This window comes from Acinetobacter sp. V110_1, from assembly GCF_031798975.1.
Taxonomy (GTDB): Bacteria; Pseudomonadota; Gammaproteobacteria; order Pseudomonadales; family Moraxellaceae; genus Acinetobacter; species Acinetobacter nosocomialis_A.
Window position 1 is genome coordinate 1 of sequence record NZ_JAVQNN010000012.1, and the last position, 115,343, is coordinate 115,343.

The 115,343-nt window shown below is 38.8% G+C and carries 109 protein-coding genes, 4 tRNA genes and 2 pseudogenes (1 of these 115 running past the window's edge); 61 read left to right on the plus strand and 54 right to left on the minus strand.

Features of this window, described 5'->3' with window-relative positions; all coding sequences use genetic code 11:
• Positions 1 to 160: 160 nt before the first annotated feature.
• Together RMA95_RS00465 and RMA95_RS00470 are read right to left on the minus strand one after the other, a co-directional pair.
• Positions 161 to 964 (minus strand): protein kinase domain-containing protein, encoded by an 804-nt coding sequence (locus tag RMA95_RS00465; RefSeq protein WP_311069289.1) that lies wholly within the window; start codon positions 962 to 964, stop codon positions 161 to 163.
• A complete protein-coding gene (locus RMA95_RS00470; RefSeq protein WP_004700599.1) occupies positions 951 to 2,459 on the minus strand; it encodes a DUF3336 domain-containing protein in 1,509 nt (502 codons plus the stop codon). The genes RMA95_RS00465 and RMA95_RS00470 overlap by 14 nt, the downstream gene beginning before the upstream one ends.
• Positions 2,460 to 2,637: 178 nt before the next feature.
• On the opposite strand from RMA95_RS00470, the gene RMA95_RS00475 reads away from it, so the two are divergent.
• On the plus strand, positions 2,638 to 3,525 hold the full coding sequence (locus RMA95_RS00475) for an ATP-binding protein (protein ID WP_263614141.1): 888 nt from the start codon (positions 2,638 to 2,640) through the stop codon (positions 3,523 to 3,525).
• 44 nt (positions 3,526 to 3,569) lie between these two features.
• On the opposite strand, the gene tsaD is transcribed toward RMA95_RS00475, so the two are convergent.
• The gene (gene tsaD, locus RMA95_RS00480) at positions 3,570 to 4,586 is read right to left on the minus strand and encodes a tRNA (adenosine(37)-N6)-threonylcarbamoyltransferase complex transferase subunit TsaD (protein ID WP_311069290.1); all 1,017 of its coding nucleotides are present in this window, start codon (positions 4,584 to 4,586) and stop codon (positions 3,570 to 3,572) included.
• Positions 4,587 to 4,731: 145 nt separating this feature from the next.
• Here tsaD and rpsU point away from each other — a divergent pair, with 145 nt between their 5' ends.
• Both rpsU and RMA95_RS00490 read left to right on the plus strand, forming a co-directional pair.
• Positions 4,732 to 4,947, plus strand: a complete 216-nt coding sequence (gene rpsU, locus RMA95_RS00485; RefSeq protein ID WP_001136722.1) for a 30S ribosomal protein S21 — start codon at positions 4,732 to 4,734, stop codon at positions 4,945 to 4,947.
• A gap of 26 nt (positions 4,948 to 4,973) precedes the next feature.
• Complete coding sequence (locus RMA95_RS00490; RefSeq protein WP_004700591.1) at positions 4,974 to 5,420, plus strand: GatB/YqeY domain-containing protein; 447 nt, start codon at positions 4,974 to 4,976, stop codon at positions 5,418 to 5,420.
• Between the two features lie 101 nt (positions 5,421 to 5,521).
• Here the strand turns inward: RMA95_RS00490 and RMA95_RS00495 are convergent, their stop codons facing one another.
• The 12 genes from RMA95_RS00495 to RMA95_RS00550 form a co-directional block, all read right to left on the minus strand.
• Positions 5,522 to 6,949 (minus strand): M48 family metalloprotease, encoded by a 1,428-nt coding sequence (locus RMA95_RS00495; protein ID WP_311069502.1) that lies wholly within the window; start codon positions 6,947 to 6,949, stop codon positions 5,522 to 5,524.
• A 143-nt stretch (positions 6,950 to 7,092) separates the two neighbouring features.
• Positions 7,093 to 8,058, minus strand: a complete 966-nt coding sequence (locus RMA95_RS00500) for a D-glycerate dehydrogenase (RefSeq protein ID WP_311069291.1) — start codon at positions 8,056 to 8,058, stop codon at positions 7,093 to 7,095.
• Positions 8,059 to 8,069: 11 nt separating this feature from the next.
• Positions 8,070 to 8,723 carry a hypothetical protein gene (locus tag RMA95_RS00505; protein ID WP_311069292.1) on the minus strand — a complete coding sequence of 218 codons (654 nt, stop codon included), beginning with the start codon at positions 8,721 to 8,723 and terminating at the stop codon, positions 8,070 to 8,072.
• A 100-nt stretch (positions 8,724 to 8,823) separates the two neighbouring features.
• Complete coding sequence (locus tag RMA95_RS00510) at positions 8,824 to 10,713, minus strand: M48 family metalloprotease (RefSeq protein WP_031971918.1); 1,890 nt, start codon at positions 10,711 to 10,713, stop codon at positions 8,824 to 8,826.
• A gap of 78 nt (positions 10,714 to 10,791) precedes the next feature.
• Positions 10,792 to 12,333, minus strand: a complete 1,542-nt coding sequence (gene purF / locus RMA95_RS00515; RefSeq protein ID WP_019457102.1) for an amidophosphoribosyltransferase — start codon at positions 12,331 to 12,333, stop codon at positions 10,792 to 10,794.
• A 25-nt stretch (positions 12,334 to 12,358) separates the two neighbouring features.
• Positions 12,359 to 12,946, minus strand: a complete 588-nt coding sequence (locus RMA95_RS00520) for a CvpA family protein (RefSeq protein WP_263614145.1) — start codon at positions 12,944 to 12,946, stop codon at positions 12,359 to 12,361.
• A gap of 6 nt (positions 12,947 to 12,952) precedes the next feature.
• Complete coding sequence (locus RMA95_RS00525) at positions 12,953 to 13,957, minus strand: quinone-dependent dihydroorotate dehydrogenase (protein WP_004707879.1); 1,005 nt, start codon at positions 13,955 to 13,957, stop codon at positions 12,953 to 12,955.
• A gap of 89 nt (positions 13,958 to 14,046) precedes the next feature.
• Entirely contained in the window at positions 14,047 to 14,526 is a 480-nt protein-coding gene (locus RMA95_RS00530) for a type II secretion system protein M (protein WP_263614146.1), read from the minus strand.
• Positions 14,526 to 15,665: a type II secretion system protein GspL gene (gene gspL, locus RMA95_RS00535; RefSeq protein ID WP_311069293.1), complete on the minus strand. Its 1,140-nt coding sequence runs from the start codon at positions 15,663 to 15,665 to the stop codon at positions 14,526 to 14,528. Before gspL ends, RMA95_RS00530 begins: the two co-directional genes overlap by 1 nt.
• Before the next feature lie 22 nt (positions 15,666 to 15,687).
• Positions 15,688 to 16,143: a histidine phosphatase family protein gene (locus RMA95_RS00540; RefSeq protein WP_263614148.1), complete on the minus strand. Its 456-nt coding sequence runs from the start codon at positions 16,141 to 16,143 to the stop codon at positions 15,688 to 15,690.
• Positions 16,144 to 16,199: 56 nt separating this feature from the next.
• Complete coding sequence (locus RMA95_RS00545; RefSeq protein ID WP_000807316.1) at positions 16,200 to 17,273, minus strand: NAD(P)H-dependent glycerol-3-phosphate dehydrogenase; 1,074 nt, start codon at positions 17,271 to 17,273, stop codon at positions 16,200 to 16,202.
• 34 nt (positions 17,274 to 17,307) lie between these two features.
• Positions 17,308 to 17,883: a nitroreductase gene (locus RMA95_RS00550; RefSeq protein WP_311069294.1), complete on the minus strand. Its 576-nt coding sequence runs from the start codon at positions 17,881 to 17,883 to the stop codon at positions 17,308 to 17,310.
• A gap of 203 nt (positions 17,884 to 18,086) precedes the next feature.
• On the opposite strand from RMA95_RS00550, the gene RMA95_RS00555 reads away from it, so the two are divergent.
• Entirely contained in the window at positions 18,087 to 18,467 is a 381-nt protein-coding gene (locus RMA95_RS00555) for a hypothetical protein (protein WP_042077025.1), read from the plus strand.
• A gap of 38 nt (positions 18,468 to 18,505) precedes the next feature.
• On the opposite strand, the gene rhlB is transcribed toward RMA95_RS00555, so the two are convergent.
• Together rhlB and RMA95_RS00565 are read right to left on the minus strand one after the other, a co-directional pair.
• Positions 18,506 to 19,657: an ATP-dependent RNA helicase RhlB gene (rhlB, locus tag RMA95_RS00560; protein ID WP_042077024.1), complete on the minus strand. Its 1,152-nt coding sequence runs from the start codon at positions 19,655 to 19,657 to the stop codon at positions 18,506 to 18,508.
• 109 nt (positions 19,658 to 19,766) lie between these two features.
• A complete protein-coding gene (locus tag RMA95_RS00565; protein WP_000126912.1) occupies positions 19,767 to 19,979 on the minus strand; it encodes a cold-shock protein in 213 nt (70 codons plus the stop codon).
• Between the two features lie 375 nt (positions 19,980 to 20,354).
• Here RMA95_RS00565 and RMA95_RS00570 point away from each other — a divergent pair, with 375 nt between their 5' ends.
• The 5 genes from RMA95_RS00570 (at position 20,355) to RMA95_RS00590 (ending at position 23,087) form a co-directional block, all read left to right on the plus strand.
• Positions 20,355 to 20,600: a sulfurtransferase TusA family protein gene (locus tag RMA95_RS00570; RefSeq protein WP_263614151.1), complete on the plus strand. Its 246-nt coding sequence runs from the start codon at positions 20,355 to 20,357 to the stop codon at positions 20,598 to 20,600.
• Between the two features lie 133 nt (positions 20,601 to 20,733).
• A complete protein-coding gene (gene rpoH / locus RMA95_RS00575; RefSeq protein WP_002049311.1) occupies positions 20,734 to 21,600 on the plus strand; it encodes an RNA polymerase sigma factor RpoH in 867 nt (288 codons plus the stop codon).
• 111 nt (positions 21,601 to 21,711) lie between these two features.
• Positions 21,712 to 22,077, plus strand: coding sequence for a DUF423 domain-containing protein (locus RMA95_RS00580; protein WP_114154511.1), 366 nt, complete (start codon positions 21,712 to 21,714; stop codon positions 22,075 to 22,077).
• Positions 22,078 to 22,090: 13 nt separating this feature from the next.
• Positions 22,091 to 22,288, plus strand: coding sequence for a sulfur carrier protein ThiS (thiS, locus tag RMA95_RS00585; RefSeq protein ID WP_004700562.1), 198 nt, complete (start codon positions 22,091 to 22,093; stop codon positions 22,286 to 22,288).
• Positions 22,289 to 22,301: 13 nt separating this feature from the next.
• Positions 22,302 to 23,087, plus strand: a complete 786-nt coding sequence (locus tag RMA95_RS00590) for a thiazole synthase (protein ID WP_001154366.1) — start codon at positions 22,302 to 22,304, stop codon at positions 23,085 to 23,087.
• Positions 23,088 to 23,223: 136 nt separating this feature from the next.
• Here the strand turns inward: RMA95_RS00590 and RMA95_RS00595 are convergent, their stop codons facing one another.
• On the minus strand, positions 23,224 to 23,847 hold the full coding sequence (locus RMA95_RS00595) for a metal-dependent hydrolase (protein ID WP_311069295.1): 624 nt from the start codon (positions 23,845 to 23,847) through the stop codon (positions 23,224 to 23,226).
• A gap of 19 nt (positions 23,848 to 23,866) precedes the next feature.
• On the minus strand, positions 23,867 to 24,640 hold the full coding sequence (yaaA, locus tag RMA95_RS00600) for a peroxide stress protein YaaA (RefSeq protein ID WP_068933421.1): 774 nt from the start codon (positions 24,638 to 24,640) through the stop codon (positions 23,867 to 23,869).
• 125 nt (positions 24,641 to 24,765) lie between these two features.
• Between yaaA and RMA95_RS00605 the strand changes: the two genes are divergently transcribed.
• Positions 24,766 to 25,398, plus strand: coding sequence for a hydrolase (locus tag RMA95_RS00605; RefSeq protein ID WP_311069296.1), 633 nt, complete (start codon positions 24,766 to 24,768; stop codon positions 25,396 to 25,398).
• A 59-nt stretch (positions 25,399 to 25,457) separates the two neighbouring features.
• Here the strand turns inward: RMA95_RS00605 and rtcR are convergent, their stop codons facing one another.
• Positions 25,458 to 27,056, minus strand: a complete 1,599-nt coding sequence (gene rtcR, locus RMA95_RS00610; protein ID WP_311069298.1) for an RNA repair transcriptional activator RtcR — start codon at positions 27,054 to 27,056, stop codon at positions 25,458 to 25,460.
• Positions 27,057 to 27,123: 67 nt separating this feature from the next.
• Between rtcR and RMA95_RS00615 the strand changes: the two genes are divergently transcribed.
• The 5 genes from RMA95_RS00615 (at position 27,124) to rtcA (ending at position 31,912) form a co-directional block, all read left to right on the plus strand.
• The gene (locus RMA95_RS00615; RefSeq protein WP_311069299.1) at positions 27,124 to 28,098 is read left to right on the plus strand and encodes a ribonuclease Z; all 975 of its coding nucleotides are present in this window, start codon (positions 27,124 to 27,126) and stop codon (positions 28,096 to 28,098) included.
• Positions 28,099 to 28,353: 255 nt separating this feature from the next.
• Positions 28,354 to 29,622 (plus strand): RtcB family protein, encoded by a 1,269-nt coding sequence (locus RMA95_RS00620; protein WP_311069300.1) that lies wholly within the window; start codon positions 28,354 to 28,356, stop codon positions 29,620 to 29,622.
• 4 nt (positions 29,623 to 29,626) lie between these two features.
• Entirely contained in the window at positions 29,627 to 30,127 is a 501-nt protein-coding gene (locus tag RMA95_RS00625) for a hypothetical protein (protein WP_311069301.1), read from the plus strand.
• 20 nt (positions 30,128 to 30,147) lie between these two features.
• Positions 30,148 to 30,606: a DIP1984 family protein gene (locus RMA95_RS00630; protein WP_000761349.1), complete on the plus strand. Its 459-nt coding sequence runs from the start codon at positions 30,148 to 30,150 to the stop codon at positions 30,604 to 30,606.
• A 259-nt stretch (positions 30,607 to 30,865) separates the two neighbouring features.
• On the plus strand, positions 30,866 to 31,912 hold the full coding sequence (gene rtcA, locus RMA95_RS00635) for an RNA 3'-terminal phosphate cyclase (RefSeq protein ID WP_311069302.1): 1,047 nt from the start codon (positions 30,866 to 30,868) through the stop codon (positions 31,910 to 31,912).
• A gap of 35 nt (positions 31,913 to 31,947) precedes the next feature.
• Here rtcA and RMA95_RS00640 read toward each other — a convergent pair whose 3' ends face one another.
• The 4 genes from RMA95_RS00640 to pheA all read right to left on the minus strand — a co-directional run bounded on the left by RMA95_RS00640 (position 31,948) and on the right by pheA (position 37,553).
• On the minus strand, positions 31,948 to 33,408 hold the full coding sequence (locus RMA95_RS00640; protein WP_311069303.1) for an aminoacyl-histidine dipeptidase: 1,461 nt from the start codon (positions 33,406 to 33,408) through the stop codon (positions 31,948 to 31,950).
• A 170-nt stretch (positions 33,409 to 33,578) separates the two neighbouring features.
• Positions 33,579 to 33,962 (minus strand): hypothetical protein, encoded by a 384-nt coding sequence (locus RMA95_RS00645; RefSeq protein ID WP_005068294.1) that lies wholly within the window; start codon positions 33,960 to 33,962, stop codon positions 33,579 to 33,581.
• A gap of 127 nt (positions 33,963 to 34,089) precedes the next feature.
• The gene (locus tag RMA95_RS00650) at positions 34,090 to 36,336 is read right to left on the minus strand and encodes a bifunctional prephenate dehydrogenase/3-phosphoshikimate 1-carboxyvinyltransferase (protein WP_311069304.1); all 2,247 of its coding nucleotides are present in this window, start codon (positions 36,334 to 36,336) and stop codon (positions 34,090 to 34,092) included.
• Between the two features lie 107 nt (positions 36,337 to 36,443).
• Positions 36,444 to 37,553 (minus strand): prephenate dehydratase, encoded by a 1,110-nt coding sequence (gene pheA, locus RMA95_RS00655; protein WP_002049199.1) that lies wholly within the window; start codon positions 37,551 to 37,553, stop codon positions 36,444 to 36,446.
• A 202-nt stretch (positions 37,554 to 37,755) separates the two neighbouring features.
• On the opposite strand from pheA, the pseudogene RMA95_RS00660 reads away from it, so the two are divergent.
• Positions 37,756 to 37,872, plus strand: a pseudogene (locus RMA95_RS00660) (alpha/beta hydrolase); the annotation flags it as partial.
• A gap of 108 nt (positions 37,873 to 37,980) precedes the next feature.
• Complete coding sequence (locus RMA95_RS00665; protein WP_311069305.1) at positions 37,981 to 38,607, plus strand: hypothetical protein; 627 nt, start codon at positions 37,981 to 37,983, stop codon at positions 38,605 to 38,607.
• A gap of 50 nt (positions 38,608 to 38,657) precedes the next feature.
• Here the strand turns inward: RMA95_RS00665 and RMA95_RS00670 are convergent, their stop codons facing one another.
• Positions 38,658 to 39,803, minus strand: coding sequence for an acyl-CoA dehydrogenase family protein (locus tag RMA95_RS00670; RefSeq protein WP_311069306.1), 1,146 nt, complete (start codon positions 39,801 to 39,803; stop codon positions 38,658 to 38,660).
• 159 nt (positions 39,804 to 39,962) lie between these two features.
• Complete coding sequence (locus RMA95_RS00675; RefSeq protein ID WP_002049312.1) at positions 39,963 to 41,318, minus strand: dicarboxylate/amino acid:cation symporter; 1,356 nt, start codon at positions 41,316 to 41,318, stop codon at positions 39,963 to 39,965.
• Positions 41,319 to 41,818: 500 nt separating this feature from the next.
• On the opposite strand from RMA95_RS00675, the gene RMA95_RS00680 reads away from it, so the two are divergent.
• A complete protein-coding gene (locus RMA95_RS00680) occupies positions 41,819 to 42,814 on the plus strand; it encodes a glycosyl transferase family protein (protein WP_311069307.1) in 996 nt (331 codons plus the stop codon).
• 38 nt (positions 42,815 to 42,852) lie between these two features.
• Here the strand turns inward: RMA95_RS00680 and RMA95_RS00685 are convergent, their stop codons facing one another.
• From RMA95_RS00685 to RMA95_RS00695, 3 genes are all read right to left on the minus strand, one after another.
• The gene (locus RMA95_RS00685; RefSeq protein ID WP_311069308.1) at positions 42,853 to 43,260 is read right to left on the minus strand and encodes a hypothetical protein; all 408 of its coding nucleotides are present in this window, start codon (positions 43,258 to 43,260) and stop codon (positions 42,853 to 42,855) included.
• A gap of 62 nt (positions 43,261 to 43,322) precedes the next feature.
• Positions 43,323 to 43,595, minus strand: a complete 273-nt coding sequence (locus RMA95_RS00690; protein WP_004643467.1) for a YeaC family protein — start codon at positions 43,593 to 43,595, stop codon at positions 43,323 to 43,325.
• On the minus strand, positions 43,592 to 44,500 hold the full coding sequence (locus RMA95_RS00695; RefSeq protein WP_002049094.1) for an NAD(+) kinase: 909 nt from the start codon (positions 44,498 to 44,500) through the stop codon (positions 43,592 to 43,594). Before RMA95_RS00695 ends, RMA95_RS00690 begins: the two co-directional genes overlap by 4 nt.
• Positions 44,501 to 44,685: 185 nt before the next feature.
• Between RMA95_RS00695 and mrcB the strand changes: the two genes are divergently transcribed.
• Both mrcB and RMA95_RS00705 read left to right on the plus strand, forming a co-directional pair.
• Positions 44,686 to 47,082 (plus strand): penicillin-binding protein 1B, encoded by a 2,397-nt coding sequence (gene mrcB, locus RMA95_RS00700; protein ID WP_311069310.1) that lies wholly within the window; start codon positions 44,686 to 44,688, stop codon positions 47,080 to 47,082.
• A 20-nt stretch (positions 47,083 to 47,102) separates the two neighbouring features.
• Positions 47,103 to 47,654: a tetratricopeptide repeat protein gene (locus tag RMA95_RS00705; RefSeq protein ID WP_311069311.1), complete on the plus strand. Its 552-nt coding sequence runs from the start codon at positions 47,103 to 47,105 to the stop codon at positions 47,652 to 47,654.
• Between the two features lie 22 nt (positions 47,655 to 47,676).
• On the opposite strand, the gene RMA95_RS00710 is transcribed toward RMA95_RS00705, so the two are convergent.
• Positions 47,677 to 48,579, minus strand: a complete 903-nt coding sequence (locus RMA95_RS00710) for an NUDIX domain-containing protein (RefSeq protein ID WP_311069312.1) — start codon at positions 48,577 to 48,579, stop codon at positions 47,677 to 47,679.
• A gap of 136 nt (positions 48,580 to 48,715) precedes the next feature.
• On the opposite strand from RMA95_RS00710, the gene hemP reads away from it, so the two are divergent.
• A complete protein-coding gene (hemP, locus tag RMA95_RS00715) occupies positions 48,716 to 48,886 on the plus strand; it encodes a hemin uptake protein HemP (RefSeq protein WP_000993415.1) in 171 nt (56 codons plus the stop codon).
• A 65-nt stretch (positions 48,887 to 48,951) separates the two neighbouring features.
• Here the strand turns inward: hemP and RMA95_RS00720 are convergent, their stop codons facing one another.
• The 4 genes from RMA95_RS00720 to RMA95_RS00735 form a co-directional block, all read right to left on the minus strand.
• Complete coding sequence (locus RMA95_RS00720; RefSeq protein WP_311069313.1) at positions 48,952 to 50,310, minus strand: ATP-binding protein; 1,359 nt, start codon at positions 50,308 to 50,310, stop codon at positions 48,952 to 48,954.
• A complete protein-coding gene (locus RMA95_RS00725; RefSeq protein WP_263614170.1) occupies positions 50,307 to 50,969 on the minus strand; it encodes a response regulator transcription factor in 663 nt (220 codons plus the stop codon). Before RMA95_RS00725 ends, RMA95_RS00720 begins: the two co-directional genes overlap by 4 nt.
• 103 nt (positions 50,970 to 51,072) lie before the next feature.
• The gene (locus RMA95_RS00730; protein ID WP_263614171.1) at positions 51,073 to 51,432 is read right to left on the minus strand and encodes a NirD/YgiW/YdeI family stress tolerance protein; all 360 of its coding nucleotides are present in this window, start codon (positions 51,430 to 51,432) and stop codon (positions 51,073 to 51,075) included.
• Positions 51,433 to 51,507: 75 nt separating this feature from the next.
• A complete protein-coding gene (locus RMA95_RS00735) occupies positions 51,508 to 53,265 on the minus strand; it encodes a GspE/PulE family protein (protein ID WP_019457134.1) in 1,758 nt (585 codons plus the stop codon).
• A gap of 288 nt (positions 53,266 to 53,553) precedes the next feature.
• On the opposite strand from RMA95_RS00735, the gene RMA95_RS00740 reads away from it, so the two are divergent.
• Entirely contained in the window at positions 53,554 to 54,822 is a 1,269-nt protein-coding gene (locus tag RMA95_RS00740; protein ID WP_311069314.1) for a DUF4010 domain-containing protein, read from the plus strand.
• Between the two features lie 9 nt (positions 54,823 to 54,831).
• Here the strand turns inward: RMA95_RS00740 and tsaA are convergent, their stop codons facing one another.
• On the minus strand, positions 54,832 to 55,560 hold the full coding sequence (gene tsaA / locus RMA95_RS00745; protein WP_311069503.1) for a tRNA (N6-threonylcarbamoyladenosine(37)-N6)-methyltransferase TrmO: 729 nt from the start codon (positions 55,558 to 55,560) through the stop codon (positions 54,832 to 54,834).
• 104 nt (positions 55,561 to 55,664) lie between these two features.
• Here tsaA and RMA95_RS00750 point away from each other — a divergent pair, with 104 nt between their 5' ends.
• Complete coding sequence (locus RMA95_RS00750) at positions 55,665 to 56,444, plus strand: ferredoxin--NADP reductase (RefSeq protein WP_002118187.1); 780 nt, start codon at positions 55,665 to 55,667, stop codon at positions 56,442 to 56,444.
• 54 nt (positions 56,445 to 56,498) lie between these two features.
• On the opposite strand, the gene RMA95_RS00755 is transcribed toward RMA95_RS00750, so the two are convergent.
• Complete coding sequence (locus tag RMA95_RS00755; RefSeq protein ID WP_282496348.1) at positions 56,499 to 57,368, minus strand: PhzF family phenazine biosynthesis protein; 870 nt, start codon at positions 57,366 to 57,368, stop codon at positions 56,499 to 56,501.
• A 229-nt stretch (positions 57,369 to 57,597) separates the two neighbouring features.
• Here RMA95_RS00755 and RMA95_RS00760 point away from each other — a divergent pair, with 229 nt between their 5' ends.
• The 4 genes from RMA95_RS00760 (at position 57,598) to abeS (ending at position 61,322) form a co-directional block, all read left to right on the plus strand.
• Positions 57,598 to 59,064: a PLP-dependent aminotransferase family protein gene (locus RMA95_RS00760; protein WP_311069504.1), complete on the plus strand. Its 1,467-nt coding sequence runs from the start codon at positions 57,598 to 57,600 to the stop codon at positions 59,062 to 59,064.
• A gap of 56 nt (positions 59,065 to 59,120) precedes the next feature.
• Positions 59,121 to 60,491, plus strand: coding sequence for a tRNA 5-hydroxyuridine modification protein YegQ (gene yegQ / locus RMA95_RS00765; RefSeq protein WP_311069315.1), 1,371 nt, complete (start codon positions 59,121 to 59,123; stop codon positions 60,489 to 60,491).
• 2 nt (positions 60,492 to 60,493) lie between these two features.
• Positions 60,494 to 60,757 carry a YfhL family 4Fe-4S dicluster ferredoxin gene (locus RMA95_RS00770; RefSeq protein ID WP_311069316.1) on the plus strand — a complete coding sequence of 88 codons (264 nt, stop codon included), beginning with the start codon at positions 60,494 to 60,496 and terminating at the stop codon, positions 60,755 to 60,757.
• A gap of 235 nt (positions 60,758 to 60,992) precedes the next feature.
• Positions 60,993 to 61,322 (plus strand): multidrug efflux SMR transporter AbeS, encoded by a 330-nt coding sequence (abeS, locus tag RMA95_RS00775; RefSeq protein ID WP_133746998.1) that lies wholly within the window; start codon positions 60,993 to 60,995, stop codon positions 61,320 to 61,322.
• 74 nt (positions 61,323 to 61,396) lie between these two features.
• Here abeS and RMA95_RS00780 read toward each other — a convergent pair whose 3' ends face one another.
• The 5 genes from RMA95_RS00780 to RMA95_RS00800 form a co-directional block, all read right to left on the minus strand.
• Positions 61,397 to 62,173, minus strand: coding sequence for an ATP-binding cassette domain-containing protein (locus RMA95_RS00780; RefSeq protein WP_311069317.1), 777 nt, complete (start codon positions 62,171 to 62,173; stop codon positions 61,397 to 61,399).
• Between the two features lie 9 nt (positions 62,174 to 62,182).
• On the minus strand, positions 62,183 to 62,896 hold the full coding sequence (locus RMA95_RS00785; RefSeq protein WP_019457142.1) for an ABC transporter permease: 714 nt from the start codon (positions 62,894 to 62,896) through the stop codon (positions 62,183 to 62,185).
• Positions 62,893 to 63,582, minus strand: a complete 690-nt coding sequence (locus RMA95_RS00790; protein WP_004700487.1) for an ABC transporter permease — start codon at positions 63,580 to 63,582, stop codon at positions 62,893 to 62,895. Before RMA95_RS00790 ends, RMA95_RS00785 begins: the two co-directional genes overlap by 4 nt.
• A gap of 91 nt (positions 63,583 to 63,673) precedes the next feature.
• Positions 63,674 to 64,459 carry an ABC transporter substrate-binding protein gene (locus tag RMA95_RS00795; RefSeq protein ID WP_002049251.1) on the minus strand — a complete coding sequence of 262 codons (786 nt, stop codon included), beginning with the start codon at positions 64,457 to 64,459 and terminating at the stop codon, positions 63,674 to 63,676.
• 177 nt (positions 64,460 to 64,636) lie between these two features.
• Positions 64,637 to 65,665, minus strand: a complete 1,029-nt coding sequence (locus RMA95_RS00800) for a LysR family transcriptional regulator (protein WP_311069318.1) — start codon at positions 65,663 to 65,665, stop codon at positions 64,637 to 64,639.
• A 197-nt stretch (positions 65,666 to 65,862) separates the two neighbouring features.
• Between RMA95_RS00800 and adeF the strand changes: the two genes are divergently transcribed.
• Genes adeF through RMA95_RS00815 form a run of 3 tightly spaced genes read left to right on the plus strand, consistent with a single transcriptional unit; the run spans position 65,863 to position 71,730 of the window.
• Positions 65,863 to 67,083 carry a multidrug efflux RND transporter periplasmic adaptor subunit AdeF gene (adeF, locus tag RMA95_RS00805; RefSeq protein WP_311069319.1) on the plus strand — a complete coding sequence of 407 codons (1,221 nt, stop codon included), beginning with the start codon at positions 65,863 to 65,865 and terminating at the stop codon, positions 67,081 to 67,083.
• 6 nt (positions 67,084 to 67,089) lie between these two features.
• Complete coding sequence (gene adeG, locus RMA95_RS00810) at positions 67,090 to 70,269, plus strand: multidrug efflux RND transporter permease subunit AdeG (RefSeq protein ID WP_311069320.1); 3,180 nt, start codon at positions 67,090 to 67,092, stop codon at positions 70,267 to 70,269.
• Positions 70,270 to 70,281: 12 nt separating this feature from the next.
• Entirely contained in the window at positions 70,282 to 71,730 is a 1,449-nt protein-coding gene (locus tag RMA95_RS00815; RefSeq protein WP_311069321.1) for an efflux transporter outer membrane subunit, read from the plus strand.
• Between the two features lie 43 nt (positions 71,731 to 71,773).
• Here RMA95_RS00815 and glyA read toward each other — a convergent pair whose 3' ends face one another.
• Entirely contained in the window at positions 71,774 to 73,027 is a 1,254-nt protein-coding gene (gene glyA, locus RMA95_RS00820) for a serine hydroxymethyltransferase (RefSeq protein WP_191028968.1), read from the minus strand.
• Between the two features lie 60 nt (positions 73,028 to 73,087).
• On the opposite strand from glyA, the pseudogene RMA95_RS00825 reads away from it, so the two are divergent.
• Positions 73,088 to 73,165: pseudogene (locus RMA95_RS00825) on the plus strand (hypothetical protein); the annotation flags it as partial.
• A 108-nt stretch (positions 73,166 to 73,273) separates the two neighbouring features.
• Here RMA95_RS00825 and RMA95_RS00830 read toward each other — a convergent pair.
• Positions 73,274 to 74,503: an alpha/beta fold hydrolase gene (locus RMA95_RS00830; RefSeq protein ID WP_311069322.1), complete on the minus strand. Its 1,230-nt coding sequence runs from the start codon at positions 74,501 to 74,503 to the stop codon at positions 73,274 to 73,276.
• 246 nt (positions 74,504 to 74,749) lie between these two features.
• On the opposite strand from RMA95_RS00830, the gene RMA95_RS00835 reads away from it, so the two are divergent.
• The 11 genes from RMA95_RS00835 to RMA95_RS00885 all read left to right on the plus strand — a co-directional run bounded on the left by RMA95_RS00835 (position 74,750) and on the right by RMA95_RS00885 (position 83,923).
• On the plus strand, positions 74,750 to 75,436 hold the full coding sequence (locus tag RMA95_RS00835) for a 3'-5' exonuclease (RefSeq protein WP_191028966.1): 687 nt from the start codon (positions 74,750 to 74,752) through the stop codon (positions 75,434 to 75,436).
• 153 nt (positions 75,437 to 75,589) lie between these two features.
• Positions 75,590 to 76,213, plus strand: a complete 624-nt coding sequence (locus tag RMA95_RS00840) for a hypothetical protein (protein ID WP_311069323.1) — start codon at positions 75,590 to 75,592, stop codon at positions 76,211 to 76,213.
• A 101-nt stretch (positions 76,214 to 76,314) separates the two neighbouring features.
• Positions 76,315 to 76,391 (plus strand) — tRNA-Arg (locus RMA95_RS00845).
• A gap of 117 nt (positions 76,392 to 76,508) precedes the next feature.
• Positions 76,509 to 77,444 carry an ABC transporter ATP-binding protein gene (locus RMA95_RS00850; RefSeq protein ID WP_004700452.1) on the plus strand — a complete coding sequence of 312 codons (936 nt, stop codon included), beginning with the start codon at positions 76,509 to 76,511 and terminating at the stop codon, positions 77,442 to 77,444.
• Positions 77,441 to 78,214, plus strand: a complete 774-nt coding sequence (locus RMA95_RS00855; RefSeq protein ID WP_077165428.1) for an ABC transporter permease — start codon at positions 77,441 to 77,443, stop codon at positions 78,212 to 78,214. The genes RMA95_RS00850 and RMA95_RS00855 overlap by 4 nt, the downstream gene beginning before the upstream one ends.
• The gene (gene queF / locus RMA95_RS00860; protein WP_311069324.1) at positions 78,211 to 79,023 is read left to right on the plus strand and encodes an NADPH-dependent 7-cyano-7-deazaguanine reductase QueF; all 813 of its coding nucleotides are present in this window, start codon (positions 78,211 to 78,213) and stop codon (positions 79,021 to 79,023) included. Before RMA95_RS00855 ends, queF begins: the two co-directional genes overlap by 4 nt.
• A gap of 23 nt (positions 79,024 to 79,046) precedes the next feature.
• Complete coding sequence (locus RMA95_RS00865) at positions 79,047 to 79,697, plus strand: hypothetical protein (protein WP_039250820.1); 651 nt, start codon at positions 79,047 to 79,049, stop codon at positions 79,695 to 79,697.
• 126 nt (positions 79,698 to 79,823) lie between these two features.
• Positions 79,824 to 80,966, plus strand: coding sequence for a rod shape-determining protein RodA (rodA, locus tag RMA95_RS00870; protein WP_019457155.1), 1,143 nt, complete (start codon positions 79,824 to 79,826; stop codon positions 80,964 to 80,966).
• A gap of 19 nt (positions 80,967 to 80,985) precedes the next feature.
• Positions 80,986 to 81,987, plus strand: a complete 1,002-nt coding sequence (gene mltB / locus RMA95_RS00875; RefSeq protein WP_311069325.1) for a lytic murein transglycosylase B — start codon at positions 80,986 to 80,988, stop codon at positions 81,985 to 81,987.
• Between the two features lie 290 nt (positions 81,988 to 82,277).
• Positions 82,278 to 82,895 (plus strand): septal ring lytic transglycosylase RlpA family protein, encoded by a 618-nt coding sequence (locus tag RMA95_RS00880; RefSeq protein WP_002052473.1) that lies wholly within the window; start codon positions 82,278 to 82,280, stop codon positions 82,893 to 82,895.
• A 575-nt stretch (positions 82,896 to 83,470) separates the two neighbouring features.
• Entirely contained in the window at positions 83,471 to 83,923 is a 453-nt protein-coding gene (locus RMA95_RS00885) for a DUF962 domain-containing protein (protein ID WP_077163000.1), read from the plus strand.
• Positions 83,924 to 83,962: 39 nt separating this feature from the next.
• On the opposite strand, the gene RMA95_RS00890 is transcribed toward RMA95_RS00885, so the two are convergent.
• The 6 genes from RMA95_RS00890 to rpsB form a co-directional block, all read right to left on the minus strand.
• On the minus strand, positions 83,963 to 84,280 hold the full coding sequence (locus tag RMA95_RS00890) for an AzlD domain-containing protein (RefSeq protein WP_311069327.1): 318 nt from the start codon (positions 84,278 to 84,280) through the stop codon (positions 83,963 to 83,965).
• 1 nt (position 84,281) lies between these two features.
• Positions 84,282 to 84,998: an AzlC family ABC transporter permease gene (locus RMA95_RS00895; protein WP_311069328.1), complete on the minus strand. Its 717-nt coding sequence runs from the start codon at positions 84,996 to 84,998 to the stop codon at positions 84,282 to 84,284.
• A 94-nt stretch (positions 84,999 to 85,092) separates the two neighbouring features.
• On the minus strand, positions 85,093 to 85,917 hold the full coding sequence (locus RMA95_RS00900) for an AraC family transcriptional regulator (protein WP_311069329.1): 825 nt from the start codon (positions 85,915 to 85,917) through the stop codon (positions 85,093 to 85,095).
• Positions 85,918 to 86,014: 97 nt separating this feature from the next.
• The gene (locus RMA95_RS00905) at positions 86,015 to 86,497 is read right to left on the minus strand and encodes a DUF3465 domain-containing protein (protein WP_311069330.1); all 483 of its coding nucleotides are present in this window, start codon (positions 86,495 to 86,497) and stop codon (positions 86,015 to 86,017) included.
• Between the two features lie 66 nt (positions 86,498 to 86,563).
• A complete protein-coding gene (gene tsf / locus RMA95_RS00910) occupies positions 86,564 to 87,439 on the minus strand; it encodes a translation elongation factor Ts (RefSeq protein WP_311069331.1) in 876 nt (291 codons plus the stop codon).
• A 139-nt stretch (positions 87,440 to 87,578) separates the two neighbouring features.
• Entirely contained in the window at positions 87,579 to 88,331 is a 753-nt protein-coding gene (rpsB, locus tag RMA95_RS00915; RefSeq protein WP_001982118.1) for a 30S ribosomal protein S2, read from the minus strand.
• A 210-nt stretch (positions 88,332 to 88,541) separates the two neighbouring features.
• Here rpsB and map point away from each other — a divergent pair, with 210 nt between their 5' ends.
• From map to RMA95_RS00935, 4 genes are all read left to right on the plus strand, one after another.
• Entirely contained in the window at positions 88,542 to 89,366 is an 825-nt protein-coding gene (gene map / locus RMA95_RS00920; RefSeq protein WP_309949298.1) for a type I methionyl aminopeptidase, read from the plus strand.
• Positions 89,367 to 89,572: 206 nt separating this feature from the next.
• Positions 89,573 to 90,691 carry an OmpW family outer membrane protein gene (locus RMA95_RS00925; protein WP_311069332.1) on the plus strand — a complete coding sequence of 373 codons (1,119 nt, stop codon included), beginning with the start codon at positions 89,573 to 89,575 and terminating at the stop codon, positions 90,689 to 90,691.
• A gap of 412 nt (positions 90,692 to 91,103) precedes the next feature.
• Positions 91,104 to 92,450, plus strand: coding sequence for an MFS transporter (locus RMA95_RS00930; RefSeq protein ID WP_100290993.1), 1,347 nt, complete (start codon positions 91,104 to 91,106; stop codon positions 92,448 to 92,450).
• Positions 92,451 to 92,620: 170 nt separating this feature from the next.
• Positions 92,621 to 93,835, plus strand: coding sequence for an MFS transporter (locus tag RMA95_RS00935; RefSeq protein WP_311069333.1), 1,215 nt, complete (start codon positions 92,621 to 92,623; stop codon positions 93,833 to 93,835).
• Positions 93,836 to 94,078: 243 nt separating this feature from the next.
• On the opposite strand, the gene sthA is transcribed toward RMA95_RS00935, so the two are convergent.
• Positions 94,079 to 95,491, minus strand: coding sequence for a Si-specific NAD(P)(+) transhydrogenase (gene sthA / locus RMA95_RS00940; protein WP_004700414.1), 1,413 nt, complete (start codon positions 95,489 to 95,491; stop codon positions 94,079 to 94,081).
• 196 nt (positions 95,492 to 95,687) lie between these two features.
• On the opposite strand from sthA, the gene lipA reads away from it, so the two are divergent.
• The 3 genes from lipA (at position 95,688) to RMA95_RS00955 (ending at position 99,932) form a co-directional block, all read left to right on the plus strand.
• Positions 95,688 to 96,701 carry a lipoyl synthase gene (lipA, locus tag RMA95_RS00945; RefSeq protein WP_001289255.1) on the plus strand — a complete coding sequence of 338 codons (1,014 nt, stop codon included), beginning with the start codon at positions 95,688 to 95,690 and terminating at the stop codon, positions 96,699 to 96,701.
• A gap of 281 nt (positions 96,702 to 96,982) precedes the next feature.
• Entirely contained in the window at positions 96,983 to 99,448 is a 2,466-nt protein-coding gene (locus RMA95_RS00950) for an acyl-CoA dehydrogenase (RefSeq protein WP_311069334.1), read from the plus strand.
• Between the two features lie 103 nt (positions 99,449 to 99,551).
• Complete coding sequence (locus tag RMA95_RS00955; protein WP_199997344.1) at positions 99,552 to 99,932, plus strand: carboxymuconolactone decarboxylase family protein; 381 nt, start codon at positions 99,552 to 99,554, stop codon at positions 99,930 to 99,932.
• Positions 99,933 to 99,973: 41 nt separating this feature from the next.
• Here RMA95_RS00955 and RMA95_RS00960 read toward each other — a convergent pair whose 3' ends face one another.
• Entirely contained in the window at positions 99,974 to 100,510 is a 537-nt protein-coding gene (locus tag RMA95_RS00960) for a cysteine peptidase family C39 domain-containing protein (protein WP_311069335.1), read from the minus strand.
• A gap of 221 nt (positions 100,511 to 100,731) precedes the next feature.
• Between RMA95_RS00960 and ahcY the strand changes: the two genes are divergently transcribed.
• The 6 genes from ahcY to RMA95_RS00990 all read left to right on the plus strand — a co-directional run bounded on the left by ahcY (position 100,732) and on the right by RMA95_RS00990 (position 110,588).
• On the plus strand, positions 100,732 to 102,114 hold the full coding sequence (ahcY, locus tag RMA95_RS00965; protein WP_002052729.1) for an adenosylhomocysteinase: 1,383 nt from the start codon (positions 100,732 to 100,734) through the stop codon (positions 102,112 to 102,114).
• 72 nt (positions 102,115 to 102,186) lie between these two features.
• Positions 102,187 to 103,023, plus strand: a complete 837-nt coding sequence (gene metF, locus RMA95_RS00970) for a methylenetetrahydrofolate reductase [NAD(P)H] (RefSeq protein ID WP_151761247.1) — start codon at positions 102,187 to 102,189, stop codon at positions 103,021 to 103,023.
• 18 nt (positions 103,024 to 103,041) lie between these two features.
• On the plus strand, positions 103,042 to 103,764 hold the full coding sequence (locus RMA95_RS00975) for a 16S rRNA (uracil(1498)-N(3))-methyltransferase (RefSeq protein ID WP_311069336.1): 723 nt from the start codon (positions 103,042 to 103,044) through the stop codon (positions 103,762 to 103,764).
• Positions 103,765 to 103,898: 134 nt separating this feature from the next.
• Positions 103,899 to 106,751, plus strand: a complete 2,853-nt coding sequence (locus RMA95_RS00980; protein ID WP_311069337.1) for an EAL domain-containing protein — start codon at positions 103,899 to 103,901, stop codon at positions 106,749 to 106,751.
• A 236-nt stretch (positions 106,752 to 106,987) separates the two neighbouring features.
• Positions 106,988 to 109,258 carry an NADP-dependent malic enzyme gene (locus RMA95_RS00985; RefSeq protein WP_151817803.1) on the plus strand — a complete coding sequence of 757 codons (2,271 nt, stop codon included), beginning with the start codon at positions 106,988 to 106,990 and terminating at the stop codon, positions 109,256 to 109,258.
• A 91-nt stretch (positions 109,259 to 109,349) separates the two neighbouring features.
• Complete coding sequence (locus RMA95_RS00990; protein WP_311069338.1) at positions 109,350 to 110,588, plus strand: multifunctional CCA addition/repair protein; 1,239 nt, start codon at positions 109,350 to 109,352, stop codon at positions 110,586 to 110,588.
• Positions 110,589 to 110,638: 50 nt separating this feature from the next.
• Here RMA95_RS00990 and RMA95_RS00995 read toward each other — a convergent pair whose 3' ends face one another.
• On the minus strand, positions 110,639 to 111,814 hold the full coding sequence (locus RMA95_RS00995) for a trypsin-like peptidase domain-containing protein (RefSeq protein WP_311069340.1): 1,176 nt from the start codon (positions 111,812 to 111,814) through the stop codon (positions 110,639 to 110,641).
• Positions 111,815 to 112,008: 194 nt separating this feature from the next.
• Here RMA95_RS00995 and RMA95_RS01000 point away from each other — a divergent pair, with 194 nt between their 5' ends.
• From RMA95_RS01000 to RMA95_RS01025, 6 genes are all read left to right on the plus strand, one after another.
• The gene (locus RMA95_RS01000; protein WP_263614258.1) at positions 112,009 to 112,767 is read left to right on the plus strand and encodes a Nif3-like dinuclear metal center hexameric protein; all 759 of its coding nucleotides are present in this window, start codon (positions 112,009 to 112,011) and stop codon (positions 112,765 to 112,767) included.
• A gap of 147 nt (positions 112,768 to 112,914) precedes the next feature.
• Positions 112,915 to 113,541, plus strand: coding sequence for a superoxide dismutase (locus RMA95_RS01005; protein WP_000208083.1), 627 nt, complete (start codon positions 112,915 to 112,917; stop codon positions 113,539 to 113,541).
• Positions 113,542 to 113,686: 145 nt separating this feature from the next.
• Positions 113,687 to 113,762: transfer RNA gene (locus RMA95_RS01010), tRNA-Asn, on the plus strand.
• Positions 113,763 to 113,770: 8 nt separating this feature from the next.
• Positions 113,771 to 113,846 (plus strand) — tRNA-Asn (locus RMA95_RS01015).
• A 181-nt stretch (positions 113,847 to 114,027) separates the two neighbouring features.
• Positions 114,028 to 114,103 (plus strand) — tRNA-Asn (locus RMA95_RS01020).
• Between the two features lie 58 nt (positions 114,104 to 114,161).
• Complete coding sequence (locus RMA95_RS01025) at positions 114,162 to 114,605, plus strand: DUF2726 domain-containing protein (protein ID WP_311069505.1); 444 nt, start codon at positions 114,162 to 114,164, stop codon at positions 114,603 to 114,605.
• Between the two features lie 10 nt (positions 114,606 to 114,615).
• Here RMA95_RS01025 and RMA95_RS01030 read toward each other — a convergent pair whose 3' ends face one another.
• Together RMA95_RS01030 and RMA95_RS01035 are read right to left on the minus strand one after the other, a co-directional pair.
• Entirely contained in the window at positions 114,616 to 114,816 is a 201-nt protein-coding gene (locus RMA95_RS01030) for a hypothetical protein (RefSeq protein WP_311069341.1), read from the minus strand.
• 104 nt (positions 114,817 to 114,920) lie between these two features.
• Positions 114,921 to 115,343, minus strand: partial view of a lipase family protein gene (locus tag RMA95_RS01035; protein WP_311069342.1) — the final stretch only. Its footprint extends 885 nt past the window's final position; 423 of the gene's 1,308 nt are visible here — the last part of the coding sequence; its start codon lies off the right edge, out of view; it ends in the stop codon at positions 114,921 to 114,923.

Consider the following 115,343-nt stretch of genomic DNA (forward strand, 5'->3'; position numbering starts at 1 on the left):
ACCTTGCGGCGCTGGAACCTAAATCCAGTGCGTCTACCAATTTCGCCACGCCCCCGATGGCTGTGTATATTAGCGATAAGATCTAACAGTGACAAGTGTTTTTTTTCTAAAAAAAACTGACCGTGTAAATTGTATACAGATACTAGATCAATGATTTTTATCAGTTTGAGAGCGCATTTAAACAATTGATTGCTTCAAATGCATTTGAAAATCGGTTTTTCTGTTGTTTTTGCAATAACCCTACAAGTAAAGGGTAAAAAATTTTAACTGAATCAGGCAACTGAATGTTTAAATTTTGGCAATGCAATACAGCCCAATCATGATAAGTATTTGCTTGTAAACGCATTTGACTTAACCATTCATACAACACAATCCCAAAAGCATATAAATCGCTTTGTATACTTTTACTGGTTCCATGAAACAGTTCAGGTGCCATATACCTTGGTGTAGCATCAATGATTGAATCAGGACTCGGTATACGCCGCGTTTTTTCAAAATCAATTAAATAGAGCCCCTGCTCAAACTTTCGAAAGTGCTCCCTTTTTATATCTCCATGAATCCATCCTAGCTCATGAAACTCCGCTAAAGCTATAAGCGAGGTATAGATCATCTCACGAATATCTTTTAAATTTTGCTTTTGATCTAAATTGCCAAACCAGCAATCGGTGTCTGGCAAAATTAATACTTTCCCTTCAAACTGATGTAATTGGGAAATAGCACCGACATCAACTATTTTAAATGGCAAAAGCCAGTTCACTTTTTTATACTGAATATCTTCATAGAATTGCAATTCATGCAAAAAATCTTGCTCACTTTGAGCATGTACATGCGGCAAATGGTATTTTAGCCAGTAGTGATGAGCATCTATAGTACATGTCCATAGATGCCGTCCTAAAACTGCACTTTTAGGTTTTGTTACGCATTTTAGGTTTTCTATATGAGAAGCAAAATCATGCTTCAGCATAATAAGACTCTGGTTGTTGTCTCTTTTCTTCAAAACGTAGAACTTCTAAACAATGCTGAATTGTTTTACCAATACGCGCATGAGTTTCTATAGAAGAAATTTTCGGCCAAGTCGCCCGCTCACCTTCTCGTTGTAAACGCTTAAACAAATGCGGACGAGGGTTTTGCAATGTATAGGCATAATGTTTTAGGCCATATTTAGCAATAATATTGACATCGCCATAGTAGCGCTGCCCTATTACCCCATATCCATGATCAAGCAATCTTCTTACTGGAGAAATAGCACCGAGTCTTTGACGAGTGAAGTCCATTACTCCCATCGACAGGACTTTACCTTGACGTCTTAAAATTCGTTCAGGCCAACTTAAAAGATCTTTACGAAAACGGTGTGCATCATCTTGCATAAATGGCACAACATGCGGATTCACTTGACTGGCAATGGTGTAGTTTAAATTATAAAGCCTTGCCATTCTTTCTTGTGGAAAGTCACTGCGCACACTACCATCTACCCATTTAGTGTTTGCCATATACGGCGTATGTTCACCATCATAACGCTTACTGGTTAAACGCACAGGTGGAAATAGAACTGGCACAGCACAAGAAGCCAATACAGCACTCCAAACTAAAACATTGGGTGTCATAATTGCATTCATAATTCTTGGGTTTTCTGTTGCATCGTACGGCGCAACTGCCACATTAATATTTAAACCCGATTTTTTAAATGCTTCTTCAAAAGTCAAATCACCTAAGTTCTCGATTAGGAATTTTTTCAAATAATGGACATCCGCAATACCCCCATTCCCTTTTATGAGTTCGCGAAGCTTTCTAAAGTGGAAAGCATCACTAAAAAATTGCTCGCCATTTAATAAGTTTTGAACGTCTTCACTCGCAGAAGTTCCAAGCATACCAGTCATAATGGCGCCAGCACTTGAGCCAGATAGGACTTTGGGCATTAAGTCTTGTTCAATTAAAGCTTTACATACACCTGTATGAAAAAGACCTAAAGTTGCACCACCCGAAAACATAAGCGCGGGCTGTCCATATGCTTTTTCACAATTTTCAAAAAACTCGATTTTTTCTTTTCTTTGAAAGGTAATACATTCACTAGAAGCAATATAAGCCAAGCTTTGGCTGACTTCTTCAATATAATCTTCAATTAACTTTTTTGTGCCTACATGTGTGGCAGCAAACAACATAGGGTGGCCAATATTTGCAATATCGTAGGTTAACCCTTCTTTTAAAAGATAAATCAAATCTAAAGTACGATGTTGCTGACGATATCTTTTCAGTAAAGTGTAACGATAAGAAATAAGCTCAGCATCAAAATAAGGTGAACTATTATCGAACTTCCACTCTTGCGCACCTGTTTCTTCATCTAGCTTTAATGCAAAAGACTTCCACTCTTCATAAGATTCAGCCATGTCTAACTGACGTTGTAATTTTTTGATACGGTAAGCCTGATGCGGATTCATATCACTTCGTATTTTTTCAAACATATTTCGTCCTCATCTTCACAGATGATTTTACTGAATAGACATGACAACACTATGCGCGGTCTGAACATTTCAATCAATTGCAAAACCGATAAACTGCATTGCTAGTATCTTTTTTGTCAGCGTGCAAATTTCGGTGTTAGTATCCTAGTAAATTACTGTTTAACATGATTGATTAACCATGGCTACCATTGATTTACCCGACAATTTAGTTCAAACCTTATCACTTGTATTAAATCAGTTACAGCAAGTCTTACCCGAACCTAAACAAGAAACTGATTTTACTGCCCCCGCTTTTAGATGGGAAAACCAGCAACTTAAAGCCATTTATACACCTAAGAATATTTATCTTGATGACTTAAAAGGCATCGAACGTCAAAAAGAAAAAATCATTCAAAATACTTTGCAGTTTTTAAATGGCCTACCTGCAAATGATGTACTGTTAACGGGTTCACGTGGTACGGGTAAATCCTCTATTGTGCGTGCTTTACTCACGGAGTATGCGCCTCAAGGATTACGTTTAATTGAAATTGAACGTGATGATTTAGCAGACTTACCTAAAATCCAAAAAATCATTCAAAACCGCTCTGAAAAGTATATCGTTTATTGTGATGACTTAGCTTTTAATGCTGAAGATGAAAATTATCGTAGTTTAAAAAGTGTATTAGATGGCTCATTACAGTCAGGTTCAACAAATTTTATTATTTATGCGACCAGTAACCGCCGTCACTTATTACCCGAGTTCATGCATGAAAATACACCTGTAACCAAGGTGGATGTACCTCAATATACCGAACTACATCCTCAAGAAGCGATTGAAGAAAAGATCTCTTTGTCAGATCGTTTTGGTTTATGGTTATCTTTTTATCCAATGGATCAAAACTTATATTTAGAAATCGTAGAGCACTATCTTGATAAAGCAAATATGCTTTTTACCGATGAAGTTCGTGCCGAAAGCTTGCGTTGGTGCCAAATGCGTGGACAACGTTCTGGTCGTGCTGCATATCAGTTTTCTAAGCACTGGATTGGTTTAAATGGCTTAAAAGAGTTGACCAGTTCTACCCAATAAAATAAACGGCTATTTAAATAATAATAGCCGTTTATTTTTAAATATTAAGAATTTACTGGAATAGATAATTCAGTCATTGGCCAACGTGGTGTAGTCGTGACAGCCAAGCCATCATGTTGGCCGGCTTTTAAACGCTGATAACCTGCAAATGCAATCATTGCACCATTATCAGTACATAAAGCAGGTTCTGCATAGTAAACCTGAGCTTTAATTTTCGCCAATGAAGTTTCTAACTGTTCACGTAGTCGTAAATTTGCACTTACCCCACCAGCAATCACTAAACGCTTAAGTCCAGTTTGCTTTAAGGCTTTTACTGATTTTTTTACCAAGGTATCAACAATGGCTTCTTGGAATGAAGCAGCAATATCAGCATCACGGTTTTCACCATTCAACTTTTTCAATTGAACAGAAACTGCCGTCTTTAAACCACTAAAAGAAAAATCTAGGCCTTGATGAAGCATTGGCCGTGGAAATTCAAATGCTAGCGGATCACCAGATAACGCTAGTTTTGCGATATTTGGCCCACCCGGATATGGCAAGCTCATCATTTTCGCGACTTTATCGAAAGCTTCACCAGCAGCATCATCAATAGACTCACCCAATAGTTCATATTGACCAATGCCATGAGCTGCCATCAATTGCGTATGTCCACCCGAAACAAGCAATGCAACAAATGGAAACTCAGGCGGTTGGCTTGAAAGCAAGGGCGCCAACATGTGCCCTTCCATATGATGAACACCAATAGCAGGCTTATTTAAAGAAAATGCTAAAGTTCTTCCAAACAATGCACCTGTCATTAATGCTCCCATTAAACCTGGGCCACGCGTATAAGCGACTGCATCAATTTCTTGTTTTGTTACACCACTTTGTTCAAGCAATTGATTCATTAAAGGAATGAGCTTACGAACATGGTCACGAGAAGCCAACTCTGGAACCACCCCACCATATTCAGCATGAAGTTTTATTTGGCTATAAAGAACCTGTCCCCGCAAGCCGAGTTCGCTATCATAAAGTGCCAACCCTGTTTCATCACAAGAAGTTTCCAAGCCTAAAACAATCATCAAAACTGCCTTTTATATGAGTCAAAATATTGCAATCGCTATTATAGACTTGTGATATGAGTTGTAAATGAGTAAAATACTGACCTTCACTTGTGATCCGGCGCAATGGTGTGCCTGATCTTATCCATAATCTAGAGGATTTTACATGCCACAAGTTAAGTTGAAAGAAGGCGAACCAGTTGACGTAGCTATCCGTCGTTTCAAACGTTCATGCGAAAAAGCTGGTGTTTTAGCTGACGTTCGTAAGCGTGAATTCTACGAAAAACCAACTCAAGAACGTAAGCGCAAAAAAGCTGCTGCAGTTAAACGCTACCAAAAGAAATTGGCTCGCGAATCTGTACGTACTACTCGCCTTTACTAATTAATTTGTGATTGATTGCTGAAATTATGACTACTTTAAAAGACCAAATTACTGATGCATTAAAAACTTCTATGCGTGCCAAAGATATGGCAACAGTGACGGTTTTGCGTAGTCTACAAGCAGCAATTAAGCAAATCGAAGTTGATGAGCGCATAGAGCTTGGCGACGCTCAGGTTCTTGCGGTCATTGAAAAGCAAATTAAACAACGTAAAGAATCGATCAAAGCCTTTGAAGGTGCTGGTCGTGATGATTTAGCTAGTAAAGAACAAGCCGAAGCTGAGATTATTTCCCAGTTTCTACCAGAAGCTATGACTGAGGAAGAGCTTGATTCTATCATTGAGCAAACGATTGCTGCTCAAGAAGCAACTAGCATGAAAGATATGGGTAAGGTGATGAATTCTCTACGTCCGATCATAGCCGGGCGTGCCGATCCTGCTCAAGTTTCAGCAAAAATTAAAGCTAAGTTAGCTTAATTCCCTCCTCTTTCCTTATACATTCTTAGACTAAGCTTTCATTTAATTGTCAGTTTAAGTATATCTGTGTCTGCGAAAATCCTAAGATCAAATTAAATCTACTAAATTTTCATTCGTCGCTCATCTTGCATTTGCTTTAATCGACTATCTATTTTAGTGGACATAGATTGGTTGCCCTTCGCTAGTCTTTGCGCATGCAACATAGATTTAATTGCATTTTCTTCACTACCAGACCAGTATTGTGCTTCTGCACGATATCGTAATACATTCACTGCTCTTAACGGCGACTGTTTATCCAAATTAGCAGCCTGCTGTAATAGTTGCCAGCCCTGAATATCTCGAGCATTTTTATTAATAAAACGCTGCACGAGCGCCTGTACTTGCGCATATTTTCCCTGACGCAACAACACCTCAGCCAACTTATAGCTAAACGCCTTATTTTCAGGTATGGTCATTTGCAATGGAGCAATCGAATTATAGGCCTGATCAAGCTTATTTTGACCCAAATAAATATCTGTTTGAATAAGAGTAACTAGTGGCTTACCAGTAGATTTCACTTGATCTAATGTTGTTTGAGCCTGCGTGTAATCTCCTTGTTTAAGATAAAACGCCGACAAAGCCAGCATCCCTGCCAGATTTTTTTGCGAAGCTAAACTCCGCAGCTGATTTTCTGTAGCTTCTCCAGCGACCACCATGGTGTACCATTTTAAAATTTCAAAATCGACATCATATATTCTGCTTTTAACCTTAGGCATTTGATTGGCTCTTAAACGAGCTTCACTCATACGCTCAGTCGTTAAAGGATGCGTAAGCCAAAAATCCGGCAGAAAACTTACATGGCTAGTTGCTCTATGCATTGTTTCAAAATAATCTGCCATACTTTGCGGGTTATAACCCGCGGCATACATATACTGCATTCCAATTCGGTCAGCTTCACGCTCTTGATTACGACTATAAGTGAGCTGTTTATCAAGAAGCGCAGCTTGCGTACCTAACATGACCGCAGCTCCAGCATCTCCACCTGCCTGAGCAGCTAGAGCCACTCCAGCTAGCAAACCAGCCAGACTTAAAAGCGCCTGCCCTTTAAAAGCCTCTTCTGAACGGCTAAAGTGCCTCTGAGAAACGTGAGCAATTTCGTGTGCCATCACACCAGCAATCTCATCAATATTTCGAGCTGATGAAATAAGGCCAGTATTTAGTGCAAATAGCCCACCCGGGACAGCAAATGCGTTAATTTGAGGATCTTTAATTACAACCAGCCCAATAGGTTGTCCAAGTTGTGTTTCACCCAGAATATTAGAGAAGACTTGGAAAAACTGATCTTCCAGCCACACATCTTGTATGACTGGCATTTGCTTATGAACTTCACGGAAAACTTTTTCACCAATAAATTTTTCTTTCTGTTGGTCAAGCAATCCTATTCCACTACCAATATTGGGAATTTCGACTTGTCCAGAAGCGGGCTTTGGATCAAAAGGATCAGCATAAGAGGCATTTGTTATAAAAGCCAAACTTAAAATAACTGGCAAAAATTTCAAAAGTTCTTCTCTATTAAAATTAAACTAACAAAAAAGCCCATTCATAGAATGCTTGAGTTTACTGCATCATATGAACAGGCTTTCACTATAACATTGAAAATAGACTATATTTGCAATGAAGTGTTATTCAATATTTATACGAAATTAGGATTCACCAAATATCTTGGTGTTTTATCTTCCAATGCTTCTACCAAATTTTTATATGCTAAGTTTGCCATTTTTTTGCGTGTTTCAGCTGTAGCAGAACCTACATGAGGCAAAGTAACTACATTTGGTAATTTGAAAAGTTCAGAATCTTGCAAAGGCTCTTTTTCATATACATCTAAACCTGCAGCAAAAATAACTTCCTGCTGTAAAGCTTCAATAAGTGCCTGCTCATCAACCACCGAACCACGCGCAATATTAATAAAAATAGCGTGCTTTTGCATAAGCTCAAATTGAGCTTTACCCATTAAGGCTTTAGATTCTGTATTTAAATCAACTGCTGTGACTACAAAATCAGACTTTTGTAACAACTCATCCAAACCTAGATATTGAGCATTCAATGGCTCAGCCAATTCAGGCTTTTCACGTCGATTATGGTAAACAATATTCATGTTAAAACCATAAAAACCACGACGTGCAATTGCAGTACCAATATTACCCAATCCAATAATACCTAGTGTTTTCCCAAAAACATCCAAACCAAACTGTTGTGGCCCAACTGTTCTTTTCCATTCACCTTGTTTAGTCCAATGGTCTAGAAATGGTACTTTTCTAGCTGCACTTAACAATAGAGTAAAGGCAAGATCTGCTGTAGTTTCAGTCAAAACATGTGGTGTATTTGATAACCAGATTTTCTTTTGGTTTAAATAAGCAACATCATAATTATCGTAGCCGACTGTCACAGATGAAATAATTTTTAATTTTTGTGCTGGAGCAAGGTTACTTTCATTAAGCAAGCGGCCCGCCCCAATCATTCCATCAGCATCTACCACTTCTTGTCGTATCTGTTCATTAATATCACCCAATTTAGGGTTTAATACGACAACATGATAGTCCTGCTGCAACCGTGACAAAATTTCTTTATCGATTTGGCTAAAAACCACAACCTTTTTCATGTATATCCCTACTACTCATTGTTATCTTGCATAAGTTGCCACAACCTTTTTTTAAGGAGAGGCTTATCTAACATTTCTTTTAAACTAGCTAAATGAATAATATTTGTATGTTGAATATAGGCACACTTACCTAAACATAAAATCTTTTTTTCTGCCGCCACAGCATCTAAAAAACCTTGAATATATGAACCTACCCCTCGTTGATCCTGATAAGCAACTAACGGGAAAGGCCATTTTAATTCAGCATAGTGCCCGACTTTGGCCTTTTGTATATTTGCCCAAAGTTGTTTTTCTTCTTTTTCTAATGCAGTTACATCAACAAAGATTACACACTTTTCAAGGCAATAAGCTTGCATCTCAAATGGAGCAATTGCCTCTTGCTCAACAACAATTATAGGTTTTTCTACAACTACTTCAGACTGCGGAATATCTACAATTGCTATTGAAGGCTCCTCTACGACTTTAGGAACTTCAGGCAGCACAGGCTTAGATGGCTTTTGTTCAAAAGCAGGAACATCTATTGTAGATGGGATAATTGGTACTTGAGATTCGACAACCTGATCTCGCCATACGGTATGGGCATTATTTTTTTGGCACACTTGTGTTCTAGGAATCCACACATCAATTCCTAACGTTGCCAGTATATTTCTTTGCTGCCCAATCATGTTTAAATCAGTACCTCTAATCTACACACATTCTAACGGGCTTCTGATTTTTTTTCAGCGTTTTCTTTGAATGATCTCTATTGGAAACCACATATGTTTCTTAAATAATCATAACGCTATTTTTCTTCTGCATTTGCTCTACAATTTCATCGGACTCAAAACCAAATCGCCAGTAAAGCAACTCAAGCACATCCAGTTCATCTTGCGTAATAATTCGGTCACTCCATAAGCACATCTCAGCAATGGCCAAAATACTTAAACGATCACGAAGCAAAAGCCCAGCAATATCATTTAAAATTTCAGCCAAGTCTAAAGGCTCATCCGAAATTTCATCATAAATATGCATTTCATCTGGGTTAAGTAAAGAGCGCAAAATACGTTCGCGAACTTCCAACTGGTTTGGACTATTAATTTGCTGCACATGGAGCAATGCATCAATTAAACGCACTATTTGAGGCTTTACTTCTTCAAATGCCGTAGGTAAGTGAAGTGGCATCAGGTTCAATTCATACTTGACCCGCTCTAATAACAAGGCATCAAGCAGTCCAATTTCGCCATCTTCTTGAATAATAAGTGCCAGTTTTGTCAAAAATTGACGCGCAATACTTGCAGGCATATGGCCAATATTTTTACATGCATCATGAAATATCTGAATATGAATACGACCATCCAAATTAAGCAAAGCATCGACAATCGAATGGCTTACAGGAGCTTCTTGCGGAATAAATTCTCGATATTGGCGAATCATTAAAATTGCAACCATCACCTCACGCGAACCAGTGGCTGTTTGCAATGCACGCTGAATAAGTTCAGGGCGTTTTTTATTACGTCGGATATCACTACTTAAAGGCTTGATCGCATCATTTAATGCAAAACTAATTGGAGAAAGACGCAATAATGGCAGAGGTTGTGGTGATGACCACGGAATATAGATTTCAGTCTCAGATTCTTCTAATGAACGGAAAAGGCTAAATAAAGGTCGATTGCGAAGTTTCTTTAAATTTTCTAACTGTAAATCTTGCAGTAAAGTTGGGTTAAGTTCGTAAATGCGCTCACGAATACTTGGGTGAATATTCATCCAACTTTGAGGGCTAAGTGAATTTGCAAAACACATATGTGCAATAGATTCAGAATAAGCACTATGAATTTGTGATCCTGAATGGTGAACATAAATACGTAATAATGTCTGGGTATTCGTACTATTTTTTAATAATCGCATGGTTTTTTGATCATTGCGAAATGTACGGCCACTTAATGTTAAATATTTAATAAAACGAGTGATTAATACACCCAAGCTTCCCGCCAGCCAGATTACCCCACCAACAGCAACAAATACCGTTTCAAATTTATGCTTATAGCCTGGACTATAACGTTTGAAACCCTGCTTGGCGAGTTTACTACCCCATTGACTGAACGTCGTTAAACCGCTGTATAAAATTTTTAATTTAGTATTTTCTACAGCTTCACCCGATAAAATTTGGTTAAACTCATGGCCCAATAAACCATACAACTCTAGTTCATCCAGATTCTGTAAAGCCCCCCAAGTCAAAATAATGACAATATCATTTGAGTGAAAACCTGCAGTTAATGCATTTACACCTACTTCATCAGGTAAAACATAGAGAGTTGGAACGTTAAGAGAAAATGTTTGCGCCAAATGTTCTGTAATTTTTAATGCCGCATGTTCTTCTGGTGTACTCTCGCCTTTCACCAAACGACGTGCTTTAAGCTGTTTAGCAAGGGAGTGTCCACCTTTACGCAAAATATAAAGTTCAGTCACCACCGACCAAACCATAATAAAAAGCAAAAGAGCAACAAAATATGGACTTAAAGCATGCCACCAAATCGGTTGGCTATAATCAAAAAAATGAACAAGTAAACCTAAAATGAGATTTAAAATAAAAATAGTTAAAAGCACAGCGACCAAACACATAGTGATGGACCATGCCATATTTTTATTTTCGATTAAATAGTGGCTTACTTCTTTCAATGTAAATAATCCCAATTACATTGTTAAGTTTCATCATAAAAGAAAAAAGCGGGAAACACCCGCTTTTTTCGGCTATTTCTATTCTTCTTTAATACCTGTCAAATCTACTGACGCTGCATCAATATTGACATCAATATAACCATCTTTTTTCTTTTTCGCAGAATCATTACGCTTCTGCTCCAAATTATTCAGATAGTCTGCATCGATTCCACCAGTTACATAGATACCATCAAAAACAGAGCAATCAAACTCAGTCAATGTAGGAACCTTACTTGTACGTACGGCGTTCTTCAAGTCTTCCAAATCCTGGAATACTAAACGATCAGCACCAATAATTTCTTGGATTTCCTCTACGCTGCGTTCTGAAGCGATAAGCTCAGTCTTGGCAGGCATATCAATACCATAAACGTTTGGATACATTACTTTTGGTGCTGCTGAAGCAAAGTATACTTTTTTCGCACCTGAGTCACGTGCCATTTGAATAATCTCATTACACGTAGTACCACGTACAATAGAGTCATCAACCAATAGAACGTTCTTGCCTTTAAACTCTAACTCAACAGGGTTCAATTTCTGACGTACAGATTTTTTACGCTGTTGTTGACCCGGCATAATGAAGGTACGACCGATATAACGGTTTTTCATAAATCCTTCACGGAACTTCACACCAAGAATATTTGCAAGCTCTAATGCTGAAGTACGGCTTGTATCTGGAATTGGGATAACCACATCAATATCATGGTCCTCACCCCAGTCACGCAAAATCTTATGCGCTAATTTTTCACCCATTTTTAAACGGGCTTTATAAACTGAAATACCATCAATAATTGCGTCTGGACGAGCAAAATAAACATATTCAAAAATACATGGGCGGTATTTTGGTTCTGCCGCACACTGTTTAGTGAATAACTGACCTTCAGAATCAATAAAAATTGCTTCACCTGGTGCAATATCACGCTCGATTTTAAAACCAAGTGCAGTAATCGCTACAGACTCTGATGCAATGATATATTCCATCTCACCTTGTTCAGTTTCACGCGAACCATAAATAAGTGGACGAATACCATTTGGATCACGGAAACCAACCAAACCATGACCAGTGATCATAGCTACTACACCATAAGCACCTTGACAGCGCTCATGAACACGAGAGACCGTATGGAAAATATCTTCAGCTGTAGGGTTTAGTGTTCCTTTCTTTTGCAACTCATGTGCAAAAACGTTTAAAAGAACTTCTGAGTCAGAATCAGTGTTCATGTGACGTAAATCTGTTTTAAACAGGTCATCATGAATTTCTTCTGCATTGGTCAAGTTACCATTATGTGCAAGTGTAATCCCGTAAGGTGAGTTCACATAAAATGGTTGAGCTTCCGCACTGCTAGCAGAACCCGCAGTTGGGTAGCGCACATGACCAATACCGTAATTACCAAGTAATGCTCTCATATGACGAGTATGAAAGACATCACGCACCATACCGTTATCCTTACGAAGGAAAAGACGGCCTTCATGGCAGGTTACTATTCCAGCTGCATCTTGCCCACGATGCTGCAACATCGTTAATGCATCAAACAACATTTGGTTCACTGGCGATTTACCGGCTATACCAACAACTCCACACATAGCAACCTCGCAGACAAGCTAGGAATTAATAAAAAGGATTCTTTGTTGAATGGTCGGGCCGGATTTCTGATTCTTCCGACTCGTCCATTGGTTTTGGAGAAGTGCGAGATACACCGCCTCCAGATGTTATCTGATGATATGCCTCACTTGCTGCGTCTTTAGAAAGCTCTGTGGCTAAAGGCGCATAAGGCAGTAAAAATTGTATAAGTATGGACTGTTTCCAGTTTGCTGAACCTTCAACCCAAGGTCCTACGCCTTGCATGGTAATAAGAACGACCAGTAAACCTTTCAACGAACCAAAAGCACCACCTGCTAAACGATTTAATGGCCCCAATTTCAAACTTTTCAAGAGGCCATTTAAAAGTGCAGTGACGATCCAAGTTAAAACAACAATAATAAGTGCAATAAATGCAAAAGCCGCAATCTTTTGAACCACCGGATCCTGACTTAAACCCGACATTGACGGAGCTAGAAGAACAGCATATTTTGCACCCATAATTAATGCAAAAATCCATCCTACCAAGTTCGCAAAGGCTTTTATAAATCCTTGTCGCAAACCGTTTAGCCCCCCAATGAGCAAAAGTATTAGAATGATGATATCAATAGTGTTCATGTTCAATTAGGTCATAGCTTCAACACATTGCTTTACAAGTGTTGGTCCTGTGTAGATTAGACCACTATAAATTTGAACAAGTGTTGCTCCAGCTTGTTGTTTCGCTAAAGCTTGCTCACCAGACAAAATACCACCCACACCGATTAAAGGAATTTGTCCCTTTAATGATTGAGCAAATAAACGTAAACATTCTGTACTTTTTTCAAATACAGGAGCACCTGACAAACCACCTGACTCATTACCGTAAGGCAGGTTTTCCACCCCTTCTCTCGATAAAGTCGTATTGGTCACAATAAGACCGTCAATTTTAAAATCTAATAATTGAGCAGAGATAAACTCAACATCTTCAGCTGTTAGGTCCGGAGCGACTTTCAAAACTAAAGGAACATAGTGATTATATTGCTCAGCCAACTCAAGTTGACGTGCTTTTAAAGTTTGCAGTAATTCAGTTAACGCATCGCCACTTTGTAAACTACGCAAGTTTTTAGTGTTTGGAGATGAAATATTAACTGTAATGTATGACGCGTAGTTATAAACTTTCTCAAGACAAATTAAGTAATCATCAACTGCTTTTTCGACAGGCGTATCAGCATTTTTACCAATGTTGATTCCTAAAATGCCTCTAAACTTTGAAGCTTTAACATTTTCAATCAGCTTATCAACACCATCATTATTAAAACCCATGCGGTTAATAATGGCTTTAGCTTCAGGAATACGAAATAAACGTGGTTTTGGATTACCCGATTGTGGGCGAGGTGTAATTGTGCCAATTTCAATGAAACCGAAACCTAAACCAGCTAAGGCATCAATATGAGCACCATTTTTATCTAGGCCTGCTGCCAAACCTACAGGGTTAGGAAACTCGATTCCCATACATGTAGTAGGTTTTGCTTCTACAGCCTGACGCATCATGCCTAGCTTATGTGCTTTATCAAGCATGGATAATGTTAATTCATGGGCACGCTCTGGTGCTAAACTAAACAACATCGGGCGAGCAAGTGAATATAACATACCAATCACAGTCTACTGATTTTAGGTACGCATATTATAGGCACAGGCAGCACAAAACACCATGCCTGACATAAGCATATTTTAATATGTTATTGAACTGTCGCTGTTAATTTAATCTGACCTTCACTTGAAACCATTTCCATCTTCTGAATACTAAGGCCCATCTGTGCAATTTGTGTTAAAAAGTTAGCTAAAACCGCATAATTCTGATGTGTTACAACAATTTGTAACTGCTCTCCATTTTGCTGAGAAGTCACAGTTAAACCTTGCTGTTGAGCCACTCTTTGTATTTTTCCAGACTTATCAAGTTCAAGCTCATTTGCGGGTTTCATAGTAACCGCATTACTCTGCATCCACACCATCAAATCTTTTAAATCATTTAAGCGTTTTTGCTGTTGTTCTGCCAAAGAATGCATTTTCCAAAGTGAAGACCCAACAATAGCCACTACAACAAAAATTGTAGTAAAGATCACCAGAACACGTTCACGGACAGTTAAACGATCTAGGTATTGAACAACTTGTTCAATCCACTGATCAAAACGATTCTGCAATTGAGCTAACATTTTCATTATTGTATTTTCACCACCCCAATTGCCTCACCACCATTTGCTTGAACATTACCTAGCTCAGCTTTAAATCCTTGCTGATTTAATTGTTGTGTCAAAGCTTGTAAATCATCTGCCGATTTTGCTTTTAATGCCATCGTTAAGATTGAAGCATCATAATTAAGTTGCTGAGCCAAAATCTGTCTTTGCATTAAAATTGGTCCAACACGGCTCAACAAAGAAAGTGCTTGTGTATCACCTTGCTGACTCATTCTTAGATGGCTTTCAAACTGGCCTTTAATATTTTGTTCAGTTACACGACTAGATGGCCCAAACCAATATTTATATTGTTCAATCGTTTGGTCAGCAGTTTGATTTGCCACTTTTTTCAATTTGACCCAACGCAATAAATCATAGCTAAACTGCACCACAATAATTGCCAAAATTACAGCAGCGCAAGCTTTCCAATAGCCAGAGAAAGTACGCTCTTGACCTTTTGACTTTGGTAAAACATTAAAAGGATGCTGCTTAGTTTTATCTAGAGACTGAAATTGATAAACAAACTTAGAACGTTGCTCTGCACTTGAAGCGGCTTCCAAACTCTCTAGTTGCTCTGCTGTTAAACCACTATATTGATAATGTGTTTCGGCCGGCTGAAATTCTAAAAAAAGCCCCAAATCATCAATTGAGTTACCTAACCACTTATTTTCACGCACCAAAAGTTGATGGTTAATATTACACAGAATAACTTGCTCAGTTTGTGGTTCAGGCAAAATCAGAAAATCTGGTAGCAAAGCAACAAGTTTGGTTGGCAATAAAGCCAAGGAATGTTGCCATGTCTCGACCATACCTTGTGCAACACCCAAAACAGTTAACAGATCTGCATGAAAATGGTGGACCACTTTCATGTGATCAATAGGCAAAGTCACAAACTCTTCAAGTAGATATTTAACCCCATCAGCCCCCAGCTGTTTATAGTGGGACTTCGCCATCGTTTGCTGAAGCATTTGAGCATGACGACTCGGAAAAAAGACCGTAGCTTCTTTTCCTTGATGTATTTGCAAGTCTTGTATTAATTGATCGAGACTCGCAGCCTGCAACCAGCTTTCTCCGTTAGACCAATGCCATGTTCCATTGGTTTCAGGCATCCATATATACAGCATGTCAGCTAAATAACCTTTTTAATTATATTGTGGGTATAAAACTATTTTTTTGTGTTGATAAACCATTTGCAATCACAGCTTGATCATAAATTCTAGCTTCTGCAAGCGCAAATGGATTGAAATTTTCATGAGTAAGCAACTCTGCAATATGACCTACAACATTCATATGGCAAACCACCACAATCGACTCATAAGGAATTTGAGACAACCACTCAACTGCTTCTTTTGCATCATCATCTGGCTTAATTTTATCGCACAACAATACAGGCACATCTTTAAAATATGTCTGAATATGTGCCAATGTTTCTTGAGCACGCAACAAAGGACTGACTACAAAAATATCAGGTTTTACAATATCTTTTAAAAATGTTGCCGTTTGTTCAGCCTGCGCATGTCCACGCGCAGTAAGTGGACGTTTAATATCATTACCATTTACTGGTGGAGCAGCTTCCCCATGACGAACTAATGTCAGTTGCATAAAATTTCCTTGTTAATAATTCCTGCATTATAACCACAATTTATGACATTTATTCGTCAGACTTCATGATGAGGCAAAACAAACTCGACATCACTACGATGCCCATTTTTCATAAGAGAAAGTGCAATATTTAATGGCGGAGCGCCTTCAAAAATCACTTCATATAAAGCATTGGTAATTGGCATATATACGTCCAGTTCTTGTGCCTTGCCACGCACCTGAACAATTGTATTAATCCCTTCTGCAGTTTGACCCAACTCTTTACTCGCTTGTTCAAGCGTTTTACCAGAACCTAGCGCATATCCGATTTGATAATTACGGCTTAATGGACTATTACAAGTTGCAAATAAATCGCCTACACCAGATAAACCTAAGAACGTAAGTGGATTCGCCCCCTGTTTTACTGCGAAACGGCTCATTTCGGCCAAAGCACGCGTTAAAATCATACTCTTGGTATTTTCACCAATTTTATATGCTGCACCAATTCCCATTGCGACTGCATAAATATTTTTCAGCGCTCCGCCCAACTCAACTCCATGCACATCATCACTACCAAAAACGCGGAATAACGCACTATGAAGCGCATGCTGCACAGCATAGCGAACAAGCTCGGAATCACTAGCAATCACTGTACCAGATGGCATGCCTGCCATAATTTCTTTGGCAAGGTTTGGACCTGACAATACACCATATGGAACTTCTGGTAGTTCTTCACGAATAATATCGCTCATGAAACTAAACGTTTTAGCTTCAACACCTTTCGTTAAAGAAACAACCGCTTGTGCAGTAATATAAGGAGCGATTTGTTTTAAGACATCGCGGAAAGAGTGACTAGGAATTGCAACCAAAATAATATCTCGATCACATACAGCTTGTTCCAAATCAGAAACTGCACGTAATGAAGATTCTAAAGTGAAGTCTGGTAAATAACGTTTATTAATATGGGTTTTATTAATTTCTTCTGCTGTTTCGGCATCACGAATCCAGATCATGGTATCGCAGCCATTACGAGCAGCTAAATTCGCCATGGCTGTACCAAAGCTACCGCCCCCTAAAACGGTAATACGTAATGCCGTTTTTTTATCGACCGCAACAGGTTCCACCAAATCTGTAAACTTAAATTCAGCCATGCTTTATTATCCTATTTCTTACTTTTACAGACGTTTAAGCCTGCCAAACTTTTACGAATTCTTTACTTTCAATATCTGCACGAGGCGCAATTGCTTTAGCTGCAGTGCCAACGTAAATAATACCTGAAATTAAATCATGTGGTTGCAGTCCTAAATACTGTTTTAACCAATTTGATTCAACAACAGCTCCACTACGCCACATGGTTGAAAACCCTTGAGCTTGCAAAGATAACAAAAGATTTTGTACTGCCGCACCTGTACTTAAGATTTGCTCAAAATGTGGTACTTTTGGGTGATCTTGTAACTGAGTCAGCGCTAAAATAAGTAGCGGAGCGCGAAAAGGATGTTGCTTAACACGTTCAAGTTGAGCGGGATCAGTTTCACCTAAATCTGCCAAAGCTTTTGTTAGAATCTCACCGAAAGCACCGCGTTGCTCACCTGGAATAACTACAAAACGCGTTGGCTTAAGTCTATGATGATCTGGAGCCGTTAAAGCAGCCTGAAAAGCTAACTCTAGTTGCTCTGAGTTTGGAGCTGGTTCAATTAATTGGCCAATAGACTGACGCTGATGAATATTTTGGTGAATTATTTGTATTGCTGAATCCGTCATTAATATTGATCTAACTCAAAAATTCGAAATAGATTAGCATAATCTACCGTTAATCCACCATTGAATCTAGCTTATAAACCTAGTGAACTTATAGTTTGACATTTTTTAATACAAAACTTCAAAACTCATACAACGTCTTCAAAATCAATTAGAAAACTTATGTTCAAATAGCTATGTCTTTTGGCGATTAACTTAGGTGAATCATGAAAAAAATAATTTTAGCGAGCGCAATGAGCGGCGTTGTTTTATTACTAGGTGCTTGTGCAACCACCCCTAAAAATACTCTAGCAATTCAAAAAGAAAATAATCAGTTTGAAGTGACTGGTATTGGTAAAACCAATTTAATTGCAAAGAATAATGCAGTTACTGCGGCACAAAAAACGTGCTCTAAAAGTACAAGCCCAGTTATTGTAGATGAAAAAACCTCTTATCACGGCGTATTAAAAGATGTGGTCAGTGAAAAGACTGGTCAAATGGTAGAAGCTGCTGCGGGTGTCATTGGTACTTTAACCGGTAAAAATGCGTCTTTGGCTAAAGATGATGACTACCAAACTACCCTTACTTTTTATTGCAAAATTAATTAAGTAAAAAAAATCCCAATCAATTGATTGGGATTTTTTTATTAGCAGTAGCCATCTAATCGGGTAAGCGGTAATTTCTTACCAATTGCTTTTTCAATTTCCGGCAAATAGAAAGCATCATCTTCAGATAAGAAACTAATACTTACACCCTGTGCCCCTGCACGACCTGTACGCCCAATACGATGAACATAATCATCAGATTGTTCAGGTAAAGTAAAGTTGACTACATGAGATACGCCATCTACGTGAATACCACGACCAGCGACATCCGTTGCAATCATGATGTTATGCTTACCTTGTTTGAACTGCTCCAACATTTTCATACGTTTATCTTGAGCAATCTCGCCAGATAGCATCCCTACTTTATATCCATCTTTTTTCAAATGATCGTAAAGACGGCGCACCTGATCACGACGGTTAGCAAAGATCATGACTTTATCAATTGGCTCTTCACGTAAAATATCTTGTAAAAGACGATATTTATCTTGTTTAGCCACAACGTAAACACGTTGTTCGACATCGTTATTGGTCTTTTGTTCAGGCTCAATTTCAACTGTTACAGGTTCAAACAACCACTGTCTTGCCAAATTTAAGACATCGTAACTAAATGTCGCCGAGAACATTAGAGTTTGACGTTGTTCCTTACGCGGTGAATAACGAACGATACGTTTTACCGAAGGAATAAAGCCCATATCTAATAAACGGTCAGCTTCATCAATGACTAAAAATTCAATTTGATCGAGCCAAACTTCTTTTTGTTCTACAAAATCAATTAAACGCCCAGGTGTAGCCACAATAATATCAACAAAATTAGCATCAAGTTGCTTCTTCTGCTTATCAAAATCAACGCCACCCAATAGGGTCACGACATGTAAATTAGAGAATTTTGTGAGGAATTTTGCATCACTTTCAATTTGCAATGCCAACTCACGAGTAGGCGCCAAGATTAAAGCACGAGGCTCACCACGGAAGCGTTGCTCTTGAACCGGATTATTGAGTAAATCATTAATTACACTAATCAGAAAGGCAGCTGTCTTACCTGTTCCTGTCTGTGCTCGCCCAATTGCATCATGCCCGGCTAATGTATATTTTAAAACCTTTTGCTGAATTGGGGTCATTTGAGTAAACCCTAAAGCATCAATCGCCTTTTTAAGTTGCGGATGTAAATTCAAGGTTTCAAAACCAGATGTCATAAATACGCGCTCTAACAAACAATCTCTCGAATGAGAAGATCATTATAAACAAAAACGCCCCAATTCAAAAATTGGAGCGTCCATCATTCATCAAAAAGATGAATTAGTCTTAGTCTAAAGGCTGAACGTTTTCAGCTTGAAAACCTTTTTGACCTTGTACAACGCTAAACTCTACGCGTTGACCGTCACGTAGAGAACGGTGACCGTCACCTACGATTGCACGGAAGTGAACGAATACATCGTCGCCGCCGTTACGTTGAATAAAACCAAAGCCTTTAGTGTCATTAAACCACTTTACTACGCCTTGTTCACGAGCTGTCATAAGTCAATCCTCAGATGATGAAAAAAGGACCTTCCGGTGTTGCAAACAGCAGAGTAAACAAGTATTTAAAATTTTTATAATCTTAAAGCTTGTAATCATTCTGTAAAACTATCAACAATTTCCGGTTACATCCATTTGTTATAGGTTATTAAAACAATTTAACTGTGTGGTAATCCCTAAAACGGTTCGAGCTTAACACGGGTTTATGACAATTAATAGAATTTTTTTCAAATATTTCCCCTATTTTTAGCTCTTTTTTTAAACAGCTTATTACAATAATTTTTATATAATCCTTTACCTTTTAATTTTTATAAAACACCTAGAGTTCGTCAAAAAATTTGTTAGAATATTTTTTTTTAGTTGTTTTTATAATGAATGAGCACTACCTCTTCTACTGTAACGCCTATTGAAATTAATGCCCTTGGTCAACCATGCCCAATGCCTTTATTAATGTTGAAACGTGAACTTAAGAAAGTATCAGGAAAGCAGCTATTTTTATTGAAATCATCTGACCCTCATAGTGAAATTGATGTAACGCGTTACTGCAATTTACATCATTTTATGTGTCAAACCATGCAAATTTCAGAAAGAGAATTTCACTATTTAATTGAAATTCAATGATTCTTTGTTAAAATCCAAGATTAGTAACTGCATAAAATTTTACATTTTTCTACCCAATTTTCCTTAATTATGAAGGCAATTCAAATTAAGATGAATTTATTGGTTAATCCATCCTATCCTATAAGGAGAACTCATGAGTGACAGCAGCAATCAATTGATGCCCCTGTCATTGTCTGCGCCCGGTGTAAACCTTGGTGCATATATCAGTACTGTCAATCAGATTCCTATTTTAACGGCCGAGCAAGAAAAAGAACTTGCTGAACGTTATTATTATGACCAAGATCTTGATGCCGCAAAAATGCTGGTAATGTCGCATTTACGTTTTGTCGTTCATATTGCGCGCAGCTATGCAGGTTATGGCCTACCACAAGGCGACCTTATTCAAGAAGGTAACTTAGGCTTAATGAAAGCCGTAAAACGTTTCGACCCAAATATGGGCGTACGTCTTGTATCTTTTGCCGTCCACTGGATTAAGGCAGAAATTCATGAATACGTTATTCGTAACTGGCGTATCGTAAAAATTGCAACAACTAAAGCTCAACGTAAACTTTTCTTCAACTTACGTAGTTTAAAAAAATCGAGTAAAAAATTAACGCTCGAAGAAGCACAATCTATTGCCAACGACTTAAATGTAACTCCAGAACAAGTTCTGGAAATGGAAGGTCGTTTAACCGCTTATGATGCTGCTTTTGAAGCGCAAGGTGATGATGACGATGATACGCCACATACTGCCCCTGCGTTGTATCTTGAAGATAACCGTTATGACCCGGCTCGTTTAGTTGAAAATGAAGACTGGGAAGAGCAAAGTACATCTGCTTTACATGATGCCATGGACCAGTTAGATGATCGTTCGCGTAATATTTTGCAGCGCCGTTGGTTAGATGATGATAAATCTACCCTACATGAGCTTGCTGCTGAGTATAATGTTTCGGCAGAACGTATTCGTCAGCTTGAAAAAAATGCGATGGAAAAAATTAAAGTCGCTATGTCGGCAAGCTAAAGTAAATGAAAAAAATAAAAGGGCGATAAGCCCTTTTGTTTTATCTGGCTATGTTTAGCCAACCTATTCTATGGTAACGTTGCCTTTCATTATTCAGTTGCGTTTTTTGTTATGTGGATTGCCATTTCAGCCCTTAATCTTGCTTTTGCAGTCATGTTGGGTGCTTTTGGAGCACATGGTCTTAAAGCTCACGCGAGTCCCGAGCAACTTGCTTGGTGGCAGACTGCAACCGACTACTTTTTTTATCATGCTCTAGGCCTATTAGCGCTTGGTATTTTAAGTAAGGTTCTTCCCCATTTCCCAATCAAGTTATCTTTCTTATTTATCCAGATTGGTATTCTATTTTTTTGTGGTTCGCTTTATATCATGGCGCTGGGATTACCAAGAATATTAGGTGCAATTACGCCAATCGGTGGAGCTTTAATGATTGCTGGATGGCTGATCTTGGCTTGGAATGCTTTCAAATACGCAAAATAATCGGAATGTGATCATGCAAATTTATTTAAATGGCGAATTAACGGACACGCCTAGCCAAAACCTGTTGCAACTCATTCAGGAGTTGGCACTTGAAGGAAAACGTTTTGCTGTCGAACACAATCAGCAAATCGTTTCTAAAAGCAAATTAGAGCAAATTACGATTGCTCAACATGACCGTATCGAAATTATTCACGCTGTTGGCGGCGGCTAAGTCGGAGTTATCCATGCAAGACACCCCTCTCATTATTGGTTCACGTTCTTTTCAATCTCGTTTATTGGTAGGAACTGGCAAATATAAAGACTTAAATGAAACAGATTTAGCTATTCAAGCCAGTGGTGCAGAAATTGTAACCGTCGCAATCCGCCGTGTGAATATTGGACAAAATCCAGATCAACCGAATTTACTCTCAGTTATTCCACCAGAAAAATATACTATCTTGCCAAATACCGCAGGTTGTTTTGATGCTGACAGCGCAGTACGTACATGTATGTTAGCGCGTGAGTTACTCGATGGTCATAACCTAGTAAAGCTTGAAGTGTTGGGTGATGAAAAAACCTTATATCCAAACGTAACCGAGACATTAAAAGCCGCTCGTACTTTGATTGATGATGGTTTTGAGATTATGGTCTACACCTCTGATGACCCAATCATTGCGCAAGAACTTGAAAGTATGGGCTGTGTTGCAATTATGCCTTTAGGTAGTCTGATTGGTTCAGGTTTAGGTATTTTAAACCCACACACCATTTCAATTATTAAAGAAAATGCGAAAGTACCAGTTTTAGTCGATGCAGGCGTTGGTACAGCAAGTGACGCTGCTATTGCGATGGAACTTGGTTGTGACGGCGTACTGATGAATACTGCCATTGCAGCTGCTCAAAACCCTATTTTGATGGCTTCTGCAATGAAAAAAGCTGTTGAAGCTGGACGTGAAGCATTTTTAGCAGGTCGTATGCCACGTAAACGCATGGCAAATGCAAGCTCACCAGAAACAGGGTATTTCTTTAAATAATTTATTTCTAAGGAATCACTGCTTTTTTCAGTGGTTCCTTTCTCCTCTCATGTAACCATTTTCACTTTTCAAAAAAGATTAAAAATCTCTATAACTTTATTCAATCAACAGATCTAAATTTTATATTTAGCTTAGGCTATTCCAATATTTTCTTTAAATTTTGCTTGGCGTTTAACTCAAAATTCTTTTGGAAATATACAGTTTGATAAAGTGGCTCAGACTGATAAAAATGTATTAAAACTTGTTTTCTCTTAATTGAATATACTTCTAGATCAACCCAAGAATACTCCTGCTGAATTTGCTGTTCATACTGGATAAAACGTTCAGGTGTTGCTGCCAAAATAGCTAAATCAATATCCAATAAAAATTGCAAATCTGTTTCATCAGCTAATGCATGCTTTTGAGTCGCAAGAATCCAACGCTTTATTTTCTGAATTGTATCTAGCTGTAAATCTTGAGCCATCAATTGCTCAAATAACTCGGCACTTTTAAGTTCATTATCTAGCGCTTGAGGTTCGTAGACTACATCATGAAACCAAAGAGCCAATGCGACAGCAGAAGGATCATTTAATTCGGACTGAATCGATTGGTGCAAACTCAAACATTCATATAAATGCTGCACGCTATGGTAAGCCCGCTGTCTTTCACTATAGGCAGCAATGAGTTTATCCAAAATTTTCTGCGGTTCGGAAAAATGATAATACTGATGCAGCTCAAACCAAAAATGTTTCAGTTTTAATAAATAAAGCTGCATCATCATCTATTAACCACGCTTAGGATTATTGCTCATCACGTTTAAACACCAACTCTTTTGCCGATGAATTATCAGCATCAAAGTAGTAACCCTCGGTATTAAACGCTTTGATGTCCTCAGCTTTATTTAATTGGTTTTCAATAATAAAACGAGCCATTAAACCACGTGCTTTTTTCGCATAGAAACTAATGACTTTATATTTGCCATTTTTCTGGTCAAGAAAAACAGGCTTAACAATTTCAGCCTTAATTTTCTTTTCATTGACAGACTTGTAATATTCATCCGAAGCTAGATTTACCAGCAATTCAGATTTAATTGCTGCCAAGTCTTCATTAATTTGGTTAGTGATGATATCACCCCAGAATTCATACAAATTATGACCGCGAGTATTTTTTAATTTAGTACCCATCTCTAAACGATAAGGCATCATTAAATCTAAAGGACGCAATAAACCATATAGACCAGAGAGCATACGCAAATGCTGCTGTGCAAAATCAATATCTTTGTCTTTTAAATGATAAGCATCTAAACCAGTATAAACATCACCTTTAAATGCATAGATTGCTTGGCGAGCATTTGAGAAATTAAATTCGGGATTCCAATCTCTGAATCGATCTGCATTTAGTGTGGCAATTTTTTCACTAACACTCATTAAAGTCGCAATTTCCGAAGCGGAAAGTTTGCGGCAAACATCAATTAATTGTGCTGAGTTTTCTAATAAGCGCGGCTGAGTAAACTCATCTGTAGGTAACGCTGTTTCATAATCTAAAGTTTTTGCAGGAGAAATTAAAGCAAGCATAGACAACCTGAAAAAATTATTCTTAATACCAACTATAACAGTAGATATTTTTTAATGCTAACTCGTGTTTTCAATGACGACTATCGGTAAAATAGGAATACGTATTGTTATTTATCGATTCTTATATGTCTGAGCAAATTTTCATTCAGGGTCCAGTAGGTAAAATTGAACTTTTTGTAGACCGCCCTGAAGGTGAAATCAAAGGCTTTGCGGTTGTTTGCCATCCGCACCCATTGCAAGGTGGAACTCCTCAACATAAAGTCCCTGCTCTTTTAACCCAAATCTTTAATGAATATGGTTGTATTGTTTACCGTCCTAGTTTCCGTGGTTTAGGCAGCAGTGAAGGTGTTCATGATGAAGGCCATGGTGAAACCAAAGATATTTTAGCTGTCATTGAACACGTTCGTAAGCTTCATGAAGGCTTACCATTCTATGCAGGCGGTTTCAGCTTCGGTTCACACGTTTTGGCAAAATGTCATGCGCAGCTTAGCCCAGAATTACAACCAGTACAGTTAATTTTGTGTGGCTTGCCAACAGCGACTGTAGTGGGCTTACGTCACTATAAAACTCCTGAAATTCAAGGTGATATTCTACTCATTCATGGTGAGCAAGATGATATTACTTTACTTTCAGATGCAATTGCATGGGCAAAACCGCAGAAGCATCCAATTACGATTCTGCCGGGCGCTAATCACTTCTTTACAGGTTATTTAAAACAGCTTCGTCAAATCATTACACGCTTTATTATCATGAAATAAAGTGTATTTGATGGGCATAGATTGAGTCTGTGTCCATCATTTCATAAGTGCTGTAACTGCTAAAAATTATTCCAACTTAACCCAAAACGGGCCAAATATTTTTTCACTCGGTCACTATCGTTCGTTGTATTACGCTGTTGACGAGATACCGAAAATAGTTGCCTCCCAGCCTCTGCCATTGATTTTGAATTTTCACAGACTTTGAGCACACCTCGTAATTGAATCTGATCAAATTCATCTATTTGCTCTATTTGTTCAGAATCCAAATAGTTCAACAAAATATCTGTATTTTTATCATTGTAAGATTCACCCTGAATTAGCCAAAGTTTCTTTAGGCGCTGAATTTCTTTTTCTACAGCTTCACGACGAATTAACTTACCTTGAGATAAAGTTGCCAACCGAGTTACGCTCGCTGCTAAATCTCTAAAATTCCCTTGCCATGATGCATCTACTGATTTAGCAAACTTTAAATATGTTTCTAATGCATCACGTTGAAAACGCAATTGCCTTTGATGAATTGCAGCAAAACGCTGTAGCTCAAAATCAATATTGGGTGCAATATCTTCTACACGATCTTTTAAATTTGGTAAAAAGAACGTCCACGTATTCAAACGAGCCCATAAATCTTCACGAAAACGGCCCGCTTGAACTTCATTACGTAAATCACGGTTAGTACCCGCTATTAGCTGAAAATCGACCTGAATTTCCTTATCACTTCCAACAGGAAAAAAGCTTTTGTCTTCTAGCGCTTTTAGTAGCATAGCTTGTTCATCAAGTCCCAATTCACCAATTTCATCTAAAAATAAAATGCCTTGGTCAGCACTTTTTAATAAACCAGCACGAGATGCAGCTGCTCCTGTAAATGCACCTTTTATATGACCAAATAAAGTTGACATGGCACTATCACCACGTAAGGTTGCACAGTTAACATCAATAAAACGACCACTTAATTGAAATTTATCTTTCTTTAACTGAAAAATTTGTTTTGCCAAATGAGACTTACCAACCCCTGTTGCACCCATGATTAAAATAGGCGCGCTAGACCGGGTTGCAACTAATTCAACTTCCTCAATAAGCTGATTAAACGCTTTATTATGAGTAGAAATATTGGCTTTAAGTTGTTGCCAATTTTGTTTTTGTTCATCATCGAATCGCTGTTTTAAAACATCGTATCGAGACAAATCCAGATCAATAATTCTATATTCACCTTCTGATGTCTTGTGTTGATTAGGTGAACTTTGGATAAGTTGAGCTGGTAAATAATGCGCATCTATCAATAAATACCAACAAATTTGAGCAACATGCGTTCCTGTCGTGATATGCAGTAAATAGTTATTTTTTTCGACATTAAACGGATACGTTTTTACAAAGTCATAGAGTGCACCATAAACTTCAGCAAAATCCCAAGGATCTTTAATACTTACCTTATGTCCAGAAACCTCAGTTTGTGGAGAAATCTCTTTAGCATCTGCTGCTATAGATTTAACTAAATTATGATGCTGTCGATCATGTAAAAGTACCAATTCATCTACAAGCAAATCTTCATGCATTAACAAGCTAATCGTAGGACGCCAACGTTGCCATCGATCTGGCTTTCTCCCCTGATCAAGTGTAGAACCGACAAAGCCAATAACGACTGTTTTCTTTGCATCCGCCATAATTTCTATAAAATTTTATAAGTGTCTATAATATACAATACGCATTTGACCAAAAAATTCCAAGAATATGCTTCATTTTACTTTTTTAGGCACATCTTCAGGTGTACCGACCCTGACACGTAATGTTTCAGGATTAGCAGTTCGTAACAGCAAAAATAAGGACTGGATTTTAATTGATGCTGGCGAAGGGACACAGCACCGTATTCAACAAGCTAAACTTTCACTACAAAACCTAGTTGCCATTTGTATTACACATGTTCACGGCGACCATTGTTATGGTCTAGTTGGTTTATTAGCAAGTGCAGGCATGAATGCCCGTAGCAAACCCTTAATCGTGATTGCACCGAAAGAAATTCAGCAATGGTTTGAAATCACTGCCCAACTTACAGATTTACATTTACCCTATTCCCTTCAATTTATTGATGTGAATGAAGCAACGCAGCCACAACAAATCACTGACGAACTCATTGTTCAAGCACATCCACTAAGCCATCGTGTTCCAAGTTTTGCTTTTAGCATTTATATCAAATCTATTCAGAAGAAGTTAGATACCCAAGCTCTAACTCAGCTTGGCATACCTCAAGGCGATATGTGGGGCCATTTAAAACGAGGCTACAATATTGAATTTGAGGGACAAACTTTAAAAGCTCAAGACTTTATCAAAATTCAAAATCACCAAGTTCATGCAATTATAGGTGGTGATAATGACCAACCAAAACTATTAGCTGACGCTTGCAAAGATGCCCAACTCCTTATTCATGAGTCCACATACTTGCAAACGGTTTTAGATAAAGTCGGCAAAGGTCCAATGCATAGCTCAGCAAAAATGGTGGCTGAATTTGCAGAACAGCAATCTTTGAGTAATTTAATTCTGACGCATTTTAGCCCCCGACATCAGGATAAAGCTGGGCAGCAAGCTATTACTGAAGAAGTTCGCCAGTTTTATAGAGGTCATTTTTATTTAGCCAATGATTTTGACGAATTTACTTTAAATGAAGCTGGACAGCTTTTAAAAGTCGATAAAAACCGTAAAACCAGCTAATTAAGTGTATCCAAAAAGATATTTAAATATATTTTTAGATATCTTTTAAATATTAAAATTTCCAACAGAAATTAGTTACACAGAAAGAATAATTATTTTTATATATTATTTTCAATAACTTATATTTTCAATTAAGTGTATTTTTAAAAGTTGGCACACTCAGTGCAATAGTACAAAGCACACAACATCATTGGGATATTGTGAATAACACCTGCCTGCAAACGCTTGGCAGGCAGGCTTTGAAAGGAAAAGAAAATGTCTGTCATTGAAGAAATTAACCAACAAGCTCAGTTTGAACAAAAGCAGCAACAACGTTCTTATGAAGTTCTGCAAAATGAAAAAAGTATGCCAGTCAAAATGTGGACTAAAGGCGTGCTTGTTGATGACAACTCAAAACAACAATTATTACAAACAGCTCAAATGCCTTTTATTTATAAATGGATGGCTGTTATGCCAGATGTACACTTCGGTTTAGGAGCAACTATTGGTAGCGTAATTCCAACTAAAGGGGCAATTATTCCTGCTGCTGTGGGTGTAGATATTGGTTGTGGAATGATGGCAACCAGTACAAGCTTAACTGCTTCAGATTTACCAGATAACTTACATGCACTACGTACTGAACTTGAACGTTTAATCCCACATGGAATGACCAAGCGCGGACGTGATCGTGGGTCATGGGAAACTCCACCAGAAATGGTAGATCAAGCTTGGACCGATCTGGTTGCAGATTTTGAGTACATTTGCGCAAAACACCCACGTTTAAAAAATACTAACAACCGTAAGCATTTGGGAACTTTAGGTACTGGAAACCATTTTGTCGAAATCTGTTTAGATGAGCATGATCATGTCTGGATTATGTTGCATTCAGGTTCTCGTGGTGTAGGAAATGCTATCGGTAACCATTTTATCGAACTTGCACGTAAAGACATGCAGAAGCATTTCATTAACTTACCAAATAAAGATTTAGCATACCTAGTTGAAGGAACTGAACATTTTGATGATTACTGGTTTGCGGTAGGTTGGGCTCAACGCTTTGCGATGAAGAACCGAGAAATCATGATGCAATCTGCGATTAAAGCCTTGGCTACTATTGTACCAAAGCCTTTTCAGGCACGTTTGGAAGCAGTGAACTGTCACCATAACTATGTGGAAAAGGAAGAACATTACGGTGAAGAAGTAATGATCACTCGTAAAGGTGCAGTCCGTGCGCGTCTAGGTGAATATGGAATTATTCCAGGTTCAATGGGTGCGAAGTCGTTTATTGTCCGTGGACTTGGAAATCAGGAGGCTTTCTGTTCATGTTCGCATGGTGCAGGCCGTGTTATGAGCCGTACTGAAGCAAAACGACGTTTTACTGTGGAAGATCAAATTGCCCAAACTGAAGGTGTGGAATGCCGTAAAGATGCTGCTGTTATTGATGAAATTCCATCGGCATATAAACCGATTGAAGATGTAATGAAAGCCCAAAGCGATTTGGTTGAAGTAGTCTATACCTTAAGACAAGTGGTGTGTGTTAAGGGTTAATGCTATGCAAAATATAGATATAGAAAAATTCAATCACATTTTAGAAGGGATATGTATAACAGCAAATGCTTTAGATCCAGCATTTCAACCACAATTTGACTGTTATATAGAACTATTAAATTTCAATGAAAATATGCCAATTTATGAGAACTTCAAGCAATTCTTTACTTCTAACTCCATTTGGAGAAGCATGAAGAAAATGTGTGACGATCCACAATTTTTAGACTGGCAATTTCAAATGAAAAGTATAGGAACACCCACGGAAACAATAGTTTACTTTTTTCGTAAAAATCTATTTTCTACGTTAAGTGATAAGCAATTCACGGTAATTGCAGTTTATTTAAAATCATATATTGAAGGTCTAATCGGAGAATTAAAAGATTCCCAACAGGGCTATATAAGGCCACCAAATAAATACCTTCCAAAGTATCTCCAACATTGGCAGCATCTTTACCTCCAAGGTAAAGATGCAGAAATTCTCGTTACTTTTGAAGCCAACACTTAAAACTGATACGGGTAAATAAAATGAAACTCGCAGAAGCACTTTTACTTCGAAGCGATCAACAAAAAAAGCTCGCTTCGTTAAAACAACGAATTAATGCCAATGTATTGGTACAAGACGGTGATGAACCTAGTGAAGATCCAAATGAACTCATCAAACAAGTATTTGCTTTAACTCAGGAAAGCAATCAATTGATTTGTCGTATTCATTTGACCAATGCACAAGCAAAACTGGAAGATGGCAAAGTATTATTGTCTCTATTAAGCTTGCGCGATAGTTATGCTGAACAGCATAAGATTTTAATCGATGCGATTGCCAATACACATCGAGAACCTGATCGTTATAGCTCACGTGAAATTAAGTGGAAGAAAGTCATTCCTGTTTCTAGCTTACAAAAGCAGGCAGATGATATCAGTGCGAAACTACGTGACTTAAACATCAAAATTCAGGCTGCTAATTGGCAAATTGATCTTATCGATTAAACAATAGATTTTGTGAAATCATTTTCACAATCAAAGTTTGGACATACTGGGCGAGTACAAGATCCTGCGTTACTCCGATCTGAGGGATTGAAAATAATTCAGGCGGCTATGGCAGCATGTGAGTCGTGCATCGATATTCACTTATCAGGCTCAGCACTATGCACCTAGCAAACCTTTGTCAAAAGCAAGGTCACGCGTTACTTCGCATTACCATGTACTGACAGTATGTTCATTAAATTAGAAAATAAGGAAAATAGAAGTGAATACAGTTTTGGCAAATATGCCAAAAGCCATTCAAATTGATGGCTCACAAGGTGAAGGTGGTGGACAGATTTTAAGAACTGCCCTTGCGCTTTCAATGATTACAGGCCAACCGTTTGAATTAATTAATATACGTGCAGGACGTAAAAAACCAGGGCTAATGCGTCAACATTTAGTTTGTGTACAGGCATCTCAACAAATTAGCCAAGCTTATGTGGAAGGCGCTGAATTACATAGCCAGCGTTTATATTTCGCACCTCAGCATGTTCAAAGTGGTAAATATCAATTTCAAATTGGTTCAGCGGGTAGTACAACACTGGTTTTACAAACGCTTCTACCTGTTTTGTTATTACAAAATGAAGCTAGCGAACTCACCATTTCAGGCGGTACACATAACCCACTTGCACCAACAGCAGATTTTATTGAACACTGCTTTCTACCTGCTCTAGCGAAGATTGGAGTTAACGTCGATTTTAAATTAAATAAAGCTGGCTTCTTTCCAATTGGTGCGGGTGAAATTCAAGTTACCATTCAGCCATGGCAAAATCGAAACAAGCTAAATTTATTAGATCGTGGTGTTTTACAAAGTAATGAGGCTTTTGCAGCGATATTAAATCTTTCAGAAGAAGCACAAATTGCACAACGTGAATTAACCACATTAAGTAAAAAGCTAAACTTAAGCTCGCAGCAGCAATTTCATTTAAATGGGATTAGCCAAGGCAATGTGCTTTACGTAAAAGTCACCCATCAACATCACACTCAATTGTTTACAGCTTTAGGTGAAATGCGCAAAAGTGCCGAGCAAATAGCTGACCATTTAGCAAAAGATGTAAAGCTATATTTAGCGTCACAGGCTGTGGTAGATGAATATTTGGCAGACCAGTTACTGCTACCTTTGGCATTAGGTCAAGGGGGTGAGTTCACCGCACAATGTATTAGCGAACACACTCGTACTCAAGCAGCCATGATTGAAAAATTTATTGATTGTGAAATAGAGTTTGTCGAGTTAAAACCAGATCATTTTCATGTAAAAGTTAAAGTTTAAGAAGCTCATGACTGAGCTTCTTATTTCTAAAAAAATTACTCTACAGATGCCAAAGCGGTTACCAGTAGCTTCCAGCATTTCTCTACAGTATCAACTTTGACTCGTTCACCTGGTGCATGCGCACCTTGAATATCCGGTCCAAAAGAAACCATTTGTAAATCTGGATAATGTTCAGCAATAATCCCACATTCTAAGCCTGCATGAATCACTTTTAGATTTGGTTCAATATTAAATGCATTTTGATAGGCTTGTTGTAAGCACTTTAGAGCAGCTGAGTCAGGATTTGGTGTCCAACCCGACACTAACGGCGTGAGTGCAGAAGCGATATTAAATTGACTAAAATGTGCCTGAATTTTTTCTGCAAAATCTTGAGCTTCTTGATTTACCATTGAGCGAACCATTAAAACAGCTTTTCCACCTTCTCTATTTAGTCTCACCACTCCAATATTATTTGAAGTCTCAACTACGTCTGGTAAAGCTTGGCTCATACTTGCAACGCCATAAGGACTTGTTGCTAAAGCTTGTAACCACTCATTTTGCTGTTGTTGAGCGATCACTCCCGCCACTTTAGCGCTATTGGCCTGAATAGTTAATTGCAAATTATCATCAATACCTTGTAGCTGTTTTTTCCATGCTGTTTGATATTCAGCGAGTAATCTTTCTAAGTCAGGCAATTGATTAGATGAAATTGCAATAGTCGCTACAGCTTCTCGAGGTAAGGCATTACGAGCTGTACCACCTGTAAATTCAACAAGGTGTCCACCAAGCTTTACTAAATACTCATTTAAAAAACGAGCCAAAATAACGTTGGCATTGCCACGTCCTAAATGAATATCTACGCCAGAGTGACCACCTTTAAGGCCCGCAACCTGAATATTCACAACCGTCAGATTTTCAGGAATTGTCTCATACGTGAGTGGCTGTTCTACTTCAACATCAATACTGCCAGCACATCCGAGATATAGCTCGCCCCACTCTTCTGTATCAATATTAAATAACCATTTCCCTTTTAATACACCTGCCTGTAAAAGCCGTGCACCACTCATGCCTGCTTCTTCGTCGACTGTTAAAAGAACTTCAATTGGTCCATGAGCAATATCATTTGAGTCTAAAACTGCCAAGGCTAAAGCTACCCCGATGCCATTGTCTGCACCTAAGGTAGTGTCTTTAGCAATTAACCAGCCATCCTCAAGAGCCGGGCGAATCGGGTCTTTAAAGAAGTCGTGTACTGTGCCAGTGTTGGCTTGTGTGACCATATCTAAATGGCCTTGCAGAATGACTCCAGACACATGTTCTTTACCCGTAGTCGCATTCTTACGGATAATTAAATTACCGACTTCATCTACGTATGTTTCTAAATTCCGACTTTCAGCCCAGTTTTGTAAAAATTCACGAAGCTGCTGTTCATGCTTTGAAGGACGAGGAATAGTGCAAAGTGTTTGAAAATGCTGCCAAACCACTTGAGGAGATAGTGCTGCAATATCAACTTGTGTCATGAAAACTACACTCTAATTATGTAAATATCTTAATAATTTCAATATACACAAAGCATTAAAGATAGGTAGGGATTTCGGGAAAGATTTTGTATTTTTATCTTTAATCTAAAGAGATCGTACGACTTTTCTAAAAAGCCGTACTTCATAAATAAGTCTTAACAGTCGTGTGCTTAGTTCTTCCATTCAAATGCCGAAAAGCTATGATCAGCTTTCAAACTATTTTCAACGGCCTGCGCAAGCTGACGAATAATACTTTGCGTTTCGATTTTCTCAAACCAATCTTGTTCTTCATCAGGATTGGCAGAGATTTCACACATCAAATGCCCTTCATGGTCTGTTTTTTGACAAGTAATAGATAATGGCAAAAGATGATTATCTATACTGACTTCTACTTTTTCATGTTCATGCACAATATGCTGCGCATCAAAACCATAATGCCCCAATTGCTTAAACAGTAAAGCCGCTACATATTCTTGAGTGATATGGCATTCATTTGGTGGATGATCAAGCACCCCATGTTGTGGGCAACTGGCAATAAATTGTAATTTTTTCATCCTTTGTCCTAACACTTTTATCATTATCTGCACTTAGCATAAGCAATAAACAAACAGCAGCCAAGCCTTTAGCCCGCTGCTGCCGTTGCTATTGTGTTAGCAATTATAAAATGTGTTAGGTCAAAAGTTATTGGCTAACTTCGATTGTTAAGCCTGCACGATTCGCCAACTCAGTGAAAGTTGGGAAACTTGTCGCCACAGTTTCAGTACCCTGAATGGTAATCGGACCAGAAGTACGAAGACCTGCCATACTAAAACTCATAGCAATACGGTGGTCATGGTGCGATTCGATTTCACCACCAGCAAAGATTGGTGACCAATCGCCAGATTTGCCTTTACCTTCGATAATGATGCCATCTTCAGTTGGTGTGCAGTCAATGCCCATGATTTTTAAGCCATCAGCCATAACCTGAATACGGTCAGACTCTTTCACGCGAAGTTCTGCCGCACCAGTTAATACTGTTTGGCCTTCGGCACAAGCTGCTGCAATAAATAAAGCTGGGAATTCATCAATTGCTAAAGGTACTTGGTCTTCTGGCATATGAATGCCTTTAAGCGTGCGTGAACCTTTAATATGAATATCAGCAATAGGTTCGCCACCAGCAATACGTTCATTTTCAACGGTCAGGTCAGCACCCATCTGTTTTAAAATTTCGATTACGCCAGTACGTGTTGGGTTAATACCTACAGCTTCCAGAATAACATCAGAACCCTCAGTAATTGCAGCACCCACCATAAAGAAAGCAGCAGATGAAATATCTGATGGAACCTGAATGTCAGTACCTACTAATTTACCGCCACCAACGAGTGAAATTTTATTGCCTTCAGTTTTAACATCATAACCAAATGCACGAAGCATGCGCTCTGTGTGGTCACGAGTAGGCTCTGGTTCAGTTACCGAAGTTTCACCTTTAGCCCACAAACCAGCAAGTAAAATACCTGACTTCACTTGAGCAGATGCCATCGGTAAATCGTATTGAATGCCTTTTAATTGCTGGCTACCCGTAATGCTGACAGGTGGTGTACCTTTCTCACCTGTTGTCTGGATTTGCGCACCCATTAAACGCAATGGCTTAGCAATACGCTCCATTGGACGTTTAGAAAGTGACGCGTCTCCTGTCATCACTGAATCAAATTTTTGTGCAGATAACATACCTGAAAGCAAACGCATGCTTGTACCAGAATTACCCATATACAATGCACTTGCTGGCGCTTTTAAACCATGCATACCTACGCCATGAATAGTCACTTCACCATTTTTAGGGCCTTCAATACTTACGCCCATATCACGGAAAGCTTGCAAAGTTGCCAAAGCATCTTCGCCCTCAAGGAAGCCAGTTACATGAGTCGTGCCTTCGGCAATAGCACCAAACATAATGGAGCGATGTGACACAGATTTGTCACCCGGTACGGTAAATTTACCTTTAAATGCCTTATTTCCCGGTAAGATACTGAATTGCTGTGTCACCTTATTTTTCTCCATTAAAGGTTTTTTGGCTAACATATGATTGAAATGTTGACGCGCTGCCTGAGCATGGCCAAGTAAACCCATTAATGCATGAGAATCTTCGTTTTCAATCAATTTTCTAAGTACAGTAAGTTGCTTCTCGAAGCCATCTACAGCATTTAATATGGCTGTTTTATTGGCAAAGAAAATGTCATGCCACATTTGGGGATCACTAGCCGCAATTCGTGAGAAATCACGAAAGCCACCTGCTGCATAACGGAAAATATCAAGATTATCTTCACGGTTTGCAAGTTGCTCGACCAGATTAAATGCCATTAAGTGCGGTAAATGGCTCGTATGCGCCAAAACCTCATCATGCTTGGCAACATCCATACAAATAACTTCAGCTTTAGCAGCTGACCAAAGTTGAATCAGTTTATCAACAGCCCATTCTGCACTTGTTGGCAACGGCGTTAAAATCACTTTATGATTTGCAAATAGATCAACCTTACCTGCATGAACACCTGTGTGCTCACTACCAGCAATAGGATGTCCCGGCACAAAACCTGCAGGTAAGTCTTCACCAAATACAGCTTTTGCTGCATCAACCACATTACCTTTTGTACTTCCCACATCAGTTACGATAGCGGTTTCTGACAAATAAGGCTTAATTTGCTCGAGCACTTTTTGTGTCGCACGTACTGGCAAGGCTAAAACAACTAAATCTGCCCCCTTCACAGCCTCTACAGGATCAGAAAATCCTTCTTGTATTAAGCCAAGTGATTTTGCATCTTCTAAAGTTTTCTGTGAGCGTGTAGAAGCCACAATAGTTGTCGCCAATTGTTCTGCAACAATAACGCGCGCCAAACTCGACCCGATGAGTCCTAAACCAATAAATGCAACTTTTTTAAATAGGGGTTGTGACATAACTTCAACTTTGCTTTTGCTCAAACTTATTTAAACCTTTGAGCAATTTGTTTTTAAGCATAATGACATGTTCTATTTGATACATGTCATTATTCCAACATGAGTGTTTATAGAACAGCAGCAGGATAAGAACCTAAAATACGAAGCTCTTTCACCATTGGACGAATATCATTGATTGCCGCAGCAACGTTCTCTTGATCGATATGACCTTCTAAATCGATAAAGAATACATATGCCCATTTTTCAGGTAATGCTGGACGAGTCTCAATACTCGTTAAGCTAATATTGTGTTTTGCAAACGGCGCTAAAATTTCTAATAAAGCACCTGCACGGTCATGTGCCGAAATTAATAACGATGTTTTGTCATTGCCACTTTGTGGAATTTTTTCACGGCCAATCACTAAGAAACGAGTGGTATTTTCTGGATTATCTTCAATATTGCTATGTAAGATTTCAAGGTTATACATACCTGCTGCAATATCAGATGCAATTGCTGCCGAGTGCCATTCGTTACGAATACGGCGTGCAGCTTCTGCATTTGAGTTTAAAGCAACACGTTCAACACCTGGATAATGCGCATCTAACCACTGGCGGCATTGAGCCAAAGTTTGCTGGTGAGCATAAATCTGTTTAATACTGTCTTTACGCGTATTTTCAGAGACTAGGAATTGATGATGAATACGCAATTCAACTTCACCGATCACATTTAAATTCGATGTTTTAAAGCAGTCTAAAGTATGATTCACAATACCTTCAGATGAGTTTTCAACCGGAACCACACCATAATGTGCACTACCCGCTTCGACTTCACGGAACACTTCATCAATAGTTGGTAATGGACGAACAACTGCATCTTTACCAAAATGCTTAAGTACAGCAGATTGAGTAAAAGTACCTTCTGGCCCTAAAAATGCAATGCTTTGTGGAGCTTCTAAAGCAAGACAAGCAGACATAATTTCACGGAACAGACGCGCCATGGTTACATCAGATAAAGGCCCCTGATTGCGCTCCATAACTTTACGTAAAACTTGTGCTTCACGCTCAGGACGATAAAACAAAGGATTCTCTTCGGAAGCAAATTTAGCTTTAGCAACAGCTTCAGCAAGGCTTGCGCGGCGATTTAATAATTCTTGAATCTGTTGATCTACGCTATCAATATCTTCGCGAATTTGTTCTAAACTAAGAGAAGTCGTTTTGTTTTGATCATCGTTGATCATTGGAATGCAGCCTCAGCAAAATCATCTTTTAAACGAGAGTATAACAATAGTCGGCTTTGATTTGTTAGGCAATATCGGTGTATTGGCTTTTTTCGTTAATCACTCTCGAACCTGTCTATAAGATTACTTTATTTGATAATGATTTTCATTTATTATTTTACTTACTCTATTTCTTATCGGTATTTTTAGAACTCTAACTCAGCAATATATGACAAATCTGTATCCACTCTTCCCATAAGCACTTATGTTTGCTTCGTGCAAAGACCTAGAAAGCTGTAAATCTTTATTTGATGGGCCATCACAGCAGCCAGTCAAGTAAAAATATAATTACATTTGAAGCTGATTATTTCGTTGTTCTTAAAGATAGACCTCTTAATGCATAGATTGGTTATACTGACCCAATATGTCATAACAACAGTAAAATAGAATGAATAAAATTATTGTTTTAGGCTTACTGGGTCTTACAAGTTTTAGTTTAACGGCTTGTGGCGGTTGCCCCTTAATCGCAGGATGCAATGGTAGGGATAATTCTCCGTACTATATGACGACTATCAACAATCAAGTTCGTGGTATTCCAATCCCAGCCCAAACTAAGCTGACCTATCAGTCGCAACACTTCAGGCAGAAATTTGAGCAAACACATGCTTTAAAAGAGAAAAATTTATCCGGCATTACTTTACCAGAAAATACAGCAATCATTTGGGGTGGCATGCCAGTAGACATGTTTATACAGTTTTCTAATCCCGAAATGAAAGGCTTTTCGGTCTATCCAGCACGAGGATTTAAAGCAGAATTATCAAACGAGTTTTTACGTCTATGGAAAAGCTGTGAAAGTGATTTAAACATTAACTTAAAGAATTCAAATGACTGGTCATTTAATCCTGAAAATATGAAAATAACGGGTTGTGGTGTCGTCTTTCAAGAACGTAGTGAATACACCGAAGATTCATTTCATCAAGATGAAGCCGATGAGTTTTTAAGAAAGATCAATCAGGCCTTACATCAGTTACCCAAACAACAAGACTATCCTGTCATTCATCGAACTAACAAATAGGTAATATAAAAAAGCCTACTCAAAGGTAGGCTTTTTTTGAAACTATTTAATTAGGCTTTGCCAATTAATCCACGCGCTACGATTTCTTTCATAATTTCATTTGTACCACCGTAAATACGTTGGATACGAGCATCTACAAAGAAACGTGAAATCGGATATTCAGTCATATAGCCATAACCACCAAAAAGTTGCAGCAAGTTGTCAGCCACTTTCATTTGCATATCTGTACTGAAGCTTTTAAGCGCCGCTGCAGTTTCAACATCAAGTTTACCTTCTTGATATAGAGCAACGTTTCTCTCATAAAAAGCAGCTGTAGCAAGCTCATCAATTTTTGCTTGAGCTAAAACAAAACGCGTATTTTGGAATTGAGAAATAGGTTGGCCAAATGCATGACGTTCTTTTACATAAGCCGTTGCTAAATCAATTGCACCACGAATAGCGCCAATTGCGGTAGATGCAATAGCGGTACGTTCACGTGGTAACTCTTGCATTAAATAAGCAAAACCTTGTCCAGCTTGACCGAGTAAATGGTTTTTAGGAACCTTAACATTGTCAAAAAATAGCTCAGAGGTATCTTGAGAATGTAGACCGATTTTGTCTAGGTTGGTACCTTTCTTAAAGCCTTCCAGATGAGTATCTGCCAATAATAATGACACTCCTTTCGCACGCGCTTGAGGATCGGTTTTTACTGCGAGCACCACAAGGTCAGCATGTTGCCCATTTGAAATAAATGTTTTAGAACCATTTAGCAAATAATGGTCATCTTGCAAAATGGCACTGGTACGCATTGATTGTAAGTCTGAACCAGCACCCGGTTCCGTCATACCAATTGCCCCAACCACTTCACCAGTTACCATTTTCGGCAACCAGTATTGTTTTTGCTCTTCTGTCCCAATATGTAAAATATAAGGTGCAGCAATTTCAGAGTGACAAGAAATAGCCGTTGATAATGCACAAAAACCGGCTCGAGCAGACTCTTCAACTAACATTAATGAATAGTAAGTTGGAACGCCATAACCACCGTATTCTTCTGGAACATCTACACATAAAAAGCCATTTTCGCCCAGTTGATTCCAAACTGAACGCGGCATAATTCCTTCACGTTCCCATTGGTCGTAATGTGGAGCAATATGCTCATTCATAAAACGTTTAAAATTATCACGGAATAATTCTAAATCTGCATCATATGCCAACATAATATTTTCCTTCGGCTTTATTGTTTTATCGAATCTCATTGCTGTGCATGCTAATCATTTTTTTAGTTACTGTCATGGCATAGCTGCTCATTTAAACTGTACTTTTCAGTCAGCCAATAAAAAAGGAAGCTTAGCCTCCTTTTTTATTACGATAAATGATTAGTGAGATGCCTCAGCAATTACACTTTTTTGCTCAAGCATTTTTCTATCTACTTCATCTGGATTATTCAGTGCATCATTTAGTTTATCTTTATCTAATGCACCGACCCATTTCGCAACCACAATCGTTGCTAAAGAGTTACCAACTAAGTTCGTTAAAGCACGTGCTTCTGACATGAAACGGTCAATACCTAAAATCAATGCCAAACCAGCAACTGGAATATGACCTACTGCAGATAAAGTTGCAGCCATAACAATAAAGCCAGAGCCCGTTACACCTGCCGCACCTTTAGATGAAATTAAAAGTACCAAAAGCAAAGTAATTTGATGCTGAATATCAAGCTGTGTATTTGTTGCCTGAGCAATAAAGATTGCAGCCATCGTCAAATAAATAGAAGTACCATCAAGGTTAAATGAATAACCTGTTGGGATGACTAAACCAACCACAGACTTTTCACAACCTGCGATTTCAAGCTTACGTAGCATACGTGGCAAGACCGACTCAGAAGAAGATGTACCGAGTACAATTAAGAGTTCTTCACGAATCAAACGCACCATCTTAAGAATACTAAATCCACTTAAACGGCTGATCGTTCCTAATACCAAGAAAATAAATAATAAACAGGTAATGTAGAAACAGAGGATGAGCTGACCTAGCTGCACCAGTGAACCCACACCATATTTACCAATGGTAAACGCCATTGCCCCGAACGCACCTAGTGGAGCAAGCTTCATGATCATATTTACAATGTTAAAGAACACATGTGCAATTTGATCAATTAACTTTAATACCGGACGTCCTGCATCACCTAACTTATGCAGTGCAAAGCCAAATAGAATTGCAAAAAGAAGGACCTGTAAGATTTCACCATTTGCAAATGCACCCACCACTGTATCTGGGATGATATGCATTAAGAAATCAACGGTAGATTGTGACTCACCAGAAGTGACGTATTTTTGGATACCTGAAGTGTCCAGAGTCGCAGGATCAATATTCATTCCTACGCCTGGCTTTGCAATATTAATCACCACAAGGCCAATCAGAAGTGCGATTGTTGAAACGATCTCGAAGTATAACAACGCAACACCGCCAGTTTTACCAACTGACTTCATACTTTCCATACCAGCAATACCACTGACCACTGTACAGAAAATAACAGGTGCGATGATCATTTTAATCAAACGAATAAAAGCATCACCTAATGGCTTGAGTTGCTCACCTAAACCTGGAATATGATGTTCGACACCATTAACAATTTGCGTTGTACTTGGAGAGAAATGCCCTACCAAAACACCCGCAATAATCGCAATAATCACCTGAAAATAAAGTGATTTATAAATCGGTTTTTTAGCCATAACTTTACTTCAATCTATATTTCCAAGTCCGTTGGAAATATCAAAATGAAACGTCTATTCTTTACGAATACACAGCCCTAACCTTTCACATGAACACCGCAAAAGGGAAACGGTTTTTTAATAACAAAAAACCTTCCTACTACCTCAACGAAAACAAAAAAGCTGTTTTCTAAAACAGGAGAATACCTGAAGTTTCCAACCACTTTGAGTAGCCAGAAATAACCTCTTACTTTTTCAATAAAAAGCTGAAGATATAGGAGAATCACAGAAAATTATGATATGAGTGCTCAAAAAAGCACATGAAAGTTTACTCGAATTAAATCATGATTCGGTTAAAATTTTGGCTAATACGCACAAAAAATACTCATGCAGCCTTAAGACTTTAGTATGAGAAACACTTTTGATATTTTTTCAGCAGATTTTTATGTCATATTGATAAGTCCTTGTAGACATTTCATTTTGAGCTGCCTACCCCCTTATTTTTACTGTTTTGAATTGCCATGAATACTAAACGTAATATCTATAAAGATGCTGAACATCCCTTTGCACAATATGTCCGTATTTTAGGTAAGGGGAAAACCGGATCTCGATCACTGAATTATGAAGAAGCTTATCAAGCTTTTACCATGATTTTAAAAGGCGAAGTTCTTGATGTTCAGTTGGGTGCTTTTTTAATGCTTCTACGTGTTAAGGAAGAGTCTATTGATGAGCTTGCGGGCTTTGTACAAGCCACCAAAGACCAACTTAATTTTCAACCTTTAGACGTTGACCTAGACTGGTCATCTTATGCAGGCAAGCGTAAACATTACCCTTGGTTTTTATTGGCTGCCCTGACACTTGCTCATCACGGTTATAAAATCGTCATGCACGGCGCTTCTGGACATACGATTAACCGAGTCTATACCGAACAAGTTTTGGAATATTTAGATTATAAAATTTGCCATTCTGAACAAGAAGTCCGCACACAATTGGCTGAACAGAATTTTGCTTATTTACCTTTAGAAGTAATTTCACCTGTTTTAAGTGATTTAATTTCTTTAAGAAATGTCATGGGTTTACGCTCTCCTATTCATACTCTAGCCCGTCTGATTAATCCATTTAATGCGAAAGCCACCTTACAAGCGATATTCCATCCAGCATATAGAACCTCTCATCAGCATAGTGCGCTTCGCTTAGGCTATCAAAATAGTGCAGTCATTAAAGGTGAAGGCGGTGAATTTGAGCGAAACCCCGATGCTAAAACACTGATTTGCGGTATTAAAAATGGTGAACTCTATGAACATGAGTTACCAAAGCTTACGCCTGAACGTAGCCCAATTGAAGAAGAGTTAGATTTAGCGACGTTTAAAGCTGTCTGGCTTGGTCAGCAGCATCATGAATATGGTGAAATGGCAGTAACAGAAACCATGGGTATTGCGTTATATACCATGGGGGTAGTCAATAGCTATGATGATGCAATGGATAAAGCCAAAGCGTTGTGGAATAGTCGTTTCTAAAATACGAATGGCCAAGATTATATAGGATAGTCTTGGCTTTAAGGCTCAACATAATAAAAATCTGGCCAAAATGGATATTCCTGACCTGAAGAATGAATATTTTTTAGTTTCAAATGATCGCCTATTTTGATTGTAATCTTCTTAGAATCGTAGGGACCCGAAAGATAAGCATCTCGTTGTTGACCAATAAGTTTCTTACAATATAAATGATGCGCTTTGATCTTTTGGGAGCTATGTATTGTTTGCGACTCCAGCACCTGAATCCCAATCAATAACATGGGATAACCGTCATTTTTTATACTTGTATATTTAGCTTGAGGTGAAGTGTATTTCTGACTCGCAACAACCTTCACGTTGAGTAAACACTCAATAGGTTGTTTGGCCAATGCAGCACCACTAAACAATATGAGAAATAATAGTACGTAAACAGGTTTTAAATGTTTCATATGATTCTTTATTATATTTTGATAAACATAAAAAAAGCTCAGTAATCACTGAGCTTCCTAAATTAAACAAAACGAATCGGTTTAAACTCAGGTTCATGCTTGTGATGATCATCATCACACTCTTCACCCTCTTCTTTCGTTCCGCGGTCAATATAACCACTACGCTGTTCTTCCGGTAAGTTCTTTAACTCCCAAGCAATCACAGCTTGCATACATGTTTCGCGCTGTTCTTTCGTTAAAACAACACCATTTGGCCATTTACCAATTTCTACTGCTGTTTTTAAACGCTCTACAATTTCAGGGTTTAAAACAGATAGCATTTGTTCAATATTCATGATTCATCTCTTTGAAAAGATTCAAAATCTTGGTTCCAACCCAGTTTGGTACGACAAGCCATATAGAAATCATAACCTGGTGGGTGTAATAAACTTAATTTAAATGGGTGTTTACGGATGTGCAAACTGTCGCCAACATTGAGCGATACACTGTGTTGACCATCTGCACTCACCATCGGTAACACTCGATTTTCGCGAATAACAATTTTAATTTCACTTTGCCCACCAACTACGATTGGGCGTGAAGATAATGTATGGGGGTGCATAGGGACTAATGCAATCGCATCCATACTCGGATGTAAAATTGGACCACCACCCGACAATGCATAAGCAGTTGATCCTGTCGGTGTCGACACAATTAAACCATCACTATGCTGACGGTAAACATATTGACCATCAATATTGAGTTCAAAGTCGATCATATGTACCGACTTACCTGAGTGTAGTACGACATCATTTAAAGCAATTGCGTCATAAATGACTTCGCCATTGGTACGTACTTCCATTTCAAGCAAGAAACGGCGATCAAGTTGGAAATGACCTTGTAGAACCTGATCAAGCTTAAAAATAGCTTCCGCAGGCTTAATATCTGTTAAAAATCCTAAACGCCCACGGTTAATACCAATGACAGGTGTATTGTAGCGAACTAAAGCTCTAGCTGCATGAAGTAAAGAACCATCTCCACCGACTACAATCACCAGATCAGCAACTTCACCTAATAAGTGACGACTAACAACTTGTGCATGATCATAGGGCACTAATTCGGCAGTTTCCTGATCAAAAATGGGGTTTAGGCCTAAACTTAACAAATGGTCATGAATTAAACATAGTGTTTCTACAACTGATGATTTATCCGGTCGACCAATTAACCCGACGTTTCTGAAGGACTTATGTGAAATTTGCACGAATGAGTAAGCTCCGCTGCGATTCTACGCTATCATAACATTAACCTGATTAATTTAAAAAAACATAACAACAAGATGCTGTAAAATTCAATCTAAGTTTTCCATTTATTCACAGTTTTATCATTGCAAATTGATGACAAGCTATCGCATCATTAACGTATTGTTTAGGGTTTTATCTCATTTATATGAAGTTTGAACGTGGTATCGGTTTCTTCGCACTAATTTTTTCCATATTGGTGATTGGTGCTTTTATTGCTCTTAGTATCTATCTGATTCGTTTAGATAATATTATCCGTGAAAAATTTGAAGGACAGCGCTGGGACATTCCTGCCAAAGTATTCGCTCGGCCTTTGGAAATTTATAATAATGCACCTATTACTCAAGCAAATTTTACCCAAGAATTAAAATTATTAGGTTACAAAACTTCAAGTAATTATGACAAGTCTGGAACCTTTGTTGCTCAAGGTAGCAACATGTATGTACATACTCGCGGTTTCGACTATGGTGATAGTGTAGAACCTGAACAAGTTTTAGAACTTAGTTTTGCAAACGACCAAGTTGCAGAGGTACGCAGTACCAAACCTTCTTCAACAGGTGTGGCTCGTTTAGAACCTATGCTCATTGGGGGGATCTATCCTCAGCATAATGAAGACCGCGTTCTGATCAAACTCAATAATGTTCCTAAACCCCTCATTGAAGCTTTAATTTCTACAGAAGACCGTAATTTCTACCACCACCACGGTATTTCAATTCGTGGTACGGCCCGTGCTTTGGTGAGTAATGTAACTGGAGGACGTCGCCAAGGTGGTTCAACCCTGACACAACAGTTAGTTAAGAACTTCTATTTAACACCTGAACGCACATTAAAACGTAAAGTGAATGAAGCCCTAATGGCTTTACTCATTGAATTGCATTACAGCAAAGATGAAATTTTAGAAGCTTATTTAAATGAAGTAAATTTAGGCCAAAACGGTAACTATTCAATTAATGGTTATGGCTTGGCTTCACAGTTTTATTTTGGTTTACCACTTCGTGAACTGAATGTCGCGCAACAAGCTTATTTAGTCGGTTTGGTTCAAGGTCCATCTTTATATAACCCTTGGAAAAACCCTGAAGGCGCAAAAAATCGTCGTGATACAGTTTTAAATAACATGCGTGTAATGGGTTATTTAACTCAAGCAGAATATGAAACTGAAATCGCACGTCCTTTAAATGTACTGAGCAAACCAAGCTTAGGTCCTGCAAAATTCCCTGACTTCTTAGATATTGTGCGTCGTCAGTTACGTACCGAATATCAAGAAAGCGATTTAACCAATCAAGGATTACGTATTTTTACGACCTTGGACCCTATTGCTCAAACTCAAGTTCAAGATGCATTTAAAGCTTCTGTAGAACGTCTGACTCAAAGCAACCCTGCCCGCTTGAAAAACTTGCAAGGTGCAGTACTGATTGCACATCCTGAAAATGGCGAGTTAATTGCAGCCGTTGGCTCAACTCAAGACTTTACTGGCTTTAACCGTGCCTTAGATGCAAAACGTCAAGTCGGTTCTTTATTGAAGCCAGTGATTTATTTAAGTGCAATTGAGTCTGGCCGTTATAACTGGGCAAGTAAAATTGAAGACGCACCAATCAGTATTCCTGTAGACGGCGGTAAAAGTTGGACACCGAAAAACTATAGTGGCGGTGGTCATGGCATTGTAAGTTTAAGTGAAGCCTTAGCAAACTCTTATAACCTTTCTGCTGTTCGTATAGGTCAAGAATTTGGGTTATCTACATTTACCAATAACTTAAGAAAATTTGGCGTTGAATCACCAATTCCTGCCTACCCTTCTATTTTCCTTGGTGCAGTTAATATGTCGCCAATGGAAGTGCTCGGTATTTACGAAAACTTCGCTACAGGTGGTTTCAAATATCCAACTCGTGCGATTCGCTCTGTGGTAGATGCCAATGGCCGTTTACTTGATCGTTATGGTCTAAATGTACAACAAACGATTGATCCATCTGTTGGCTATATCATGAACTACGGCCTTCAACAGGTCATGTCTTCAGGTACAGGCCGTGCAGCGTACAATAGCTTACCTCCTGCGTTAAAATTGGCTGGTAAATCAGGTACGACTAACGATACACGTGACTCATGGTTTGCCGGTTATTCGGGTAACCATGTCGCTGTAGTATGGTTAGGTCTAGATGACAACAAAGTGACTGGCTTAACAGGTTCATCTGGTGCATTGCCGGTGTGGATTAATGTAATGAAACAATTACGTCAAACACCGGTAAATTTACGTCAGCCAGACACTGTACAGTGGCAATGGATTGACCATGCAACAGGTGATTTATCGGCACAGGCTTGTGCTGGTGCGATGTATATCCCTATGCTGACGCATACAGTTCCACATCGTGCTACGCCATGTGGAGCACCGTATTATCAAGTTGATCCAACATACGCACCACAAAGTGATAACACAGCACCAGCTTCTCAACCGGATAATAGCGATAGCTATATTCGTGAGAGTGAAAACCAGATGGAACAAGATCTGTCGAATAACTCACATGTGATTTCTAGTGGTAGTTATAACAACTAAGCGTTGACAGGAAACAGGATATGTTAAAGAAAGGTGTTTTTTATATTGGTGCTGTACTTATGGTCGGCTGTACAACTTTACCGGATCATTCAGCTCCAAAAGAGAAAACACCGCCTGTTACCGAGAAAAAGAATACTGAGACGCCGTCTGGTGTAAAAATTACACCTTATGATCATCCAGATATTCAACGTAAAAGTTTACAAGTGATTGTTCCTCAGCAGAAAAAGTCCCAACGCTTTAATGATGATGGAAGCCAATTACCTGCTTTTAAAACGTTAATGCAAAAAACTGAGCAAGCTTACAAAAACCAGCAATGGTCGGAGGCTGAGCGCTATGCCCTTCAAGCGCAGCGTTTAGCACCACAGGCGGCTGAGACTTATTTATTTCTTGCACTCACGGCAAATCATAAACAGCAATATGCTAATGCTGAGTCTCTTGCTAGACGTGGTTTAAGCTTTGCTCAGAGCCAAGCAATGAAAAAACAGCTTTGGCTAACCATTTTAAAAGCTGGGCAACAGCGGAATAACCAAAAAACTGTTCAGGAAGCACAGCAAGCATTAAAAGCGCTCTAGCTTTTAATGCTTTTATGTCTTATTAAAAATTACGAATACCTGCCAAGCCATACGCACCATGTTGTTGTGCTGTGGCTAAATCATCAGGACTCACGCCTCCCAAAGCAAATACGGGAATCTGGCATTTCTCAATCAAGTCAGTTAAACGATCCCACCCTAATGCGCTCGCATCTGGATGGGTCTCTGTTACTTTGACAGGACTTACAAAAACAGCATCACAGCCTATTTGCTGAGCATGCTGTAAAGAAACTGCATCGTGGCAAGCGGCAATAAAACGTACTCCCACCTCTAAGTCACCTTTATGCAAACTCATTAATTGAGACTGCTTAAGATGAACCGTTTTTATATGATTTTTTAACTCAGGTTTTAGCTTGTGCCAAACATCGATATTTATGATTAATTTTGAAAGCTGATCTGTATCTAAAAGAGCTAATTTTTCTAGATCTGCCTGATCAAAACTATCTTTTTCACCACGCCAATACACTAAAGTGTCCTTATTTTCGGCGGATGTCAGCATAGAGCTAATTTTAATAAAATGCGGCCAATATAATCTTTTAATAATCTCTTTATTGGCTTTCGGGAAGTTTAATTGAAGTAGCTGTTCACGTGTGTACCATGTCCAAGGCTGATGAATAAGATTTAATAATTCATCAGGTACATAGCTATGAAACAAATGAAGGTTGACGATAATGTCATCATATTCATGGTGAATATAATCAAATTGATGCCAATCTTTTAAACCAATGCCGACTTCTTCATAAATTTCACGGCGACAAGCTTCTTCTGGTGTTTCACCCTGCTCAACCTTTCCTCCAGGAAACTCATGCTTTCCACCTTGATGCTGCTGCTCCCCACGCCATCCAACTAATATTTTCCCACGATGAATTAAGATAGCTATTGCAACATCGACGATCGGTTTAGGCATTTTTCTACTCACTCAAGTTTTTCACAAGTGTAAGCAAATTTTATCAATTTATAAATTCTTTAAAATCTCATTGACAGATCTATTCGATAATGATTATCATTTAAATCGTTCAAGAATATACCACGGAGCACAACAAATGAACGCACCTTTTAGCTTATTTACTCGTAACACTGACTCAGCTCATGCCTTACCAATGCTGCATTCTAACAACCTATTTGCATTAGGTCGTGAAATTCGAATTATGCATGCTGGCGAGGAATATCGTTTACGCCTTACACGCAATAACCGTCTCATTTTAACTAAATAAGAACGATCCTCGCGTTTCAATAATATTCGTGGGAAAACAAAAAATGGATAGCATGGGCAACCATGCTATTTTTGTATTTCATGATTAAAAGGCAATGTCACTTCAACTTTTAAACCACCTTGGCTTGCATGCATAAATTGCAGTTCTCCACCATGGAGTTGAATAATTTTTTTAGTAATTGACAACCCTAGTCCTGAGCCTTGCTGCTGTGTACCTAATACACGAAAAAAACGCTGTCCTAGACGTCTTAAAACCTCATCATCTACACCATTTCCAGTGTCTTCTATAGAAATTTTCAGTTGTTGCTGGAACTGACTGAGTTCAACATGAATAAATCCCAAAGTAGGACTATAGCGAATAGCATTATCAAATAGATTTCTAAAAGCAATAAACAGTAATTCTTCGTTCGCCAACATTTTAGTTTCATTTGACAAAATATTTGTCTCAATCACCATTTGTTTGGCTTGTGCATCAATATTTACAGTTTCAACTACTCGAGCCAATACATGGTTTAAATCAATCACACTCTTAAAAAGATCGGGCTGCTCTGTTTCATTAGGCTCCAAACGTGCCAGAAGGAGTAAATTTTCAAGAATTTTTGTACTTCTTGAAACGTCTTCTTGGATGCGTTCAAAGTCTTGATCAAGTTCTGGAACATGCTGATATTTACGTTGTAAAACTTGAAGCCGCATTTGTATGGCAGATAAAGGTGAACGTAACTCATGTGATGCATCTGCGGTAAAGCGCTGTTCGGCAACAAGTGCTCTTTGAAGTCTTGCAAGTAACTGATTTAAAGCATCTATGACCGGTTGAATTTCTGTAATGACATCTGGATCTTGAATAGGCTCTAAATTTGATGCAGTTTTTTGAGCGATACGTTTAGAGAGTAGATTGAGAGCTGCCAATTGTTGTTCGGTACGCCAACTTACAATCACCCATTGTAATAACCAGAACAAAACCATAAGACCGCTATATCCAGCAAGAGCTTTAAGTACCTCTTCTACACGAGTACTCATGGGCTGAAAGACTTCAACTTGCAGCTCTGAATCTTTTTGTTGTGTGGCCAGACTACGCCATAACTGACCATCAAACCAAAAGTATGAAAAACCTTTTGATAAGTTGCCTTGTTCAAAAAGTTCGTGTTGATAGGTATGAGAATGAGTAAGCAATTGACCAGAGTTTAATAATTCATATTGAATATCAAATTCATCACTGAGCTCGTCAAACTGTTTCATAGAATGTTTAGAGAGATCAGAAACCAGCAAGGTATCTGAAATTTCATCCATGATTTCATCTTGCACTGACATATTGTGATAAATCGAAAATATGGTGAGTAAGCTTAAAGCGAGCAGCCCCACCACGATGCTGCTCCACATGGTGGTTTTAACCAGTTGGGACTGCAAAGAGGAACGATTCGGTTTCATTTTAAATCTCCCATACGGTAGCCTAGTCCCCGTATGGTTTTAATACTGCTACTTCCGATTTTTTTTCGAAGTTGATAAATAAAAACTTCTATTGCATTACTTTCAATCTCGTCACCCCATGCGTAGAGCGCTTCTTCTAATTGATCACGAGTAATAATATGTTCAGGATGAACCATCAGCTTGCGTAAGATTTGGAACTCTTTTGCTGTTAAATCGATCGAATTGCCAGCAAATAATACAACTTTCGCTTGAGTATCGAGGTGTAAATCTCCCCATGTTAAAACCGATTGCTGACTCAAGGTTTGTTTGCGTAATTGAGCTCGGATACGGGCAGATAACTCTTCTAAGCTAAAAGGTTTAACCAAGTAGTCATTTGCACCTAAATCTAGCCCCTCTACTCGGTCCTGAATACTGTCACGCGCTGTAATAAAAATGACAGGTACATTTTTTTGTTTATAACGGATTGTTGTTAAGACCTTTTCACCCGCGAGTTGTGGTAGGCCTCGATCAAGCAAAATACAGTCATAGTCATGCTGCTCAATGGCAGTCAGAGCATAGTCACCTCTTTCAACCCAATCGACTTGATAACCGTCTAATTCTAACCAAGATTGAATACTTTCCGCTTGAGAGCGATCATCTTCTGCAAGCAAAATTCTCATCTATTTTTCCTATTATATTCTGACCTGATCTTGCCAAGCCTTTATTAAAAAAGCAAAGCCGCATCATTTGTGCGGCTATAAATCGTATAAGTAAAATCCAATGTTAGAACTGGACTTGTTCTACATCAATTTCTACACGTTTTAACGGTTTAAGGTCTATATCAACTTCACCCACCAGACCAATATTAGTTGTTGGGGAAATAGGATGACCTTGCCAAAGTTCATCATCTACATCAATGGTAATAGTGCCCGTTTTATCACGGAACTGATATTTTTCATCCCCTAAAGATTTCACCACTTGTCCATGCAGCTTTACAGGCGTATTGTCTTTTGCTGTTAAAGCTTGCTTAACAGTCGTTACGGTTGCTGGAGTAATTGCTGCATGGTTCAAAGGTATATTTGCCATAACCATGCCAGCAGTTGCCAAACCAGCAGTCATCAAGATCACTTTAAATATTTTCATAAAATCACCTATTTGATTACATCTTGGTATGACATAAGTACAACAAGCATAGATGAGGTGAATCTTAAGAAAAATTTAATTTAACGGTACAACGCGTAACACCTCTTCTAAAGTGGTAAGCCCTTCTATGACTTTATGCGCTCCAGCAATTCTCAAAGGCTCTACACTTTCTTTTTTAGTTTGGCTTCTTAATTCATTTAATGTCGCATGACTACCAATCAGATGCTTAAGCTCAAGACTAACAGGCATAAACTCATAAATACCCACTCGCCCCTTATAACCAGTATGTCGGCATTGTTCACACCCTACGGCTTGATAAACTTTTTCGGGCATTTCCATAATGTAGTCAAATGTTAGGTGTTGCCATTCATCTTCATTAATATGAGTCTGTTGCTTACAGTGCGGACAAAGCTGTCGCACTAAACGCTGTGCCAATACACCTAAAATAGTCGCTGCTGTTAAAAAGGGTTGCACGCCCAAATCGTGTAAACGAGTCAAACTAGACGGTGCATCATTGGTATGTAAAGTTGATAATACCAAATGACCAGTGAGTGCCGCCTGAATAGCCATATTTGCAGTGTCTTGGTCACGAATTTCCCCAATCATAATAATGTCGGGGTCTTGACGCATTAAAGCACGCACGCCATCAGCAAAACCTAGATCAATTGCATTATTGACCTGCATTTGGTTAAAACTAGGCTCTAGCATTTCAATCGGGTCTTCAATGGTACAGACATTAACCTGGTCAGTTGCGAGCTGCTTTAAAGAAGAATATAACGTTGTGGTTTTACCAGAACCTGTTGGCCCAGTAACCAAAATAATGCCGTGACTATTTTGTGTTATGCGCTGCCATTGTTGTAATAAAGACTGATCAAAACCCAGTTGCTGAAAAGAACGTACCAATACATCTGGATCAAAAATACGCATAACCAGTTTTTCACCAAACGCTGTTGGTAAGGTCGATAAACGGAGTTCAGTTTCTTGACCTTTCGGTGTCCGTGTTTTTAAGCGACCATCTTGCGGTTTACGCTTTTCCGCAACATTTAACCGCCCTAAAATTTTAATTCGGGAAATCACGGCGGTCAGTGTATTTGAAGGCATGTTATAAATGGTGTGTAAAACGCCATCTATACGAAACCGAACTTTACCATTGTCTTTGCGTGGTTCCATGTGAATGTCACTGGCGCTTTGTTCAAACGCAAACTGTAAAATCCAGTCAACCAATTTTACAATGTGTTGATCATTGGCATCAGGGTTTTGGCTATCTCCAAGTTGTAAAAGTGCTTCTACCCCTTTGTTATCACGGTCATGCGCAGCATCTTTCTGAGCTGAGTTTACTGCCCGGCTAACCTGATAATACTCTCGTAAATAACGTTGCAACTGTTCGGGATTAAGCAGTACCCGTTCAATTTTTTTCGGTGCCAAACTTCGTTCCAAATTGTTTAACCAATCTATTTTAAAAGGCTGGTCGGTACCAATCACAATTCGGTCCGCATGGACTTCTACAGCTAAAATATGATTACGAATCGCAAACTCTTGTGACATGACTTGAGTTAAAGCGCTGACATCCGCCTTTAAAGGATCAATCACAAATAAAGGTAATTGTGCTCGATCGGCAAACCATTGGCACAGACGGTTTAAACTTAAATGCGCTTGTACATGGTGTTGGTCTTTTAAATTAAAATGTGCAATCCACTGTAATGGATGCCATTTCAGTTGATCTTTTTGTCTATTTGTCGTTTGTACTAGTAATTTGTCACGCTCAGTAATACGACCTTCTTGTAATAATTGTTCTAGACACCAATGTGCGTCTATTTCTACATGTGCATTCATGTGTTATCCCCAATATATTTTTATAATATAGCAGAGATGTTTTAGATTTAACTGGTATGAAAATTTCCAAATTTAGCTTTTAAATATCTTTTAACTTCAATTATTTAAACCAATTCTCAACTTGGTATTTTTTTGTGTCCTAGATCATGTTTATAAAAATATTTATTGTGAGAGTTTGACTAAAAAAGAGACTAGGCTCAATACAATAAAAAGCATAAACTGGACATGAATATATGATTTAAAAATGATTAACTTCTGTATATAACAATAAACCAAAGAGGAAGTATTATGAATCTTCCAATGACAATGTCATTACAAACCACATCTTTTGAAGAATTTATTACTATCATTGCTGCTGCATTAGGCTGCGGGTTATTAATTGGTCTGGAACGTGAAAGAAGCAAGCTCAAACATGAATATAAAACTTTTGCAGGTTTTCGTTCTTTTGCAATTAGTTCCCTACTCGGTGCAATCTGTTTTTTATTTGGTACTGAAATTGGAATAGTTGGCGCTCTACTTATTGGCGCAATCAGTATTGTCTCTCTTAAAAATCAGCCGAATGACCCCGGTGTGACTACAGAACTCGCTTTTATTATGACTTACTTTATAGGAGCGCTTTGTATTTGGAATATTTCATTAGCTGCGGGTCTCGCCGTCATCATGACAATTATTTTATTAGCAAAACAATCGATGCATGGTATTGCCAGTCAGTGGATTACCGAATCGGAATTGCGTGACGGGATTTTTTTACTGGCATTACTTTTAATTGCCTTACCGTTAGTCCCCAATAAACCATTTTGGGGTCCAGTTTTAAACCCACATGTCATTTTAAAATTACTGACTTTGATTTTATTTGTGCAAGCTCTCGCACATATTGCAAAACGGCTTTTGTCATCTAAAAATGCTTTATTACTCTCTTCTTTAGCCTCTGGTTTCGTTTCAAGTACAGCCACTATCGCAAGTCTAGGTTTAGAAGTCCGTTCTGGTCGTGCAAATGCAAAAACAAATGCAGGTGCAGCATTGATGTCATGTGTTTCCACACTCATTCAGACCTTAATTATTGTGATTGGAATTAGCTTAGCATGGTTCAAATTCATTATATTTCCTACACTCATTGCATTGGCTTTTTTAGCAGTGTGGGCTTTTATTTTATTACGTAAAGCAGAACCAAGTACGACTTCACCCGAGCTAGACTCCAGAATGTTCAGCTTAAAAGAAGCGGTCATTATTGCAGGAACACTTACGCTCATTCAGGCAGGTGTTTATGGTCTAAGTCTATATTTAGGAGATGCTGGCTTAATTGCAGGGACCTTACTTGCCTCTTTATTCGAAATACATGCAGCAATTGCAGCAGTGATTGTACAAGGAGAACCGAATAACGCTCATACCTCACTACTCATTGCTTTTATGGGCGGTTTTGCTGTGCATGCGATTGCTAAGAGCATTAACTCAGCTATTTCAGGTGGAATACACTACGCCCTTGCTTTTGTTCCTGCCCAACTGATTCACATAGCAATATTGATTAGCCTGCTATGGATGAACATACATTGGTTTTAAGTCTTACTTTTAAACACACGAAGTATCTTCCACCACATCCATAACTGTAATTACATTATCATTCACTTTAAAATGAATATCAAAATTAGAAAACTTCATTTTATAGACTCGTTCAGGGTCTTCTTGATAGGCAGGCCTTGGGTCTAAAGCCAGTACTTGCTCTAATTCATCCAGATATTGCCCGTTAATTTTTTTATTCTTTAAAAGATATTGCTGGGTAGTGAGTGCACTTTCCGACCAGATGACTTGCTTTCGTTCTGGTTCAGCTTGTGCATAGCCACTTTGAGCATCAACAATGGCATCTGAATATTGAATATAAGGTTTAATATCTAAAATTGGCGTGCCATTTAATAAATCACTGCCAGTAACATACACTCTTAATGACTTACCGACTTTTTCAACCTTTTTTAAACGTACTACAGATAAACCCACAGGCGCTGGACGATACATGCTGCGTGTTGCAAACACACCAATTTTTTCATTACCACCTAATCGTGGTGGGCGAACCTGAGGCCGAAACTTAGTTGCAGTCTCCTGATTTTTATTGTCATGAAACTGCCAGATGAGCCAGAGATGACTAAATTGTTCAATTCCCTCAAAAGCCAATAAGTCATTATAAGGTTCTACCATTTCGATATAAGACTCGATATTGACCAAATTAGGTTGGCGTGGAATACCAAATTTTTCTCGAAAAGGTGAGCACATGTGCCCGACTATTGGAAGGGTGACAGAATTCATCATCACTTTTTCTTATAAACACAATTAAATATATTCAGTTTATCGGGAATGAAATTATATTAGAATAGCTATCTGTTTTCTTTTAATCGTGATCGAGACCTTTAATGGCTGCTTTTAACGTTGAACGCATTACTCATGTGCACCACTGGAATGACACCCTTTTCAGTTTTAAAACTACACGCGACACCAGCTTACGTTTTAAAAATGGTCAGTTCGTAATGATCGGACTTGAAGTGAATGGCAAACCGTTAATGCGTGCATATTCGATTGCAAGTGCGAACTACGAAGAAGAGTTAGAGTTCTTCTCAATTAAAGTACAAGACGGTCCTTTAACTTCGATTTTGCAAAAAGTACAAGTTGGTGACGAAATTTTAGTTTCTAAAAAACCAACAGGTACATTGGTTCATGATGACCTTTTACCAGGTAAAAACTTATACCTTTTATCTTCTGGTACTGGTCTTGCGCCATTCTTATCAATTATTCGTGACCCAGAAACTTACGAACGCTTTGAAAAAGTAATCGTTGTTCATGGTACACGCTATATTTCTGAATTAGCGTATCAAGACCTAATCTTGAACGAATTACCAAACCATGAATTCTTTGAAGAATTAGGTATTAAAGACAAACTTGTTTACTACCCTACTGTTACTCGTGAGCCTTTCCACACGCAAGGCCGTGTAACAACAGCAATTGAAACTGGTGCTTTATTTGAAAAAATCGGTTTACCACGTTTTAACCGTGAAACTGACCGTGCAATGCTTTGCGGTAGCCCTGCATTCTTAAAAGACGTGGCTGCATTACTTGACCAACATGGTTTAGTTGAATCACCTCGTATGGGTGAGATGGGCGATTACGTGATTGAGCGTGCGTTCGTAGAAAAATAAGATTTTTCTAAATAAAAAACCGAGGCTAAGTCCTCGGTTTTTTTATATCTCTTTTTATAAGGTGATACTGCCATCGATACAGGTAACAGCGGTTCCACCCACTAAAATTTTATCTTGATGCAATTCAAGTTTCAGTTGTCCATCACGGCCTAAAGCCTGACCTTGTGAAGAAAACACCACATCATTTTGTGCTGGCAAAATCCTATGGTAACGAATAAAAGACGCCACACTACCATTCCCGCTACCACAAACTGGATCTTCATTTATTCCGCATGAAGGAGCAAATGAACGAACTTCTATATGTTTTTGCTCATCATTATTTTCATAAAAACCAAAAACTGTCGCGCCCGTAACTTTCATTTCTAAATCATGTTGTTTTAAGGCTGCAAAGTCTGGTTGGGTTGCTAAAACAGCTTCAGCATTCACCGCTTGTAATACAATCCAACGTGCACCTACATCAACCAATGTAGCATTCCATTGAGTATTAATTTCACATTTTAAAATTTCTGCTAATTTCTCAGTGTGCATTGCATCTAATGGTGTAATTTTAGGCTTAGGGAGTTCAAATGAAATATGCCCTGAGTCACTCACGGTAAGCGTTACCAAACCCGCAGCACATTGCTGTACAAGCTTATCTTCTTTAGCTGTCACAAGGCCTGCTTCAAGCAAAGCATAGGCAGTACCAATTGTAGGATGTCCTGCAAATGGCAACTCACTTTGCGGAGTAAAAATTCGAACCTGATAATCAGCTTGAGAATCTGTCGCAGGGAGCACAAATGTCGTTTCAGAAAGATTCGTCCAATTCGCAATTTCCTGCATCTGCTCAGACGTTAAGGTACTGGCGTCCATAATGACTGCGACAGGATTACCTTTAAATGCTTGTGAAGTAAAAACATCAACTTGTTTAAATGCAACAACAGACATAGACCACTCCTACTGATTTTGTAATTAAAAATTATGGTTTTAAATCCTCACCATTTTTTGATCTTACTGTTTTATTTTTAATGGTCACAGTATCAGTTAAGATGAAAAATAATAGACACAGTTTCTAATTTCAAATTATGAATAAACCGACCAATCTAAAGCAATCACAATATTTGAGTTAAATAAAAGATCACGATAAAGTGTATCCATTGCTTTGGCTTTTTAATGAATTGACATGTACAAATATAAAAAAGTGAGTGATGACCTAACCCTTCAAATTCAGAATGGCAGGCAGCCTATTGGTTCACGCTTACCATCAATTCGCGACTGCGCAAATCATTATCAGGTCAGCATTAACACCGTAAAAGAAGCTTATCGTCAGCTTGAAGACCAAGGTTTAATTTCAGTTCGTCCACAGTCTGGTTACTATGTTTGCCATGCACCTTCAAACTTACTAGAACTCGAAGAACGTTATGTCAGTGAAGAAAAAGTATCTCTTTCAGGAATTAGCTGTTTTCTCGCACAAATTGTTAAAAAACAGATGGACCCCGACTATGTCAATTTGGCCTTAGCTTGCCCTACCGGTGAAAACTTCTATCCAATTGAACGCTTAAAACGCTTAACTGCTCAAGTTTTACGGACACAACCAGATATTTTTAAAAACTATACTTTACCGCCCGGCTCTATACGTTTACGTACTCAAATTGCGAGGCGAAGTTTACAGCTTGGTATGTTTCTTTCAGCAGATGATATTGTACTCACTCATGGCACGATGGAGGCTTTAAGTCTCGCGATTATGGCAACCACACAAGCAGGTGACAGCATTGCTCTTGAGATTCCTACTTTTCATAATTTGTACCCGCTTCTTCATAATTTAGGCCGAAAAATCGTAGAAGTGCCGACTTCGCCGCATACAGGTATGTGCCTTGATGCTCTTGAAGAACTGTTAAAATCTAAAAGTGTAAAAGCTATATTAACCATTCCAACAGGTCATAATCCTCTGGGTTTTAGCATGCCTGAAAGTAACCGTCGTCGCTTGGCAGAGTTAGCTAATCAGTTTCAAGTTCCTGTCATTGAAGATGCGATGTACGCCGAATTGCAACTGACAGAACCGCTTTTACCCAACATTAAGGCGCGTGATCAAAATGGATGGGTTTTGGTGTGTGGTAGCTATACAAAAACCGTAGCACCCGACTATCGAATTGGTTGGCTAGAAGCTGGGCGCTTTCGTAATATTGTGCAGCAACTTAAATTTACGACCACTGTTGCTGAACCGGCTTTGCTCACGGAAACTTTAGGACTTTTCTTAGATAATGGCGGATATGATCTACATTTACGACAGCTCAAAAAACGCTATCAACAGCAAATCGATACCATCAAATCTTATATTTGCCGTTATTTTCCAGTCGGTACTCGAGTCAGTCGACCGCAAGCAGGATTTATTTTATGGTTAGAACTACCCGAATCAATAGATACATTAGAACTATTTCACCAAGCAATGGATGAAAAAATCTTATGTATGCCGGGAATTTTGTGTTCAGCTGATAAACGATTTAGTCATTGTTTACGTATTGCAGCTTGTTTTGAGCTAAATCCCAAAATGTTAAATGCCTTGATGCGCTTAGGAGAGCTAGCAAAAAATATGCTACCCGCGCAAAAGGATAATGATCAAATCCCTACTAATTCAGTAGGTTGAATCCAAAATATAGAGTTAATAAAATAAAACCATATATTTTTTATGCCTTTTATTTCATGAAAACTGAACTCCTCTCTCCCGCTGGTTCACTAAAAAACATGCGCTATGCTTTTGCCTATGGTGCAGATGCCGTATATGCAGGCCAACCACGTTATAGTTTACGCGTGCGTAATAATGCTTTTGATCATGACAACTTAAAAATCGGAATTGATGAAGCTCATGCTTTAGGTAAAAAGTTTTATGTTGTGGTGAATATTCAGCCTCATAACAGCAAATTAAAGAACTTTATTCGTGACCTTGAACCGATTGTAGCGATGCAGCCAGATGCACTTATTATGTCTGATCCGGGTTTAATTATGATGGTTAGAGAGCATTTTCCTGATGTACAAATTCATCTATCTGTTCAAGCCAACGCCATTAACTGGGCCACTGTTAAATTTTGGAAAGATTACGGTTTAAGCCGTGTCATTTTATCGCGTGAGTTATCTTTAGAAGAAATAGAAGAAATCCAGCAACACGTACCAGGTATTGAACTCGAAGTTTTTGTACATGGCGCACTATGCATGGCTTACTCAGGCCGTTGCCTACTTTCTGGTTATATGAATAAACGTGATGCTAACCAAGGTGCTTGTACCAATGCTTGCCGTTGGGACTATAAGTTGCATGAAGCTCAAGAAGATGTGAACGGCGATGTGATTCCAGTCACTCAGCTCAACACCTCAGAAAAATCTTGCTGCTCATCAGTACAATCAGAAACAACCTCCACTCAAACTTTGCTTGTACAACGTAATGATGAAGAAATGTTTGCTGCTGAAGAAGATGAACACGGCACCTATTTTATGAACTCCAAAGATTTACGTGCGGTACAGCATGTAGACCATTTAACCAAAATGGGCATCGCCTCACTGAAAATTGAAGGCCGTACTAAATCCTATTTTTATTGTGCCCGTACTGCTCAAATTTATCGAAAAGCCATTGATGATGCTTTAGCAGGTAAACCTTTTGACCCAAGCTTAATGTCTCAGCTTGAAGGGTTGGCAAATCGCGGTTATACCGAAGGCTTTTTGAGACGTCATGTACATAGCGACTATCAAAACTATGCTGACGGATCATCACATTTTGACTATCAACAATTTTGCGGCGAGGTTTTAGAACGTCACGGTGATTATATTCGCATTGAAGTTAAAAACCGTTTTATGGTTGGCGACTCACTAGAACTCATGACACCTCAAGGCAATCTCACCTTTACCTTAACCGAAATGCGCGATTTAAAAGGGAACCCAATTACAGATGCTAAAGGTTCGGGGCATTTTGTTGAAATTCCGCTCTCACAAGATGTTGATATCAGTTATGCCCTTCTCGTACGCAATTTGCCGCATGCGAAAGAAAGTATTACTGCATCGACATTGGCTTATTCAGCGAGTTAAACATGGCACTTTTGATTACGAGTGACTGCATTAACTGTGATATGTGCTTACCTGAATGCCCCAACATTGCTATTTTTGAAGGGAAGAAAGTTTATGAAATTGATCCACTTCGTTGTACCGAGTGTGTAGGCTTTTACGATGCGCCTACATGTAAGGCGGTTTGTCCAATCGATTGCATAAAACCAGACCCTGCGCATATTGAAAATAAAGAGCAACTTCTAGAGAAATTTAAAGGGTTAAATTTACTCGGCGAACCTATTTCTTAAAAACACTATCGAGGATCAGGCTAAAGTTACTGATCCTCTTAAATGACTATGCAGATCAATGATTAAATAAGTGAATAAATAGCTGAGAACACTTTGCTAGTGATAAAATCAAATGATCAGTTCAGTTTGATTTACTGGTAATTTTGTACCAAAAAAATTAAACAATCGTTAAAACTGCCAAACCATTTCAACATTTCATATAGATTGATTAAAACTCATTCTGGCGCAGCTCACCATGTCTTATCTTTATTTAGCAATTGCGATTGCTTGTGAAGTCATTGCAACTTCAGCTTTAAAAGCATCTCAAGGTTTTACTGTTCCCATTCCGTCCATCATTACGGTTGTGGGCTATGCAATTGCTTTTTATTTACTGTCTCTGACATTAAAAACGATTCCGATCGGAATTGCATACGCCATTTGGTCGGGCGCAGGTATTATTTTAATTTCTGCAATTGGCTGGATATTTTACAAACAGCATTTAGATTTGGCGGCCTGTATTGGTCTTACTTTAATGATTGCAGGTATTATCATTATTAATGTGTTTTCTAAGAATACCAATCTATAAAATATAATTAAAAAAGTAACCGAGTAAGATGAAAATTCTTTTATAAAAATTTCACCTTACTCTGTATAAACAGCTTATTTCAAACTGCCCGTCAAAAATTGCTTTAAACGCTCACTTTTCGGATTGTTGAGTACTTCATCAGGATGGCCCTGTTCCTCAATTTTCCCTTGATGTAAAAAAATCACTTGATTAGACACATGACGTGCAAAGCCCATTTCATGTGTCACCACAATCATGGTACGGCCTTCTTCAGCTAAACTCTGCATAACCTTGAGCACTTCACCCACCAACTCTGGGTCAAGCGCACTGGTTGGTTCATCAAACAACATCACTTCTGGTTCCATTGCCAAAGCACGAGCAATTGCTACCCGTTGCTGCTGACCACCAGATAAAAATGCTGGATATTTACTTTCAACACTTTCAGGTAATCCAACTTTGCGTAGATATTTGCGTGCACGCTCTTCTGCTTCTGCACGCTTTATCCCAAGCACATGAATTGGCCCTTCAATGACATTTTCAAGCACTGTCATGTGAGACCATAAATTAAAGTGTTGAAATACCATCATGAGCTGAGTACGCATTTTTTGTAGTTGCTTTGGATCAACCACTTTTAAATTGCCTTTTTTATCAAAGATTGTGCGTAGTTTTTCACCATTGAGTTTAATGGTGCCATTGCTCGGTTGTTCTAAAAAGTTAATACAACGCAGCAAGGTACTTTTACCCGAACCAGATGAACCGATGATACTAATTACATCACCAGCATTTGCATCAAGCGATATTCCTTTCAGTACTTCATGATCGCCAAATGTTTTGTGTAAATCACGAATCACTAGTTTTGCAACGTGTTCCATTTATGTCTCCTAATGATTCGATGGCTTTAAAAATGCCAACCAACGTTTTTCCAACTTACGAAATATCCAAATCAAAATGAATGCCAAAACTGCATATAACACCGCGGCAATTCCAAAAGCATTGAAAGTGTCATAGGTTGCGGCATTCACATCACGCGCAATCTTTAAAATATCGGGAACTGTTGCAGTAAATGCAATGGTTGTCGCATGCAACATTAAAATGACTTCATTGCCGTAAAACGGTAAAGCACGGCGTAACATCGACGGAATGATAATCCGTGTGTAGAGTTTCCATTTTGACATACCGAACGCTTGAGCAGCTTCAATCTCACCATGTGGAATAGAACGGATCGCTCCAGCGAAGATTTCAGTGGTATATGCACCAGTATTGAGCGCGAATGCCAAAATGGTGCAATTTATGCCCTCTCGAAAGAATGCATCGAGTGCTTGGTGTTCATGGACATAATCAAAGCTATAAATGCCCGAGTAAATAATTAACAATTGGATGTACAGTGGTGTTCCACGAAACACATAAGTAAACAGCCAAACTGGGCCACGTAACCAGTTATTTTCTGATACTCGTGCAAGTGATAAAGGCACGGCAAGCACAAACCCAATACCGATTGAAAGCACCAATAACCAAGCAGTCATCGCGACACCGGTCATTTGTAGGCCATCGGTCCAAAGGTATGCCTTCCAATATTGTTGAAGGATTTCAATCATAATTGCCCCTTCCTTACACCAGCAGAATAACGACGTTCAAGCCACATTAAAATCAGGTTTGATACGGTGGTAATTGCCAAATAAATCGCAGCAGCGACGATGCTGAAAAAGAACAATTGCATGGTACTTCTACCTGCATCTTGCGTAATTTTTACAATGTCAGTTAGGCCAATAATGGAAACCAGTGCGGTCGCTTTAATCAAAACTTGCCAGTTGTTACCAATACCAGGTAATGCAAAACGCATCATTTGAGGGAATAAAACACGTCGAAAAACCTGCCACGGCGTCATCCCATAGGCCATTGCTGCTTCAATTTGTCCCGTTGGAACCGATTGAAATGCACCACGAAAGGTCTCTGTAAAATATGCACCATAAATGAACGCTAAGGTAATCACACCAGCCACGAATGGGTTGATATCAATTTGGTCCATTTGCAGTGCTTCAGTAATTTGGTTTAAACCTAACTGCAAGCTATAAAATAACAGCAGCATAATCACTAAGTCAGGCACACTACGAATGAGCGTGGTATAGCCGGTCGCAATATAACGTAAAGCTTTAATATTAGAGAGTTTTGAACTCGCACCAATTAAGCCAATAATGACAGAAAGCAAGAGTGACAACAGCGCAAGCTGTATGGTCATCCATGTTCCGCTGAGAAGGAGTGGCCCATAGCCAGAAAAAGACATGAATCATCTTCTCCTTAAAAACAATATCTAATATTGATGAGATGAGAATAGATTTAAAAATGTCGGCACTTAGCCGACATTTTTCACATCATTAGTAAATGCTAAAAGAGAAGTATTTTTTCTCTAGTTTCTTGTATGTGCCATCAGCAATGATTGCAGCCAAAGCTTTGTCAATATTCGCTTTCAAATCTGCATCTTCTTTGCGTAAACCAATAGCTGCGCCTACACCTAGTGTTTTGACATCAACTACATTGCCACCAGCAAAACTGAAGTTTTTACCTTTTGGTTGTTTTAAGAAAGCGCCATCAACCATGATTGCATCTTGTAAAGTTGCATCCAAACGACCAGACATCATATCTTGGTAAATCAAGTCTTGAGTTGGATAAGGTACAACACTCACACCTTTTGGAGCCCAATAGGTTTTAGCATATGTTTCTTGAATTGTGCCCTGTTGTACCCCTACACGCTTACCTTTTAATGAAGTAGGTGTTGGCAATAACGGTGAGCCTTTTTTTGCAACCATACGCGTTGGCGTATTGTAGATTTTGCTACTAAATAAAATTTGTTTTGCACGTTCATCAGTCACTGTCATTGATGAAAGAATGCCATCAAATTTTTTCGCTTTAAGTGCCGGAATCATTCCGTCAAAAGAGTTTTCAACCCACACACATTTAGCTTTGAGTTTTGCACAAATTGCATTACCCAAATCAACATCAAAACCAGTTAACTTGCCATCTGGTGTTTTATATTCAAATGGAGCATAAGACGACTCAGTACCAAAACGAATCACCTTCCAATCCTTTGCTTGAACATTCGTTGCAACAGCAGCCAAAACCAAGGTTGTTGAAACGAACATTTTTTTCATAAAGCTTGCCATCTTGAAGCTTCTCCTTAAAATCCAAATAAGGTGATAAAAAAACTTGAGCAATTTCTAAATTACTCTTCTACCGAAATAATTGCAATTTCTATACCAGTAAATTAAGGATTTATGAAACTATCAAAACAGCTGATCGCCTTACCCCATTAAATGTTGAAAAATCACTCAAATTTTAATTTAGTTTTTGAGTGTGTAAGCCTCTGCCATATTTTCATTTTCAACCAATGTCCGAATGGTGTATTCATGGTTATGTTCTTTGGCACTGGCAAATTCACATTTTTGATCTAATGATATTGAACAACCACTCAGCAATGGACAACCTGCAAATAATTCGGCTACCCAATCTACAAATACACGGACTTTAGGCGATAAATGACGGTTTTGTAGATAAACGACTGATATTGGCATAGGCGCAGGTAACCATTCAGTCAACACCTCTCTAAGAGCACCAGACTCTAAATGTTTTGCCACCATATAATATGGACATTGAATTAGGCCAAAACCTTGTACTGCCAAATCAATATATGAATCGCCATCGTTGACTGAAACACGCCCTTTCACACCAACGCTATGAATCTCACCGTTCACCATGAAATCCCAATCGATATTGCGTCCGGTACGGCTGTTAAAATAATGTACCACTTGATGTTTTTGTAAGTCTTCAATGGTTCTTGGTTCGCCATGTTCCATCAAGTAACGTGGCGCAGCTACTGTCACACACTGAATTGTTCCGATACGGCGTGCAACTAAACTTGAATCTTTCAATTGACCAATACGAATGACACAGTCCACCGCATCTTGAACTAAATCGACTGGACGATCACTCATGCCAATCACCAAATCAATATCGGGGTACTTGGCATGAAAATCACACAGCATCGGAATCAGAATCAACCGCCCGATTGAAGCTTTAACATCAATGCGCAGTCGTCCTCGGGGTCCTCGTTCAGAATCATGAAAAGTTGATTCTACGTCTTCGACATCGGCCAAAATTCGCGCGGTCCGTTCATAATAAACCGCGCCATCTGGTGTCAAACTGAGTTTACGGGTGGTACGGTTTAATAAGCGAACTTGTAAATGCTTCTCTAAAGCCTGAATGGTTGTCGTTACAGAAGCACGCGGTAGGCCTAAACTGTCAGCCGCTAAACTGAAACTATTTGTTTCGACAACTTTGTTAAAGACTTTCATCGCATGAAATAGATCCACACGCACACTCCTATCAATGCATTTATTTAATCAAACACATCAATTGTTATAAAAATACGAATAGTGTTATCGAATTTAATATATTTATTCGTGATTGACAAACTTTTATGCTCCGTCCATCCCATAAACCCTGTTTCTCCCATACGGACCAAAACTAAAAGTCTGAAAACAGGTATCCAAATAACTAGGAGCACCTCATGTCATTTTCTCGCAAACAGTTCGCACTGTCTGCCATCTTTGTCGCCATTTTGGCTACAGGGGGCAGTTTTATGTTTTTACATGAAAATGCCGATGCAAAAGCTGCACCGACCAGTGCCCAACAAGCTGCAACTGTTGATATTTCTAATGTCATCAGCAAAACCATTACCGATTGGCAAGAATATTCCGGTCGCTTAGAAGCAATCGATCAAGTCGATATTCGGCCACAGGTTTCAGGTAAACTCATTTCCGTACACTTCAAAGATGGCAGTCTTGTTAAAAAAGGCGATTTACTATTTACCATTGACCCGCGTCCTTTCGAAGCAGAACTCAATCGAGCCAAAGCTCAACTTGCTTCGGCTGAGGCACAAGTAACATATACGGGTTCTAACCTTTCTCGTATTCAACGTTTAATTCAGAGTAATGCTGTTTCTCGCCAAGAGTTAGATTTGGCAGAAAATGATGCACGATCAGCCAATGCTAACCTTCAAGCCGCTAGAGCAGCCGTTCAATCTGCACGTTTAAATCTGGAATACACTCGTATTACTGCACCAGTCAGCGGCCGAATTTCCCGCACCGAAGTAACCGTTGGTAATGTGGTTTCTGCAGGTAACGGCGCACAGGTTTTAACAAGTTTAGTATCAGTATCACGCCTATACGCATCTTTCGATGTTGATGAACAAACTTACCTAAAATACATCAGCAACCAGCGTAACTCAGCACAAGTTCCTGTCTATATGGGACTTGCCAATGAAACAGGTTTTACTCGCGAAGGTACGATCAATTCAATCGACAATAACTTAAATACCACCTCAGGTACGATTCGTGTCCGCGCAACCTTTGACAATCCAAACGGAGTTTTATTGCCGGGTTTATATGCACGCATCCGTTTAGGTGGTGGTCAACCTCGTTCAGCAATTTTGATTAGCCCAACCGCAGTTGGAGTCGATCAAGATAAACGTTTTGTCGTAGTAGTTGATGCGAAAAATCAAACTGCTTACCGCGAAGTAAAACTCGGTGCCCAACAAGATGGCTTGCAAATCGTGAATAGCGGATTACAAGCGGGTGATCGTATTGTGGTAAATGGTTTACAGCGGATTCGTCCGGGTGACCCTGTTACACCTCATCTTGTTCCTATGCCAAATGCGCAAATCACTGCGAGCAGCACTACTCCTCAACCTCAGCCAACAGATAAAACATCAACTCCGGCAAAAGGTTAATCACATATGAATATTTCTAAATTCTTTATTGATCGGCCGATCTTTGCTGGTGTGTTATCAGTACTGATTTTACTTGCCGGTTTACTGTCGGTATTTAAATTACCGATTTCGGAATACCCCGAAGTTGTTCCACCATCTGTGGTGGTACGTGCTCAATATCCGGGTGCAAACCCGAAAGTCATTGCTGAAACTGTTGCTTCTCCGCTTGAAGAATCCATCAACGGCGTTGAAGACATGCTGTATATGCAGTCTCAGGCAAACAGTGACGGTAACTTAACCATTACAGTGAACTTTAAGCTCGGTATTGACCCAGACAAAGCTCAGCAATTGGTTCAAAACCGTGTGTCTCAGGCCATGCCTCGTTTACCTGAAGACGTACAGCGTTTAGGTGTCACTACCTTAAAAAGCTCGCCTACTTTAACCATGGTTGTGCATCTGACTTCACCAGATAATCGCTATGACATGACCTACTTGCGTAACTACGCGGTGCTCAACGTAAAAGACCGTTTGGCTCGTTTACAAGGTGTAGGTGAAGTCGGTTTATTTGGTTCTGGTGACTACGCAATGCGTGTGTGGCTCGACCCACAAAAGGTAGCGCAACGTAATCTCACAGCAACTGAAATTGTGAGTGCAATCCGCGAACAAAACATTCAGGTAGCAGCGGGTACAATCGGTGCATCGCCAAGTAATTCCCCTTTACAGCTTTCAGTCAATGCTCAAGGTCGCTTAACGACTGAGCAAGAATTTGCTGATATTATTTTAAAAACGGCACCAGATGGCGCGGTTACCCGATTGGGTGATGTTGCTCGTGTTGAACTTGCAGCTTCACAATATGGCTTACGTTCGTTACTCGATAATAAACAAGCGGTTGCCATTCCAATTTTCCAAGCACCGGGTGCTAATGCTTTACAAGTTTCTGATCAAGTGCGTAGCACAATGAAAGAACTTTCAAAAGATTTCCCATCTTCAATTAAATACGACATTGTGTACGACCCGACTCAATTCGTCCGTGCCAGTATTAAAGCGGTGGTTCATACCCTACTTGAAGCGATTACACTGGTTGTTGTGGTTGTTATTTTATTCTTACAAACATGGCGTGCTTCAATCATTCCATTGCTTGCTGTACCAGTTTCAATTATTGGTACATTCGCGCTCATGCTCGCTTTTGGTTACTCAATCAATGCGCTTTCACTATTCGGGATGGTCCTCGCCATCGGGATTGTGGTCGATGACGCAATTGTCGTCGTCGAAAACGTCGAGAGGAATATTGAAGCTGGCTTAAATCCAAGGGAAGCGACTTACCGTGCCATGCGAGAAGTAAGCGGACCGATTATTGCGATTGCTTTAACGCTGGTTGCCGTGTTCGTACCTCTTGCCTTTATGACAGGCTTAACAGGGCAATTTTATAAACAATTTGCCATGACCATTGCCATTTCAACGGTCATTTCGGCATTTAACTCCCTTACGCTATCTCCTGCCTTAGCAGCCATGCTACTGAAAGGGCATGACGCTAAACCTGATGCATTAACACGCCTTATGAACCTTGTATTCGGACGTTTCTTTGCGCTGTTTAACCGCGTATTTACACGTGCGTCAGATAACTATGGTAAAGGCGTAAGTCGTGTTATCTCCCATAAAGCATCGGCAATGGGTGTATATGCAGCTCTTCTAGGCTTAACAGTTGGCATTTCTTATATTGTTCCGGGTGGCTTTGTTCCCGCTCAAGACAAACAATATTTGATTAGCTTTGCTCAACTGCCAAATGGCGCGTCATTAGATCGTACCGAAGCAGTCATTCGTAAAATGAGTGACACCGCACTTAAACAGCCCGGTGTAGAAAGTGCTGTTGCCTTCCCTGGTCTATCAATTAACGGTTTCACCAATAGCTCAAGTGCCGGTATTGTCTTTGTAACCTTAAAACCATTCGATGAACGTAAGGCTAAAGACTTATCTGCAAATGCAATTGCAGGTGCCTTAAACCAGAAATACTCAGCTATTCAAGATGCTTATATTGCGGTTTTCCCACCACCACCCGTAATGGGCTTAGGAACTATGGGCGGCTTTAAACTTCAACTTGAAGACCGAGGTGCCTTAGGCTATTCAGCCTTGAATGATGCTGCACAAAACTTTATGAAAGCAGCACAATCAGCTCCTGAACTTGGCCCAATGTTCTCAAGTTATCAAATTAACGTGCCTCAACTAAACGTAGATTTGGATCGTGTAAAAGCTAAACAGCAAGGTGTTGCTGTGACAGATGTTTTCAACACCATGCAGATTTATTTAGGTTCTCAGTACGTTAACGACTTTAATCGCTTTGGACGTGTTTATCAGGTTCGAGCGCAAGCTGATGCTCCTTACCGTGCTAACCCTGAAGATATTTTACAGCTTAAAACCCGTAACAGTGCCGGACAAATGGTACCGTTATCTTCATTGGTGAATGTAACTCAAACTTATGGTCCAGAAATGGTGGTGCGTTATAACGGCTATACCTCAGCCGATATTAACGGTGGTCCTGCGCCGGGTTATTCATCTAGTCAAGCAGAAGCTGCTGTTGAACGTATTGCTGCTCAAACTTTGCCGCGTGGTATAAAATTTGAATGGACAGATTTAACTTACCAAAAAATCTTGGCTGGTAATGCAGGACTTTGGGTATTCCCAATTAGCGTATTGCTCGTGTTCTTAGTTTTAGCCGCTCAATATGAAAGTCTAACCTTACCATTAGCAGTCATCTTAATTGTACCGATGGGAATTTTGGCTGCCCTTACTGGGGTTTGGCTCACCAGTGGAGATAACAACATCTTTACCCAAATCGGTCTGATGGTACTGGTCGGGCTGGCCTGTAAAAATGCCATTTTGATTGTTGAATTTGCGCGGGAACTCGAAATGCAAGGTGCAACTGCCTTTAAAGCAGCAGTTGAAGCAAGCCGCTTACGTTTACGTCCAATTTTAATGACGTCTATTGCATTCATTATGGGTGTAGTCCCACTGGTTACTTCAACTGGCGCAGGTTCTGAAATGCGTCATGCTATGGGTGTTGCAGTGTTCTTCGGAATGATCGGGGTAACTTTCTTTGGTTTATTCCTGACCCCTGCCTTTTACGTCCTGATTCGTACATTGAATAGCAAACATAAATTGCATTCCGCAGCAGTTCATGAAGCGCCATTAGCTAACCCACACGATCATTAAGGAGGACATTTGATGACTACAGCAAAACAAAGCTTGTTATTGTCCTCACTCATGGGGAGCCTGCTTCTTGCAGGCTGCTCTTTGGCGCCGGAATATCAACCTGCAAAGGTTATAGTTCCAGTCAAATTTAAAGAGTCAGACCCTAAACTTGAAGATAATAACTGGAAGATTGCCCAACCTGCCGATCAGCAGGTTCGAGGTGAATGGTGGCGTGTTTTTAATGATGCTCAATTGAATGAGCTAGAACAACAAGCGATTGCCAGCAACCAAAATCTTAAAGCGGTGGCAGCCAATATTCAGGCTTCACGTGCAATACGTTCGGCAGCACAAGCCGAACGCCTACCAAGTATTGGTGCTGGCTTTGGCCCAACCCGTCAAAAACCCTCTCCTGCTTCATTGGGGTTAGATGACAATGCCCATACGTCTGCACAAACTTTATGGCGTGCTCAAGCGAATGTTTCATATGAGCTCGATTTATTTGGTCGTATCGCCAGTAGTGTTAATGCAGCAACAGCGGATCTACAACAGCAAGAAGCGTTATATCAGTCGGCACTTTTAGCCTTACAAGCAGATGTTGCGCAAGGTTATTTTCTCATTCGCCAGCTTGATGCTGAACAAGCAATTTATACTCGTACTATTAAGTTACTTGGTGAGACACGAGATCTCGTTCAAACCCGATTTAAGAATGGTTTGGTCAGCGAATTTGATGTTTCTCGTGCACAGACTGAACTGGCTACAGCTCAAACTAATGCATTAAATATTGCTCGTAGTAGAGCCAATGCCGAGCATGCACTTGCAGTATTGTTAGGCAAAACACCAGCTGACTTTGGCTTGGCTGTTCAACCTTTAACTGCAAATAGTCTTCGTCTTCCAGCTGGTTTACCTTCAAGTTTACTTGAAAGACGACCTGACATTGCTGCTGCTGAACGTGCTATGGCAGCGGATAATGCGCGTATTGGAATTGCCCGTGCAGCTTTTTTTCCGAAAGTTAATCTAACGGGTGCCTTAGGTTATGAATCTGCAAGTTTAAGCGAATTGGGTAAATGGTCGAGCCGTACATTCTTGCTTGGTCCAGTCGCTGGTACTATTTTGTCTTTACCATTATTTGATGGCGGACAACGTAAAGCAGGTGTTGCTCAAGCACGAGCAGCTTATGAAGAAAGCGTCGCCAACTATAGACAAACTGTACTAAACGCCTTTCGTGAAGTTGAAAATGGTTTGTCCGATCAACGTATTCTTGATCAGCAAATTCAGGCACAAAATCAAGCACTCTCATCGTCTCGTCATGCAAATCAACTGTCTCATCTACGCTATCGAGAAGGTGCTATCAGTTATCTTGATGTGATTGACTCCGACCGGACTATTTTGCAACAAGAACAATTGGCAGCACAGCTGAAAGGTGGCCAAATCATTGCAAGTGTAAATTTAATCCGTGCTTTAGGTGGGGGTTGGAATAATTGATATAAAAAAAGCGCCTTACGGCGCTTTTTTCTATACATACAAATTATTTTGCATATACAGGGAATTTTGCACAAACAGCTTCAACTTTCGCTTTTACATCAGCAATAACTTTTTCGTCACCTTTGCTGTCAATCACGTCAGCGATCCAACCAGCAAGTTCACGAACTTCAGCTTCACCAAAACCACGAGTTGTTACTGCTGGAGTACCGATACGGATACCAGAAGTCACAAATGGAGAACGTGGGTCATTTGGAACTGAGTTTTTGTTCACAGTAATGTGAGCAGCACCTAACCAAGCATCAGCATCTTTACCAGTTACGTCTTGTTTGATTAAAGATAACAAGAATAAGTGGTTGTCTGTACCGCCAGAAACAACATCATAACCACGTGCGATTAATACTTCAGCCATTGCTTGAGCATTTTTCACAACTTGTTGTTGGTAAGCTTTAAAGTCATCAGACATTGCTTCTTTGAAGCAGATTGCTTTAGCAGCAATCGCATGCATTAATGGACCACCTTGGTTACCAGGGAATACAGCTGATTGAAGTTTTTTCTCGATTTCTTCATTCGCTTTCGCAAGGATTAAACCAGAACGTGGACCACGAAGTGTTTTGTGAGTCGTTGTTGTTGTTACATCAGCAATTTGAACTGGGTTTGGATATACACCAGCAGCAACAAGACCTGCAACGTGAGCCATATCAACAAAAAGGTAAGCGCCAACTTTGTCCGCGATGTCACGGAAACGTTGCCAATCTACAACACGGCTATAAGCAGAGAAACCAGCAACGATCATACGCGGCTTGTGTTCTAATGCTAAACGTTCAACTTCTTCGTAATCGATTTCGCCAGTTTCAGAGTTTAAACCATACTGAACAGCGTTATAAGTTTTACCAGAGAAGCTTACTTTTGCACCGTGAGTCAAGTGACCACCGTGAGCCAAGCTCATACCCAAAACTGTATCGCCTGGGTTAAGAAGTGCTAAATAAACAGCAGAGTTAGCTTGTGAACCAGCATGTGGTTGAACGTTTGCGTAATCGGCACCAAAAAGTTCTTTAGCACGATCAATCGCCATTTGCTCAATAACGTCTACATACTCGCAACCGCCATAATAGCGTTTGCCTGGATAACCTTCTGCGTATTTGTTAGTAAGTTTTGATCCTTGCGCTTCCATCACAGCAGGAGAGCAATAGTTTTCAGATGCAATTAACTCGATATGTGCTTCTTGACGCTCACCTTCAGAAGCAATAGCTTGAGCTAATTCTGGATCAAATTCAGAAATGGAAATATTGGCAAACATTAGCGGGGGTCCTATAAATTAGGGCTTTTAAGCCGTGCTAAGATTGCGGCATATTGTAGCATGAACTTTATAATTAAACAGAATCAAGTTAGCTCAGTTTTAAATAAAAATGGCTCAATTTTTATAAAAAATGAGCCATCAAATCTAAAATAATTTATAAACACTTAAAAAACTTTTATTTAATAATTTTCTAAAGTTAAATTTAGCTTCTCAAAACAACAAAAAAACTTTAAATATCAATTACTCTTATTGAGCTGACAACAAGTTTTGCACATTCCCAACAATGTTATCTACATTATTGCTCATTGCCGTCTCATGGTCCCAGTTACCCGTTACATAGCTATTAATTTTTGTGCCCACGACAGTGGCATTAGATATCAAAATATCAGTCGCTACTTTAGGAACCGTTGTATCAGCTAACCCCTGATAAATAATAATTGGTGTAGATACTTTTGTCTGCAGAGGTTGAGAATCTTTATCTAAGAATGTTTTTACGGTTGGCACAGCCATAAAGTTAGGTTGTGTACGCGTAAAACCATCTAGTGTGCCGCTATGTGTTGCCGCGTAGGTTTGCATATTAACTGCCAAGGCTTGGCCCAATGGCCCTGCACAAATCGTTTCTGCCTGCTGTGCAGTACTTGCTGTTTGTGAAGTAAATACCTGTGAATAATCAAAGCTTGGCTGTGTATTTCGGATGCCGGCTGTAACTAAAGCAGTATATGTATCAAGCTGTGCATACATCGGAATCTTTTTATCCAAAGTTGCATTGGCAACGGCTTGTTCTCCTGCAGTTAAAATGAAACCTAAATTAGAAGCTGGTGCTACCGCTACTGTACCTTTATAGTTTAGCTGTGCACGGCTTGCATATTGTGCAGCGCCCAATGCAGCATGCCCACCCTGAGAGTGACCTACGGTGACCCATTTGTTCGAAGTTAATAAATTACGTTGAGATAAATAATTGCGTGTTGCAACCACGGCGTCAGTAATTGAATAAGCCTCACTTTTAACATTTAAGAATGGATGTATGCCTGCGGTTCCTAAGCCCTCATAATCTGGAGCAACCACTACATAACCGGCTGCAAGGAGTTTACTAATTAAATCTTTAGTACTGTCTGTTAACGCTGATTTACTCGGTGCACATGCATCTGCAACCCCTGTCGTGCCATGTGCCCAAACCACAATTGGCCAACCGCCTGCTGGTGGTGGTGTCGTTGGTGTAAATACTAAACTGGTTGCCTGCACCTCTTGTCCACTTTGACCTAACATTTTATAAGTTAAAATACTACTTTCAGCAGCAACTGATCCTAAGTTAGTACTTGTATAAGCATCTACCTTAACCACTGGGTTTTGAATATTATTGGCTGGTGCACCAGATGGATCAGTAGTTGCCGGACTGTCATCACTACTTCCATCTCCACATGCCGTCAACAATAAACTTGTGCTAAGAACACTGGTCATGAACAGTTTCATTTTCATTGATATATCCCTTAAATTCGATTTTTGTTGTGCTTTACTTTTTAATGAACATTTTAAATGTCTTACAAACAATTACGCCTAATCTTCATTTTTCGCAAGTGATATTTAATCAAAATGAGCAGCTAAATTTTCTACTTTTTAACATAAATTGCATTTGATAGCTTATCTAGCCTTACTCCATGTTTTAAAGTAGATAGCCAACTGTTAACATTGATGGTTACTTGTAATTGTTTAAAGGTTCAAAAGATGCAAGCCATTATTTTAGATACAGAAACTCATACACTAAATGGTTTGCCTATTGAAATTGCATACGCTCCCATTGAACTTAATGCGGGTAAACTCACTTTAGATAAAAGCAAATTGTTTGATCAGCTCTATCAGGTGGGAGCTCCGATCTCTTATGCTGCAATGGCGGTCCACCACATCTTGGAGTCTGACCTAGAAAACCAGCCTCACTATAAAACATTTCAATTACCGGATAGCACGACTTATATTATTGGTCATAACATTGATTATGATATTGCTGCCATTGCTCGTTGTGGCGTTGATGTATCTCATATCAAACCGATTTGTACTCTAGCTTTAGCACGTAAAGCTTGGCCAGATGCTGAAGCTCACAACATCTCTGCACTCATTTATATGATTTCTCAAGGCAGCAGTAAAGCGCGAGAATTACTCAAAGGTGCACACCGTGCCGATGCGGACATTATTTTAACTGCCAATATTTTGATGCATATTATCTATCATTTAAATATTCAAGATATTGAAGAGCTTTACCAAGTTTCTGAAGAAGCCCGTATCCCCACGACTATTAATTTTGGCAAGCATAAAGGTACGGCAATTTCTGAACTGCCAAAAGATTATATTCAATGGCTTCTACGTCAAGACGAGCTAGATGTCTATTTACGTAAGGCTCTAGAAAGCGCATTTTAAAGACTTAACTTAAATAGATGATATTCATAAATTCTTCATCATATTGTCATTTTTGAGTTTTATCGTTAACCCCATTTATATTTTATTAAAAACAGTACTGTTCAACTCAGAAGATTGGACAGTCTGCTTCATTTTTTATATTGGGGAAATACAATGTCTGGTTTTTATAGAACCAATTTGGGAAGAGTTGCGCTTCAACAACGTAATATCACGTTAAATGCAAAACAAAGACGTTTACTTCTATTAATAGACCATGAAGATTTTCAAAGCCTCGATCCCGAGTTTAAGAAACGGATTGCCCCACCAGAGCTAATTCAACAGCTCATTGATTTAAAACTCATTGCTACTTCTAACGAAAGTTATTCAGAATTGACCGAACAAATATCTCCCCCAGAGACATCTATAACGACTAAAGAAGTACATCAGAAAAATATTGATGAGAATAAAAGTAATGATTTAATTGGAGAAATTCAGATTCCTCAATCAACGTCTGTGACTTCTCCAAATATAGAAAATGACCAGCCATCTATTCCAGCTCAACAACTCTCTTTTGAAGAAATACAACTATTAATGAAACAAAGCTTGAGCCAGTACTGTGGCCTTATGGCAAAACCACTTATTCACAAAATAGAGCAAATAAAAACGCTTCAAGAACTTAAAATGTGCCAAATGCAATGGATTACCAGTTTACAGGAGTCACGTATTCCTCCTCATGAGCTAGCACATACGCTTCATTCTATCAATTATTCAATTCAGCTTATTCAACAACGCGTCTAAAATAGAACAAGCTGCTGTTTAATTAAGCATTAAACTCACTTGGTACGTATTTCGTGCTTTACCTACCAGTGTTTTTTTCCTATGATGTGCCCCACACATGTGCGCTCGTAGCTCAGTTGGATAGAGTACAGGTTTCCGAAGCCTGGGGTCGTGGGTTCGATCCCCGCCGGGCGCACCAATTTATATATAATAACTTCATAAATTTATCCCAATTTCATAAAATTCCGACTATTTTACTTGGTTTATTAATCATTATCGCTCAAAATATACCCCTCTTTCATAATGTGAGAATTTCATGACTGATGCTTTGGTATTAAAAGATTTGTCCAAAACATATCGTAATGGTTTTCAGGCGTTAAAAGGTATTAACCTCACTGTGCCTGAAGGTGAATTTTATGCGTTGTTAGGCCCAAATGGTGCCGGCAAATCAACAACCATTGGTATTATCAGCTCCCTCACAAAAAAGACCTCAGGAACAGTTGAGATTTTTGGGCATAATCTCGACACGCATCCATCCTTGGCAAAACAGCAGCTTGGCGTTGTACCCCAAGAATTTAACTTCGGGCAATTTGAAAAAGCATTCGATATTTTAGTCACTCAAGCTGGCTATTACGGCATTCACAAAAAAATTGCCGAAAAACGTGCCGAACATTATTTAGAAAAACTTGGCTTGTGGGAAAAACGCAATATACAAGCACGTATGCTGTCTGGTGGTATGAAGCGCCGTCTAATGATTGCCCGCGCCATGATGCATGAGCCTAAACTTCTTATTTTAGATGAACCTACTGCGGGTGTAGATATTGAATTACGCCGTTCTATGTGGGATTTTCTAACCGAAATGAACGAAAGTGGCACTTCTATTATTTTAACGACACACTATTTAGAAGAAGCGGAAATGCTCTGTCGTCAAATTGCCATCATTGACCGCGGTGTCATCAAAGAAGACACCAGTATGAAAAGTTTCTTAAACCAGTTGAGTGAAGAATCTTTTATTTTCGATTTAGCAGAACCGATTGCCCCACTCCAGTTAAACATTATTGGAGTGAAATTCAACTTAATTGATAGCAGCACTTTAGAAGTAACCATGGATAAAGCACATACATTAAATGACTTATTCCAACTTTTAGAGTCACAAGGTATTCGTGTTCGTAGTATGCGTAACAAATCAAATCGCCTCGAAGAGCTATTTGTGAAAATGGTTGAGAAAAATCTTGAAGGAGAGGCAAAATGAACTTTAACCAACTGCAAATTGCCCTCTGGACTTTAGTTCGTAAAGAAGTACGCCGATTTCTTCGCATTTGGCCCCAAACCTTATTGCCACCTGCGATTACCATGAGCTTGTATTTTGTCATTTTTGGTAATTTGGTTGGGTCACGTATTGGACAAATGGGCGGCGTAAGCTACATGCAGTTTATTGTGCCCGGCCTGATCATGATGGCTGTTATTACCAACAGTTATGCGAACGTTTCTTCTAGTTTCTTTAGTGTAAAATTCCAAAAAAGCATTGAAGAACTCATTATGAGCCCTGTGCCATTACATATTATTTTATGGGGCTATGTCATTGGTGGTATCTGTCGTGGTGTATTAGTGGGTGCCATTGTTACTGCAATGAGCATGTTCTTTACTGACCTTTTTATACATAACTGGTTCGTAACTATATATACAGTATTAATTACATCTGTTTTATTTTCCTTAGGCGGCTTCATTAATGCAGTCTATGCGAAATCATTTGATGATATTTCTATTATTCCAACATTTGTACTTACTCCACTCACCTACTTAGGTGGTGTGTTTTATGCCATTAGTGCACTTGGTCCTTTTTGGCAAAAACTTTCTTTAATTAATCCTATTGTGTATATGGTTAATGCTTTCCGTTTCGGCATTTTAGGTCATAGCGACGTGAACGTTACGTTCTCTTTAATCGTTGTGACATTATGTTGTGTTGTACTTTACGGAGTTGCTTACTATTTACTTGCTCGTGGTTCAGGAATGCGTGAATGAGTGTCGAACAGTCTTTATTGGGTAAAGAAACCCAGTATCCAACTAGCTATCAACCCGATGTGTTATTTCCAATCGCACGTGCTCAATCTCGTGAAAATTATTCACATATTGAAGGCATTACCCAAGGTAAAGATTGGTGGCATGTTTTTGAAATCTCTTGGTTAAATTCGCACGGTATTCCACAGGTTGCTATTGGTAGAATTACCCTGCCAGCTTCTTCACCAAATTTGATTGAATCAAAGTCATTAAAACTTTACTTCAATAGTCTTAACTTCACTCAGTTTGACTCTAAAGCGTTATTCATTGAAACAGTTGAAAAAGATTTATCGGCTGCGGCAGGCGCAAAAGTTGAGCTAACGCTATTTCAAGTAGATGATCTCGATATTTCCAAGCCACAAGGTATTTGTATTGATGATCTAACACCTGAACGTTTAGAACAACATCCCGATGCATCGCTTTTAAAATTGGATGAGTCTGGTGAAGAAGTTGAAATTGAGCTGTATTCTCATCTTTTGAGAAGTAACTGCCCAGTGACGGGACAACCGGATTGGGGTACAGTTTTTATCCGTTTTAAGGGTAAAAAACCTTGTTATCGTAGTCTTTTAGCTTATATTATCTCGTACCGTCAGCATAACGGTTTCCACGAACAGTGTGTTGAGCAAATCTTTGCAGATGTTTGGCAAAATTTGCAGCCTGAAAAGCTGATGGTTTATGCAACTTATACTCGCCGCGGTGGACTTGATATCAATCCTTGCCGAGTATCGGATCTATCATGGATGCCAAAACCGATTCGATTGGCACGACAATAAAACGAATAATTTGAGGATACACCATGCCGTTTTTTGGTTTTACCCCTTCTGAAGGCTTATTGAACGATATGCAGACTGGAATTGCGAATAAAAATTCTAGTGAACCGCTATATCCACTTCGAGACAAAATTGCTTTACAACTCAATGAAGAAATTATTGATAATGTACTGATTCAGTTAGTACAACATTTCCCAGCGAGTGAAAAAAGAGATACTGCCGAAAAACTTGCTGGTTATGTCAAATCTACAGTTGCCGTACTTTTAAAGCAATTACTCAGTAAAGCACCAAATGATGTTGTTAAACAGTCAGTTGAATTTTCAGAGAAAAGCTTATTTAAAGATCCTCAAGGTCAATATAAAGTTGGCGTAGCTTTAGATGCTGGCTTAGTGACTAATTTGAAGCATAATTTTGCTGAGCTTCAAGCAGGTAATGACATTAATAAAGCAGCATTAGCGGAACTATATAAACAGTTTGGTGATGCTATGGTTAGACACTTTATGTCTGATTTTAACAAGACATTAGATTTAGGCATGATTAAACGTAAAGCAGCCGATATTGGCGCAGCTGCTGTTACTAAAGCGGTTCATATCGCGATCGATAAACTCATTCCAAGTTTAAATCGCACTGAACTAAAAGCGATGGCTGAATATCATGACGGTCTATTCTTTAACTAATAAAAAGTAGACTATCGGAAACCTGGCGAGAGCCAGGTTTTTTTATTGCAAAATATTGATATACATTGCCATAAATCAGGTTTATGTTAGCATGCGCCAAGCACTGATTGACCTAGTTAAAGCCGCATGTCTCCTAGTCCACAATATAAATTTTTACGCCAAGCTCCTCGAGATGGTCTTAGTACTGCCATGCAACCATCACGCTGGCAGCAACTTCATATTGATCCTTGGTTATGCCTATTTTTATTCCTAAATGCTCTATTAGGTTTAACAGTACTATATAGTGCATCTGCACAAGATGTCGGCTTAGTCAGTAAACAAGCCATGAGCTTTGGTATTGGCTTTTTAGTCATGATTGGTCTGGCTCAAATTCCTCCAAAGGTTTATCAAGCTTTTTCACCCTACTTTTATTTATTTGCACTATTTTCCTTAATTGGAGTTATGGTCTTTGGTGAGGTTCGTATGGGGGCTAAACGCTGGATCGATATTCCAGGTTTCGGAAGTGTGCAACCCAGTGAGTTCATGAAAATTGGCATGCCAATGATGATTTCATGGTTTTTAGCACGCAAACCACTTCCCCCTAGCTTTTCTCAAGTTGTTTTATCATTAATGTTAATTGGTGTTCCTTTTTTACTCATTGCAGAACAACCTGACTTAGGAACATCCCTACTCGTATTAGCCAGTGGTATTTTCGTACTATTTTTAAGTGGACTATCTTGGCGCATGATCGGTGCTGCTGCAGCCTGTGCCGCTATTGTTATTCCAATTGCGTGGGAATTTCTTTTACACGACTATCAACGTCAACGGGTTCTAACCCTACTTGACCCAGAAGCAGATGCATTAGGAACAGGCTGGAACATTATTCAATCTAAAACAGCTATCGGTTCTGGCGGTTTCTCAGGTAAAGGCTTTCTTGAAGGTACGCAGTCACATTTACACTTTTTACCCGAAGGACATACTGACTTTATTATTGCGGCTTATTCCGAAGAATTTGGCCTGATTGGCGTACTTATATTAGTTATTCTTTATTCAGCTATTATTTTTAGAACATTCCAAATTGGTTTACAGAGCTTTCATAATTATGGCCGCTTGGTTGCTGGTGCCTTTGGTTTGTCTTTTTTTGTTTATGTATTTGTAAACGCAGGAATGGTCAGTGGTATTTTACCTGTAGTGGGTGTTCCTTTGCCTTTTATGAGTTATGGCGGTACCGCTATTATTACTTTAATGGCCACTTTTGGTTTAGTTATGTCTATTCATACACATCGATAATTTGGAATTTTAAAAAGATATGTTGTCTCAATTTGTTAATAAAACTTTAAAAGTACTCGCCTTGTGTACTGGCCTAGTGAGCACAAGTCATTTTGCTCAGGCCAATGATTTTGTAAATGATCCTAATTATTTAAATTTTAAACAAAAAGCCATGAACACTTATGGTCTAAGTAGTGTACAAGTCGATGCCGCAATGAGCGGTGCAAAAAATTTACCAAACATTATAAATATTATGACTCGCCCAGGTGAAAGTAAGCCTTGGTACGACTATCGCTCTATGTTTTTAGTTGAAGGCACTATTCAGCGTGGTGTCCGTTTTAAAAACCAATATGCAGATGCACTTAACCGAGCTGAACAGCAATTTGGTGTCTCTCAAGCTGTCATTTTGGGTATTTTAGGTGTTGAAACAGGATATGGAGCCAATAAAGGTTCTTTCATCACTCGTGACGCGCTTGCGACATTAGCGTTTGGCTACCCGCGCCGTGCTGATTATTTCAGTGATGAATTAGCTGCTCTGATTGCATGGACGTATAAAGAAGGCTACCCAACTAGTAGTATTGTTGGCTCTTATGCTGGAGCAATTGGCTATCCACAGTTTATGCCAAGCAATATTAGTAAATATGGAGTCGATTTTGATGGTAACGGCCACATTGATTTACGAAACTCTGCGGAAGATGCGATTGGGTCAATCGCAAATTACTTAGCAAAACAAGGATGGCAGCGCGATCAGCCGATTGGTTTTATGGCACGTTACACAGGTTCAAATCCAGAAAGTATTATTGCTAAAGACCTGACCCAACCTTCTCCATATGGCGTACTTAAAAATCAAGGGATTTCTCCATTAAACCCTTTAGTTAAAATTGATGACCTAGATATGATAAATGTTATTCAATTACAAGACTATAATGGTCCAATTTACTATTTAACATATCCGAATTTTCAAGTGATTACGACTTATAACAAAAGCCGAATGTATGCGACTGCTGTATGGTTGTTAGGCACAGAAGTAGCTAGCCGATAGGCTAGCTTTTTGATGAGTTTATGTAAAAGTCAATAAATATTTTTGTTAAATCGATCACAATACACACATTTTAAATATCTTGTTACATATTTGGTTATTTTTTAATCTAAAACTGTAAGTTTTTGCCCTTTTTGTAACTATTTCTCGTTAAAGACTAGACACTCTCCGTAAGCGATGAATATTATCCACCCCAATCAAGCAATTGCAAAAGTGAATAATTAGGCATGTTCACTTCAATTTTTAGCCTGCCGGCTAAAAGAAAAAGAGCATGTTCTCAGGAGTTTATATAAATGCAGTTATCGCTGAAATACATTCTTGCACTGACGGCTAGTTTAAGTATGGCCCCGCTGCACGCTGAAATGATGCAGTCATCATCATTAAACAGTGATGTAGATGGTCCAAATGCTAATTTAGCTGCCCGTGTGTTGAGTAAAGATACTCAAAGCTTTAATTCTCGTTTTTCTAACATTAACAGTCTTTCAATCACTGAACGTTCTGGCGATCAAATTCGTCGTCAAGCTATCGCAGCTAAAATTGAAATCCCTGAAGATGAGCCTTCAGTGATTGAAAAACTTAACACAGTAGCTTCAAATACTGTTCGTAAGTTTAGCCAAACTGGCATGGCATCTTGGTATGGTCGTCAATTTCACGGTCGTAAAACTGCAAGTGGTGAAACATTCGACATGAATGCACTTACTGCTGCTCACCGTAGTCTGCCATTGAACTGTTATATCCGTGTTACAAACAAAGACAATGGTAAAAGTGTGGTTGTAAAAGTAAACGACCGTGGTCCATTCCATGCAAATCGTGTACTTGATTTATCATACGGTGCAGCAAAACGCCTTGGTATTACCAATGCTGGTACTGCTAAAGTAAGTATTGAACGTGTAGACGGTCCTACTTCATAAGCGATTACTCCTAGAGTTCATGAAAAAGCCACAAGTTAATTTGTGGCTTTTTTAATTTTTGGAGTTCACGATAAAAAAATTATGTTCAAAAATTTTATGTTTCTACTCATTTTCCAATTACAAAATTGATTATTTTTTAACCCAAAAACACATCATTTTCTTACCCATCTTTTTTTGCTTATATTTTTCGGTTACAGCTATTTTAAAAAAATTACGCTACCCTAGTACCACTTTAGTCTAAAAAGAGCTATTTATCGCGTTTTAAGACAAGTTGAGTTGAGTCTTTTTCTATTATTTTCCCACTTCTCATAAAAAAGTGCTTTTCTGAGTCATTTCCTCACTTCAAAATCCAAAAATAACTAACCTGATTTTCCTTAAATGAATCTCGCTCTTTTTTAAGTCCAACTTTGAACTTTTTCCCTCCTGTTTTTCCAAACAATGAGTCATTAAATTTTTAAAGATACATAAATGAACGAGAAGGAAGATTTGCGACTTTCTTGTCTACCCACCTAACAACAGGATAAAATATAGACATAAAAAGAATGACTCAAAATTAGACACGGAGAACAAGGTCTATGAAATCTATTGGTGAATGGTTTGATGAATATAGTGAAAGTCATCAAAATCCAACAAATAAAAAAATCCACTGGGTATGCGTTCCCGCTATTTTATTTTCTATTATCGGAATCATTGCCCACTTTAGCGCCTTACTCACTGCTTTACTCATTGTACTGACTTTAATTTTCTATGCTCGACTCGATCTTGTACTTGCAGTAGCAATGGCTGCACTTCTCGTTGTGATGGCTTGGCTTATTTATGTCTTACCTGTAGGGGTGGGATTTTATATTGCTCTTTTTGTAATTGCCTGGATTGGACAATTTTACGGACATAAAGTTGAAGGGAAAAAACCTTCCTTCTTTAAAGATTTACAATTTTTATTGATTGGTCCAGTCTGGTGTATGGATGCCTATCTTGCAAAAATATTACCTAAGTGGAAAAGTCGCCAAAATAAATTGATTACTCAATAATTTTTAAAAAGCTGAATCTTTTTTGGATTCAGCTTAAATTTACTGATTTATTAGAAAATTTATAAAATAGAAAAATGCTAGGCTGAGTAGAACACTGGGCAAAATTTTTTTGAAATAGAAAGCAATTACAATACAAAATACTGTCGCATATAAATATGGATTATCTAAAGTGCCTCTCAATTCATTTCTTTCAAAAAAGATTACCGGTATAGAAATAGCACTCAATAAACAAGGCGCTGAATAATTCAGCATTTTATTCATCAGTGCTGGTAATTTTACTTTTAGATTAGGTTCTAAAAAATAATAACGATTAAAAAAGACAATTACTGCCACACCTAAAATCATGAACCATGACATTTCATTTTTCTCCTACTCTATTTTCCACAATAACGGCAATAAGCATTCCCAATAAACCGGAAATCAGAATGGCGCCTTCAATGTGAAAAAATTTGAGAACAAAACCACTAACACAAGTTGTTAAAACTCCTGCTATGACAGGTTTTCCTTTACACATAGGAACAATCATGGCCACAAAAATAGCAATAATCGAAAAGTCTAAGTGATAAGACAATAAATTAGGAATCGCCGTAGCCAACAAAATTCCAACTAGACTAAAAACTACCCAGAATAAATAAAAACTTATACCAGCCCCTAATAAATAGTGGGGATGTCTTTTTTCGTTCGGAGCACTTAGCGCAAATAATTCATCTGTTAATAGAAAGCCTAAACTTAATCGTTTGGGTAAAGACAAAATAGAAATATCATTTCTTAAAGTTAATGCATAAATAAAATGCTGTGCAGTAAGAAAGAAAATCGTGATATAGATCGTTAATAATGATGCACCTTCCATCACCATACTCAAACTGACCAATTGTGCAGCACCAGCAAACACAATTCCTGACATTGCTAATGCTTTATAAAATGATAAACCTGCATGAATTGCCATTGAACCAGCCAAAATAGCCCACGGAATAACCGAAATACATAATGGCAATATATCTACCGCCCCTCGTAAAAAAAGATACGAAGGATGGTTTTTAGAAAATCTAATAGATTGATTTAAACGAGTATTCATCTCTAGACATCTATAACATTAAATATTTATAGATTTTCTTCTATGCAGATTAGCTTCTCTTGAACAAAATTGTGTTTAGAAATGAAAATAAATTTTAGAGATTAAGGCTTGCTACATACTGGTTAGGTGTAACGCCCATCGCCTTTTTAAAGTGACGGTTAAAATGACTTTGATCAGAAAATCCGCATTGCTGTGCAACCATTACAATTTGAATACCCTGTTTTAATAGCTGCCTCGCCTTTTGCAAACGTGCCTGCACTAACCATGCATGAGGTGGTAAACCCACATGTTTTTTAAATTGCCTTAAAAAATGCCAAGCACTTAATCCGACCATGTCAGCCAGTTCCTGCAAAGAAAAATTCTTTTCAGGCATATCTGCCAACAAATCTTTAACCTTTAAGACTTTCGAATAAGCTTCTGGTAGCTCACAAAAGGTATGTCTCGACTTCCCATGACGCATCATCAAACATGCTAATGTTGATAAATACATGGTTTCTTTAAGCAGAAAATTATCTTTTTGTTCTAATAAATCAAATAATAAGCAAAGTTGTTGAGATAATCCCAAATCTTGAATAACTGCTTGAGGGAACCAAGGTGCACCATGAAAATTTTCAAAAAAATCCTGACTCACTTCAGCGAGCATTTCCGGTGTAGGGTAAATTGCCCGATAGCGCCAACCCGAATCGACAGCAGATGAACCTGTGTGGATTTCATCTGCGTTCACCAAAATAATGTCACCTTTAGGAGCAACATGTAGTTGACCAGTCCTAAAAAAAGACTGCGCACCTTCTTCAATCACACCAATACAATACCCTTCATGGGTATGCTTTGAAAATTGCGTTTGGTGATAATGTGCTTTTAATAGTTCTAAACCGCCCAACTCTCGCAAATGCAAGTAGTCAGCCTGTTCCTGGTGCATATATACATCTCATCTATTTATCTGAAAAAAACATAACATGTTTTAAAAAGATGCATAGAACAAAATTGCTGTTGGGCCGAAATGAATACCCCTTTTTCTATTGGTAAATACGTCCATTATGTTTCAACCAGCCATTCTCATGACGGTTTTGTGGATCATGATGCGTCCAATGCAATACACCACCTTTCTCGTTATATTCATATTCACCATTAAATTCGACTATATCCCCTTTATGCAAATCTTCAATTTTTGATGCTAAATCAATATTATGAGCCACTAAAATTGAAAGGCCATTTTTTAATACAAGAATAAATTTCTGATGTTTTGTCCCATCATTATCTTCTTTTAAAATTGCTTTTACTCGACCACTTCCCTGCACTTGAACATTACTTTGTCTGCGGTCATAGGCAGTTTTTATAGTATCTATCCCATCATTTGAAAACGTAGTTTCAGTATGCTGAGTTACAGGACTTGATGATGGCGATTGATTTTTTTTATGCCCAGATAAATCTAGACCGAAATATGCAGCAATCAATAAAACAATAATGCCGCCAATACTCAGATTTTTTTTATTTGTCATCTTTATATTCCGATTTCAATAGGGATAAAAAAAGCCCCATAGGGGCTTTTTTTATTGTGATACGAATTACTTCGCAGCAGCTTGAGCAGCAGCAACTTCTTCAGCGAAGCTCATTTCTGCTTTTTTCTCAATACCTTCACCAACTTCGAAACGTACGAAGTTAGCAACAGTTGTACCAGTCGCTTTTAATACGTCAGCAACTTTTTTGTCGTTGTCGATAACGTACATTTGACGATCAAGAGCAACTTCGTTTAAGTATTTCTCAACAGAACCAGTTACCATTTTCTCAACGATGTTCGCTGGCTTACCAGATTCTAACGCTTTCGCTTCAGCAATTTCTTTCTCTTTAGCGATAAGGTCAGCTGGAACAGCTTCAGCACTTACTGCTACTGGGTTGAATGCAGCAACGTGCATTGCAATACCTTTACCAGTCTCAGCATCACCTGTGTAAGAAACTACAACACCGATTTTTAAACCGTGTTTATAGATAGCCAAGTTTTCGCCTTCAACGATTTTCGCGCGACGAACCTGGATGTTTTCACCGATTTTTTGAACAAGCGCAATACGAGCTTCTTCAACTGATTGGCCATCAGCCAATTTTAATTCAGCGATTTTAGCAGCATCAGTTTCGCCAGCAGCTAAAGCAGCAGCAGCAACTGCGTGTGCAAAGTTAGAGAAGTTTTCGTCTTTAGCAACGAAGTCAGTTTGACAGTTTACTTCAACTAAGATCGCTTTATTACCGTCTTGAACGATAGTGATTGCACCGTCAGCAGCAATGTTGCCAGCTTTTTTAGCAGCTTTAGCTTGACCAGATTTACGAAGGTTATCAATAGCAAGTTCGATGTCACCGTTCGCTTCTGTTAATGCTTTTTTGCATTCCATCATTGCAAGACCAGTACGGTCACGTAATTCTTTTACCATGCTTGCAGTAATTGCAGTCATGTTGATCTCCTAAAATCGGTAGAAAATAAATCTGTTCAACAAAAACGGCCCAAAGAAACTCTGGGCCGTTTGCACTCTCGACGCTTAATTTGCCACCATTACATGTCGCAAAAATGACAAGCCTGCGTCAAAAAACGCATTAAGCCTCAGAAGCGTCTTTCGCAGCGTCATCGCCTTTTGCTTGAGCGTTCGCTTGAGATTGAGCGTATTCTTTACCAGCAAGAATTGCGTCAGCCATAGCTGAAGCATATAAAGTTACTGCACGGATCGCATCATCGTTACCAGGAATAACGTAATCAACGTTGTCTGGGTTAGAGTTTGTATCAACGATACCGATAACTGGAATACCTAAGTTCTTAGCTTCTTTAATTGCAATCGCTTCGTGATCAACGTCGATTACAAATAATGCGTCAGGTAAACCACCCATGTTTTTAACGCCGCCTAAAGAGCGCTCAAGTTTTTCCATCTCACGAGTACGTTCTAAAGCTTCACGTTTAGTAAGCTTAGCAAAAGTACCGTCTTGAGATTGAGTTTGAAGATCTTTTAAACGGTTGATAGATTGGCGAAGTGTTTTCCAGTTCGTCAACATACCACCTAACCAACGGTGGTCTACATATGGTTGACCAGCGCGTTGAGCTTGTTCACGGATGATGTTAGAAGCAGCACGTTTTGTACCAACGAACAAAACTTTGTTCTTTTTGCTTGCTAATTGGTTAGCGAAGTTCAAAGCATCATTTAACGCAGGAACAGTGTGCTCAAGGTTGATGATGTGAATTTTGTTGCGCGCGCCAAAAATGTATTGACGCATTTTTGGGTTCCAGAAACGAGTTTGGTGACCAAAGTGCGCACCTGCTTGAAGAAGGTCGCGCATGCTTACGTTGTAATCTGCCATTTTCTTTACCTTAAAAGTTGGGTTAGGCCTCCATATATCCGCATTCTCCACCTTTTTACGGGCACCCAGAGTAATGTGACGATATATGTGCGGATTTTTTACTCCATCTATCAATATTCTTCGTAAAAGATATTCACGAAAAGCATTTGATAAAATGGGCGGCTATTTATACCATATACACTTATAAATTACCAAAAGTTTTTAGAGATCATGAACAGTACTTATACAGCTCCACGTCGATTAATCAAAACTCCAGATGAAATTGAAAAAATGCGCATTGCAGGACGACTGGCGGCTGAAGTTCTAGAGATGATCAAGCCGTATATTAAGGCCGGTGTAAGCACACTCGAGCTTGATACGATTTGTCGTAATCATATTGAAAATGTACAGCATGCTATTCCGGCTTGCGTAGGTTACGGTGGTGCTCCAGGACGCCCTGCTTTTCAACACTCTATCTGTACTTCGGTTAACCATGTCGTATGTCATGGTATTCCATCTGAAAATAAAATCTTAAAAAACGGCGACATCCTTAATATTGATGTAACCGTAATTAAAGACGGCTATCACGGCGACACGAACATGATGTACATCGTGGGTGGTGAAACTTCTATTTTGGCAAACCGTTTATGTAAAGTTGCTCAAGAAGCAATGTATCGTGGAATGGCTACAGTTAGAGATGGTTCATATTTAGGTGACATTGGCCACGCAATCCAAAAATATGTTGAGTCAGAACGTTTTAGCGTAGTACGTGAATATTGCGGTCATGGTATTGGTACCGTTTTCCATGACGAACCTCAAGTACTGCATTATGGCCAAGCTGGCACTGGTATGCGCTTAGAAGCAGGTATGACCTTTACGATTGAGCCAATGGTCAATGCTGGTGTTTGGCAGACTAAATTGCTTGGTGACAAATGGACTGTTGTAACGAAAGACCATAAACTCTCAGCTCAATATGAACATACTATTTTGGTCACTCAAACAGGTATTGAAGTGTTAACCGCTCGTCCTGAAGAAGACCTTTCGCGCTTCAATTAATAATTTAATCAAATTTAATAAAAGGCTACTTTATGTAGCCTTTTATTCTTTATTTTGTACTTTTTATTAATAAATCTTTCCAAACATAAACAAATATTTCAAAAACATTACAATTATTAATTTTTATTACACAATCATTTTAATAAAACGCGTTATGGTGGGCTCAATAAAAATCAGTAAACAAATGTCCGGACATGGAGTCCTTTATGATGAAAAAGTCATTATTTTGTATGACAGCTGCCTTTTTTGCTCTGCCTACAGTCACTTTCGCTGCTTCACCATATTTTAGTTTAAAAGATGGTGATGGTTTCAAACGTTTTTCGGTCTCGGCTGGTTGGCTCCATGCTATGCCTCAAGGCTCAGGAAATCCTGTTAATATCAATACTAGCGTTGCAGAAGGTACAACATCTAAAGTTGGAGATGTATCTACAAAAGCCGTTTTAGATGCAATCGATCAAAGTAAAACTTCAGGAAAATTCTGGTATAGCACTATTAGCCTTCTTGATAAGTTTACAGACACTCTTCCCTCATCACTTGCAGGTACAGCAGAAGTTAATGGTCTTTCTCAATGGCAACAACAAGGTTCTGGCTTAGAAGCTTCTGATGTTGATACTGTTGGCCTTATGTTTAACTACAACTTTACGGACAATTTATCTTTAGAAATTAAAGGCGGTATTCCTCCTAAAGTAGATATTAATGGAAAAGGTAATATTTACGCTCCCCTTTCTGGAAAAGCGACTCCACTAAAAGATGGATCTTCAATTGGAGAAATCATAGGAGGTGGAATTTCCGGGGCGGGTGGAGATATTCCTTTAAAACAAGATATTCATATTACTGATCTTTCTCAAGGGGGTAAGGCTGCGACTGCACGTGCATGGTTACCAGCAGTTGAACTACACTATCAATTTGGTAAATCTGGGGTAAATAAATTCCGCCCATATGTAGGTGCTGGGGTCATGTATGCCTATTTTAATGATTTAAAAATGAATTCTGGTATTGAAGCCGATTTAATTCAAGCGGGACACATGATCCAGAATATCCATGATAATAAGGCAGGTGCAGCATTAGATCGCAAAACATCTTCAGCAAATCCTATTGTGAAACTAGAAGCGACTGATACTTTTGCACCTATTGTTACTATCGGGGCAACTTATGACTTTAACCCAAACTGGTTTGCTGTCGGTTCCGTTTCTTATTCAAAAATGAATAGTGAAGCAAAAATTTATGTTACTGACCAAAATACAGGTAAAGAGCTCATTAAAGCGAATACCAAAATTGATATTGATCCACTCATTACCTATGTAGGTTTAGGTTACCGCTTCTAATTTTTAAAAGAACCTAAGCTATAAAAGCTTTACTGAAGCTTTTATAGCTTTTTTATTAGGCAGATTAAGCCTGCTTCTTTTTAAACCAATATGCTAAAAAAATGAGCACTTTTTATGGAAGCTCTAGCAATATTTAGCTTCTATCATTCTTATTAGCATTTTTCGTTTCATACTTATTTTATGATTCATTTTCTTAACCTCTAACTAATTTAATAAAATTAAAAACTAAGGTTTTCCTTTTAGTAAAAATTATTTTTTGGCACGTCCTTTGCTTTATTTACAGCATGATGAATCAATGGCGATTCAATGGATAAACCAAGACGGCCAATGACGTCCGCTCTGATCGGTATGCAGATAGACAATTCATTTTGTCATGCAAATTAAAATTTCGTTCAGTTCAGGGGGACGGCGTATGTCTTCAAATATCAATCTAGATGCAAAAAAAGCAACTGAGATTAAATTATTTAGTTTCTCAACTCCAGCCATGCGTGCCTTTCACATGTCTTGGCTCGCGTTCTTTGTCTGCTTCTTCGCATGGTTTGCCTGTGCTCCATTAATGCCTGTTATTAAAGGCGAATTTGGCTTAACAAAAGATCAAATTGCCAATATTAATATTGCCGCCGTTGCGATTACGATTTTAGTACGACTCGCTGTTGGACCACTTTGTGATAAATATGGTCCACGAATTACCTATACAGCCCTACTCTTACTCGGCAGTATTCCCGTATTTGGTGTCGCTGCTGCCAACAGTTATGAATCTTTTCTATTCTTCCGTTTGCTGATTGGTGCAATTGGCGCAAGCTTTGTCATTACGCAATATCATACAAGTATTATGTTTGCACCTAACGTTGTAGGTACAGCAAATGCTGCAGCGGCTGGTTGGGGTAATGCTGGTGGGGGTGCAACTCAAGCTTTAATGCCTTTATTACTCGGTGCAATTGTCATGTTCGGTGTTGAGCAAACTATGGGCTGGCGTATTGCTCTTATCGTACCGGGTGTGATGATGGTGATTGTGGGAGTCCTTTACTGGAAGTTAACTCAAGATTGTCCTCAAGGTGATTTTAAAGAAGTTCGTGCACAAGGCATTGATGTTGGCAGCGGCAAAAAAGGCGGTATGGCAATTTTAATGCAGGCTGCACGTAACTACCGTGTCTGGATTTTATTTCTGGCTTATGGTGCATGCTTTGGTATCGAAATTTTTATTCATAACGTAGCAGCCATGTACTATGTTGATCAATTCAAAATGGATTTAAAAACTGCGGGTTTAACAGCAGGAATATTTGGTCTTCTTGCATTATTTGCACGTGCACTAGGGGGCATTATTTCCGATAAAGTCGCACTTACTAAAGGACTAGATGGACGCACGAAAGTACTTGTACTCATGATTTTAGGCGAAGGTTTATTCTTAGTCCTTTTCTCTCAAATGAATGGTGTCGCTCTCGCTATTCTTTCAATGACTATTTTTGCACTATTTACACACATGGCCTGCGGTGCAACATATGCTCTTGTGCCATTCATTGACCGTAATGCATTAGGCGGTGTAGCAGGAATTATTGGTGCGGGTGGTAATGCAGGTGCAGTTGCAGCTGGCTTTTTATTAAAAGGTGTACTTGATATTCAAACTTGCTTATTTATTTTAGGTGGACTGGTTATGGTTGCGGGTTGTAGCGTGATTTTGATTCGCTTCACAACCGAACATAAAGAAAAAGAACAAGTCCTTTTTGAACAAGCGCTTCTTGAGCGTAATTCTGCAACTTAATTTTTTATAATCAGCAGAAATCAAAATGATTTCTGCTGATTTGCTTTTGTTATAAAGAGACTAGCGTTGTTACCTTTTAATTTTTCTTAAATATTCCCACCATCTACATCGATATCTTTCGATGCATCTTCTACAATAACTCATCACTTTCCTATAATTTTCCAATCACAATGACTAAAACAGGCAATCAGTTCTCACAGCCACTTATATACATGTTAATTGGTAGCGCTCTTATCTTGGCTCTTTCATTAGGTGTTCGTCATGGTTTCGGCCTTTATTTAGTTCCAATGAGTCATGATTTTGGTTGGGGGCAGCATGTTTTTAGTCTTGCAATCGCGATGCAAAATTTAATATGGGGAGCCGTTCAACCTTTTACAGGTGCAATTGCAGATAAATATGGCAGTAAAATTGTGGTTGCTGTTGGTGGGCTGCTTTATACCCTTGGCCTACTGTTAATGGCCTTTAGTTCAAGTGTACTCATTTTGAATTTAAGCTTAGGTCTTATTATTGGTTTAGCTTTATCAGCAACCTCTTTTACGGTTTTACTGAGTGCAGTAGGCCGAGCCGCTCCTCCAGAAAAAAGAAGTATGGCAATGGGCATTGCCAGTGCGGCAGGCTCTTTCGGTCAGTTTATTATGCTGCCATCTACACTCCTCTTACTTAAAACAGTAGGATGGTCCGCAGCTTTAATGGTGAGTGCTCTCCTTATTGCTCTAATTATTCCTCTTGCATTGATGCTTAAAGCTCCAACTTATCAACCACCTAAGGCAATCATTCAAACTCAACTCACATTTAAACAAGTACTTAACATTGCCAGAAAACACAAACCTTTTTGGTGGTTAGCTTTAGGTTTTTTAGTATGTGGATTTCAGGTTGTTTTCTTAGGTGTTCACTTGCCAGGCTATTTAATCGACCACGGCTTTGACGCAGCTACAGGAACTGTGTTTCTGGCACTAGTTGGACTATTTAATATTGTGGGGACTTATGGTGCTGGTTGGTTAGGAGATCGCTTCTCAAAACCTAAATTATTAATGGCACTTTACGGCAGCCGTGGCATCGCAATCATTGCCTTTCTATTATTACCTTTAAGCACTTATACGGTATATGCTTTTGGCATCATTATGGGGCTACTATGGCTCTCTACTGTTCCACTTACCAATGGTATTGTCGCGAATATGTTTGGTGTTAAATATCTTTCAATGTTAAGCGGTATTGTATTTTTCACCCATCAAGTTGGTTCTTTCTTTGGCGGGTGGCTTGGCGGCGTTAACCATGACTTAACAGGGAATTACAATGCGATTTGGCTATGTTCAATAGCTTTGAGTATATTAGGGGTAATTGTACATTTTTTTGTAAATGAGGAGGCTGTTATTCATGACGCATAATGCCTTACTTTTGAAAACAATTATGACTTTCTTCATTGTAGCTCTTCTGGTTCTTTCTATCGTTTTATGGAAACAGACGCCTGACTTATTTGAATATTTTAATCAAGCATTTTGTGCACACTAGAAAGATAAGACGCTAAAATCGCTCTATACATTGTCATAAAAATATAAAAATCGTATGGTCTAATGAAAATAAAAAAGCCCGCAAGTTTGCGGGCTTTTTTATGAAAAACTTATTTAAAATCAAAACAAGCGATTCATACCATTAAGTGCAGCTACACGATATGCTTCAGCCATGGTTGGATAGTTAAACGTTGTTTCAACAAAATATTTCAAAGTATTATTTGGGCTGTGCATAACTGCTTGCCCAATGTGGATAATTTCGGCAGCGTTATTACCAAAACAGTGAATACCTAAAATTTCTAAAGTGTCGCGGTGGAAAAGAATCTTCAATTCACCAACTGTATCACCCGTAATTTGTGCACGAGCCAAATGACGGAAAGATGCTTGACCTACTTCATACGGAATTTTCTCTTCCGTTAATTCCTGTTCATTTTTACCAATTGATGAGATTTCCGGAATGGTGTAAATACCCGTTGGGATATCACGTACTGGCTTCGCATCTTCACCACTCATGTTTGCGCCAGCACAGCGCCCTTGGTCATAAGCAGCAGAAGCAAGAGATGGCCAACCAATCACGTCACCAGCAGCATAGATGTTTTCAACTTCAGTTTGATATTGATCATTTACTGAAAGTTGACCACGGTTATTTGGTACTAACCCAACGTTCTCAAGACCTAAGCCTTCTGTGTTACCTGAACGGCCGTTACACCAAAGAATGGCATCAGCTTTAATCTTTTTACCACTTTGTAAGTGTAAAACAACATGGTCATCAAACGTTTCAAGATGGTCCATTTGTTCGTTGTGACGAATTAACACACCCTGTTCACGTAAGTGATAAGACAAAGCATCAGCAATTTCATCATCTAAATAGCTTAAGAGTTTTTGCTGAGTATTAATCAAGTCAACTTTATGATCTAAACCAATAAAGATCGAAGCATATTCACAGCCAATAACGCCTGCGCCGTAAATAATGATTTTTTGAATTGAGTAATCAAGATCAAGAATTTTGTCTGAATCAAATACACGTGGATGGTCAAAGTCGAGACCTTGTGGATGATAAGGACGACTACCTGTCGCAATCACGATTTGCTTACAGATGATTGTTTCTTTAATGCCTTCATGGCTAAAAACTAAAACTGTATTTTTATCTTGAATATATGCACGGCCATGAAATACGCCGATTTTGTTGCGGTCATAAAAGCGTGTATGTGTATCAACCTGTTGTTGAATCACTTTGTGTGCATTACGCAAAACCTGTTTCATGGTGAACTGTTTCCATTCACCTACTTTTTGAAACATTGGATCACGTTGATAACGAATAATACTAGAAACTGTTTGACGCAATGCTTTACTTGGAATCGTTCCTACGTGAGCACAGTTACCACCGAGTTGATCACGTACATCTACAATTGCAACACGCTTACCCGCTTTTGCAAGCTTCATTGCCGCGCCTTCACCTGCAGGTCCAGAACCGAGAACTACCGCATCGTACTTAACGAAATTCCCACTAACGACCTCTTTTTTACGTGGCATTGAAAGCTCCTTCCTCTCTTGAATGACCATATTTTATAATAGATTATGACTAATATGCGGTGAATTTATGTATTTCTCAACCCTATATTTCTGAATAACCACATTTATTATATGAATAGTTATTTTCCGCTATTAACCAAAGAACTCCGCTATAATACAATGTCAATGTCTCTATAAACGAGTGGAAAAGTTAAATATGTCAGAACACCGTAAACCTGAACAGGGTGTAAAACTTCGTGGCGCAGAAAAAGTCGCAAGAATTCCTGTAAAAGTTGTACCTACGGTTGAAGTGCCGCGTAAACCTGACTGGATTCGTGTCAAGATGACGGCACCAGAAGAAGTTCAGCGTATTAAAACCACTTTACGTGCTCAAAAACTCCATACCGTTTGTGAAGAAGCAGCTTGCCCTAACCTACCAGAATGTTTTGGTGGTGGTACAGCAACATTTATGATTATGGGTGATATCTGTACACGTCGTTGCCCATTCTGTGATGTAGCACATGGTCGTCCAAATGCGTTAGACCCTGATGAACCTCGTCACATGGCAGAGACCATTGCCAATCTTAAACTCAAATATGCAGTAATTACCTCGGTTGACCGTGACGACCTGCTTGACGGCGGTGCACAACATTTTGTGGATTGTATTAAAGAAGCTCGTGCGCTTAGTCCAAATACATTACTCGAAATTTTAGTGCCAGACTTCCGTGGACGTATGGATATTGCTTTACGCATTATGACTGAATGTCCACCAGATGTTTTCAACCACAATATTGAGACTGTACCTCGTCTATATAAAGCGATGCGTCCAGGTTCAGATTACCAACATTCTTTAAACTTATTGAAAATGTTTAAAGAATACTGTCCTGACATCCCAACAAAATGTGGTTTGATGGTAGGTATTGGTGAGACTGAAGAAGAAGTGATTGCATTACTTGATGACTTACGTGCTCACGATGTCGACTATGTGACTATTGGTCAATACTTGCAACCTTCTAAACAACACGCGCCAATTGACCGCTTTGTAACACCAGAAGAGTTTGAACGTTATGCAGAGCATGGCCGTAAACTTGGCTTTAGAAATATCTGGTCTGCGCCAATGGTTCGTTCAAGTTACTTTGCTGATCGTCAATATCACGGTGAGCCAGTTCCAGAAGTTCGTCGTAAAGTAGATCCTGCTAAAAAAATCGCGGTTCAGGTCGTCGAAGCCTAATAAATTGAATATCTCTAAAAGCCCTCTAAACTAGAGGGCTTTTTATTTGTATAAGAAAATCAATAACATTTCTTGACAAATCGATAAAACAAGCCATTACACATTCATTTAAAAATATCTTATATCTAAAAGCACGATATATCCCTGCTCTAGCATATACATCAATTGCGACATAAAAAATTAAATTTAAACAGCATTAAAAAATTAGCTAGTTAAGCCTTAAATCTCTCCTCGCTTTTTTGTAACTTCCAACTTGAGGGCTTATCTAGCAAGGAGCAAGTATGATTTTCCTACTCTTTGTTTTAAGTATTGTGATTCAGCTCGCTGCAATATGGGCAATTTTCTTTTTTAACCTAAACAGAGTCATTGGCAGCATTCTTATGATTGCGGTAGCTATACTTACCGCAATCATTTTAACGCCATGGTCACTGCTTTTAGGGATTCCTCTTATTGCTCTTAGTATTATTATTTTGTTTAAGCCTTTACGGTTTAGCTTAATTACAAAACCTGCTTATAAAACTCTGGCAAATTCAATGCCAAGCATCAGTACAACCGAACAAGAAGCATTGGAAGCAGGAACAAGCTGGTGGGAAAAAGAATTATTTATGGGTGCACCAGATTGGTCGCAATTTGAAAAGTATCCTTATCCTACACTTTCATCAGAAGAACAAAGTTTTATTGATAATGAAGTTGAAGTGCTATGCAGCATGCTAAATGAATGGGAAATTCACCATCACTTAAAAGACCTTCCACCTGAAGTTTGGCAGTTCATTAAAGATAAAGGTTTCTTAGGCCTGATTATCCCCAAGTCCTTTGGTGGTAAAGAATTTAGCTCATTTGCTCAAAGCCGTATTATGAGCAAAATTGCGTCACGCTCATTAACTGCAGCAGTAAGTTGTATGGTTCCGAACTCTTTAGGACCTGGTGAGTTACTCATGCACTACGGTACTGATGCGCAAAAGCAGCAATATTTACCGGGCCTTGCTAAAGGTGAAGAAATTCCATGTTTTGGTTTAACCAGTCCTGAAGCAGGTTCAGATGCAGGTGCAATTCCAGATTCAGGTGTAGTCTGCTATGGCGAATATGAAGGAGCTCAAGTTCTTGGACTCCGCATGAATTTCTCTAAACGCTGGATTACGCTTGCTCCAATTGCCACAGTAGTTGGCCTAGCATTTAAGCTTTATGACCCTGAAGGTCTGCTCGGCGATAAAAATAAAACCGAATACGGTATTACCTGTGCCCTCATTCCTGCAAGCCATTCAGGTGTAAAAATAGGAGCACGCCATTATCCCGGCTCTCCATTTATGAATGGAACAGTTGAAGGTGAAGATGTTTTCATTCCTATCGACTGGATTATTGGCGGGCAAGAAAATGCTGGTAAAGGCTGGCGTATGCTCATGGAGTGTTTAGGTGTTGGGCGTGGTATTTCACTTCCAGCATTAGCTACAGCCGCAGGCGAAATGAGCTATTTAACTGTAGGGGCTTTTGCGAGAATTCGTCAACAGTTCAATATTTCTGTTGGTAAATTTGAAGGTGTGCAAGAAGCAAGTAGTGAAATTGCCAGTGATGCCTATATGCTTGAAGCATTTCGTTATTTAGTCACATGTGGCCTAAATCAAGGCGGAACTCCTGCCGTGATGACCGCCATGGCAAAATACTATGCAACTGAAACCATGCGCAAAGTGATTAATCACGGCATGGATATTGCCGGTGGACGTGGTATTCAGCTTGGACCTCGTAACTTCCTTGCACTCACCTATCAAGCCATCCCGATTGCAATTACCGTCGAAGGTGCAAACATTTTAACCCGCTCACTCATGATTTTTGGTCAGGGTTCAATGCGCTGTCACCCTTATCTTTTTGAAGAGCTACAATTACTTCAGTCTGAAGACAAAGCCAATGCAGTTCAAAAATTCGATGATCTGTTATTTAAACACTTAGCCTATACCTTTAATCGCGGTGCAAAATCATTTGCTTATGGCTGGACAGGTGGCTCAAGCGATGCACCTCAATCCTCAGATCAGTTCACTGCAAGTTACTATAAAACGATTAACCGTTTTAGTGCTAACTTCGCGCTTGTGTCTGATATGTCACTAGGTTTACTTGCAGGCGATTTAAAACGCAAAGAAATGCTATCAGGACGTTTAGCTGATATTCATGCACATTTGTTTATTGCCACTGCAATTTTAAAGTTTTATGAGGCTGGACAAAAAACTGAAGCTGAACAATTGCACGCAAAACTAGCACTACAAAAAGCGTTCTTAAATATTCAGGAAGCATTTTGGGGGCTATTTGACAACTTCCCAGCCAAGCTTCCAGCAGCATTTGTAAAATGGATATGTTTCCCGCTAGGTCGTGTGATTGCAAAACCTGATGATGAGTTAAAACAGCAAGTTGCTGAACTCATGATGGAAGAACATCCGTTTAGAGAGCAACTCAAACGCTATGTGTACTATTCAACTGAACCTAATGATGTCACTGGCCGTCTAGAGCATACATTCCAGATTTTAAGAACCATTGAACCGCTTTGGGATAAGTTTAAGAAAGCTGAATCCAAAGGCAAGTTTACAGGTCTTACATTTGAAGAGAACATTGCACAAGCGATAAAAGAAGGCTTTATTTCTGAAAGTGAAGCTCAACAATTATTGCAGTACAACGCAATTCGATTTGACAGCATGCTTACCGATGTTTTTGATGAAAAACTCGATAAGGATCTACCTTTGTCAAACCCTCATCAAATAGTGTGACTGGTGCCTCCACCAATTCACTATTGCAATCATTTTTGATTCGCATTAATTAATAAACAGCCATAAAAGCGTCACTCGACGCTTTTATTTTTAGGAGAAATTAATGTCTAAGCAAGATTACGAAAATGGATTAAAAGTACGCACAGAAGTGATGGGAGAAGCTTTTGTAAAACGTGCCCAAGAAAATACCGTACCCTTTACTCAGCCTTTACAAGACTGGATTAACGAACATGCATGGGGATCGACTTGGCAACGTGAAGGTGTACTTCCACGTAAATATCGCTCATTAATTACTTTGGCTATGCTAACCGCACTTAAATCGCCAACTGAACTTAAAGGCCATATTCGTGGTGCACTCAACAATGGTTGTACAGTCGAAGAGATTCAAGAAACTTTATTACACAGTCTGCCATATTGCGGCGCTCCCGCTACTCAAGAAGCTTTTCGTGCTGCTTTAGAAGTGATTCAAGAATATCAACAATAATAAATTCAATCTGAGCCAGAACTCTACTGGCTCACTTTGACCTAATTTAATGTAGTTGAATAAATATTTAAATTACGATCACCAATTATAATAGCCTGACGACAAATTCCTTCTGCTTTACGCTGGTTCTCAAAAACTGCAGCTGACATTGGTTCGAAACTATCAAAAAAGCAAATTTCTTTTGGATCTATAGAATAAACAAGAGACTGATTACCGACCCCATCCAAAGTGTCATAGTACACGATTACCATTTGCCCATTTTGAATTGCGACTTGAATATCTTGATAGCTCAGTGCTGGTCCCGTTGGTATTTTTAATACCTTTGCTTCTTTATAACTCATGCGTTCACTAGGGCTAATGTTAGGGTCTTTATCTGAGTGAAATGAAACATCAAAACCAAACTTTTTTAAAGCAACAGCTAAAGCAATGGTATAGGTACCATCTTGCTCATATCGGCAAACTTTAATCAATTCAGCAATATCAACTTGAACCCCATAATGCTTTAGCACCATCCAAACTGCAAAAACACCACTGTTTGCCTCGAGGTTTGCCAAAGATTCGGGAATATTTAAGGCCATAATTTAAATCTAAAGTCGTAATTAAGCAGATAATAAACAAAACTGGATTGGCACTAAAAGCTTTTCCAAGTACAATGTTTGGCTAGTCGAGGGATGCTGCGACAAATGATCGGCACTAAAGATCATTTTGCCAGGCTCGACGATCGGTTAAACAATCGTTTTAACCAACAACGGCATCCGCGAACAGAATGATCAATACTATTTTTTCCTAGGAGATCCTGATGAACGCGGTTAATGCTTCATTTACAGATTACAAAGTTGCTGACATCTCACTTGCTGACTACGGTCGTAAAGAAATCAAACTTGCTGAAGCAGAAATGCCAGCTTTGATTGGCTTACGTAAACGCTATGCAGCATCTAAACCACTTGCTGGCGCAAAAATTCTTGGTTGTATTCACATGACCATTCAAACAGCGGTTCTAATTGAAACGCTTGTTGAATTAGGTGCTGAAGTTCGTTGGACATCTTGTAACATTTTCTCAACTCAAGACCACGCTGCTGCTGCAATTGCTGCTCGCGGTATTCCAGTTTTTGCTTGGAAAGGTGAAACTGAAGAAGAATATGTATGGTGCTTAGAGCAACAAATCAATGTAAATGGTCAACCTTGGGATGCCAACATGATTTTGGACGATGGTGGTGACTTAACTGCTCTTGTTCATGAAAAATACCCTGCTCTTTTAGAACGTATTCACGGTATTACCGAAGAAACAACAACAGGTGTTCAACGTCTTATCGAAATGTGGAAAGACGGTTCTTTGAAAGTACCTGCAATTAACGTAAATGACTCAGTTACTAAGTCTAAAAACGACAACAAATATGGCTGCCGTCACTCATTAAATGACGCAATCAAACGTGCTACAGATATGTTGTTATCTGGCCGCCGTGCGCTTGTGATCGGTTACGGTGACGTAGGTAAAGGTTCTGCTCAATCTTTACGTCAAGAAGGCATGATTGTTCGTGTAACAGAAGTTGACCCAATTTGTGCAATGCAAGCATGTATGGACGGCTATGAAGTTGTATCTCCATACAAAAACGGCGTACAAACAGGTAAAAAAGAAGATATTAACCATGACCTTCTTGGCAACACTGACCTTGTTGTAACAACAACTGGTAACTACCACGTGTGTGATGCAGCAATGTTAGACAGCTTAAAAGCTGGTGCAGTTGTATGTAACATCGGTCACTTCGATACAGAAATCGACACAGCTTATTTACGTGGTTACAAGTGGGTTGAAGTTAAGCCACAAGTTCACCAAGTTTATCGTTCAGAAGACGAAAACAACTACCTTATCCTTCTTTCTGAAGGTCGCCTTGTAAACCTAGGTAATGCAACTGGTCACCCATCACGTGTAATGGATGGTTCTTTTGCTAACCAAGTTTTAGGCCAAATTCACTTATTCCAAGAGAAATTTGCTGACCTTCCTGCAAGTGAAAAAGCTGCAAAAATTCGTGTAGAAGTTCTTCCTAAGAAACTTGATGAAGAAGTTGCTGCGGCAATGGTTGCAGGTTTCGGTGGTGTACTTACTCAGTTAACTCAAGAGCAAGCAGATTACTTAGGTGTTGCTGTTGAGGGACCATTCAAGTCTGACGCATACAAATACTAAGAATTTAAGGGCAGACGGTGAACCGACTGCCCTTTTTTCTAAATAATGTTTCGCTGTTTACAAGGATTTGACATGACTAAACGTACACCTATTTCTTTTGAGTTTTTCCCGCCAAAAACTGATGCTGGTGCTGAAAAACTTCGTATTGTTCACCAAGAATTACAGCTATTAAATCCTGAGTTTTTCTCAATTACTTATGGCGCTGGTGGTTCTACTCGTGAGCGTACGCTTGCTGCCATTGATGATTTCAACGGTAAAGGCACGCCTGTTGCCCCTCACCTCTCTTGTATTGGCGATGATAAAGCGCGTATTGCTGAACTACTCGATTTGTACAAGGCACAAGGTATTGACCGTATTGTCGCTTTACGTGGTGACTTACCATCTGGTCAGGTTGGACTTGGCGAGCTTCCTTATGCTCAAGATTTAGTACGTTTTATTCGTGAGCACTCAGGTGATCATTTTCATATTGAAGTTGCAGCTTATCCAGAAATGCATCCTCAAGCTGAAAGCCTTGATTCAGATATTCAACGTTTTATTGAAAAAGTACAAGCTGGCGCTAATGCAGGAATTACCCAATTCTTTTTTAATCCAGATTCGTACTTTTACTTTATAGAGCGCTTGGAGAGTGCAGGAATTAACATTCCGGTAGCTCCTGGTATCATGCCAATTACCAATGCAAGTAACTTAATTCGCTTTGCAGATGGTACTGGTGCTGAAATTCCTCGTTGGATTCGTAAGCAATTACAAGCCTACGGCGATGACAGTGAAAGTATTAAAGCTTTCGGTCATGAAGTTGTTGTTAAGCTATGCGAGCGCCTGATTGCAGGTGGTGCACCAAGCTTACACTTCTATTCAATGAATCAAGTCGAACCAACCCGTCAACTTGTTGTTGATCTTGGTTTAAATTAATTTTGTAAGGCGTACCCAATGAATCGTTTTTTTATCGAAACTGAACTTACAGTTGGCTCAACAATTCAACTGACTGAATCGGTATTTCATCATTGGGTGCGTGTTTTACGCGCACAACTACAAGAACAAGCGACTCTATTTAATGGACAAGGTGGCGAATATCTCGCAACTCTGACCGAAATTAATAAAAAAAATGCATTTGTCACCATTGAGAATTTTAATCCTGCAAACCGTAATGCCCCTTTTAAAGCTGTTCTTGGTCAGGTCATGAGTAAAGGTGACCGAATGGATTACGCCATTCAGAAAGCCACCGAACTTGGCGTAAGCAAAATTCAGCTTTTAACCAGTGAACGTTGTGAAATGCGTTTAAAATATGACAGAGATCAAAAAAAATTAGAGCACTGGCAAGCCGTTGCAATTGCAGCATGCGAACAATGTGGGCTTAACTTAGTCCCAGAAGTTTTAGCGCCAGTTTCTCTTCATGAATGGTTAAGTTCTTCTGATCTTCCTGCATCTAAATTTGTTTTAGCTCCGGAAAAAGAACAAAAAGATGTATTGGCAGGGATCCAACCCGAACTTGCTCTCTTAATTGGTCCAGAGGGTGGTTTAAGTGAAAATGAAATTACGCAAGCCAATCAAGCAGGTTTCATGAACTGGTGCATTGGAGACCGTGTATTACGCACTGAAACTGCCCCAGTTGTTGCATTATCTATTTTAAATTATCGGTTTTTATCCATATAAACTAATTGAACATTGATTAAATCAACAATTAAAGTTAACTTACTTTTACTGTATGAATATTAATTTAAATTTTTTTCCACTGATAAATCAGATTCTTTCTGTATAAATGTAAAAAAATAGGATAGAAAAATCTTATGTCTGGCCTTCAGGAAGAATATTTACAGCATCAAACCAAAATTGAACAGCTCCGGCTCTCAATTCAATATATTCGCTGGTATCTGATTAGCTTAATATTACTTTGTCTGATTTCAGCCATTATTTTCTCTTGTTACTTTACTTCTTACATTACAAAATTTATTTGGTCAATTGGCTTTACTGTTTTAACTTTTACTTGTCTATTATTTATTCCAAAACTTTTAACCCAGTATCGTGATATTAATTTTATTAAGAAAACTGATTTAACGCTGCAAGGTATTTGTTTGCTCTCTGGAATTTTAATGGGAATAAATATAATTGTTCTTCATTTTTCACTTCCAGCTACATTAATATCCGTCTCTGATGTTCATATCCTCATTGCCCTATTTATTACCTCAGCACACATTATTGGCCTGACTTTTCTGACTCAGCAGCCCAGATATTTTTATTTGCTGTTTATTCCAAGTACAGTTCCACTCATTATTAGTCAATTTACTCATTCTCAAATCACGCAACTTCCTTTTTACTTTGCTTATAACTTAGCCTTTGTTGCAACTTTGCTTTGTGCTTATGCAACTCAACGTAACTATCAAAAAATCTCTCAACTACTATTTAAAAATAAACAACTCGTACAAGTCGCAGAACAGCATACACAATGGGCTGAAGAATTATGCGTACAGCTTCAGCAAGAAGTAAATAAATCCAAAGATATTGAGGCACAGCTTCAATTTAATAATCATTTACTCGAACAAAAAGTACGTGAAAGAACATACGACTTAACTAAAATGAATGAGAGGCTTGAAAGCAATCATCATAATTTAGCATTTGCCCATGAAACCGCAGGTATTCGACCGTGGGACTGGGATATTGAAAAACAAAAACTAGAAATCACTTTCTTTGATCAGCAAAAACAAACGCAAAATACGTCTTTACATCTCAAGACCATATTAGAGCGTATACATCCTAATGACCGACAATTATTTGATGAGCGTTTAAAAGAGCACTTGGAAGGAAAATCTGATCATTTCAATATCACTTTCCGTATTTTACGTCGTAATGGCTCTTGGCGTTGGATTCATGATGTAGGCCGTGTCATTAGCCGTGATCCGAAGACCAATAAAGCTTTACGTATGGTCGGAATGACCAGAGATATCCATCAGGAAAAAAAAGATCAAGAGCATCTAAGACTCTGCGCTATTGTGCTTGAACAAGCTGCTGAAGGAATTTTTATTCTAGATGAAAAACTTAATTATATTGATGTTAACCCCTATTATGAAAAATTAACTGGTTTTTCAAAGTCTGAATTATTAAATCAGCAGCTATTTAACATCGCAATAAATCAGAAATTACAGCAACAACAGTTTCATGACTCAATTACTCAACAACTTCTAAAAACTGGCGAATATATGGGCCAATTTGATGAAAAGTTTGCATCGGGTAAGAGTGTTTATTTATGGCTTCATATTAATGCAGTGAAAGATGAACACAGCCAAGTTATTAATTATATTGGTTTTGCACGTGATTTAACTGAGCAAAAGCGCCAAGAGCAACATTTATCTTATTTAAAAAATTATGATAGTTTAACTCACCTTCCTAACCGTTTTTATTATTACAATCAATTACATCAGTATTTAGTCAATCCCTCTTATAGTTTTAAAAATTTGGCATTAATACGCATTAATATTGATAGATTTAGAGCATTTAATGAATTTCTAAATAATGATAGTGGTGATGAACTGCTAAAACAATTTGCACAGCGTCTACGACTTACCAATATTAATGCCATTTTAGTTGCTTATTTAAATGGGGATGATTTTGCAATCATTTATGAAATATCACCGATTCATCCAAATATTGAGCAATATTGCCAAAATATATTACAAGCATTAAATGCCCCTTTTTATATTGATCAGCAAGAATATTTTATTACAGCCTCTATTGGAGTTGCTTGTTTTCCTGAGCACGGCAGACAAATTGATCATCTCAACAACCATGCAGAACAAGCATTGTCCGAAGCAAAACGTTTGGGCGGCAATACTATTAGTTACTATTGTAATAAAACAACGAATCCCTATAAGACAGCAGATTTAGAACAAGAGCTACGTAAAGCCATTCAAAATGATGAATTTGTGGTTTATTACCAACCAAAAATTAATTTAAATGATAAATCGGTTAAAGGTTTTGAAGCTTTAATTCGCTGGCAGCATCCTGAAAAAGGACTAGTTATGCCAAATATGTTCATTCCTTTTGCCGAGCGTAGTAGTCTTATTTCCGATATTGGCAAAGTTGTTTTAGATAAAGTCGGCAAACAATTACAAGAATGGAAAAATGCAGGTTATACAGATATTCAAGTCTCTGTAAATATTGTGGCTCAACAAATTCATCGAGGATTATTGCTTAACGATTTAGATGAATTTTTAGAGAAGTATCAATTAGATGGCTCAAATATAGAACTAGAAATTACTGAATCAGCTTTATTGGACAATACCGATAATGTGAAGAAACTATTGCACTCAATTAAAGAGCGCAACATTTCGATCGCACTTGATGATTTTGGTACTGGCTATTCATCTTTAGCTTATCTAACCGAATACCCAATTGATGTTTTGAAAATTGATCGAGCCTTTATTTCGAAAATCGGTGATCAAAAACAAGAAGCTATTGTCAATGCCATGATTGCAATGGGCAAAAGTATGGGGCTTAAACTGGTTGCTGAAGGTGTTGAAACTAAAGAGCAAGTTATTTATCTACAAAAACAACAATGTGATTTTTTACAAGGCTATTTCTTTAGTCGCCCGCTTCATCCAAATCAGATTATTCAATATCTACAATCAAATACGTATATTTCATAATTGTTTTAACAGTCTATTTTACATGCGCTGGTTTTTCCAAAAATGAGCGTTTTTGACTGTGAGAAATAAAGAAGTAGTGTTATATTCTTTAGCATTTAGCTCACTACGGGGCTATTGGCAATTCGTCTACTATTCTCTTAATTGGTAAAAATTAAAGCATAGTAAAAGAACTGAGTTGCCTCCCCCTAAATGAGTGATTTGACTAGTTTGCTTTTTTGTATCAAATAGAGACTCAGATGGACGATCAATCTTTAAAACAGGCCGCTTTAAATTACCACGAATATCCAAATCCAGGGAAAATCAGCGTCACGCCTAGTAAGCAACTCGTCAACCAACGAGATTTGGCTCTAGCTTATTCACCAGGGGTTGCTGCTCCATGTTTAGAGATTGAACGTGATCCTTCAGCTGCTGCAAAATACACTGCACGTGGCAACTTAGTTGCTGTTGTAAGTAACGGTACTGCGGTTCTTGGTTTAGGTAACATTGGTCCATTAGCTTCTAAACCAGTAATGGAAGGTAAAGGCGTTCTGTTCAAGAAGTTCGCTGGTGTTGACGTATTTGATATTGAAATTGCTGAAAACGATCCAGATAAAATCGTTGATATTGTTGCTTCATTAGAACCAACTTTCGGCGGTATTAACCTTGAAGATATCAAAGCGCCAGAATGTTTCTATATCGAGAAGAAACTTCGTGAACGCATGAAAATTCCTGTGTTCCATGATGACCAACACGGTACAAGTATTATTGTAGGTTCAGCATTATTAAATGCTCTACAACTGGTTAACAAGAAAATTGAAGAAATCAAAATTGTTGCTTCAGGCGCAGGTGCTGCTGCCCTTTCTTGTTTAGATTTACTTTGCGCTCTAGGCGTAAATAAAGAAAATATCATTGTTGCCGATTCTCGTGGTCTACTTACGACTTCACGTGAAGGCTTAGATGAATCTAAAAAACGTTATGTACAAGACATTAAAGCGACGCAATTACATGAAGTAATGGCTGGTGCAGATATGTTCTTGGGTCTTTCAGCTGCGGGTATTCTCACCAAAGATATGGTGAAACAAATGGCTGAAAATCCAATTATCTTTGCTTTGGCAAACCCAGATCCAGAAATTTTACCTGAACACGCACATGAAGTACGTCCTGATGTCATTATGGCAACTGGTCGTTCGGACTACCCGAACCAAGTAAACAACGCTTTATGTTTCCCTTATATCTTCCGTGGTGCACTTGACGTAGGTGCGACAACTATTAACGAAGATATGAAAATTGCATGTGTACACGCAATTGCACGTATGGCTCATGTAGAAGCTGATGCAGCAACTTATGGTGAAAAATCTGCTTCATTTGGTCGTGACTACTTAATTCCACGCCCACTTGACCAACGCTTGATTTTAGAAATCGCACCTGCTGTTGCTAAAGCTGCAATGGACTCAGGTGTTGCAACTCGTCCTATCGAAGATTTCTCTGCATATCGTCAAAAACTTTCTGAGTTTGTTTACAACTCAGCATTCTTGATGAAACCAATCTTTGCTCAAGCAAAAACAGATCCTAAACGTATTGCATATGCTGAAGGTGAAGATGAGCGCGTATTACGTGCTGTTCAAATTGCAGTTGATGAAGATTTAGCTAAACCAATTTTAGTTGGTCGTACTGCAGTCATTGAAGCGAACATCAAAAAATTAGGCCTACGTTTACAACACGGCGTAAATATTGAGATTGTAGATCAAGAACAAAACCCGATGTATGAAGAGTTTTGGAAAGACTACTATCAAACAATGCAACGTAAAGGCATTACTGTTGAATATGCTCAACGTGAAGCTCGCCGTCGTTCAACTTTAATCGCATCTCTTCTGGTTAAATTTGGTAAAGCAGATGGTATGTTATGTGGTACTTACAGTAGCTATAACATTCACCTTGACTTCGTACGCAATGTCATTGGCCTTAAAGAAGGTATGAACAACTTCTTCACGCTAAATGCATTGATGCTTGAAGACCGTAACTTGTTTATTGCTGATACGTATGTAAACACTAACCCGACTGCTGAACAACTTGCTGAAATGACAATTTTAGCAGCTGAAGAAGTACGTCGCTTTGGTATTACACCACGTGTAGCTTTACTTTCTCACTCAAGTTTCGGTAGCGACCAGACTGATTCAAGCGCTCAAAAAATGCGTGAAGTTTATCGTATTTTATCTGAGCAAGCTCCTGAGCTTGAAGTTGAAGGTGAAATGCATGGTGATGCAGCATTAGACGAAAGCATTCGTCAATATGCTTTCCCAGGTTCACGCTTCAAAGGTTCAGCAAACTTGCTGATTATGCCGAACCTAGATGCAGCAAACATTTCATTTAACTTGTTAAAAGCAACTTCTGGTAACAACGTTACAATTGGTCCAATTTTGCTAGGTGCTGCTAAACCAGTTCATATTTTGACACCTACAGCGACGACTCGCCGTCTTATCAATATGACTGCTTTAACAGTTGCAGAGATTCAACAACAAGAAAAGTAATTTAGAAACCGCTTTTTACGAAAAGCCTTTCTAATGACTTGAGAAAACCTCTATTCTGTAGCATGATTGCTTGAAGAATAGAGGTTTTTTCATGCAAGTGTATTTAGTAGGCGGTGCTGTTCGAGATTATTTACTTGGGCATCCCTATCAAGAAAAAGACTATGTTGTGGTCGGTGCAACGCCGGAACACATGCTCGCCCAAGGTTTCCAACCTGTAGGCAAAGATTTCCCTGTGTTTCTTCATCCCCAAACCAAAGAAGAATATGCACTTGCACGAACCGAGCGAAAGTCTGGTCAGGGATATCACGGATTTCAATTCTTTACTGATACAACTGTAAGTTTAGAAGACGACTTAATTCGTCGTGACTTAACTATTAATGCAATAGCCATGGATCAAGACGGCAAAATATATGATCCATATGGTGGCCAAAACGACTTAGAAAATAAAATTCTGCGCCATGTTTCGGAAGCATTTGCTGAAGATCCTTTACGTGTTTTACGTGTTGCTCGTTTTGCAGCTCGATATTTCCCATATGGTTTTCAAATTGCTCCTGAGACCTTGCAGCTTATGCAAACCATGGCAGAGTCAGGTGAACTAGATGCATTAACACCAGAGCGTGTATGGAAAGAAACTTCTCGCGCTTTAATGGAAACTCATGCTGATATTTACTTCCAAACTTTGCGTGATTGCGGCGCATTAAAACATCTTTTCCCAGAGATTGATGCTTTATTCGGTGTACCTCAACGCCCTGAATATCATCCAGAAGTGGATTGTGGTGTTCACACCCTTATGTCTCTGCAACAAGCTTGTAAATCGAATTATTCACTCGATGTACGTTTTGCTGTTTTAGTACATGATCTGGGTAAAGCGCTTACTCCAGCCGATGAGCTTCCTCGTCATATCATGCATGAAGAACGTGGAATTAAACCGGTTACTCAATTATGCGAACGTTTAAGAGTTCCAACACAAACCAAGCAATTGGCATTATCAGTGTGTAAAGAACATTTAAAATGCCACCAGATTATGTCATTAAAACCAGGTACTTTATGGCGTCTATTACAACGCTTAGATGTTTTACGTCGCCCAGAAAGAGTCGAGGCTTTTGTCCAAGCCTGTGAGTGTGATGCAAAAGGAAGATTAGGACTAGAAGATCGTCCGTATCCTCAAGCTCAATACATGCGTGAAGCCATGCAGATTGTTCGCTCTATTAAAGTTCAAGATTTACCAGAGAATATTAAGGGTGCGGAAATTGGTGAAATGCTCATTCAATATCGAATTGAGGCTTTAGCTGAGTTTAAAAACCAACATCAAAGTCTTAGCCACTCTTAATCAGTATTCATAAAAAAAAGCCTCATCGTGAGGCTTTTTTTATTGAGGTTTTAACGTTTAGGAAGCGGGATATACTGAGATTGAGTATTTTGCGCTTTTCGCTCACCCACAGTCACAACAAAGTTTTGTTGTTTCCCATCTCGTTCAACCAACACATTAATTTCGCTATTTGGCGCTTGTAAAGCCACATAATTAATCAAATGAGAAGCCGAAGTAATCGGTTCATTATTTACCTGAACAATTTTATCGCCAACTTTAATACCAGCAGAAGCCGCTGGACCACTTTTTAATACATCAGCAACAACTACACCCACTGGTGGTTTTGGTGCCAATACATCATCCTGTGTAGGTGGAAGTAAACTAATACCTAACCAACCACGAACTACACGGCCATCTTTTAAAATTGAGTTGAGTACTTGTTGACAAACCTTAGCAGGAATTGCAAAGCCAATACCTAAAGAACCACCTGATTGTGAAAAAATAGCCGTATTCACACCAATCAAGTTACCAGCCACATCAATTAAAGCCCCGCCTGAATTCCCAGGGTTAATTGCCGCATCAGTTTGAATAAAGTCTTCATAGGTATTAATACCTAAATCTGAGCGACCTGTTGCCGAAACAATACCTTGAGTTACCGTTTGCCCAACACCAAATGGGTTACCAATTGCTAAAACAACATCGCCTACCTCATTACCACTTAACTTAAATGGCAATACTGGCAGTTTATCTAAATCGATTTTAATGACTGCCAAATCTGTATCTGGGTCAGTTCCAACAATTGTAGCTTCTGCACGACGTCCGTCATGTAAAGCAACTACAATCTGGTCAGCTTGGGCAATCACATGGTTATTGGTAAGAATATAACCATCAGCACGAACAATAACCCCTGAACCTAAGCTATTTTCATTTTGCTGTTTTTGTTCAGGAACCTGATTTCCAAAAAATTCACGGAAAACCGGATCACTTAATAAAGGATGATTTTGTTTAACTTTCTGGGTCGTAAAAATATTAACAACTGCCGGTGCTGCAACTTTTACCGCAGCACTATAAGACACCACCCCGCCCGTTCGAGAAGTATCCACCAGTGGCTCAACTTTCTCAGCAGGCATTTGCACCCCATCAACTGCAACAGTTGGTTTCGGCTGATGGTATTTTTGCCATGCAATAAAACTGGCAATTACAATAATAAGTAACACCCAAGGTAACCATGTAAAGGTGCGGCGCACGTTCATATCCTCTACGCAAAGAAGTTTTTAATTAAATTAATATATTGAACAAAAAGAGTTTTCAGTTAAGCATTTTAAATTAAATATGTCGATATACATAAAAAAGTCAAAAAAGATTTGTCTAGCTTTAGTTACACAACAAAATATGTTTCTATAGCTTTAGCAATTATTTACTACTCAATTCAGGAAATATCATGGCGAATTTGCATGAAATTATTCAGTGGTGCGACCAAACCTTAAAAGCAGCAGAGTTTAAAGATTACGCACCAAATGGCCTGCAAATTGAAGGTTCAACTGAAGTAAAACGTATTCTTTGTGCAGTAACTGCTTCTGAAGATGCAATTGATGCAGCCATTGCTCAAAATGCAGACTTATTACTCGTACACCACGGTTATTTTTGGAAGGGCGAACCGTATCCAATTACTGGTATGCGAGGCAATCGCATTAAAAAACTTATTCAAAATAATATTTCATTAGTGGCTTACCATCTACCTTTAGATGCACATCCGAGTTTAGGTAATAATATCGCTATTGCAGAAAAACTAAACTTACAAAATTTAGAACCCCTTGATTTAACCGAGAAACATCCGATTGGTAATATTGGTTATTTAGAACAAGCGCTTTCTGTAGATGAATTTAAAGCAAAACTGCAAAACAGTTTTGATTTTAAGGTGATTCACTTACCAGCTGAAAAACAAAGCATTCAAAAAGTAGGCTTCTGTACAGGGGGCGCTCAAGATTTTATTGCTAAAGCGGCTTTGCAAAACTGCGATGCTTACATTTCAGGCGAAGTCAGTGAACGAACTTTTTATGAAGCAAAAGAATTAGGTGTTCATTATTTTGCCTGTGGCCACCATGCAACTGAACGTTATGGTGTTCAACGTTTGGCACAAGCTATTTCAAAACAGTTCTCTGTTGAAAGTGAATATTTTGAATTGAATAATCCGATTTAATTAAGTCTTTTTTTCAATCTGTGTTATGCGTATTAATTAGATCTTTATTGTGTATAGTTCTTTAAAACGATGCCCTATTGTGAACAGAATCATTTACAATAGAGTCACTTAATATTGTATAACCCAGCAAATGCAAGGAATAGGAACATGACAACCATTACTTTACCTGCACTTCCATATGGCTATGATGATTTAGCGCCACATATCAGTAAAGAAACTTTAGAATACCATCACGACAAACACCACAATACCTATGTTGTTAACTTAAACAACTTAATCAAAGGTACTGACCTTGAAGGTAAAACTTTAGAAGAAATCATTAAAGCAACTGCTGGTGATGCATCTAAAGCGGGTATTTTCAACAACGCTGCTCAAGTTTGGAACCACACGTTCTACTGGAACAGCATGAAGCCAAACGGTGGTGGTAAGCCTACTGGTGCAATCGCTGCTAAAATTGACGAAGCTTTTGGTAGCTACGAAAAATTTGCAGAAGAATTTACTGCTGCTGCAACAACTCAATTCGGTTCAGGTTGGGCTTGGTTAGTTGCTGATGAAGTAAACGGTAAACTTTCTATTACTAAAACTTCTAATGCAGACACTCCACTTGCACATGGTCAAATTGCTGTATTAACAATTGACGTATGGGAACATGCTTACTACATCGATTTCCGTAACTTACGTCCTAAATACATCGCAACTTTCTTAGAAAGCCTTGTGAACTGGGACTATGCAAATGCAAAACTTGCAGGTCAACCAGCTGGTGTAGAGAAATAAGTTTATTTCTTTATAAAAACCACCCTCTTTAGGGTGGTTTTTTTATTTTTAGTACAACAAAAGCATATTAATCAAGCAAACGATTCATTTTCTTTAATATTCTTATTGACGCTTTTAGATTTCATCCATAAAATGCGCATCAGATTCTCCAATAGCTCAGTCGGTAGAGCGACGGACTGTTAATCCGCAGGTCCCTGGTTCGAGCCCAGGTTGGAGAGCCATCTACTAATCTCCCATAGCTCAGTTGGTAGAGCGACGGACTGTTAATCCGCAGGTCCCTGGTTCGAGCCCAGGTGGGAGAGCCAAGATTCTAAAAGCCCGCATTTATTGCGGGCTTTTTCTTTTCTAGTCATTTAATAATTTTCTATTATTTTGAATAAAATCAATGTTTCGAGTATTTTTAAGCCAATCAGTTACATATTCTCTTTAATTCTCTTATTAACCCTTGACCTAGCCCCCTTTCCTGCCTAAAATCCTTTTCCAGATTCTCCCATAGCTCAGTCGGTAGAGCGACGGACTGTTAATCCGCAGGTCCCTGGTTCGAGCCCAGGTGGGAGAGCCAAGATTCTTAAAAACCCACTCATTACGAGTGGGTTTTTATTTGTATGATGTTATCCCCCATGTTCGAATCGAGTCATTTATTTTTTATTATTTTAGGTTGCTTAAGCACCTGCATTTTTCTTGTTGTTTGTTTACGTCCCTATTTATTTCCAAAACAAAAATTCTTTGCCCGTCCTGTCATTACTAATTTTGAAACTCAGATGTTTATACGTTTAAAACAGAGTTTCCCAAGTTACCATGTTTTAGCTCAAGTGGCCTTTAGCGCATTAATTACCAGTAATGATTATAAAATTCGTAGTCAGTTCAACCGCAAAGTTACCGACTTTGTCGTGCTAAATGACAAAATGGAAGTCATCGCAATTATTGAATTAGATGACCCCTCTCATCTTGAGAAAGCAGAAGAAGACCGTATCCGTGATCAAATGCTTACGGAAGCAGGTTATATCGTAAAACGATATACAAGCATTCCTAGCGTACGCCAATTACAAAGAGATATTCATTAAATAGCTAATACTATTTTTTATCCGAATTTACAGCTTCTTTCTCAGCTATTCTTTTTTCCATTTCTAAACGTTGCTGCTCATATTGCTTTTTATTCTCAGCATCACTCTTTGCAGCAAAGAAAAGTATTCCAATAATCAAAAAAGGAATAAGCAAACCTAATCCCATTAATAACCAAGGAACAGACTTTTTTTCAACAGGTTGCTGACTCATAAGTGTTTTAATCTCGAACGGTATCAATTTTCAGAATGCGTAACAATATAACAAAAAGGGCCCACTTTTGGACCCTTTTAATTTGAATATTTTAAATACAAAAATTATTGTGCTAATCCTGTACATTCGAAATTCTTACTTGCATCTATTACCGATGGATCGAGCACAATATTGGTTTTAGCTGGCATCTTAGATTGTACAAATTGATAAATTTCAGCATTTCTACATACAATCGCTTGAGTATGGGCAGCCCCACTAACAGGTACAAACGTCACGTCAGTTCCCATATTTTTAAGCCCCTTTTGCAAGGCATCTGTGACTGGATATGGTACAGCCATATCAGCAGTACCCTGAACAATCATGACCGGTGAATTAATTTTTTTAGTAGCAGGTTGGTTATCTACCAAGAATTTTTTCACAGTTGGGTTTTCTTGGAAATTACCCGCTAAACCAGGATAATCAGTAACTATTTTACCTGCATTAGTCGCAAGATAATCACGAATATCAGCCGCAAATTTATTATGTAA

What these genes read in the sequence shown, in the direction of transcription:
- RMA95_RS00580 (WP_114154511.1), top strand. Translation starts at nt 21,712, where the DNA reads ATGTGGATTGCCATTTCAGCCCTTAATCTTGCTTTTGCAGTCATGTTG.
- RMA95_RS00905 (WP_311069330.1), bottom strand. Translation starts at nt 86,497, where the DNA reads ATGACAAATAAAAAAAATCTGAGTATTGGCGGCATTATTGTTTTATTG.
- RMA95_RS00650 (WP_311069304.1), bottom strand. Translation starts at nt 36,336, where the DNA reads ATGTCACAACCCCTATTTAAAAAAGTTGCATTTATTGGTTTAGGACTC.
- RMA95_RS00570 (WP_263614151.1), top strand. Translation starts at nt 20,355, where the DNA reads ATGAGCACTACCTCTTCTACTGTAACGCCTATTGAAATTAATGCCCTT.
- rtcR (WP_311069298.1), bottom strand. Translation starts at nt 27,056, where the DNA reads ATGGCGGATGCAAAGAAAACAGTCGTTATTGGCTTTGTCGGTTCTACA.
- RMA95_RS00550 (WP_311069294.1), bottom strand. Translation starts at nt 17,883, where the DNA reads ATGACGGATTCAGCAATACAAATAATTCACCAAAATATTCATCAGCGT.
- RMA95_RS00590 (WP_001154366.1), top strand. Translation starts at nt 22,302, where the DNA reads ATGCAAGACACCCCTCTCATTATTGGTTCACGTTCTTTTCAATCTCGT.
- tsf (WP_311069331.1), bottom strand. Translation starts at nt 87,439, where the DNA reads ATGACTGCAATTACTGCAAGCATGGTAAAAGAATTACGTGACCGTACT.
- rpsU (WP_001136722.1), top strand. Translation starts at nt 4,732, where the DNA reads ATGCCACAAGTTAAGTTGAAAGAAGGCGAACCAGTTGACGTAGCTATC.
- RMA95_RS00890 (WP_311069327.1), bottom strand. Translation starts at nt 84,280, where the DNA reads ATGTCATGGTTCATGATTTTAGGTGTGGCAGTAATTGTCTTTTTTAAT.
- rodA (WP_019457155.1), top strand. Translation starts at nt 79,824, where the DNA reads ATGTCTCCTAGTCCACAATATAAATTTTTACGCCAAGCTCCTCGAGAT.
- mrcB (WP_311069310.1), top strand. Translation starts at nt 44,686, where the DNA reads ATGAAGTTTGAACGTGGTATCGGTTTCTTCGCACTAATTTTTTCCATA.
- RMA95_RS00795 (WP_002049251.1), bottom strand. Translation starts at nt 64,459, where the DNA reads ATGGCAAGCTTTATGAAAAAAATGTTCGTTTCAACAACCTTGGTTTTG.
- RMA95_RS00500 (WP_311069291.1), bottom strand. Translation starts at nt 8,058, where the DNA reads ATGAAAAAGGTTGTGGTTTTTAGCCAAATCGATAAAGAAATTTTGTCA.
- RMA95_RS00830 (WP_311069322.1), bottom strand. Translation starts at nt 74,503, where the DNA reads ATGAAAATGAAACTGTTCATGACCAGTGTTCTTAGCACAAGTTTATTG.
- rhlB (WP_042077024.1), bottom strand. Translation starts at nt 19,657, where the DNA reads ATGACATCTGGTTTTGAAACCTTGAATTTACATCCGCAACTTAAAAAG.
- RMA95_RS00465 (WP_311069289.1), bottom strand. Translation starts at nt 964, where the DNA reads ATGCTGAAGCATGATTTTGCTTCTCATATAGAAAACCTAAAATGCGTA.
- RMA95_RS00850 (WP_004700452.1), top strand. Translation starts at nt 76,509, where the DNA reads ATGACTGATGCTTTGGTATTAAAAGATTTGTCCAAAACATATCGTAAT.
- RMA95_RS00880 (WP_002052473.1), top strand. Translation starts at nt 82,278, where the DNA reads ATGCAGTTATCGCTGAAATACATTCTTGCACTGACGGCTAGTTTAAGT.
- RMA95_RS00865 (WP_039250820.1), top strand. Translation starts at nt 79,047, where the DNA reads ATGCCGTTTTTTGGTTTTACCCCTTCTGAAGGCTTATTGAACGATATG.
- RMA95_RS00980 (WP_311069337.1), top strand. Translation starts at nt 103,899, where the DNA reads ATGTCTGGCCTTCAGGAAGAATATTTACAGCATCAAACCAAAATTGAA.
- RMA95_RS00615 (WP_311069299.1), top strand. Translation starts at nt 27,124, where the DNA reads ATGCTTCATTTTACTTTTTTAGGCACATCTTCAGGTGTACCGACCCTG.
- RMA95_RS00595 (WP_311069295.1), bottom strand. Translation starts at nt 23,847, where the DNA reads ATGATGATGCAGCTTTATTTATTAAAACTGAAACATTTTTGGTTTGAG.
- adeF (WP_311069319.1), top strand. Translation starts at nt 65,863, where the DNA reads ATGTCATTTTCTCGCAAACAGTTCGCACTGTCTGCCATCTTTGTCGCC.
- tsaD (WP_311069290.1), bottom strand. Translation starts at nt 4,586, where the DNA reads ATGATTGTTTTAGGCTTGGAAACTTCTTGTGATGAAACAGGGTTGGCA.
- RMA95_RS01005 (WP_000208083.1), top strand. Translation starts at nt 112,915, where the DNA reads ATGACAACCATTACTTTACCTGCACTTCCATATGGCTATGATGATTTA.
- RMA95_RS00780 (WP_311069317.1), bottom strand. Translation starts at nt 62,173, where the DNA reads ATGGAACACGTTGCAAAACTAGTGATTCGTGATTTACACAAAACATTT.
- RMA95_RS00955 (WP_199997344.1), top strand. Translation starts at nt 99,552, where the DNA reads ATGTCTAAGCAAGATTACGAAAATGGATTAAAAGTACGCACAGAAGTG.
- RMA95_RS00545 (WP_000807316.1), bottom strand. Translation starts at nt 17,273, where the DNA reads ATGGCTGAATTTAAGTTTACAGATTTGGTGGAACCTGTTGCGGTCGAT.
- RMA95_RS00540 (WP_263614148.1), bottom strand. Translation starts at nt 16,143, where the DNA reads ATGCAACTGACATTAGTTCGTCATGGGGAAGCTGCTCCACCAGTAAAT.
- RMA95_RS00470 (WP_004700599.1), bottom strand. Translation starts at nt 2,459, where the DNA reads ATGTTTGAAAAAATACGAAGTGATATGAATCCGCATCAGGCTTACCGT.
- RMA95_RS00785 (WP_019457142.1), bottom strand. Translation starts at nt 62,896, where the DNA reads ATGATTGAAATCCTTCAACAATATTGGAAGGCATACCTTTGGACCGAT.
- gspL (WP_311069293.1), bottom strand. Translation starts at nt 15,665, where the DNA reads ATGCTGTATATATGGATGCCTGAAACCAATGGAACATGGCATTGGTCT.
- RMA95_RS00750 (WP_002118187.1), top strand. Translation starts at nt 55,665, where the DNA reads ATGGCTGCTTTTAACGTTGAACGCATTACTCATGTGCACCACTGGAAT.
- ahcY (WP_002052729.1), top strand. Translation starts at nt 100,732, where the DNA reads ATGAACGCGGTTAATGCTTCATTTACAGATTACAAAGTTGCTGACATC.
- RMA95_RS00530 (WP_263614146.1), bottom strand. Translation starts at nt 14,526, where the DNA reads ATGAAAATGTTAGCTCAATTGCAGAATCGTTTTGATCAGTGGATTGAA.
- RMA95_RS00675 (WP_002049312.1), bottom strand. Translation starts at nt 41,318, where the DNA reads ATGGCTAAAAAACCGATTTATAAATCACTTTATTTTCAGGTGATTATT.
- RMA95_RS00925 (WP_311069332.1), top strand. Translation starts at nt 89,573, where the DNA reads ATGATGAAAAAGTCATTATTTTGTATGACAGCTGCCTTTTTTGCTCTG.
- RMA95_RS00900 (WP_311069329.1), bottom strand. Translation starts at nt 85,917, where the DNA reads ATGCACCAGGAACAGGCTGACTACTTGCATTTGCGAGAGTTGGGCGGT.
- mltB (WP_311069325.1), top strand. Translation starts at nt 80,986, where the DNA reads ATGTTGTCTCAATTTGTTAATAAAACTTTAAAAGTACTCGCCTTGTGT.
- RMA95_RS00475 (WP_263614141.1), top strand. Translation starts at nt 2,638, where the DNA reads ATGGCTACCATTGATTTACCCGACAATTTAGTTCAAACCTTATCACTT.
- RMA95_RS00740 (WP_311069314.1), top strand. Translation starts at nt 53,554, where the DNA reads ATGAATCTTCCAATGACAATGTCATTACAAACCACATCTTTTGAAGAA.
- RMA95_RS00975 (WP_311069336.1), top strand. Translation starts at nt 103,042, where the DNA reads ATGAATCGTTTTTTTATCGAAACTGAACTTACAGTTGGCTCAACAATT.
- RMA95_RS00895 (WP_311069328.1), bottom strand. Translation starts at nt 84,998, where the DNA reads ATGAATACTCGTTTAAATCAATCTATTAGATTTTCTAAAAACCATCCT.
- RMA95_RS00720 (WP_311069313.1), bottom strand. Translation starts at nt 50,310, where the DNA reads ATGAAACCGAATCGTTCCTCTTTGCAGTCCCAACTGGTTAAAACCACC.
- RMA95_RS01025 (WP_311069505.1), top strand. Translation starts at nt 114,162, where the DNA reads ATGTTCGAATCGAGTCATTTATTTTTTATTATTTTAGGTTGCTTAAGC.
- RMA95_RS00490 (WP_004700591.1), top strand. Translation starts at nt 4,974, where the DNA reads ATGACTACTTTAAAAGACCAAATTACTGATGCATTAAAAACTTCTATG.
- RMA95_RS00680 (WP_311069307.1), top strand. Translation starts at nt 41,819, where the DNA reads ATGAATACTAAACGTAATATCTATAAAGATGCTGAACATCCCTTTGCA.
- RMA95_RS01000 (WP_263614258.1), top strand. Translation starts at nt 112,009, where the DNA reads ATGGCGAATTTGCATGAAATTATTCAGTGGTGCGACCAAACCTTAAAA.
- RMA95_RS00935 (WP_311069333.1), top strand. Translation starts at nt 92,621, where the DNA reads ATGACTAAAACAGGCAATCAGTTCTCACAGCCACTTATATACATGTTA.
- RMA95_RS00555 (WP_042077025.1), top strand. Translation starts at nt 18,087, where the DNA reads ATGAAAAAAATAATTTTAGCGAGCGCAATGAGCGGCGTTGTTTTATTA.
- RMA95_RS00710 (WP_311069312.1), bottom strand. Translation starts at nt 48,579, where the DNA reads ATGCCTAAACCGATCGTCGATGTTGCAATAGCTATCTTAATTCATCGT.
- RMA95_RS00685 (WP_311069308.1), bottom strand. Translation starts at nt 43,260, where the DNA reads ATGAAACATTTAAAACCTGTTTACGTACTATTATTTCTCATATTGTTT.
- RMA95_RS00960 (WP_311069335.1), bottom strand. Translation starts at nt 100,510, where the DNA reads ATGGCCTTAAATATTCCCGAATCTTTGGCAAACCTCGAGGCAAACAGT.
- RMA95_RS00670 (WP_311069306.1), bottom strand. Translation starts at nt 39,803, where the DNA reads ATGTTGGCATATGATGCAGATTTAGAATTATTCCGTGATAATTTTAAA.
- tsaA (WP_311069503.1), bottom strand. Translation starts at nt 55,560, where the DNA reads ATGAATTCTGTCACCCTTCCAATAGTCGGGCACATGTGCTCACCTTTT.
- hemP (WP_000993415.1), top strand. Translation starts at nt 48,716, where the DNA reads ATGAACGCACCTTTTAGCTTATTTACTCGTAACACTGACTCAGCTCAT.
- adeG (WP_311069320.1), top strand. Translation starts at nt 67,090, where the DNA reads ATGAATATTTCTAAATTCTTTATTGATCGGCCGATCTTTGCTGGTGTG.
- RMA95_RS00790 (WP_004700487.1), bottom strand. Translation starts at nt 63,582, where the DNA reads ATGTCTTTTTCTGGCTATGGGCCACTCCTTCTCAGCGGAACATGGATG.
- sthA (WP_004700414.1), bottom strand. Translation starts at nt 95,491, where the DNA reads ATGCCACGTAAAAAAGAGGTCGTTAGTGGGAATTTCGTTAAGTACGAT.
- RMA95_RS00950 (WP_311069334.1), top strand. Translation starts at nt 96,983, where the DNA reads ATGATTTTCCTACTCTTTGTTTTAAGTATTGTGATTCAGCTCGCTGCA.
- RMA95_RS00525 (WP_004707879.1), bottom strand. Translation starts at nt 13,957, where the DNA reads ATGTTATATTCACTTGCTCGCCCGATGTTGTTTAGTTTAGCACCAGAG.
- RMA95_RS00620 (WP_311069300.1), top strand. Translation starts at nt 28,354, where the DNA reads ATGTCTGTCATTGAAGAAATTAACCAACAAGCTCAGTTTGAACAAAAG.
- RMA95_RS00735 (WP_019457134.1), bottom strand. Translation starts at nt 53,265, where the DNA reads ATGAATGCACATGTAGAAATAGACGCACATTGGTGTCTAGAACAATTA.
- lipA (WP_001289255.1), top strand. Translation starts at nt 95,688, where the DNA reads ATGTCAGAACACCGTAAACCTGAACAGGGTGTAAAACTTCGTGGCGCA.
- map (WP_309949298.1), top strand. Translation starts at nt 88,542, where the DNA reads ATGAACAGTACTTATACAGCTCCACGTCGATTAATCAAAACTCCAGAT.
- glyA (WP_191028968.1), bottom strand. Translation starts at nt 73,027, where the DNA reads ATGTTTGCCAATATTTCCATTTCTGAATTTGATCCAGAATTAGCTCAA.
- RMA95_RS00725 (WP_263614170.1), bottom strand. Translation starts at nt 50,969, where the DNA reads ATGAGAATTTTGCTTGCAGAAGATGATCGCTCTCAAGCGGAAAGTATT.
- RMA95_RS00855 (WP_077165428.1), top strand. Translation starts at nt 77,441, where the DNA reads ATGAACTTTAACCAACTGCAAATTGCCCTCTGGACTTTAGTTCGTAAA.
- RMA95_RS00625 (WP_311069301.1), top strand. Translation starts at nt 29,627, where the DNA reads ATGCAAAATATAGATATAGAAAAATTCAATCACATTTTAGAAGGGATA.
- thiS (WP_004700562.1), top strand. Translation starts at nt 22,091, where the DNA reads ATGCAAATTTATTTAAATGGCGAATTAACGGACACGCCTAGCCAAAAC.
- RMA95_RS00730 (WP_263614171.1), bottom strand. Translation starts at nt 51,432, where the DNA reads ATGAAAATATTTAAAGTGATCTTGATGACTGCTGGTTTGGCAACTGCT.
- RMA95_RS00565 (WP_000126912.1), bottom strand. Translation starts at nt 19,979, where the DNA reads ATGACAGCTCGTGAACAAGGCGTAGTAAAGTGGTTTAATGACACTAAA.
- pheA (WP_002049199.1), bottom strand. Translation starts at nt 37,553, where the DNA reads ATGATCAACGATGATCAAAACAAAACGACTTCTCTTAGTTTAGAACAA.
- RMA95_RS00605 (WP_311069296.1), top strand. Translation starts at nt 24,766, where the DNA reads ATGTCTGAGCAAATTTTCATTCAGGGTCCAGTAGGTAAAATTGAACTT.
- RMA95_RS00770 (WP_311069316.1), top strand. Translation starts at nt 60,494, where the DNA reads ATGGCACTTTTGATTACGAGTGACTGCATTAACTGTGATATGTGCTTA.
- RMA95_RS00985 (WP_151817803.1), top strand. Translation starts at nt 106,988, where the DNA reads ATGGACGATCAATCTTTAAAACAGGCCGCTTTAAATTACCACGAATAT.
- queF (WP_311069324.1), top strand. Translation starts at nt 78,211, where the DNA reads ATGAGTGTCGAACAGTCTTTATTGGGTAAAGAAACCCAGTATCCAACT.
- purF (WP_019457102.1), bottom strand. Translation starts at nt 12,333, where the DNA reads ATGTGTGGAGTTGTTGGTATAGCCGGTAAATCGCCAGTGAACCAAATG.
- RMA95_RS00640 (WP_311069303.1), bottom strand. Translation starts at nt 33,408, where the DNA reads ATGACACAAGTTGATATTGCAGCACTATCTCCTCAAGTGGTTTGGCAG.
- RMA95_RS01030 (WP_311069341.1), bottom strand. Translation starts at nt 114,816, where the DNA reads ATGAGTCAGCAACCTGTTGAAAAAAAGTCTGTTCCTTGGTTATTAATG.
- metF (WP_151761247.1), top strand. Translation starts at nt 102,187, where the DNA reads ATGACTAAACGTACACCTATTTCTTTTGAGTTTTTCCCGCCAAAAACT.
- RMA95_RS00645 (WP_005068294.1), bottom strand. Translation starts at nt 33,962, where the DNA reads ATGAAAAAATTACAATTTATTGCCAGTTGCCCACAACATGGGGTGCTT.
- RMA95_RS00930 (WP_100290993.1), top strand. Translation starts at nt 91,104, where the DNA reads ATGTCTTCAAATATCAATCTAGATGCAAAAAAAGCAACTGAGATTAAA.
- rpoH (WP_002049311.1), top strand. Translation starts at nt 20,734, where the DNA reads ATGAGTGACAGCAGCAATCAATTGATGCCCCTGTCATTGTCTGCGCCC.
- RMA95_RS00885 (WP_077163000.1), top strand. Translation starts at nt 83,471, where the DNA reads ATGAAATCTATTGGTGAATGGTTTGATGAATATAGTGAAAGTCATCAA.
- yegQ (WP_311069315.1), top strand. Translation starts at nt 59,121, where the DNA reads ATGAAAACTGAACTCCTCTCTCCCGCTGGTTCACTAAAAAACATGCGC.
- RMA95_RS00815 (WP_311069321.1), top strand. Translation starts at nt 70,282, where the DNA reads ATGACTACAGCAAAACAAAGCTTGTTATTGTCCTCACTCATGGGGAGC.
- RMA95_RS00835 (WP_191028966.1), top strand. Translation starts at nt 74,750, where the DNA reads ATGCAAGCCATTATTTTAGATACAGAAACTCATACACTAAATGGTTTG.
- RMA95_RS00990 (WP_311069338.1), top strand. Translation starts at nt 109,350, where the DNA reads ATGCAAGTGTATTTAGTAGGCGGTGCTGTTCGAGATTATTTACTTGGG.
- RMA95_RS00665 (WP_311069305.1), top strand. Translation starts at nt 37,981, where the DNA reads ATGAATAAAATTATTGTTTTAGGCTTACTGGGTCTTACAAGTTTTAGT.
- abeS (WP_133746998.1), top strand. Translation starts at nt 60,993, where the DNA reads ATGTCTTATCTTTATTTAGCAATTGCGATTGCTTGTGAAGTCATTGCA.
- RMA95_RS00520 (WP_263614145.1), bottom strand. Translation starts at nt 12,946, where the DNA reads ATGAACACTATTGATATCATCATTCTAATACTTTTGCTCATTGGGGGG.
- RMA95_RS00690 (WP_004643467.1), bottom strand. Translation starts at nt 43,595, where the DNA reads ATGAATATTGAACAAATGCTATCTGTTTTAAACCCTGAAATTGTAGAG.
- RMA95_RS00755 (WP_282496348.1), bottom strand. Translation starts at nt 57,368, where the DNA reads ATGTCTGTTGTTGCATTTAAACAAGTTGATGTTTTTACTTCACAAGCA.
- RMA95_RS00705 (WP_311069311.1), top strand. Translation starts at nt 47,103, where the DNA reads ATGTTAAAGAAAGGTGTTTTTTATATTGGTGCTGTACTTATGGTCGGC.
- RMA95_RS00630 (WP_000761349.1), top strand. Translation starts at nt 30,148, where the DNA reads ATGAAACTCGCAGAAGCACTTTTACTTCGAAGCGATCAACAAAAAAAG.
- RMA95_RS00505 (WP_311069292.1), bottom strand. Translation starts at nt 8,723, where the DNA reads ATGATTGGGCAGCAAAGAAATATACTGGCAACGTTAGGAATTGATGTG.
- RMA95_RS00840 (WP_311069323.1), top strand. Translation starts at nt 75,590, where the DNA reads ATGTCTGGTTTTTATAGAACCAATTTGGGAAGAGTTGCGCTTCAACAA.
- rpsB (WP_001982118.1), bottom strand. Translation starts at nt 88,331, where the DNA reads ATGGCAGATTACAACGTAAGCATGCGCGACCTTCTTCAAGCAGGTGCG.
- yaaA (WP_068933421.1), bottom strand. Translation starts at nt 24,640, where the DNA reads ATGCTTGCTTTAATTTCTCCTGCAAAAACTTTAGATTATGAAACAGCG.